Source organism: Sphingopyxis sp. Geo48 (assembly GCF_949769155.1).
In the GTDB taxonomy this organism is placed as follows: domain Bacteria; phylum Pseudomonadota; class Alphaproteobacteria; order Sphingomonadales; family Sphingomonadaceae; genus Sphingopyxis.
In genome coordinates, this window is the sequence record NZ_CATKPA010000001.1 from 109,829 (window position 1) to 220,564 (window position 110,736).

The following is a 110,736-nucleotide window of genomic DNA, read 5'->3' on the forward strand; positions in this document are numbered from 1 at the left end:
CTTCGAACCCGGTTTTATTGGCAGGGGAGTATTGGGCTATGACGGTCAGGACTGGTGCGGTGTTCGGCCTCGCGATGCTCGCGACGCTGGCGGGGTGCGGCGAGGCGGCGTCGAGTTTCGACGAGAGCTACAAGAAGCAGTTCCTCGACAACTTCAATGCGTCCTGCCAGTCGAGCGCCGCGGGCAGCGGAGCGCCGGCCGCCACGATTGCCGAAGTCTGCAAATGCACGGGCGAGGCGATCCTCGCCAAGCACAGCCCGGCCGAAGTGCTGACGATGAAGCCCGAAGACGGCCTGCCGCTGATGAAGGAATGCGCCGCGAAGTCGGGGCTGACCATGTAGGCATCCGGCGACGCCCGCGATGCAGTTTGTTGAGGTAAGACAAAATGGCTGATTACGACTACGACGTCCTTGTCATCGGTGCCGGTCCCGGCGGTTATGTCGCGGCGATCCGCGCGGCGCAGCTGGGGCTGAAGACCGCTTGCGCCGAAGGGCGCGAGACGCTGGGCGGCACGTGCCTCAACGTCGGCTGCATCCCGTCGAAGGCGATGCTCCACGCGTCGGAATATTTCGACGCCGCCGCCAATGGCGCGATGGCGAAGATGGGCATCAAGGTGAAGCCCGAGCTCGACCTGCCGACGATGCACGGCCAGCGTATCGATGCGGTGAAGGGCCTGACCGGCGGCATCGAGTTCCTGTTCAAGAAGAACAAGGTCGACTGGCTGAAGGGCTATGCGCAGTTCACGTCGGCCGACACCGTCGAGGTGGCAGGCAAGAGCGTCCGCGCGAAGAATATCATCGTCGCCACCGGCTCGTCGGTGACCCCGCTTCCGGGCGTTGCGGTCGATAACGACAAGCAGATCATCGTCGATTCGACGGGCGCGCTCGAACTCGCCAAGGTGCCGGGCCACATGGTCGTGATCGGCGGCGGCGTGATCGGGCTCGAACTCGGCAGCGTCTGGCGCCGCCTCGGCGCCAAGGTCACCGTCGTCGAATATCTCGACCAGATCCTGCCCGGCATGGACGGCGACGTTCGCAAGGAAGCGAACAAGATCTTCAAGAAGCAGGGCATCGAATTCAAGCTCAAGACCAAAGTCACCAAGGCCGAGGTCGCCGATGTAAAGGGGGGGGCGAAGAAGGCGGTGCTGACGCTCGAGCCCGCGGCGGGCGGCGACGCCGAAACGCTCGAGGCCGATGTCGTGCTCGTCTCGATTGGCCGCCGTCCGAACACCGAGGGTCTCGGCCTCGACAAGGCGGGACTGGCGCTCAACCAGCGCGGCCAGATCGAAACCGACCATGATTTCCGTACCTCGGTCCCCGGCATCTGGGCGATCGGCGACGTGATCCCCGGCCCGATGCTCGCGCACAAGGCCGAGGACGAAGGCATCGCCTGCGCCGAGAATATCGCGGGGCTGACCGGCATCGTGAACCACGATGTCATCCCGTCGGTCGTCTATACCTGGCCCGAAATCGCCGGTGTCGGCCTGACCGAAGAGGCGGCGAAGGAGCGCGGCGAAGTGAAGGTCGGCAAATTCCCGATGCTCGCGAACAGCCGCGCCAAGACGAACCACGAGCCCGACGGCTTCGTGAAGGTGATCGCCGATGCCAAGAGCGACCGCGTTCTCGGCGTCTGGTGTATCGCCAGCGTCGCGGGCACGATGATCGCGCAGGCGGCGCAGGCGATGGAATTCGGCGCGACGAGCGAGGACATCGCCTACACCTGTCACGCCCACCCGACCCACAGCGAGGCGATCAAGGAAGCCGCGATGGCGGTGACGGGCAAGCCGATCCACATTTGACCTCTGAATCCTCCCTGTGGCGAAGCCATGGGGAGGTGGCAGCCCGCAGGGCTGACGGAGGGGCTGAGACGTAGCAGCCCCTCCACCATCCTTCGGATGGTCCCCCTCCCCATCGCTACGCGACGGGGAGGATCGTGTAACGTCGGCGAGAATGATATGCCGCTGCTCGTGGAGCCCCAAACCCTCATCCGCCTGCTCGATCTTGCAGGGATCGGCGTCTTCGCGCTGTCGGGCGCGCTGATGGCGGTGCGCCTGCGGCAGACGCTTGTCACGGCCTGCTTCTTTGCGCTCGTCACCGGGGTCGGCGGCGGCAGCGTGCGCGACCTGCTGATCGGCGCACCGGTCTTCTGGGTGCAGGACGGGGCGATCGCCGCGGTGTGCATCGCGATCGCGCTGATCGTCTGGCTGACCCCCGAGCGCTGGTGGCAGGGGCAACTCCTCGAATGGGCCGATGCGGTCGGGCTGGCCGCCTATGCCGTGTTCGGTACCGCGAAGGCGCTTGCCTGGGGCGTGCCGCCGGTGCCGGCGCTGATGATGGGCGTGATCACCGGCTGCGTCGGAGGAACGATCCGCGACATCCTGGCAGGGGTGCCGTCGATCATCATGCGGCCCGAAATCTATGTCACTGCGGCGGCGCTCGCAGCCGGACTGTTCCTCACCCTGCTGTGGCTCGGCGCGGGCACTCCAGTCGCCGCCGTCGCCGGTGCGGTCGCCGGATTTATTCTGCGCGGGCTCGCAATTCGCTGGTCATTGGCGCTTCCGGCCTATAGGGGCCCCCGCGAATCGCGGTAAACAGCGGCCTAATCGAGCCGCAACGCTCCGTTTAACTTTGATCCGATAGGATCGCGGCTGGCGCGCAGGGGAGCGCGCCGTGGGGACTGGCCGAATTTTGTCGACATTGCTGATCCTTTTCGGCGCCGGGGTCGAGGCGCCCGCCTGCGCGAGCGCGTGCAGCGATCCGGTGTCGACCGGCCGCTGGATCGTCGGGCTGTCGCTGATCATCTTCATTCTGCCATTCGCCGCCGCGTCCCCGGCGCGCCACCTTCTGCGCCGGCTCGTGACACCGGTAACCCGCCGTAAACCACGGTCGGGGCCGCGCCGGTCGATCCGGTCGCGATTGATGGGCTGACAACAGGGTAAATAATGTGGCACTGTTTGTGCCATGACCGCTGCGCTCGACACCATCGCCCGCCAGGTCCGCGACCAGGCCACCGCCTTGCCCGACCTGTTCGGGCGTTTCGATTTCGACCGTCCCCCCGAACGATGGGCGGCCGAGGCAGAGGCCGTGAGCGAGCTTGGCGGCGTGAAGGGGATCGATCGCGCCGCCTATCTGGGCGATGCCGACCTCGTCGCGCGCATCCGCGAATATACGATGCTCGGCGACCGCACCGGCGATGCCTATGCCGCACTGATGCCGAAGCTGGGGTTTCAGCGCAGCGTCGCGATGCTGGTCGAGGCATGCGACAAGGGGGTCGAGGCGGTCGAGGATGCGCCGCCCGAACTCGTCGCGCTGATCCGCGAAATGGAGGCGAAGCCTGACTGGGTCGATATGGAACTGGTCGAGGAGGGCGCGGCCTATGAGCGCAACGCGACCGCAAACCTCGCGCCCTTCCTGATCCGCGGCGCCTTCATCGCGACCTTTCTCAACAAATATTCGGCGCTGCCGATGGCGCTCACCGGCACGCTCGGCCATGCGACCGCCGCGAGGCGGGTGAAGGAGACCGCAACCTTTTTCGCCACCACCGCGCTGCCGGGTGCGCTGCGCCGCTTCGGGCCGGGGTTCAAGGCGGCGGCGATGGTGCGGCTGATGCATTCGATGGTGCGCGTCAACGTGCTGTCGCGGCCGGGGATGTGGGACGCCGACACCTATGGCGTGCCGATCCCGCAGCTCGACCAGATGCCCGCGGGGCTGATCCCGATCTATTTCCTGTCGCAGGATGTGCTGAAGAGCGGGCGCACGTCGTTCAACCGGCTCGAGCGCGGGCGCGTCGAACTGGCGCGTTATCGCTGCTTCCTGCTCGGCCTGCCCGAGGATCTGCTCGCCGACACTCCGCAACAGATCGTCCGCATCTGGCGCACGCGCAGCGCGACCTTGCGCTATGAATATGACGACCCGATCTGTGGCGGGCTGCTTCGTGCGACGATGGAGGCCGAACTATCGACCGATCCGTCGCCCGCGGGCCGCGTCAAGCGCCGCCTCGAGCGCTCGGTGAGCCGCGTCTTCTTCGTGAAGGCGTTCCTGAACGGCGACACCGAGCGCGCCGACGGCGTCGGGGTGCCCGTCGGCCGCCGCGACCATCTGATCTATGGCGCGACGATGCTCGCGCTCGCGGGACGGATGACGGCATATCGCGTCGCCTCGCGCATTCCGGTGCTGCGTCACCTTGCCGACCGCCGCCTCGTCCGGCGCATCAACCGCCAGCTCGCCGGCTATGGCCGCGCCGAGTTCCGGTCCGACGCCGCGCATTATCGTCCGGCGACGGCTTGACCGCGCCGCGCTTCGCGGCATGTTGGTCGGCTAACGGCAGAGGATCAGAGTGGAATGACGACCGAGCAGGCGACGGCGAACGGGATCAGCATCACCTATGAGGACAAGGGGCCGAAGGACGCGCCCGCGATCCTGCTGGTGATGGGGTTGGGCGGACAGCTGACTTTATGGCCCGACGAGTTCGTCGACGCGCTCGTCGCGCGCGGCTTTCGCGTCATCCGCTACGACAATCGCGACGTCGGCCTGTCGACGCGTTTCGATGCAGCGGGCGTGCCCAACCTCAAATGGATGTTCGTCAAGGCGGCGCTCAAGCTGCCGGTGCGCAGCGCCTATACGCTTGCCGACATGGCGGCCGACGGTGTCGCGCTGCTCGACCATCTCGGCATCGAGCGGGCGCATGTCGTCGGGGCATCGATGGGGGGGATGATCGCGCAGCATATCGCGGCGCGCTATCCGGGGCGCGTGCTGTCGCTGACGTCGATCATGTCGACCACCGGCAATCCGCGGCTGCCGCGCGCGCAGAAGGAGGCGATGCGCGTGCTCGCCAACCGCCCGATGAGCGGCGATCCCGAGGCGATGATCGCCTACTCGGTCAACGCTGCGCGCGTAATCGGCAGCCCCGATTATCCCGCCGAGGAGGAACGGCTGCAACGCCGCGTCCGGGGCGATTACGAGCGCGGCTGGTATCCGCAGGGCGTCGCGCGGCAGATGGCGGCGATCGTCGCCGACGGCGACCGGCGGCCGATGCTGAAGTCGATCACGGCGCCGACCCTGGTGATCCATGGCGAGGCCGACCCGCTCGTCCCGCTCGCGGGCGGGCGCGACACGGCGGAGCATATTCCCGGCGCGCGGCTGATGACGATCCCCGGCATGGGGCACGACCTGCCGCTCGCGCTCGTCGACACGCTGTCCGGGGCGATCGCCGACCACGCGCGGGGCGTCGCGCTGGCGGCGTAGCGGGCGGGCGCATCGAAAACGCTGTGCGTCCCCGCGAAGGCGGGGACCCATCTTCCGACGGCTAGAAATGGCACCGATGGGTGATGGACCCCCGCCTTCGCGGGGGAACATGCGATTCCCGCTTCGGTCTATTTCAGCAACGACGCCAGCGTCGCGAGGAACCCCTGCGCTTCGCGCCCACTCGCGCGCGGCACGGCGGGCAGGAACGCACGGCAGTCGAGGCACGCGGCCTGCACCGACCCGGTTTTCGCGAGCAGCGACAAATCCTGCACCAGCCGGCGCTGGACGAGATCGCGGTTCATCGCCGCGATGCCGAACCAGCCGCGGGGTGCGGCCGCTTCCTGCTCCTGCTCGCCGCCGGTCAGGCTTGCGATCATCTTCGAAAATTCGCTCTGCTCTTCCTCATAATATTTGGCGTGGAAGGCGCCGTCGATCTTCGCCAGCTTCGCTGCGGCCGCCAGCGCGTCGGGTAGCCCGCCGAACTGGTCGACTAGGCCGATCTGGCGCGCGGTGCCGCCCGCCCAGACGCGGCCCTCGGCGATCGTGCGGATCTTTTCGATCGGCTGCTTGCGGCTCTTCGCGACCAGGCCGGTGAAGCGCGCGTAGATATCCTCGACGCTTGCCTGCGCGAGCGCGTTGAACTCGTCGTTCACGCCGCCGAACACGTCGGGCTGGCCCGACAGCGGCGTCGTCGCGATGCCGTCGGCGTTGACGCCGATCTTCGCGAGCGTCTGGTCGAAGCTCGGGATGATGCCGAAGACCCCGATCGATCCGGTGATCGTCTCGGGCTCGGCGAAGATGCGGTCGGCGGGGGTCGAGACCCAATAGCCGCCCGACGCGGCGACATTCGCCATCGAAACGACGACAGGCAGTTTCTTCGCCTTCGCCTGCAAAAGCGCCTGGCGAATCTGCTCGGACGCAAGCACCGACCCGCCGGGGGAATCGACGCGGAGCACGATGGCTTTCGTGCCGCTGTCGGCCACCGCGTCGAGGATATGCTGCGCGACGGTGTCGCCGCCGGCGCTGCCGTTCGGTGCCTCGCCATCGACGATTTCACCGACCACGGGTACGACCGCGATCGCCGCGCCCGCCTCGCTCACCGGATTGGCGGCGACCCAGTTTTCGAGCGGGATCGCGGCGAACTCCCATGGCCGGTTGTCGTCGCTGGTGCCGCTGATTTCGGCGACGCGCGCGCTGAACGCCATGCGGCTGCCGACCTTGTCGATCAGGCCGGCATCGACGCCCGCCTTCGACAAGTCGTTGCCCGCGGCCTTCACGGCGCCCGCCGTGTCGGCGATAAACGCATCGATCTTGGCCTTCGGTCGGGCCTTCTTGACGTCGGTCAGCCAGTTTTCCCAGAGCGCCCCGGCATAGGCGAGGTCGGCTTCCTTCGCCTCGGGCGACTGGTCGCTGCGCAGATAGGGTTCGACCGCGCTCTTGAAGGTGCCGACGCGATAGATGTGCGCGGTGACGCCGAGCTTGTCCATCAGCCCCTTGTAATAAAGGCGCGATCCGCCCGGGCCGGCGATCGCGACGCCACCGATGGTGTCGGCCCAGATTTCGCTCGCATGGGCGGCGATCTGGTAGCTGTCGGTGGTGTAGGCGGTCGCAAAGGCGAGCACGGGCTTGTTCTTCGCGCGCACCTTGTCGACTGCGGCGCCGATCTCGGCGAGCGAGACCTGCCCGCCGCCGAGGAAGCGGTCGAGGTCTAGCACGACCGAGGTGACGCGTTTGTCGGTCGCCGCGGTTTCGAGCGCGTGGACGACATCGCGGGTGCGAAGTTCCTTGAGCTGGTTGCCCCCCGACAGCGCCGCGAGCGGATCGACGTCGGACGGCTGTTCGGACACGACACCGTTGAAATCGATCAGCAGCGCGCCCTCGCTGACCGGCAAGGCGGCGTTCGGCCGCCCGGCGAGCAGCCCGAAGAGGAGCGCAAAGAACATCAGGAGGAAGATCAGCGCCAGCGCGTCCTTGATCCCGACGAGCAGGTTCCAGACCTTGCGCGGGAAGCTGGTGCCGCTCTTGCGCTTGTCCTCGCCCGGCAGCGGGCGGCGGACGGGGGTGGCCCAGGGGCTGGCGGGGTCGGTCGGAGGCGTCGCGCTACTGTCTGTCATGCGCCGGAACCTAGGGCTGCGCCCCGTCCTTGGCAATGCACGCTTCGACCGGTGTGCCGCCGTGGGCCACGAGCGCCGTCAGAGCCAGCCTTCGGCGCGATACCAGCGCACCGTTTCGGCGAGCGCGTCGGCGGTCGGGAGCGATGGTTGCCACAGGTCGGCGGGCGGGCGCGCGCCCTCGCTCGCCGCCCAGTCGGGATGCGAAATATAGCGCGCGCGGTCGGGGGTCAGCTTGGCGCGATCGCCGCGAACGAACCGGTCGAGTCGCCCGCCCGCCCTGACCAGGGTCGCCGGGATCGCGAGCGTCGCAACGCGATCGCGTCCGACCGCGCCACTGATCGCCTGCGCGAAGTCCTTGTGCGACCAGCCGCCGGCGGTGCCGTCGTCGGGCTCGTAAGTCTGGCCGATGCTCGTCGCGTCGTCGCTCGCCAGCGCGACGAGCAGGCGCGCGAGTTCCTCGACATAGATCGCCGACATCCGACCGCGCGGGGGCAGCATCATCACCCCGCGCTGCGCCATGCGGAACAGGTCGAGCATCTCGGTATCGCCGGGGCCGAACACCGCGGGCGGGCGCACGACCGTCCAGTCGAGCCCGCTCGCCAGCACGACGCGTTCGGCGCGCTCCTTCGACCAGCCATAGTTCGACAGCTCGGGTTCGCGCGCCGCGAGCGACGAGACGTGGATGAAGCGCCGCACCCCGGCGCCGCGCGCCGCGTCGACGACATTGGCGGTCGCGACGGCGTTGCCCGCTTCGAACGCGGCGCGCGTCGGCACGTTCACGACGCCCGCGATATGCATCGCGACCTCGGCGCCCGATACCATCGCGGCAAGGCTTTCGGGGTCATCGAGCGCGCCGGCGATCCAGGTGACGCCCTCGCGCGGCTCCTGCGGACGGCGGGTCAGGGCGCGGACGTGCCAGCCCGCTTCGACCGCCTGCCGCACGGTTGCACCGCCCACGAAGCCGGTCGCGCCGGTCATCGCGAGCACGCGGTTCGTCACAGCAGCACCATATGATCGCGGTGGACGATCGCCGTGCGGGGAGCATAGCCGAGCGCCGCCTCCTGCGCGTCGCGGCCGAGGCCGAGGATCGCCCTGGCGTCGGCCACCGGATATTCCGAAAGTCCGCGCGCGATCACGCGGCCGTCGGCTCCCGCGATGTCGAGAATGTCGCCGCGTGCGAAGTTGCCGCTCGCGTCGGTCACCCCGGCGGCGAGCAGACTTGCACCGCCGCGCAGCGCCTTCGCCGCGCCCGCGTCGATGGTCAGGCGGCCCTTCGCGGTCAGCCCGCCCGCGAGCCATGCCTTGCGCGCGCTCGCGCCTTTTTCAGCGACGAACAAGCTGTGCCGGGCCTCGGTCGACAGCGGCCGATCGATGTGACCCGATGCAATCGCCAGATGCGCCCCCGCGGCGTTGGCGATGCGCGCCGCCGCAATCTTCGATACCATCCCGCCCGACCCCATGCCCGACGCCGATCCGGCGTCGGCCATCGCCTCGATCGCGCCATCGATGCGTTCGATGCGCGCAATATGGGTGGCGCCGGGGAGGGCGGGGTTTCTGTCGTAGAGCCCGTCGATGTCCGAAAGCAGGATCACCCCGCCCGCCGCCGCCGCCTGCGCGACGCGCGCGGCGAGCCGGTCGTTGTCGCCGAAGCGGATTTCCTCGGTCGCGACGCTGTCATTCTCGTTGATCACCGGCACGACGCCGAGGTTCAAAAGCCGGTCGAGCGTCGCCGAGGCGTTGAGATAGCGGCGGCGATCCTCGAGGTCGTCGAGCGTCACGAGCATCTGCGCCGCGGTCAGCCCTTCGGCGCCCAGCACTTCGGCCCAGACATGGCTGAGCGCGATCTGCCCGGTCGCCGCCGCGGCCTGTGCATCCTCGAGGCTGGCACGGCCGCCCTTGGCCAGCCCCAGCCGCCGCGCGCCGAGCGCGATCGCTCCTGAAGAGACGACCGCGACCTGCTGGCCGGCGCGGATGCGCCCGGCGATGTCGGCGGCGATCCCCTTGAGCCATTCGCGCCGCACCGCGCCGCCCTCATCGACGAGCAGCGCCGATCCGATCTTGACGATCAGCCTGGGGCAGGAGGCGGGCGCGAACAACATGCGCCGCCGATAGCGTGCGCGGGCAGGGGTGCCAATGCGAATATCGCAGGCTTCGCGCGGCTATGCTATGCAGCGCGGGCCTCATCGAGCCCTTCTGGAGAGTCGCAAGCCAATCGGGTGAGGAGCGATGCGATGGCGACCGTTTTGGACGAAGAGAGACTGCACGCGTTCGTCGGCAAGATGCTCGGCGATCTTGGCGGCGGAATGAGTGTGCCGACGGTGCGGCTGGGGTTTAATCTCGGGCTGTTCGACGCGCTAGCGGAGGGGCCCGCGACCGCGGCCGATCTCGCCGCGCGCGCGGGCAATCTCCACGAACGCTATGTCCGCGAATGGGCGTTGGCGCAGGCAGCGAGCGGCTATGTCGACTATGATCCGGCGAGCGAGCGGTTCAGCCTCTCGCCCGAACAGGCGATGGTGTTCGTCCATCGCGACAGCCCGGTCTTTCTTGCCGGTGCCTTCGACCTGATCGCCGCGATGATCGAAGCGCAGCCGAAGGTCGAGGATTGTTTCCGCCGCGGCACGGGGGTGCGCTGGGGCGATCATGCCGGTTGCCTCTTTTGCGCGACGGGCGCTTTCTTCCGCCCCGGCTATGTCAACAATATCGTCCAGAACTGGATTCCCGCATTGGATGGCGTCGAGGCGAAACTGCGGCGCGGTGCCGCGGTCGCCGACGTCGGCTGCGGGGTCGGCTTCTCGACCCTGCTGATGGCCGACGCATACCCCGAAAGCCGGTTCGTCGGCTTCGATTTCCACGCGCCGTCGATTGAGGAGGCGCGGCGCCACGCCGCTGGTCATGGCTATGGCGATCGCGTGCGTTTCGAGGTCGCGGCGGCAAAGGAGATCGCCGAGGAGGGGTTCGACCTGATCACCATGTATGATTGCCTGCACGACATGGGCGACCCGCGCGGCTGCGCCGCGCAAATGCGCCGCATAATGGCGCCGGACGGGACGTGGATGATCGTCGAGCCGGTCGCGGGCAATACGCCCGCCGACAATATGAACCCGGTCGGGCGCCTCTATTACAACGCGTCGACGATGATCTGCGTCCCGACCTCGCTCGATCAGGAGGTCGGCGAGGGGCTGGGCGCACAGGCGGGCGAGGCGCGGCTGTCCGATGTCGTGCGCGCGGGCGGCTTTGCGAGCGTCCGCCGCGCGACCGAAGGGCCCTTCAACATGGTGCTGGAGGCGCGGTGATCAGATCGGCGACCAGTCGCCCGATGCTTCATCCTCGTCGGGATCGGCGCCCGGTTCGGGTTGGCCGACGGCTTCGAGCAGCTTGTCGAGCACCGCCTCGATGCCCGCGCCGCTGGCGCCCGAAAGCGCCATGACCGGATAGCCGCTTTCGGCTTCGAGCTCGGCCGAGAGCGCCGCGATCAGTTCCTCGTCGAGCGTGTCGACCTTGTTGAGCGCAACGACCACCGGCTTGTCGGTCAGGCCTTCGCCATAGGCTTCGAGTTCGTCGCGCACGATGCGATAGCTGGTCGCGACATCCTCGTCATTCGCATCGACGAGGTGGAGGAGGACGCGGCAGCGTTCGATATGGCCGAGGAAGCGATCGCCGATCCCCGCGCCGTCGGCGGCGCCCTCGATCAGCCCCGGAATGTCGGCGACGACGAATTCATGCCCCTTGTGGCTGACCACGCCGAGCTGCGGGCGCGTCGTCGTGAAGGCATAGGCGCCGACCTTCGCCTGTGCGTTGGAGACGGCGTTGATGAAGGTCGACTTGCCCGCGTTGGGCAGCCCGACGAGCCCCGCATCGGCGAGCAGCTTCAAACGCAGCCACACCCATGCCTCTTCGCCCGGCCAGCCCGGCCCGTGCTGGCGCGGCGCGCGGTTGGTCGAGGTCTTGTAGCTGGCGTTGCCGCGGCCGCCGTCGCCGCCGCGTAGGAAGCGGACGCGCTCGCCCTCCTTGGTGAGGTCGAGCAGCAGGGTGCGCTCGTCATCGTCGGCCAGGATCTGCGTGCCGATCGGGACCTGGATCACCAGATCGTCGCCGCCCGCGCCGGTGCGGTCGCGGCCCGCGCCGGGGGTGCCGCGGCGCGCCTTGAAATGCTGGGTATACCGAAAGTCGATCAGCGTGTTGAGGCCGGCGACGGCTTCGAACACAATGTCGCCGCCCTTGCCGCCGTTGCCGCCGTCGGGGCCGCCATATTCGATATATTTCTCGCGCCGGAACGACACGGCGCCGGGGCCGCCGTCGCCGGACTTCACGAAAATCTTTGCTTGGTCGAGGAAATGCATCGGGCGCCTTTAGTAGGAAAGGCCCATTTTGGCTAGCGTCGCTTGCCGACTCCACTGGCGATCAGCGATTCATAGGCGATGTCGCGCGCGCGGTGGCGCGGCAGGCCGAGCGCGCGGGCGAGCGGCGCGCCGAAAAGCGCATCGCCGAGCGCGAGCAGCACGAGTTGCATCGTCTCGTCCTCGAGCGGCTGCTCCTCGGCGCTATGATCCTGCCGCAATTCCTCGACGAGGTCATGGATTGCCTTTAGGATCGGATCGAGCGCGTTTTCGTTGCCCGACAGGATCATCCAGCTTGCCAGCGCCCCGCCGCCGCCCGTGTCGAAGGCGTCGAAGGCGAGGTCAACGACTTCGCGCGGATTCTGGTCGCTGGCGCGCTGACGGAGCACCGTCTCGCGGATCGTGGTGCTCACGAATTCGGCCATATTGTCGATCAGCGCCTGTTGCAGCCCCGCCGCGCTGCCGAAATGATGAAGCAGGTTCGCGTGCGTGCGGTCGACGCGCGCCGCGACCGCTTTCAGCGTCACCGCCTGCGGTCCGTTCTCGATCAGTATCTGGCGCGCCGCGTCGATCGCGGCGGCGCGGCTTTCCTCGGGACTCAGCCGCTTCTTGACTGCAATTGACACCACTGTAAGTAACCTTTAATATCTACCCCACCGGACGTCCCCACGTCCTGAAACCCCTTTCCGACGGTGAGGATCATATGTCCAGCCTTTCGCACTCCCCGACCCCGAATGACCTTACGATAACGCCGCGCGACGTCCGCTTCGGGCGCGAGGACAGGCAGGGCCGCTGGTGGTTGAACGGCGACCCGATCGCCTCGGCGTTCCACACCGCGCTGTCGGTGACCTTCCCGAAGGGCGAGGCGATGTTCATCGAGGCGGTGAAGGCGCACCGCGAGGGCGTGCCCGACAAGCTGGCGCGCGAGATCCGCGCCTTCACGCAGCAGGAGGTGATCCACAGCCGCGAGCATGTCGTCTTCAACCGGAAGGCGGCCGAGGCAGGATATGATCTCTCCGAACTCGAGGGCGACGTCGACGAGGTGATGGCGCTGATCAAGGCGCGTCCGCCGATCGTCAACCTGATGGCGACGATCGCGCTCGAACATTACACCGCGATGATGGCGGCGGTGATGCTGAAGGATCCCAAGATGTACGAGGGCGCCGAAGCGGAATGGGCGGCCTTGTGGAAATGGCATGCGATCGAGGAGATCGAGCATAAGGGCGTCGCCTACGACACCTGGCTCCACGCGACGAAAGACTGGAGCCGCTTTCGCCGCTGGCGCGCCAAGTCGCTGATGATGCTGCTCGTCACGACCCGCTTCTGGCCGCGCCGCGTCAAGGGGATGAAGGCGCTGCTCAGGCAGGACGGCCTCACCGGCTGGCGCGTCAGCGCGCGGATCTGGTGGTATCTGCTCGGCAGCCCCGGCATCCTGCGCCGCAGCTTCCTCCCCTGGCTCGCCTATTTCATGCCGGGCTTCCATCCGTGGAACCATGACGACCGCGCGCTGATCGGCAAATATGAAAGCGACTATGCCGATGCCGTGATGACGGCGCAGTCGTCGGCGCCCGAACTGGCCGCGGCCGCCGCTTAAGCGGACGGCGGGATTCGACCGGAAGCTGACCTATCTTTCATCGTCACCCTGAACTTGTTTCAGGGTCCATGGTCTGCCGTTTCCTTGGACGCGGCGCCGGATGCAAGGCCCGGTCATGGATGCTGAAATAAGTTCAGCATGACGAGGTTTAAGGACAGCTCCCCACCCCAAAGCCGCCATCGCCTTCAAATAAGCCTTTCCTACATTATCCCGCTGTGTCAGCCTTCATCCTACGCTCTTACGTGGGGAATCAACGCGGCGAGGCGGGCGAGGGGCGTTCGGCACCCCCCGGTCCCAAACCGGCGACGCAATGGGCTGAACTTTCCTGAACTTTGAAAAATCCATGCCGCGATGACCAGGCAAGGCATGGCGGCTTCCCGCCCCGGGCCGCCGCTTGCCTCTGGACGTCCCTGCCTCTGTCCCATATCCCCGCTTGGGGTCAGGGGAGGCGTCATGCAGCCACGGATGTCGGCGGCGGAAATCACGCAGCTTGAGCTGCAACTCGCGGGGCGGGATTCGTTGCTCCAGTTCGGCTGCGGCAACGCGACGCTCGTCGCGGCGCGGCAGGTGCGCAAGATCGTCGCGGTCGACGGCGACGCGGCCTGGCTCGACGAAGTGGGGCAGAATCTGGCCCGCGCCGCGATCGATTTCACCCCCCTCCATGCCGATATCGGCCCGACGCGCGAGGGCGGCTATCCCGTCGACGCGGGCCGGGCGCGCGACTGGCCGCGCTATCATGTCGATGTCTGGCGAAAGCTTGCGGGCAGCCCCGATGCCGTGCTGCTCGACGGGCGCTTTCGCGTCGCCTGCCTGTTACAGTCGATCATTCACTGCAAGTCCGACTGCATCTTCCTATTCCACGATTTTGTCGATCGCCCGCCCTATCAGGTGGTGACGCGGCACGTCGACGTGCTGGCGCGCGTCGATACGCTGGCGGTCATGCGGACCAAGCCGCAGGTCGACGGCAAGGCGGTGCTCCACGACCTTTTCGACCATTTCTTCATCGCGGATTGATCGGGCGGATTGACCGGCGCCCCGGCGCTGCGGCATGTCGGGTCGATGTTCACCGCCCCGAAATTCGCCGCGCCCCCGACGATCGAGACCGATCGCCTCCGCCTTCGCCCGACGCGCTTTTCGGACAAGGACGTCCATATCGCGATGTGGGCCGACGCGCGCGTCACGCGCTTCATCGGCGGCGAACCGCGCACACCCGACGTCAGCTGGGGCAAGTTCCTGAGCTCGGCGGGGCTCTGGCCGGTGATGGGGTTCGGCTATTGGGTCTTCGCCGACCGCGCGAGCGACGCGCTCGTCGGCATGGGGGGGCTGAGCTATTTCTGCCGCGGCATCCCCGAGCTCGAGGGCGTACCCGAAGCGGGCTGGGCGTTCGACGCCGATCATTGGGGCGCCGGCTATGCGACCGAGGCGATGACCGCTGCGCTCGGCTGGGCTGACGAGAATCTCGACGCGCCCGAAGTCCGCTGCATCATCGACCCCGGCAACGGCGCGTCCGAACGCGTGGCCGCGAAGCTCGGGTTCCAGCGCATTGGAGAGAGCGACGCTCTTGGCGATGTCGTCGCTATCTATGCGCGGCCGCGCGGGGGCTAGAGCGCCTCGACGACCAGCACGCCGCCCTCGGCGCTGACGACGCGAACCTTGGACCCCTCGGCGATATCGGGCCCGCGTACCGGCCATTCGCCGTCGCCGACCTTGGCGCGGCCGCGGCCGTCCTCGATCGCCTTGGTCACCGTCAGCACCTCGCCGACGAGGCGGCCGCCGCGCTGGTTGAGGTGCGGGTCGGTGGTGGTGATCGGGTTCGCCTTCAGCCAACGGCGCCCGCCATAGAGGGCGACGAACGACAGGATCGCGAATATACCGAGCTGGAGCGGGATGCTCAGCGGCACGACCCATGCGATCACGCCGGTGACGACCGCCGCAGTGCCGACCCAGATCAGGAAAAAGCCCGGCGCGACGATCTCGGCGGCGGCGAGCAGCACGCCGAGCGAGAGCCATGCCCAATGGGGTTCCATATTGGCGATGAAGTCGGGCATGTCAGGCTCCCGTCTTGCGTTCGAGCGCGTCCCTGGCGAGTTCGCCGATGCCGCCGAGCGTGCCGATCAGCTGCGTCGCCTCGACCGGGAAGAGGATCGTCTTGCTGTTCGGGCTGGTCGCGAACTGGCTCACCGCTTCGACATATTTCTGCGCGATGAAGTAATTGATCGCCTGCGCGTTGCCGCTGGCGATCGCCTCGCTCACCATCTGCGTCGCTTTCGCTTCGGCCTCGGCCTCGCGTTCGCGCGCCTCGGCGTCGCGGAAGGCGGCTTCGCGGCGGCCCTCGGCTTCGAGGATCTGGCTCTGCTTCTGTCCCTCGGCGCGCAGGATTTCGGACGCGCGGCTGCCCTCGGCCTCGAGGATGTTGGCGCGCTTCTCGCGCTCGGCCTTCATCTGCCGCGCCATCGCGTTCGAAATGTCGGCCGGCGGTCGGATGTCCTTGATCTCGACGCGGGTGATCTTGACACCCCAAGGCGTCGTCGCATCGTCGACGACGTGCAGCAGCCGGGTGTTGATCTCGTCGCGCTTCGACAGCGTTTCGTCGAGGTCCATCGAACCCATCACGGTGCGCAGGTTCGTCGTCGTCAGGTTCATGATCGAGAGATAGAGGTCGCTGACCTCATAGGCCGCCTTCGCGGCGTCGAGCACCTGGAAGAAGACGACGCCGTCGACCGCGACCATCGCATTGTCCTTGGTAATGATCTCCTGCCCCGGAATGTCGAGCACCTGTTCCATCATGTTCACCTTGCGCCCGACGCGGTCGAAGATCGGCATGATGAAGTTGAGGCCGGGCTGCGCGGTGTGGGTGAAGCGGCCGAAGCGTTCGATGGTGTAGGCATAGCCCTGCCGCACGGGCGTCAGCGCCCAGATCAGGAACACCAGGGCCAGAACCACCAGCGCGAGCGCGAATTCCATCGATCATCCCCTCTTGCAAGATTGCGTCGTTGCAAACCCGCTTCCTTATTGCGGCAATGCTGCGGGTGCGCCACAGAAAAGAGCATGACGACCGACGCCGCACCGCCCCGCTCGCTGCTCTATGTCCCCGGATCGAACGCGCGCGCGCTCGAAAAGGCCCAGGGGCTCGCCGCCGACCTGCTGATCATCGACCTTGAGGATGCGGTACCCGCGGACCGCAAGATCGAGGCGCGCGAGGCGATGCGCCGCGCGGTCGAGGCGGGCTATCCCGGCAAGCGTATCGCGGTGCGCGTCAACGCGACCGGAAGCTGGGAACAGGAGGCCGACATCACGGCGCTCTACGGCCTTGCGCTCGACGCGGTGGTGCTGCCGAAGGTCGATGCGGTCGCCGATCTGGATCCGGTGCGCGCGCTGGGCGTGCCGATCCTGGCGATGATCGAGACGCCGGTCGCCATCTATGCCGCGCGCAACATTGCAGCGGACCCGGCCGTTGTGGGCCTGATCGCCGGTCTTAACGATCTGGCGCATGAATTGAAGCTGCCGGACGGCATGGATCGCAGCGCGATGAGCGTCGCGATCCAGACCATCGTGCTTGCGGCACGCGCGGCCGGCGTCTGGGCTTTCGACGGCGTATATAACGCGCTCGACGATGCGGCGGGCTTCGCCGCGGAAGCGGCCGAGGCTCGACGGCTCGGTTTCGACGGCAAGACGCTGATACACCCGTCGCAGGTCGACCCGTGCAACGCTGCCTTCGCGCCGTCGGCGCGCGAGATTGCCGAGGCCGAGGCGCTGATCGCTGCTGCGACCGGCGGCGCGCAGCGGCACGAAGGGCGGATGATCGAGGATATTCACGTCGCGGCGGCGCGCGCGCTGCTGGAGCGAGCGGGGCGGTAGCGGCTGCCGTTCGTCGTTCGACGAACGCGACTTGTCTGTCGGTGGCGGAAATGCCATGCGGCAGCCCCATGAAAATCACGAAATTCCATGCCGCTATCGCGGCCGTCGCTCTTGTCGCCGTCGCTCCTGCCGTTTCCGCCGCTCCCGCCAAGCGCGACGCGCCGGTGACCGAGGCCGAGCTTGCCGATCATATAAAAATCCTGTCGAGCGATGCCTTCGAAGGCCGCGCCCCCGGCACCGAGGGCGAGGATCGCACGATCGCCTATGTCGTCGGCGAGTGGGCGAAGCTCGGGCTCGAACCCGTTTCCGGCAGCGCAACCCCCTGGCTGCAGGGCGTGCCGCTGGTCGAGACGCAGGCGACGGGTGGGACAGCGACGTTCAGGCTGAAAGGCAGCGATCTCGGCGTTGGTGCAGACGGCGTACTGCTGACCGGGCGCGATGCCAAAGTCTCGCTGGCAAACCTGCCGGTCGTGTTCGTCGGCTATGGCCTTGATGGCGCGGGCAAGGTCAATGCCGACGTCAGCGGCAAGGTCGCCGTGATGCTCTATGACAATGCGCCTTTCGGCGAGAATCTTCCGCGCTATCGCGAACGGCGGCAGAAGCTGGCCGATGCGGGTGCGAGCGCGGTGCTGGTCGTTGCCACCGATGATGCGTTGTGGAGCCAGCTCCAGAGTTCAGTCGGCGGCAAAGCAACTCGCCTTGCTTCGGCCGCGCCGGGCGCACCCGTAACCGGCTTCCTGTCGCCCACGGCCGCCGATACGCTGTTCCAGAAGGCGGGACAGGATGGAGCCGCGCTTCGCGCCGCAGCAAAGGCGGCCGATTACAAGGGCGCGGCGCTCCCCGCGACCGCGGACTTCGCGACGACCTCGGTTGTGCGCGCCTACGAGAGCAACAATATCATCGCAAAGCTGCCGGGCGCGAAGCCCGACGGCAAGGCGGTGCTGTTCCTCGGCCATTGGGATCATCTCGGCATCTGCGCGCCCGACGATCCCAAGGACCGAATCTGCAACGGTGCGGTCGACAACGCGAGCGGGATTGCGGTGCTGACCGCGGTCGCAAAGCGCCTCGCGAGCGGGAAGCGCCCCGACCGCGACATCTATTTCATGGCGACGACCGCCGAGGAAAAAGGCCTGCTCGGCGCGCACTGGTTCGCCGACCATCCGGTGGTGCCGCTCGCCGACATCACCGTCGCGCTCAACATCGACACGATTGCCATCTCGCCGCGCGGTACCCCCGTCGCGACGATCGGGCGCGGCAAGCCCGCCTATGACGCGGTGGTGCGCGCCGCCGCGACGAAGCTCGGCCGCAAACTCGACGAGGATGGCGAGGCCGACGCCTTCGTCCAGCGGCAAGACGGCTGGGCGCTGGGTGCGAAGGGTGTCACTTCGCTGATGGTCGGTGGCAGCTTCTCGGACATGCCGCTGCTCGAGAAATTCCTCGAAAGCGACTATCACGGTACCAGCGACGAATTTTCGGACAAGGTGCCGCTCGGCGGCGCGGCGGAGGATGCGGACCTGCACGTCGCGCTCGGGCGCGTGTTCGCCGATACGAAGCTGTGGCCGGGAAAGTAATTTCTTCGTCATTGCGAGCGACGCGAAGCAATCCAGGGTGGGTACGCTACCCTGGATTGCTTCGCGTCGCTCGCAATGACGGGCCTTGTCAGGCCGCCTGCTTGGCGCGCTCCGACATCTCCTGATTCAGCATCTCTGCCAGTAGGAAAGCAAGCTCGAGGCTCTGCCCCGCGTTGAGACGCGGGTCGCAATGCGTGTGATAACGGTCGGCCAGATCCATCTGGGTCACATCCATCGCGCCGCCGGTGCATTCGGTGACATTCTGGCCGGTCATCTCGATATGGATGCCGCCGCCATGCGTGCCCTCGGCGCGGTGGACGGCGAAGAAGCCGCGCACTTCGGCGAGGATGCGTTCGAACGGGCGCGTCTTGTAGCCGTTGTTCGTCTTGATGACATTGCCGTGCATCGGGTCGCACGACCAGACGACGGGATGCCCCGCCTCCTTCACCGCACGGACGAGCTTGGGCAGATGCGCCTCGATCTTGTCATGGCCATAGCGGGTGATCAACGTCATCCGGCCGGGGATGCGGTTCGGGTTCAGCGTGTCGAGCAGGCGCAGCAGCACGTCGGGCTCGAGGCTCGGGCCGCACTTCATGCCGATCGGATTGCCGACGCCGCGCAGATACTCGACATGCGCCGACCCCTCGAAGCGGGTGCGGTCGCCGATCCACAGGAAATGGCCGGACAGGCCGTACCAGCCGCCGGTCAGGCTGTCCTGCCGCGTCAGCGCCTGCTCATAGGGGAGCAGCAGCGCCTCATGGCTGGTGTAGAAGCTGGTGCCCTTGATCTGCGGCACCGTCTCGGGCGTCACGCCGCACGCTTCCATGAAAGCGAGCGCCTCGGAAATCCGCGCGGCGGTTTCCTGATATTTCTTCGCCCACGGGCTGCGGTCCATGAAGTCGTGCGTCCAGGCGTTGACCTGATGCAGGTTGGCATAGCCGCCGCCGGCGAAGGCGCGCAGCAGGTTCAGCGTCGCCGCCGACTGGTTGTACGCCTTGACCATCCGCTGCGGATCGGGCGCGCGGCCCGCAGCCTCGAACGCGATGTCGTTGATGATGTCGCCGCGATAGCTCGGCAGTTCGACGCCGTTCACCTCTTCCATGTCGGCCGAGCGCGGCTTCGCGAACTGGCCCGCCATGCGGCCGAGCTTCACCACCGGCATTTTCGACGCGAAGGTCAGCACGACCGCCATCTGGAGCAGCACGCGGAAGGTGTCGCGGATGTTGTTCGGGTGGAATTCGGCGAAGCTCTCGGCACAGTCGCCGCCCTGGAGCAGGAAAGCCTTGCCCTCTGCCACGCGGCCTAGGTCGGCGGTCAGGTCGCGCGCTTCGCCCGCAAAGACGAGCGGCGGATAGCCCGCGAGTTCCTTTTCGGCCGCCGCGAGGGCCGCTTCGTCGTTGTAGATCGGGAGCTGTCGGGCCTCGTGCGAGCGCCAGCTGTGCGGTTGCCATTGTTTCGTCATATCGACCGTCTTCTACGCCAATTTCGATCCAAACGCGAATCGCCCGCCGCCATGAAGCCTATGCCCATGGGAAGCAAGCAAGAGTGATTAAATTAGCGGAGAGGAGTATTTTGCGCAGCGAAGCTTTTCTCTTCTGCCAGGAAATGATAGTTTATTTCAGATTTTTGGAGATCCATGCCGATTTTTCATCAAGGCGTTGGGCAATCGGTAACGTTATCGGCCTAGTGGTCCGCTTGGGGACCGTACCGTAAAAGTCGTTGGATATGGCCAATTTCGATCCGGCCTGGTTCGGTTATGGGGCTCTCGTCGCGTTGCTGGCGGCCAGTTTCGTCGCGCGCGTCAATCACGTCCGTTTCGGCCTTGCCATCGCCGCGCTGCTCGCGCTGCCCGTCGCGCTCTATGGCTGGCGCGGAACGCTCTTCACGCTGCTGATCCTCGCGATCCTCCTCGTGAACCTGGGCTTGATCGCACGCCTGTGGCTGCAGGGATCGCAAGTCCGCTTCTCGCCCGAGGAACAGGAATTGCGCGACCTTCATTTCAAGGGCCTGCCGCCTGCGACCGCGCGGGCGCTGATCGACGAAGGCTTCTGGATTTCGGCCAAGCGCGGCGAAGTGCTGATCCGCGAAAATGAAGCCGCTCCCTGCCTTTTCTATCTTGCCGAGGGGCGGGCGGCGATCCGCCGCGACGGCGCCGACGTCGGCGCGCTTGCCGACGGTGCACTGATCGGCGAGGCGACGGTGCTCGACGGCGCCCACGCGACGGGAACCGTCGTGCTGACCAGCAACGCGCGGCTGTGGTTCATCCCCGCTGCCGGGCTACGCGCCTATCTGGGTACGCACCCCGATGTCGCGGGGGCGCTCCACGAGGGCTTCGCACGGGCGCTCCGCGGAAAGCTGGCGAGCGCGAATGGCCGCATTGCAGGCGCCGCGTCGCTGTCCTAGGGTCGCTGCCTTCGATCTGTAATCGGCAGGCTCTACGCGGCATTTATGACACTGACACTCTATGGCATTCCGAACTGTGACACGGTCAAAAAGGCGCGCCGCTGGCTCGACGATCACGGTGTCGCTTATGACTTTCACGATTATCGCAAGGACGGGCTCGACGCGGCGCGGCTGCAGGGCTGGATCGACACGCTTGGCTGGGAGAAACTGCTCAACCGGAGTGGTACGACCTTTCGCAAGCTGCCCGAAGCCGCGAAGGAAGGGCTGGGCGCCACATCGGCGAAGGCGCTGATGCTCGACCAGCCCGCGATGATCCGCCGCCCGGTCGTCGATGCCGACGGCGATCTCAGCGTCGGATTTTCGGCCGACGACTGGCAGCGGCGTTTTGCATGATCCGCTGGCTCGCTGCGCTGCTCGCGCTTTCGCTTGCCGGATGCGGGGCTGATCCCGTGGCGGCCGAACCGACGCTCGATGGCCAGCCGCCGATCGTCATCGCGCATCGCGGCGCGTCGGGCGAACGGCCCGAACATACGCTGGCGAGCTACCGCCTCGCGATCGAGTTTGGCGCCGACTTTATCGAGCCTGACCTTGTGCTGACCAAGGACGGCGTTCTCGTCGCGCGCCACGAGAACGAGATTTCGGAGACGACCGACGTCGCCGATCATCCTGAATTCGCGGGTCGAAAGGCGACGAAAACGATCGACGGCAAGCCGGTGACGGGCTGGTTCACCGAGGATTTCACGCTCGCCGAACTCAAAACGCTGCGCGCGAAGGAGCGATTGCCGCAGCTTCGCGGCACCGCGCACGACGGCGAATATGAAATCCCGACCTTCGCCGAAATCCTCGACCTTCTGGCCGAGACCAACAAGAGCCGGGCGAAGCCGGTGGGCGTCTATCCCGAAACCAAGCATCCGACCTATTTCGCGTCGATCGGCCTGCCGCACGAGGCGCCCTTGCTCGCGATCCTAGACCGATATGGCTATCGCGGCCGCAAGGCGCCGGTGTTCATCCAGAGCTTCGAAGTCGCCAACCTGAAGGCGATCCGCGCGAAGAGCGATCTGCCGCTGATCCAGCTGATGGACGGCGAGGGCGGTCCCGCCGACGATCCGAAGCTCAGTTATGCCGCGATGGCGACGCCGGCGGGGCTCAAGGCAGTCGCCGCCTATGCCGACGGGATCGGGCCATACAAGGAAATGATCATTCCGCGGAGCGCGCTCGGCACGCTCGGCGATCCGACCAGCCTCGTCCGCGACGCCCATGCTGTGCGGCTCAAGGTCCATCCCTGGACGTTCCGCCGCGAGAATTATTTCCTGCCGCTCGCCGACAAGGGCGGGGTCGATCCCGCCGGGCACGGCGATCTGGCGGCCGAGATTCGCACCTATGTGGCGACCGGTATCGACGGGCTGTTCAGCGACAATCCGCGCGAGGCGGTCCCCACGGTGAAGGAACGAGTCACGAAATGACCGAGAAGACCCTTGGCCAAAGCGGGCTTTGGATCGAGCCTTTCGTGCTTGGCGGCAATGTCTTCGGGATGACCGCGGGCCGCGACGCGAGCTTCGCGATCCTTGACCGCTTCGCTGAACGGGGCGGCGGGATGATCGACACCGCCGACGTCTATTCGGCATGGGTTCCCGGCCATAGGGGCGGCGAGTCCGAAAGCATGATCGGCGCCTGGCTGAAGGCGCGCGGCGCGCGCGACAAGATACTGATCGCGACCAAGGTCGGGATGATGCCCGGCGGCCTGAAGCCCGATCGCATCCGCGACGCGGCGCAAGGCTCGCTCGACCGGCTCGCTACCGACACGATCGACCTCTATTTCGCACACAAGGACGATCCCGACGTACCGCTGGACGAGGTGCTCGGCGCGTTCGCCGAGCTTGTCGATGCCGGTATGGTTCGCGCGATCGGCGCGTCCAACTATTCGGCGGACCGGCTGGCCGAGGCGCTGCGCGTTTCGGACGCAAATGGCCTGCCGCGCTACACGGTGGTGCAGCCCGAACTCAACCTGCTCGACCGCGGACAATATGAGGGCGCGCTGCAAGAGCTCTGCATCGCCGAGGGGCTGGGGGTGGTCACCTATTTCAGCCTGGCCTCGGGCTATCTGTCGGGCAAGTACCGCACCAGCGACGACCTTGGCAAAAGCCCGCGCGGCGCGCGCGTCGGACGCTATCTCGAGGGCAAGGGGCCGATGGTGCTGACGGCGATGGAAGCCATCGCGGCCGAAACCGGCGCGACGCTGTCGCAGATCGCGCTCGCCTGGGTTGCCGCGCAGCCCGGCGTTACGGCGCCGATCGCCAGCGCGACGACGGTCGAGCAGCTCGACGACATCATGGGAAGTCTGGACCTCGCGCTCACCGCTACGCAGCGCGCGGCGTTGGCCGCCGCCGGGGCCTGACCGGACGGGCGGATAAGGTTGGCAAACCGCGGTCGCATCGGCTAGACCCCCGCGCCATGTCCACGACCCCCAAAACACTCACGCTCGACACGTCGACGAGCCGCGCCAACCCGACCCCGCAGCCGATGAAGCGCCTTACGGTGCCGCGCATCCGCCAGCGCAAGGGGGGCGAGCCGATCGTCATGCTTACCGCCTACACCGTCCGCATGGCGCAGCTGCTCGACCCGCATTGCGACATGCTGCTGGTCGGCGATTCGCTCGCGCAGGTGATCTATGGCCTGCCGCATACGGTCGGCGTGACGATGGACATGATGGCGCTGCACGGCGCGGCGGTCGTGCGCGGCAGCTATCACGCCGCGGTGATCGTCGACATGCCCTTTGGCAGTTACGAGGGCAGCCCGCAGCAGGCGTTCGACAATGCCGCGCGTCTGCTCAAGGAAACCGGCGCGGCGGCGGTGAAGGTCGAGGGCGGCAAGGTGCTCGCTCCGACGATCGAATTCCTGACCCAGCGCGGCATCCCGGTGATGGGGCATGTCGGGTTGACCCCGCAGGCGGTCAACATCCTCGGCGGCTATGGCGTGCGCGGCAAGAGTAAGGAGGAGGCGCGGTCGATCGTCGAGGACGCGGTCGCGGTGGCGCAGGCGGGCGCCTTTTCGATCGTCATCGAGGGCGTGCTCGAATCGATCGCGATCGAGATCACGAACAAGGTTGCCTGCCCGACGATCGGCATCGGCGCCTCGGCGCAATGCGATGGGCAGGTGCTGGTCACCGACGACATGCTCGGCATGTTCGAACGCGTCCCCAAGTTCGTGAAACGCTACGGGACTTTGTCGGGCGCCGTTACCGAAGCGGTGAAGGATTATGCGGACGAAGTCAGGTCCCGTTCATTCCCGACGGGGGATCAGATTTACGAAGGATGAGGCGCCGAGTGAAACGCTTGGCCTTTGCCAGCGCCGCCGCTAAGGAAGCGGCCGGCGGGCGCTGCTCATGCGGTGCCGGCGCTGGTTTATGGAGGTTTGATTGGCCCTGAGCCCGACGAACAATAATGCGGCGCTGCTGCAGGAAGTCGATGAGGCGGTTCGCAAGGATCGGCTCGACACGATCATGCAGCGCTTCGGCCGCTGGATCGTCGCGGGCGTGATCGCGGCGCTGCTCGCTTTCGGCGGTTACCTCTACTGGGGCCACCGGCAGGAAGTCGCGCGCGGCGAAAAGGCCGAAGAACTGCTCGCGGCGTTCGACAAGGTGGCGAGCGGCCAGCCGTCGGCGGCGGCTGCGGCGCTGAAGACGCTGGAGGGCGAGGGCGATCCCGCGTACCGTGCCGCCGCGCTCCTCGAACAGTCGAACCTGAAGGCGCAGTCGGGCGACATCAAGGGCGCCGCCGCGCTCGTCGCGAAGGTAGCTGCGGACACGAAGCTCGACCAGTCGCTGCGCGACATGGCGCTGATCCGCCAGACCGCGCTCGAATTCGACACGTTGAAGCCCGAAGCGGTCATTGCGCGGCTGAAGCCGATCGTCGATGCGAAGGATCCGGCGTCGAGCTGGTTCCCGAGCGCCGCCGAACTCAGCGCCGCGGCCTATTACCAGCAGGGCAAGTTCGACGAGGCCGGCAAGCTGTACGGCCGGATCGCCAAGACGCCGCAAATTTCGAAATCGCTGCAGTCGCGCGCCGTCCAGATGGCGGGAATGCTCGGCGTCGATGCGGTCGCCGACCGCGCGGCAGCGAGCATCGCGGCCGATGCGAAGCGGGTGGCCGAACGCGTCGCCGCGAACCAGAAAGGCACGCCGGAGGCAGCGGCGGCCGCAACGAGCGAGGAAGCCAAGTAAATGCGGAAACTTCACTATGTGGCGGGCGCGATGCTGATTGCGCTGCCACTGGCGGGCTGCGGCGCGTTCAAGGGCAATGGCGGTCCCAAGACCCCGACGGTCGGCCAGCGCGTGTCGATCCTGTCGAACGACAACAGCATCAAGGTCGATCCCGCCACCGAATCGGTCGCGGTCGTACTGCCCGAGCCTGTCGTGAATCCGAACTGGGCGCAATCGGGCGGCAACGCTTCCAAATCAATGGGCCATCCGGCGCTCGGCGCGGCGCGCACCAAGATCTGGGAAGCCAGCATCGCGGGCAGCAACAACAAGCAGCGCCTCGCCGCTTCGCCGGTGATCGCCGACAACCGTCTGTTCGTCGTCGATACCGATGCGGTCGTTTCGGCCTTTGCCGCCGATACCGGCACGAAGCTGTGGAGCGTGTCGATCGGCAGCACGGGCAAGGATTTCAAGAATTCGCTGTTCGGCGGCGGCGCGGCCGTGGACGGCACCACCGTCTATGCCACCAGCGGTTCGGGCGATGTGGCCGCGCTGAATGCCACCGACGGCTCGGTGCTGTGGAAGGCAAAGCCGGCGGGGCCGCTGCGCGGCGCGCCGACGGTCGCTTTCGGCGGCGTCTATGTGATCAGCCAGGACAACCAGATTTTCGCGCTCAGCGCTGCGAACGGCGCGGTGCAGTGGCAGGCGACGGCCTCGCTCGAGGCAGGCAGCATCTTCGGCGCGGGGTCGCCGGCGGCGGCGCAAGGCACAATCGTTGCCGGCTATTCGTCGGGCGAGGTGCAGGCCTATCGCTACGAGAACGGTCGCGACCTCTGGGAAGACGCTCTTGCGCGCACCTCGATGGCGCTGTCGGTGTCGACGCTGTCGGACGTCGACGCCGATCCGGTCATCGACCGCGGCCGCGTCTTCGCGCTCGGTCAAGGCGGCCGCATGGCGAGCTACGAGCTCGTGACCGGCCAGCGGAGCTGGGAAATTTCGATCGCAGGCATCTCGACACCCTATGTGGTCGGCGAGTGGGTTTATGCGATGACCGACGACGGCAAGCTGCTCTGCGTTGCGCGCGGCAGCGGCAAGGTCCGCTGGCTCCAGCAGCTCGCGCGCTTCCGCGTCGAAACCGAGAAGAAGAAGAAGGACCCGATCCGCTGGACTGGCCCGATACTGGCGGGCGGCCGCCTGATCGCGGTGAACAGCGAGGGGCAGCTCGTCGAATTCTCGCCGACCGACGGATCGACGATCGCGACGACCGAATTCAAGGCGCCGCTGTCGCAGTCGCCGGTGGTCGCGAACAATATCTTGTATATTTTGGCAGACGACGGGCGCATCACGGCCTGGCGCTGATCGCGTCCGGGCCCGGGGCGGCCCGGATTAGATAGGAACCAAGCCATGTCGCGACTTGCGACGATCGCCATTGTCGGCCGGCCCAATGTCGGCAAATCGACGCTGTTCAACCGGCTTGTCGGCAAGCGCCTCGCGCTCGTCGACGACCAGCCGGGCGTGACGCGCGACCGGCGCGAGGGCGACGGCAAGCTGCTCGGCCTCGAATTCCTGATCGTCGACACCGCGGGGTTCGAGGATCAGGACGCGGCGACGCTGCCGGGGCGGATGCGCGTCCAGACCGAAAAGGCGGTACGCGAGGCCGACGCCGCGCTGTTTCTGATCGACGCGCGCGCCGGCGTGATGCCGCTCGACGAAGAAATCGCGCGCTGGCTGCGCAGCGAGGACACCCCGATCATCCTCTGCGCGAACAAGGCCGAGGGCAAGCAGGGCGAGACGGGGCTGATGGAGGCTTACAGCCTCGGCTTCGACAATGTTCTCGCGCTCAGTGCCGAACATGGCGAGGGGCTGGTCGACCTGTTCGACGCGCTGCGCCCGATCGTCGAACCCTTTATGGATGCCGATGAGGGACAGGCGGTCGATGGCGATGACGAGGACGCGCCGCTCGGCCCGCTCAAGCTCGCGATCGTCGGGCGCCCGAACGCGGGCAAGTCGACCTTGATCAACCGCATGATCGGTGAGGACCGCCTGATCACCGGGCCCGAAGCCGGGATCACGCGCGATTCGATCCGGGTCGACTGGCAGTGGGAAAAGGACGGCGAGGTCCATCCGATCCAGCTGTTCGACACCGCCGGGATGCGCAAGCGCGCGAAGGTGCAGGACAAGCTCGAGAAACTGTCGGTCGCCGACGCGCTCCACGCGGTCGACTTCGCCGAGGTCGTCGTGCTGCTTCTTGACGCCACAAAGGGGCTGGAGGCGCAGGATCTGCGCATCGCCGACCGGGTGATCGAGGAGGGGCGCGGACTGATCGTGGCGCTCAACAAATGGGACGTCGCCGAAGACCCCTCGTCGCTGTTCAACGGCGTGCGCGCGGCGCTCGACGACGGGCTGTCGCAGATCAAGGGTGTGCCGCTGCTCAGCATCTCGGGCGCGACGGGGAAGGGGATCGACACGCTGGTGCGCGTGGCCTTCGAACAGCGCGCGATCTGGACCAGCCGCGTCTCCACCGCAAAGCTCAACCGCTGGTTCGAACGCGCGATCGAGGCGAACCCGCCGCCCGCGCCCGGCGGCAAGCGGATCAAGCTGCGCTATATGACGCAGGCGCGCACGCGTCCGCCGACGTTCGTCGTCTTCGGCAGCCGCACCGACGCGCTTCCCGCAAGCTACCAGCGTTACCTGACCAACGGGATGCGTAAGGAACTGGGCTTCCAAGGGGTGCCGATCCGCCTCAATTTCCGCAACACGCGCAACCCCTATGACGATTGAGATGGCCGCGGACGCGGCGAGCGTCGTCGTCGATGCGCGCGGCATGCGCTGCCCGTGGCCCGCGCTGCGGCTCGCACGGGCGATGCGCGATGCGCGCGACGTGCTGTTGCTCGCCGACGACCCGCAGGCAGGACGCGAGGCCGCGGCGCTGGCCGCCCAACATGGCTGGACTCTCGAACCCGCAGGGGAAGCGGGCTGGCGCGCGCGCCGCGACTGACCCAAAACGGGGCGGCTTTCGTGCGCCGTCCGGAACAGCGTAACCTCTTTTTTACCGACTTTGGTGCATGGTGCGGCCGGGACCAAGACCGAGCTGAATACCGAGGGACGCAACGTTGGACGAGATGCTGGTCGATTGGAACGAATTCCGCGCGACGCGCACCCAGTTGGGGGCGGCGTTCGTGCGCATTCTCGGCTATTTCCGCGAGGATGGCATCAAGTCGGTCGCCGCGATCGAAGAGGCGATGCGCGCCCGCGACGCGCGCGGACTCGTGATGCCCGCGCACACGCTGAAGAGCGAGGCGCGCCAGTTCGGCGCCGAACGCCTTGGTGCGCTGTCCGAAGATATCGAGATGTTCGGTCGCCATTGTGTCGAGGCGCAGGTCAGCCCCGAGGAATATCTGCCGCGGGTCGTCACGCTACGCCCGCTGTTCGAGGAAACGCTGGAAGCGCTGGAACGCGAAGCGAACCCACTCGTCCAGCGTCGCCCGTCGACCTTCGGCCGCGCCGCCAGCGCTTAAGCCCGCGCGGCTTTCCGCATCGGTTGCAACTGTCGCCGCGACAGGCTGCGCCAGATCCATTCGAGCGGGCCATAGTTGAACCGGTCGAGCCAAGGCTTCGACCACAGCAGCATCGCCGCCCACATGCCGAAGCAGAAGAGGTAAAGCGCGGCGCGCCCGACGCCCCCGTACAGGCCGAAACCATAGCCGTAGAAGATCGTCGTCATCACGATCGAGGTGGTCAGGTAGTTGGTGAAGGCCATCCGCCCCGTCGCTGCCAGGCGCGCGCGCACCGCGTCGCTCGCGGCGGTCTTGATCAGCAGCATGATCAGCGCTGCCCAGCCGATCGTCATCGCGACGTCGAAGGGCACCGATAACGACAGCGAGGCGCCGAAGGTCGAGACCGCGCTGAATCCGCTGGCGACCTGATAGCAAGCGAGGGCGATCAGTGGGGGGATGCCGATCAGGAACCCGCGGATCGCCCATTTACGGTAGCGCGCCGGCTCCCATTCGCCAGTCAGCATCTGCGATTTGAACAGCGCCATGCCGACCAGCATCAGCCCCATCGTCTCCCACAGGAACATGAGTGCCTGGACGAACGGCTCGGCTGCGTGCTCGCCGAGCTTGGCCGCGACGATGCCGCCATAGCCGCCGAGATGGACGGAAACATCCTTTGCATAGCTCGCCGCGCCGGGGCCCATGTCGGCGTTCATCTTGGCAAGATCATCGGCCAGCCCGGAGGCGACGTCGGGCGGCAGATTGCCCGTTTCGGCGAGCAGGAACATCAGCCAGCCGGAGGCGAGCAGACCGATCCCGACGAGAAAGAAGGCGGCTGCCCAGCGTAGCAGCGCGTTCACCGACAAGTCGCGGAAGGCAAAGAGCAGCAGGCCGCACACCGCGTAGAGGAACAAGATATCGCCGAACCAGATGAAATAATAATGGATGAGTCCGAAGATCGCCAGCCAGGTCATCCGCGCATAATGGGCCTCGGCCGCGCTGCGGCCGCTCGCTGCGGCGCTCTGGATCACCAGCAGCGTGCTCGCGCCGAACAACATCGAGAACAGCCCGCGCATCTTCGAATCGATGAAAACGAAGTTGAAGAACCAGGTCGCGAGATCGAGATTTCCGACCGGGCCACCGGCGACGGGGTTGACGTAAGCCGCAAAGGGAGCGGCGAAGGCGACGATATTCATCGCCAAGATCCCCATCACCGCGACGCCGCGAATGGCATCGAGGCTTTCGTAGCGTGTCGGCGTCGCCTGCGTTTCCATGCCGTTTTCCCCTTCGCCCATGATGAGGGGTATCGCGCGGCCGGGGAGGCGTCGAGGGAATTTTCGATCGCGTTGAACGGTTATTGACATCTATGTCAGTAATGCTATTCGGACAGCATCAGATGATTCGCACGAGTTCGCAAAAGAGAGCCGCCATGATCCCGACCATCTTCTCCCATCCTGATCGTCAGCCTGCGAAGTTCCGGCCGGTCAAGGCGTTCGGTCACTTCCGCAAGCTGATCAAGGACAAGGAAGACACCGAACAGGTCTTTCACATCTTCGAGAATCTGCCCCGCAAGGGCTTCGTCGACGATGCGCGCGCGTTCGTGGAGAGCGAGAAGGGGCAGCGGCTGATGGCGAGCGAGCCCTATCTGCCCGATCTGCTCGACGATCACAGCTGGATCGACGCGCTACCCGAGGGCACGGTGGGTCACGCCTATGTCACCTTCATGCGCCGCGAAGGCCTGTCGGCTGCAGGCCTTGTTGCCGAGGCCGAGAAGATGGGCCGCCCGAAGTTCGACGACCAGCTCCAGTGGTATGCCAATCGCCTGCGCGACACGCACGACCTGTTTCATATCCTGACCGGCTACGGCCGCGACGCGCTCGGCGAGCAATGCGTGCTCGGCTTCACCTATGGCCAGACCGGCAACTACGGCAATTTCTTCATCGCCTATGCCGGCGGTTACGAGCTGAAGCGCAGCGTCAAGGGCGACGCGCCGGTGATGGGCGCGATCCGCCAGGGCCAGCGCCACGGCAAAGCGTCGAAGCCGATTATCGAGCAGGACATTCGCGCCCTGCTCGCCGAACCGCTCGACGCCGCGCGCGCGCGCCTCGGCATCGGCGAGCCGACGCTCTACAAGGAAGCGCACCGGGCGTACCGCAGCCGCGGCATCGACCCATACAACTTCCTCGCGGCGAAGGCTGCGATGACCTGACGCTATATCCTCCCTGTCGCGTCGCGATGGGGAGGGGGACCGCTCGCGAAGCGAGTGGTGGAGGGGCCGCGTAATAGCCCCTCCGTCAGCGCTTCGCGCTGCCACCTCCCCATCGCTGCGCGACAGGGAGGATTTTTAGCGGAACTCTTTGCGGATCATGAGTTTCAGGCCCGACCAGGTCGCGTTGACCGCGCAGACCTTCACATCGACCCAACCCATGGGCAGGCAGATGGTGCGGATGACATCCTCGGTGATGTCGGTCGGGACTTTCGAGGCCTTCTTGGGCCAGCTGATCCAGACAAATCCTGCGGGATCGATCAGCCTGCGAAGGTCGGTCAGCAGCCTTTCGAGTTCGGCGCGTTCGGCCGTGAAGATATGCGCGGCCTGCAATCCCGCTTCGGGTGCGGCGCGTTCGTCGAGCGCGATGGCGCCGATGTCATCGCGCACGCTGCCCGGCATCGCGTGAAACCAGACTGAGATGCCGTCCTTCAGCGACAGCTTCTTCGCCAGCGGCGTGCCCGAATAGCCTGCGGTCATAGCCGCGCGATCAGCGCCTGCGCAGCCGCCGGGTTGCGGACCTTTGCGCCCGCGATGAAGAAGAGGAAGACGTCGCGGTCGCCCTTCGCCCAATCCTTTGCCTGCTTCGCCCAACCATCCAGCGCTGCCTCGGTGTAGCCGGTCTCGACATCCTCTTGGCTGCGCTGGAGGCGGGCGTAGGTGAAGTCGGCGGTCTGCTCGTCGATGCAGGGGAATTCGTCGCTGTCGGCATAGACCACCGCCATGTTGCGCTCGCGCAGCATGTCGATAAAGGCTTGGTCGCGAAAGCTCTCGTGGCGCACCTCGATCGCATGGCGCAGCGGCAGGCCGTCCTGACTGTCGGGAAGCAAGTCGAGGAATCCCGCGAAATCGTCGCGGTCGAACTTCTTGGTTGCCATGAACTGCCAATGGATCGGGCCGAGCCGGTCGCCGAGGCGGATCAGTCCTTGCGTCAGGAATTTCTCGATCGAGGCGGCGCCTTCCTTCAGCACCTTGCGGTTGGTGGTGAAGCGTGACGCCTTGACGCTGAATTTGAAGCCGTCGGGGACCGATGCGGCCCAGTTGGCGAAACTCTCTGGCTTCTGGCTGCCATAATAGGTGCCGTTGATCTCGATGCCGGTCAGATGCTGCCCGGCATATTCGAGCTCGCGCTTCTGCGCGAGGCCGGCGGGATAGAAGGGGCCGCGCCACGGCTCGAAGGTCCAGCCGCCGACGCCTACATGGATGCTCATGAGTCCGTCACCTCCGTGCAAAATGGAGCGTCGTCATTGCGAGGAGCGAAGCGACGCGGCAATCCAGCGTAGCGTAAACCGCTCTGGATTGCTTCGCTTCGCTCGCAATGACGACTTCTGTCACGCAAGCGCCGCGTCGGCCCCCATCAAATTCGGGAAGAAGCCCTCATGCGCTTCGCGCAGCTCGGCGAGCGTCACCTGATGGTCGCTGCCCTCGAGTTCGAAGACGATGCGGTCCTTGATCGTGCGGCCGACCGGATCGACCGGCACGTCAGCGCGGCCCGCGGCGTCGAGGAAGTCGGCGAGGCAGGTGTCGCAGACGGTGACCAGATACAGCCCCTGATCCTCGCCGAAGAAGCTTTCGGCGATGCCGAACGGCTGTTCTTCACTGATCAGCACGCCGATGTTCGATTTCAATGCCATTTCGGCAAGCGTCACCGCGAGACCGCCGTCGGAGACATCGTGGCATGCGGTGATCCAGCCGGCGTTGATCGCGCCGCGGATGAAGTCGCCGGTGCGCTTTTCGCAGCGGAGGTTCACCTCGGGCGGCGGGCCGTCTTCGCGGCCGTGGATTTCGCGCAGCCACACCGACTGGCCAAGATGGCCGGCGCGTTCGCCGACTGCGAGCACGATATCGCCGGTGCGCTTGAAGCCGATGCCAACCGCCTTGTTCAGATCCTCGATCACGCCGACGCCGCCGATCGCGGGAGTCGGCAGGATCGCGCTGCCGCCGCCGGTCGCCTTGCTCTCGTTATAAAGGCTGACGTTGCCCGAAACGATCGGATAGTCGAGCGCGATGCAGGCCTGCGCCATGCCGTCGAGACAGCCGACGATCTGCCCCATGATTTCGGGGCGCTGCGGGTTGGCGAAGTTCAGGCAGTTGGTGATCGCGAGCGGGGTCGCGCCGACGGCGCTGATGTTGCGCCAGGTTTCGGCGACCGCCTGCTTGCCGCCTTCGACGGGGTCGGCGTAGCAATAGCGCGGGGTGCAATCCGTCGACATCGCGAGCGCGCGGTTGGTGCCGTGGATGCGGACGAGCGCGGCGTCGCCGCCGGTCTGCACCGTATCGGCGCCGACCTGGCTGTCATATTGTTCCCAGATCCAACGGCGGCTGGCGATGTCGGGGGTGCCCATCAGCGTCTTGAGATCGGCCGCGACGTCCTTCGTCTCGGGGACGTTGGTGAGTTCGGCCTGCTTCGGTGTCGGAACATGCGGGCGGTCATAGAGCGGCGCGTCGTCGGCGAGTGGCGCGAGCGGGATGTCGCAGACGATCTCGCCATGATGTTCGAGCACCATGCGGCCGGTGTCGGTAACGGTACCGATGACCGCGAAGTCGAGTTCCCATTTGTGGAAGATCGCAGCGGCGAAATCCTCGCGGCCGGGTTTCAGCACCATGAGCATGCGTTCCTGCGATTCGGACAGCATCATCTCGTAGGCGGTCATGCCGGTTTCGCGCTGCGGCACATCGTCCATCTTGAGGTGGAGGCCAACGCCGCCCTTCGATGCCATTTCGACCGACGAGCTGGTGAGGCCCGCGGCACCCATGTCCTGGATCGCGACGATCGCGTCCGACGCCATCAGCTCAAGGCACGCCTCGATCAGCAGCTTTTCGGTGAAGGGATCGCCGACCTGCACGGTCGGGCGCTTTTCCTCGGCATCCTCGCCGAAGTCCGCGCTCGCCATGGTGGCGCCGTGGATGCCGTCGCGGCCGGTTTTCGAGCCGACATAGACGATCGGATTGCCGACGCCCGATGCGGCCGAATAGAAGATCTTGTCCTGCTCGGCGACGCCGACGGTCATCGCGTTGACGAGGATATTGCCGTCATAGGCCTTGTGAAAATTGACCTCGCCGCCAACCGTGGGAACGCCGACGCAGTTGCCGTAACCGCCGATGCCGTGGACGACGCCCGAGATGAGATGCTTCATCTTCGGATGGTCGGGACGGCCGAAGCGCAGCGCGTTGAGGTTGGCCACGGGGCGCGCGCCCATCGTGAAGACATCGCGCAAGATGCCGCCGACGCCGGTCGCCGCGCCCTGATAGGGCTCGATGTACGACGGGTGGTTGTGGCTCTCCATCTTGAAGATCGCGGCGAGCTTCTTGCCGTCGGGCCCTTCGCCGATGTCGATGACGCCGGCATTTTCGCCGGGGCCGCAGATCACCCAAGGCGCCTCGGTCGGGAGTTTCTTCAAATGGATGCGCGAGCTTTTGTAGCTGCAATGTTCGGACCACATGACCGAGAAAATGCCGAGCTCGACGAGGTTCGGTTCGCGCCCGAGCGCGGCGAGGACCCGATCATATTCTTCCGGCGAGAGGCCGTGTTCGGCGACGATCTCGGGGGTGATGACGGAGGCGGGCGCGGCTGCTGTCTGAGTCATGGCGCGCCTTTAGCGCCGCGCACCTCAAACGAACAGACCCCATGATGCGAAAACATCATGGGGTCTGCGGTCGGAGGGAGGGTTCAGCGCGACGCGAGCGTGCTAGCTTTTCCCAGCGGCGCAACGTCGCGCAGCGGGAAGCTGACCTGCTGCGTGCCGACGGTGCCGCGGACGCGATGTTCGCCGACGCGCAGCTTGAACCGCTTGCCGGTCTTTTCCTCGACGCCGCTGATCACGCGGTAGCCGTCGACCTCGGTCACCGTGTAGGCATAGATGCGCCCCTGATGCTCGAAGCGCTGCTCTTGGGCATGCGCGGCGGCGGGTGTCAGGGCGAACAGGGCCAGGGCCGGAACGAGAATCTTTTTCATGGTGCAAGTCCTTGTTGATGAAACAAAACTTGCCTTCGAGCCCCTCTCTTCTTGTGCAATGCAACATGACTTGCCGGATGCGACCCAGCAATTGCAAAAAGCGGAATCGTGATTGCGGAAAGGCGAAAGGGTCAGGCGCCGCGCGGCAGCAGGGCGAGTACCAGCCAGGCCGCCGCGCCCGCCGCGATGCCGGTGGCGACGGTCCCCCACGCAATGTCCATCAGCGTGACTTTGGTCGACCAGACCCGCATCGTCGCCTGATTGGTGAGGTCATAGGTCATATAGCAGAAGAAGCCGAACAACGCGCCATATTGGGCCGCGACCTGCCACCGCCCGGCGGCGAGCGCGGGTTGCACCGCAAAAATCTGGATGCCCAGAATGTAGAGCACGTAGAAGATGAGCGCCGGGGCAGGGCGCCATCCGTCCATTAGCAACTCGCCGATCTCGGGCCGGTAGAGCTTCGGCCCGACCTTTGTGAGCCAGATCGCATCGAGGGCGCCGAAGATCAGTGCAGTCGCGATATAGGCGGCGAGCGGTTGCATGCTTAATCGCGCGCCAATGCAGGGGTTCGATTGGCGCCAGCCCATGCAGCAGTCGCCGCAAGCAGGGCATAGGCAGCGAGCATCGTTGCGGGAATCGCGAGCGAATAGACGGGCTCCTTCGGCCCGAACCAGTCGATCGCCTGGCAGATCAGCAGCAGGGCGGCGAGAATTCCCAACCGGAAATTGCCCGACGGGGCACCAGTGCGGCGGACATAATAGACGAATGCAACGCCGATCAGCAGAAGCTCGAGCGGCATCGCGATGAGCGGGTGGTTCCAGAGCCCGAGCCCCAGCTTCGGCCGCGCCCCATAGAGCGTCAGGTCGGGAATATGGACGACGAGATCGATGAACCAGTGCGAGAGCACGACCAGCGCGGCGCCGATTGCGGCCGCCTTGCGCCGCGTGACGGCCCACACCAGCAGCCCGAACAGCTTGGCCCAGATGATCGCGCCGAGCAGGCTGTGCGTATAGGGCATGTGGTGAAGGTCCATCGGGTTCATGGCGGTGATCCCCGGAACGATCCGCATCGCCTCGATCCCGGGTATCAGCAACACCGCGAAGCCGATGTCGACAAGCTGCGCGGCGACGAACAGGGTGCCGAGCCCCACGGCGCTCGGCCGGGCGGCGGCGACGAGCGCCGGTGCATAGTGCCCGATGAACATGAACGCGATGCTATCGCGGCGCGGGGCGACGTCAAGCTCGACCGCACTTGACCATGGGGGGGCGAAAGGGCCAAAGCAGGGTGCATGACGGACACCCCCCATACCGATATCGCGTCGCTGTCGTTCGAGGCCGCGATGGGCGAGCTTGAAACCATCGTCCGGCGGCTCGAGGGCGGCGATGTCAGCCTCGAGGAATCGGTGACGCTCTATGAACGCGGACATGCCCTCCGCGCGCATTGCGAAGCGCGCCTCGCTGCCGCGCAGGCGCGTATCGAGCAGGTCAGCCTCGTCGACGGCCAGCCGGCGGGAACCGCACCTTTCGGGCAGGGCTGATCGCGGTGGCGCTTGTCGGTGGCGATACGGGTCAGGTGGCGGATCTGCTGCGCGTCGCGCAGGATGACGTCGCCGAGGGCATCGACCAGCTGTTCGACCGGCTGCTGGCGGTTCCAGCCGATCCGCGCGAGCGGCTGTACGAGGCGATGCGCCACGCCGCGATTGCTGGCGGCAAGCGGCTGCGTCCGCTGCTGGTGCGCGCGGCCGCCGATCTTTTTCATGTCGATCGCTCGATCAGCCTGCGTGTGGGCGCAGCGGTCGAGGCGATGCACGTCTATTCGCTGATCCACGACGATCTGCCCTGCATGGACGACGATGATCTGCGTCGCGGCAAGCCGACGGTTCACAAGGCGTTCGACGAGGCGACCGCCGTGCTCGCCGGCGATTCGCTACATGCACTCGCCTTTGAATGGCTCTGCGATCCGGCGACGCACGCGGATCCCTTCGTCCGCGCCGAACTCTGCTCCGAACTTGCGCGCGCGGCCGGCCCTGCAGGTATGGCAGGCGGACAGATGATGGACCTGATGGCAGAGACGTCGGACTTCGACCTCTCGACCGTGACGCGGCTCCAGCAACTCAAGACCGGCGCGCTGATCGCCTTCTCGGTCGAGGCGGGGGCAATCCTCGCGCGCATCCCGATCGAGGGACGCCGTCCGTTGCGCGGCTACGCGCGCGATATCGGCCTCGCGTTCCAGATCGCCGATGACATCATGGACGTCGAGGGTGACGAGGAACTTGCGGGCAAGGCGCTGCACAAGGATGCCGACGCCGGCAAGGCAACCTTCGTCACGCTGATGGGACTCGAACGTGCGCGGGCGCAGGCGCGCCTGCTGGTCGACCAGGCGATTGCGCATCTCGCCGGTTTCGGCGAAGAGGCAGCGCTGCTGCGCGCGATCGCACGCTATGTCGTGGAAAGGGACCATTGATGCGCATTGGGGTTTATCCCGGAACCTTCGACCCGATCACGCTTGGCCACATGGATATCATCCGCCGCGGCGCGAAGCTGGTCGACCGGCTGGTCATCGGGGTGACGACCAATATCACCAAGTCGCCGCTGTTCGACGACGACGAGCGGATCGAGATGGTGCGCCGCGAGGTCGCGAGCATCGGCGGCGACATCCGCGTTGTCGGCTTCAATTCGCTGCTGATGGACTTCGCCGAGCGCGAGGGCGCGGGGGTGATCGTCCGCGGGCTACGCGCGGTCGCCGACTTCGAATATGAATATCAGATGGCGGGCATGAACCAGCAATTGAACGACCGGATCGAGACCATCTTCCTGATGGCCGACGTCGGGTTGCAGCCTATCGCTTCGCGTCTCGTCAAGGAAATCGCCATCTTCGGGGGCGATATCCACAAATTCGTTACGCCGTCGGTGCGCGACGCCGTGGTCGCGCGCATCGCCGATCGCGGCCTTCGCCAGGGCGACGGCTGACTCCAATCATTGAGCGTTCAGCTTTTTGCCGCTAGGCCGCCTCGCGGGGCGTAGAGCAGTTTTTCGAATAAAGGCCGATACAGAATGAAATCCATCTTCCGCCCTCTGGTCCTGACGGCAATGGCGTTCGCGCTCGCAGCCCCGCTCGCGGCGCAGGAAGAACCGGCGTCGTCTCCCGCGCCTGCGGCGACCGAAACCCCGGCGCCGCCTGCGGCCGACGCTCCGGCGGCCCAAGCGCCCGCCGCCGCGCCCGCGATGACCCCCGAGCAATATATGGGCAACCCCGAATATATGCTCGACATCGACCTTTCGACGGGCGGCCGGGTGGTGATCCAGCTCTATCCGAACGCAGCGCCGAACCACGTCGAGCGCGTCAAACAGCTCGCGCGTCAGGGCTTTTATGACGGGGTCAAGTTCCACCGCGTGATCGACGGCTTTATGGCGCAGACGGGCGACCCGACCGCCACCGGGCAGGGCGGATCGTCGCTTCCCGATCTCAAGGCCGAGTTCAACGACGTCCCGCACATGCGCGGCACGGTGTCGATGGCGCGCGCCGAAAGTCCCGACAGCGCGAACAGCCAGTTCTTCATCATGCTGCAGCCGCGCTTCAGCCTTGATCACCGTTACACCGCCTTCGGGCGCGTCGTGTCGGGGATGCAATATGTCGACGCGATCCAGAAGGGCGAGCCGCCCGCGGTGATGTCGCGCATGGTGCAGGTGTCGGTGGCCGCCGACAACAAGCCGATGCCGCCGGCGTCGGCGCTGGTCGAGGCGCAGCCTGCGCCCGCCGAAGTCACCGTCGACCAGCTCAACGCCCCGCTGCGACAGTAAGCGCGGGACCGCGCGCCAAAAGCCATGCGCGTCGACGCCTTCGATTTCGACCTTCCGCCCGAACGCATCGCGCTCCGGCCCGCGCGCCCGCGCGATGCCGCGCGGATGCTCCTCGTGCAGGGCGATGCGATGTCCGATGCGGGCGTCCGCGACCTGCCGTTGCTGCTGCGCGCGGGCGACTGCCTGGTGTTCAACGACACGCGCGTGATCCCCGCGCAGCTCGAGGGACGACGGGGCGCTCGTGGGGAGGAGGGCGCGCCGGGGGCGAAAATCGGCGCGACGCTGCACAAGCGGATCGACCTTCGTCGCTGGCAGGCATTCGTGCGCAACGCGAAGCGGCTCCGCGTCGGTGACACCGTCGATTTTGGTGCGGGCGTCGCGGCGCTGGCCGAGGACCGGCTCGCCGACGGCAGCTTCATCCTCGCTTTCGGCGGCGACGAGCCCGTCGAGCTATTGCTCGAACGCGCGGGCACGATGCCGCTGCCGCCCTATATCGCGGGCAAGCGCCCGACCGACGCCGACGACCGCAGCGATTACCAGACGATATTCGCACGCGAGGACGGCGCAGTCGCCGCTCCGACTGCGGCGCTCCACTTCACCCCCGAGCTGCTCGCGGCGCTGGAGGCAGCGGGAATCTTGACGGAGACGCTGACGCTTCACGTCGGCGCGGGGACATTCCTGCCGGTCAAGGCCGACGACACCGACGACCATGTGATGCACGCCGAATGGGGGCGGATCGACGCCGCGACCGCCGAGCGGCTGAATGCCGTGCGTGCGCGCGGCGGGCGGGTGATCGCGGTTGGCACGACCAGCCTCCGCCTCCTTGAAAGCGCGGCGCACGATACCGGCGAAATCGCGCCGTTCGAGGGCGATACCGCGATCTTCATCACCCCCGGCTATCGATTCAAGGCGATCGACGGGTTGATGACCAATTTCCACCTGCCGAAATCGACCTTGTTCATGCTGGTCAGCGCGCTGATGGGGCTGGATGTGATGCAGGCCGCCTATGCGCACGCGATCGATAGCGGCTATCGCTTCTACAGCTATGGCGATGCGAGTTTGCTACTACCGCAGCGATAATATGGATCGCCCGCCTCTGGTGCAGGGCTGTGCGGTATCGATGCGGTCGTCCTTGCCCTCCGGTCCTGTCTCGATATGGGACAATAAAAGACTAACGCGATCTCAACGATTTGCTAAGGATGGCAAATTGTTCCTGCAAGGGAATCGCTTAGGGGGTATTTCGATGAAGTTCGCATCGACCGCACTGTCGTCAGCAGCGCTCGCGATTGCGGCCTTGGCCGCTTCGCCGGTTCAGGCCGCGACGATCGTCAACCTGAACGGCGTGACCAACGCCTCGCTCAACGGATCGAACGGCGTTACGCTCAATCTTGCCGCCGGTACCTACAGCCTGTCCTTCGTCAAGGATGCGTACACAGCGTTTACCCGCTTCAGCGCGCCGACCGGATGCGATGGCGCCGGTATGAACTGCAGTCAGGGCTGGGAAAACAGCGCGCGCTACATCATCGGTGGCACCACCTATCTCTTCGGTGACGGCGCCGCATCCGGCGGGATTGGTCCGCTCGGCGTTGGCGACGGCTATTACAGCAGCGAAGCGCTGTCGTTCGCCAACTCGGGTGGCTATCTCGACAGCTTCACGCTGAACAGCGCGGGCGCGGTGACCTTCTACCTCTACGACGATTTCCTCGGCGACAATTCGGGCGGCGTATCGCTGTCGGTCGCCGCCGTGCCCGAGCCGGCAACCTGGCTGATGATGTTCGTCGGCATCGGGGCGATCGGCGGCTTCATGCGCCGGAAGCGCGTTACGGCAACCGTTCGTTACGCCTGATGCGATCGATGCACCGTACGGCCGACCGGCCGTTGCATGCTTCGGGCGAGTTGGAACGATAGCCCGGTTGGCCCAAGCCGGAACGACGCGTCGTTTGTTGGCGAAGCGTATTTCACCGCGGGAAGGATTTGGCCAATTCTTCGTCAATTTGGCGGACTTTTTCGAGAAACCGGGCATCTCGGATCGTGCCATATTTCTGCACGAAAACGCTTTCGGGTAGGCCCTCTTCCAGTGTCATCAGCGTTGGCGGCAGGATTGCGTCCTGATCGATCCGCGACATCCTGATAGCCATCGATGGCGCGCGCTCCGTATCGGTCGCGGTTTGTGCCATCAAAAAGCCCGATCGATCCGCCGCGATGTCGATGAAGGAAAATCCGCTCGGATCGCCCTCGGCAAATTCCGACTGTTTCGAGACGCTGTCGGCGAGTTCTTTCCATTCGCCCATTGCCTGGCTGAATTGGGCTCCACTTGTGGCCGCGAGCGCTGCCGACAACGTCCAATGTTTCGCTAGATCGAAGCGGTCATGGAGCTTGAGGGCGACAGGCTCGCTCCGGCAGTCCTTGATATCCTCGTCCGACAAGCCGATGAGGTCGCCCACCCGTGGGGACACAGCGAACATCGCAAGCGCGACAAAACCGGCCCGATTGGAGGAGGCGGTTGCCGCGCCGGCTGTCTGCGCGGGATAGGTTCTGCGTACCGCTTCAGCCAGCTCGTCGGTCGGTTTCAACGATTGCAACACGGTCAGCCGGCAATAGGTGGCGAGCACGGCCTTTGCGTCGATACGGCCCCGACCATCCCCGAACTGATCGACGATACCCGTCTTGGGCGGCACCTGCACCAGCGCTACCGCATCTGAGCCCTCGATCACGAAACGCCGGACCAATCTGTCGAGAGGAGGAATGTCCGCGCCGCGCAGATTGACCACGCTGCGAATGCCCTCGAGAATTAGGCGGCTGATCCTCGCGGGGAACGAAACCGATCCGACGGTAAGATAGACTTTGGGGAAGCCATTTTTGCTTCCGTGACCGACGATTCCGACGTTAAGCCACCGGCCAAAGGGGAGCTTATGGCTGCCCGTGACGTTGATCCGGTCGCCGTCGATTTCGATCAGCAGGCGGTCTGGCTTAAACGCATCGCTTGCCAAAGCCCCCGCGGCCGCCAGCTGCCGGGAGGTCAAGCGTACTATTTGGGGTTCATCGGCGTCCGGGATGGCATTGTTGCGCAGCTGGTTCACGGCAATCTTGACAGCACTCGCCTGCTCGGCATCCGGCGGGGCGGGCTGCTCAACCAGCGGAGCGGGATCGGTAAGCAGGAAAGCGGCGCCCGCTAAGGTCAGCGGGATTACCGATGACCATATCCAAATCCAGCGCTTCCGGCGCGGCTTGTCCGGTCTTGCTGATGCTTGGCGCTTGGAAATCTCGGGTGCTTTCTCTTGCCTGGCCCTAAGTCATGGATCAAAGAATTGCAACGGCGGCGAAGGATGTGGCGCTCGGCGGTGCGCCAGGCGATCACGTCGGCGGGCGACGACAGGCCGGTTGCCGTTTCCCCGAATGGTACAGTTTTGAACCGCGTCGGCCGAACACTTAACATTATCGCAAGGCATTGCGGGCATTGCGAACCGCTGACTTATGGGAACGTCAAGGTTTCATTGATGGACAATCCATCGCGGATCAGTTCGGACGGCCAGGACCAGGACTCGACCGAAGAAAGCGGACGCGGCTTTTTCGGCAAGCTTGGCTCGCGCATGGCGCGTCCGCGCGGCGAGGCGCCGGCTGTCCCGTCGGGTCTGGACACGCGCGAAGCCCGTCTGCTGCTCCAGAATTATGAGGAAAGCGGCCGCGGCTGGTTCTGGTCGACCGACGCGAAGGGCCGCATCACCTATATCACCGATGCCGTCGCGCGGCTGATGGGACGCACCGGGACCGGCCTGCTCGGGACGCCTTTCACCGACCTGTTCCTTCCCGTCGACAGCCATGGCGAACGCCAGCGCACCCTGCCGTTTCTGATGACCAAACAGTCGAAGTTCGACGAGCTGCCGCTACGCAGCGCGTTCGAGGGCGACGATCGCTGGTGGGCGATCTCGGGTCGGCCCTATTTCGACCAAGGCGGCGACATGGCCGGCTATCGCGGCAGCGGCACCGATATCACCGCGCAGCGCCGTTCGGCCGAGGATGCCTCGCGCCTCGCCCTTTACGACTCGCTGACCGGGCTTGCGAACCGGTTCAATATCTCGAAAAAGCTCGACACGACGCTTGCCGCCTTTTCGCAGCAGCAGCGCAGCTGCGCGATCATGCTGCTCGATCTCGACCGCTTCAAGCAGGTCAACGACACGCTGGGGCATCCCGCCGGCGATGCGCTGCTCAAGCAGGTCGCCGAACGGCTGCTGAAGATCGTCGGCGACAAGGAAATGGTCAGCCGGCTTGGCGGCGACGAGTTCCAGATCATCCTCCCCGACGTCGAGGATCGCGGCAAGCTCGGAGACATGGCTGCCGACATCATCGGCAGCCTGTCGCAGCCCTATTCGGTCGAGGGCAGCCGCTGCATCATCGGGGCGTCGGTGGGCGTCGCGATCGCGCCCTTCGACGGACAGACCAGTGACGATCTCGTCCGTAACGCCGACCTCGCGCTCTATGCCGCGAAGGGCAATGGCCGTGGACGCTTCCGCTTCTATTCGAGCGACCTGCATCAGGCCGCCGAGGATCGCCGCGCGCTCGAGGAGGATCTGCGCGATGCGCTTGCGCGCGGCGAGATGGAGCTGACATACCAGCCTGTCGTCCAGGCGAAAACGAACCTGGTCACCGGCGTCGAGGCGCTGATTCGCTGGACGCACCCGGAGCGTGGCCTCATTTCACCCTCGGTGTTCGTGCCGATCGCCGAGGAAACCAATCTGATCTGGCCACTCGGCGAATGGGTGCTGCGCAAGGCGTGCGAGGATGCCGCCCGCTGGCCCGGCGACCTTCGCGTCGCGGTCAACGTATCGCCGATTCAGTTCGCCAACGAGGATCTGCCGAAGGTCGTCGCGAGCGCGCTTGGCGCGGCGGGGCTGTCGCCCGACCGGCTTGAACTCGAGATTACCGAGAATGTGTTCCTGAGCGACTCGGCTGAGACCGCGCGGATGTTCAAGGCGCTGAAGGACCTTGGCGTTCGTCTCGCCCTCGACGATTTCGGGACCGGCTATTCGTCGCTCGGCTATCTCCAGTCGGCGCCGTTCGACAAGATCAAGATCGACCAGAGCTTCGTGCGTGGGGCCACCGTGCCGGGGTCGCGCAACGGCGCGATCATCGCGGCGATCGTCGCGCTCGCCGAAGCGCTCGACATGGAAACGACCGCCGAGGGCATCGAATCGCATGACCAGCTCGACCTGATTCGCAATCTCCATGTCAGCCATGTGCAGGGCTATATCTACAGCAAGCCCGTAGGCAACGACGAGCTCGTCGACCATGCCGAGGCAGGATCGTGGATGATCAAGCCATCGGGACCGGCAAAGCAGCGCAACGACCGCTTCCAGATGTTCCGCAAGGTCGGCGCTATCCACGGCAATCACCGTTACAATGTCGTGATCCGAAACCTGTCGGCGACTGGGGCCTTCATCGAGGGGATATTGGACGTGCCCACGGGCACGCGCTTCGTCATCGATTTCGGCGAAGGCCAGCTCGTCACCGCGACGGTGCGCCGGTCGATGAAGCACCAGCAGGGCATCGAGTTCGAACAGACGATGGTGAGCGACGGCAACGGGGGACTGTGCACGCGCCATCGCGTGTCGCCCTATCTGATCGCTGCGGCGACGCAGCAGACGCCGGGCCAACTCGCCCTGCCGACCTTTACGACGACCAGCGACTGGAAGGCCGCCTGATGCGGGAACCAGAGGCGGCGCGATCCGTTTCCTGTCCGATCCAAGCAAAGGAGACGACATGGCAGAGACCCAGATCTTCGCGCGGCTGAAAGCCGATCACGACCGGCACCGCGACCTTCTCGACCGCATCGACCAGACGCACGGCGACAGCGACGACCGCCGCACCTTGTTCGAGAGCTTCCGCGTCGAGGTGACCGCGCACGCGGCATCGGAGGAGATGTCGCTCTACGCGACGATGCTCGCCAGACCCGACCTTCGCGACGAAGCGCAGCACAGCGTTGCCGAGCATAAGGAGATCGAGGATTTCCTGACCGAGCTCTATGAAATGGATTTCGCCTCGACCGGCTGGCTCACGCGCTTCCGGACGATGAAGGAGCGCTACCTCCACCACATCGACGAGGAGGAGGAAGAGATGTTCCCCGAGGCCGAGAAGGGCCTTTCGCAAACCAAGAAGAAGGAACTCGCCGCGATCTTCGAAAAGGAGAAGCCGAAAGAAAAGGCGAAAGCCGCCGAGGAAAAGCCGTCGAGCGAGGAAGAACGCGCTTAAGCGCGTCCCTCGACTTTTGGCGCGCGCCGTCATAGGCGCGCGCCATGACCGACAGATTCGCTTTTCAGGTCGCCGCGACCGACGGCGCCGCGCGCACGGGTGTCATCCGGATGCAGCGCGGCGAAATCCGTACCCCCGTCTTCATGCCCGTCGGGACCGCGGCGACGGTTAAGGCGATGCGCCCCGTCGAGGTTCGGGCAACCGGCGCCGACATCATCCTCGGTAACACCTATCATCTCATGCTGCGTCCGGGTGCAGAACGCATGGCGCGGCTCGGCGGCTTGCATGACTTCATGGGCTGGGACCGCCCGATTCTGACCGACAGCGGCGGCTATCAGGTGATGAGCCTGTCGGCGCTGACCAGGCAGAGTGAGGAAGGCGTGTCGTTCAAGAGCCACCTCGACGGCTCGCGGCACATGCTGACCCCCGAACGCTCGATGGAAATCCAGCGACTGCTTGGAAGCGACATCGTGATGGCGTTCGACGAATGCCCCCCGAACGGTGTCGATGCGAAGCGCGCCGCCGCGAGCATGGAGCGCTCGATGCGCTGGGCGGCGCGTAGCCGTGCGGGGTTCGACGCCGGCGAGGAACATGCGTCGCGCTCGGCGCTCTTCGGCATCCAGCAAGGGTCGCTCGACGAGACATTGCGCGCGCGCTCCGCCGAGGCGCTGATCGACATCGGCTTCGACGGCTATGCGATCGGCGGACTTGCTGTGGGCGAGGGGCAGGAGGCGATGTTCGGCGTGCTCGACTATGCGCCGGGCCAGCTTCCCGCCGACAAACCGCGCTATCTGATGGGCGTGGGCAAGCCCGACGACCTGGTCGGCGCCGTCGCGCGCGGGGTCGACATGTTCGATTGCGTGCTGCCGACGCGCTCGGGTCGCAACGGGCAGGCCTTCACCTGGGACGGCCCGGTCAACATCCGCAACGCGAAACATGCCGAGGATATGGGGCCGCTCGACGGGTCGTGCGATTGCCCTGTCTGCACAACCTGGTCGCGCGCCTATCTCCACCATCTCGTGCGCGCGGGCGAGATGCTCGGCGCGATGCTGATGACGCAGCACAATCTTCACTTCTATCAGGCGTTGATGCAGCGGATGCGCGATGCGATCGCGGCGGGCAGTTTCGCTGCCTTCCAGTCGGACTTCGCCGGCCGCTACCGGAAATGATCAGTCGAGCTTGTTGAGCAAGTCGAGCAAAGATTGTGGAATCGTCTCGTCGACCGCCGACTCATAGGCCCTGCGCAGGGCGATATTGACGTCCTGCACCTTTCCGGGGAGTTTCTTCTCGGCGTCCTTTCCGGCCGGCTTTTCGGGCGGCGATCCGGTTTTAGACGTCATCTTGTTGCCATCCGCTCGACATGGGTGCCTGTGCTAACCGCGCATAAACCAAAGCGCAATGTGCCTTTGTTGCTTTGCTGGGAAACTAATTTACGGCTAAATCGTTCCCATACGGTGAAAACATGCCGGCCGACGGCAGGATTCTCGGCGCCCATGCAGGGAATCTGCGGTTTTCGGCTGGAGCAGGAGGCTATAAATGTCATTGGGTCAAGCGATCGCGCCCTATCTTCCCTATCTGCGGCGCTATGGCCGGGCGATTTCGGGAAGCCAGCAGAGCGGCGATGCCTTGGTCGCCGGACTGCTCGAAACGCTGGTGGCAAACCCCGGCGCGGTCGACCCTTCCGGCGATCTCCGAATCCAGCTGTACCGGATGGTGCATGATAATTTCGGATTGATGGCCGGACAGTCGGCCGCGGATGAAAATGCCCCCGCCGAAGTGGCGATTGCCGACGCGCGGCTCCGCCGCATCCCGTCGCTGGCACGGCAGGCGCTGCTGCTCACTGCGGTCGAGGGCTTCAACTCGGAAGAAACCGGCCGCATCATCGGCCGCGATACCGCCTCGGTCGACGAGCTGATCGCGCAAGCGACCGACGAGATCGACCGCCAGACACGCGCGCGTATCCTTATCATCGAGGACGAGCCGATCATCGCAATGGACATCGAAATGATCGTCCGTGATCTCGGCCACGACGTTGTCGCGGTCGCGACCACCCATGCCGAGGCGGTCGCCGAGGCGCAGAAGCACCAGCCGGGCCTCGTCCTCGCCGACATCCAGCTCGCCGACAACAGCTCGGGGATCGAGGCGGTGCAGGAGATCCTGCAGGACGTGAAGCTGCCGGTCATTTTCATCACCGCATTCCCCGAGCGGTTGCTGACCGGCGACCGCCCCGAACCGGCCTTCCTGCTCACCAAGCCGTACCAGCCCGCGACCTTGCGCGCCGCGATCTCGCAGGTGCTGTTTTTCGACGAGAGTACCGTTCCGGCCTGAATTCTTCGCCCTTGTGAACGGCGAAGTCGCGTACCAACGAGGTTGGGGTTGATACGTCGCCGGGCGCAGGCAATACCCTCGCTTGATGATTGCTTCGGATGCTTCCGCGCGCCGGTCGGCGCTCGATCGACTGACGGCGAATGCGCCGTTCCTCGCCCGGCTTGCGGAGCTCAATCCCGACGATGTGACGCGCTTCCTTGGCGAGGGAGCCGACGCGGCGCTCGCGGAGGTCGCACCGCCGCCCGTCGACGACGACATCATGCGCACGCTTCGCCAGTGGCGTGGGCGGATGGCGTTGCTGCTCGCGCTCGGCGACCTGTCGGGCGAGCATGATGTCGGGCTCACGACGCGGCTCCTGTCGGACTTCGCCGACACCGCGTGCGACATCGCGCTCGCCGCCGCTTTCGCCGAGCGCGTGCCTGACGAGGAGCCGCGCGGGATCGCGGTGATCGCGCTCGGCAAGCTCGGCAGCCACGAGCTCAACTATTCGTCGGACATCGACCCGATCCTGATCTTCGACCCCGAGACCATGCCGCGCCGCGCGCGCGACGATCCGGGCGAAGCGGCGGTGCGGATCGCGCGGCGGATGGTCGAAATATTGTCGGCGCGCACCGCCGACGGCCACGTGCTGCGTGTCGACCTGCGGCTCCGCCCGCATCCCGAAGTGACGCCGATCGTGCTTCCCGAGAGCGCTGCGATCTCCTATTATGAGTCACAGGCGCTGGCGTGGGAGCAGGCGGCGTTCATCCGCTCGCGCGCCTCGGCGGGCGACCGGGCGCTCGGCAACCGCTTCCTCGCCGCGATCCAACCCTTCATCTGGCGCCGCAGCCTCGATTTCCGGCAACTCAAGGAAATCGGCGCGATGAGCGATCGCATCCGCGACCATTTCTCGCAAGGCCAGGCCTTCGGCCCCGGCTATGATCTGAAGCGTGGGCGCGGCGGTATTCGCGAGATCGAGTTTTTCGCGCAGGTCCACCAGCTCATCTACGGCGGCCGCGATCCGTCGCTGCGCTTGCCCGCGACGGTCGATGCGCTCGCCGCACTCGCCAAGGCGGGGCGTGTCGACGCCGACGTCGCCGAACGGCTGACCGGTCATTATGCGCTGCTCCGCCGGATCGAGCATCGGTTGCAGATGATCGAGGACCAGCAGACGCAGTGCCTGCCGGTACAGCCCGCCGCGCTCGACGGGGTCGCGCGGCTCGACGGCGAGGCCGACGGCGCGGCGCTGCTCGCCACCCTCCAGCCCGTCGTGACCGACGTGGGCGCCTGTTACGACCGGCTCGTCGCCGAACGTGCGGCGACGAGCGGCCTGCCGCGCGATGAGGGCGAACTGGCGGGCGCGCTGATGGCGGCAGGCTTCGACCCGCCCGACGCTGCGCTCCGCACGATTTCCGAATGGCGCGGAGGCAAGCTGCGCGCGCTGCGCAGCGCGGCGGCGCTCGAGGCGCTCGAGACCGCGCTTCCCGAACTGGTGAAGACGCTCGGCGCCGCTCCCGATCCCGACGCCGCGCTGCTCCGCTTCGACAAGCTCGTCGGCGGCCTGCCGAGTGCGATCGGCTTTTTCCACCTGCTCGCCGCGCAGCCCGCGCTGGCGAAGATTGCGACGCGCATCCTGTGGCTCGCTCCGGCGCTCGCGGACGCGCTAGGCGCGCGGGTCGAACTGATCGAAGGTCTGATCGACAAACGTGCGTTCGAGGCGCCCGCGACCAAGGCCGAACTGCTCGCCGAATGGGCGCCCGGGCTCGCGGGGCTCGATTACGAACGCCTGCTCGACCGCGTCCGCGACCGGGTCGGTGAGCGGCGCTTCGCCTACGGTGTGCAGATCATTGCGGGCTCGACCGATCCGCTTGCCATTGCGTGCGGCTATTCCGAACTCGCCGAGGCGGCTCTACAGGTGCTTGCCGATGCCACGGTCACCGAATTCGTCGCCGCGCACGGCCGCGTCCCCGACAGCGAGCTCGTCGTGCTTGCGCTCGGACGGCTCGGGGGCAGGGCGCTGACGCACGCATCGGACCTCGACCTCATCTATCTCTTTACGGGCGATCATCTCGCCGAATCCGACGGGCCGCGCCCGCTCGGCGCGACGACCTATTACAACCGGCTTGCGCAGCGCGTGACCGGCGCAATGTCGGTGCCGACCGCTGCAGGCAAGCTCTACGATGTCGACACGCGGCTCAGGCCGCAGGGCGCGCAGGGGCCGCTCGTCGTCACGCTCGACAGCTTCGAACGCTATCAGCGCGAGGAAGCGTGGACGTGGGAGCATATGGCGCTGCTTCGCGCGCGGCCGGTCTATGGCTCGGACCGCGCAAAGGCGGCGGTACAGCTCACCATCGACGAACTGCTTGCCGCGCCGCGCGACCGCGCGACGGTCGCGCAGGACGCCGCCGAGATGCGCGACAAGATTGCCGCACACAAACCGCCGAAAGGCCCGCTCGATATCAAGGGCGGGCCCGGCGGGCTTGTCGACCTAGAATTCGCGATGCAGGTGACGCAACTGGCTACGGGGCGGTGTCACGATCCCAACATCGGATCCGCGCTCGCCTGTCTGAGGGGCGACGGTCTCGCCCCGCCTGGGATCTGCGATGCGCACGGCCTGCTCGCGCGGATGCTCGTGATGCTGCGGCTGACCGCACCTGAGGGGGAACCCGCGACCGCCGCCGCGCGTCAACTCGTCGCAAGCGCATGCGGCGAGCCCGGCTGGCCGCAACTGCTTGCCGCGCACGATGCGGCGCGGCAGGAGATCGCGGACTGGTGGGCCTCGATTCGTCCGCCGCAGCAGGAGACGAAGCCATGACACTCGCCATCGGAGACGCCATTCCCTCGGTCACGCTGCTCGACGCCGACGGCGCGAGGATCGATCTTTCGAGACTGAAGGGCGCGCCGCTTGTCGTCTATTTCTATCCGAAGGCCGATACGCCGGGCTGCACGGTCGAGGCGCAGGACTTCACTCGCCTTGCGCCGGAATTCGCGCATCTGAACGCACAGGTGCTCGCGGTGTCGCGCGATGCGCCGGCAAAGCTCTGCAAGTTTCGCGACAAATATGGCCTGACGGTGCGCCTCGCGTCGGACGAGGATGGCGCGGTATGCGAGGCGTTCGGCACCTGGGTCGAGAAGCAGAATTACGGGCGCACCTATATGGGGATCGAACGGTCGACCTTCCTGTTCGGCGCCGACGGCAAGCTCGCGAAGGAATGGCGCAAGGTCCGCGTAAAGGGCCACGCCGAGGCCGTGCTGGAGGCCGCGAAGGCCCTTTGATGCAAACCCTCGGCAAAGCTGCGCGCGTGGTTCTGCTGACGCCGGACCCGCACAACAAGCGCCGCGCGGCGCGGGCGCTGGCACGGGCATGGCGGCGCGGCGAGCTTGCGCATCGTTGCGACGTTGCGATGCCCGACCGGCCCGCTTGGCCCGCTAGGCCCGAATTGCTCGCGCCCGGCCAGATGCCGCGCCGCCGCAAGGGCGGGTCGATACGCGGGCGGATCGCGATGCTCCACGCGCTCGCGCATATCGAATTCGTCGCGATCGATTTGGCGGTCGATCTCGTCGGACGGTTCGGCGGTGCGTTCCCGCGCGGCTTCGTCGACGACTGGATCGGGGTCGCCGCCGATGAGGCGATGCACTTTGCGTTGCTCGACCGGAGATTGCGCCAGCTCGGCAGCTTCTACGGCGAACTGTCCGCGCACGCCGGGCTTTGGGAGGCTGCGCAGGCGACGAACGACGACGTGCTGGCGCGTCTCGCGATCGTTCCGATGGTCCTCGAAGCGCGCGGGCTCGACGTCACCCCGGCGACCGTCGATCGCTTCCGAAATGCCGGCGATGCGGTCTCGGCAAAGATTTTATCGCGTATTTACAAGGATGAAATCCGCCATGTGACCGCCGGCACAGTCTGGTTTAACCAAAAGTGCGACGAAATGGGATTCAACGCCGTCGAAACGTGGCAAAGCCTCGTAAAATCGCGATTTCGTGGAATCTTGAAGCCTCCATTCAACGACTCGGCGCGCCGTGAAGCCGGTTTAACGCAAGACTACTACGCAGTTATTGCTTGGTAAGGTTTGGGCCGTCATCAACACTCGCGGGCAGGGAATTATCCCAATCCGAAGCAAAAATCCGGCACCGGCGATCCCGAAACGGGACACTGGCGACAAGGACTGCGGGGTCGATACGTGCAATACGCTCTACTGGCGCAAAAGTTTCATTCTGGCCTGATTCTCGCTGCCGCGGCAGTGACGGGGCTCACAGCTCCGGCCGCCCATGCGGCGAATGCGGGCAACGACGCGAGCATCACGGTTCCCGACGAGCCCGATGACGACGGCTTCACCGCCGGCGTTCCGACGGTCGGTGAAAACACCGAAGCGCGCGCGATATTCCAGGCGTGGAAGCGCCTCGACACCGGCCTGACCGCGAACATCGGCATTGCAGTGCCCTCGCGTCGTCCGATCGAGAAAATGTCGCTGTCGTCATCCTACGGGATGCGCGTCCACCCGGTCACCGGCAAGCTCGCGCGCCACAATGGCATCGACATCCCCGCGCCCTATGGCACCCCCATTTATGCGACCGCCGACGGCATCGTCGGTCGCGCCCAACGCCTTGGCGGCTATGGCAATTATGTCGAGGTCGAGCACGGCAACGCGATCCAGACGCGCTACGGCCATATGTCATCCTACATCGTCGCTCCCGGCCAGCAGGTGAAGAAGGGCGACATCCTCGGTTACGTCGGCTCGACCGGCCGTTCGACCGGCAACCATCTTCACTATGAAGTCCGCATCGAGGGCGAACCGGTTAATCCGATGCCCTTCTGCCAGTCGGAAACCATGGCGATCGCCGCCATCACGGGGAACAAGAAGCTCGCAATGGGCGGTCCCGAATAACTAGCTTTCCTGGGTCGGAGAGGAGGGGCGCTCTACGGCTATAGCCGGGGCGCCCTTTTCATTTGGGGTTGCGGCCCCTATCTTGCCCAAATGGACACGCAGGTTTCCGACATCGCCCTCTCGCCCGCCGCTGCGGCGCGCGTACGCTGGATCGCCGACCGCAAGGGCGAGGGCGAGGCGGCGCTCCGACTTGCGGTCGACGGCGGGGGCTGTTCGGGCTTCACCTATCGCTTCGGTCTCGCCGAAAGCATCGACGCCGACGATATCGTGACCGAGACCGACGGCGTGAAGCTGGTCGTCGATCCGGTGAGCATCGACCTGGTGCGCGGCTGTGTCGTCGACTTCGTCGACTCGCTCGGCGGATCCTCGTTCAAGGTCGAAAATCCCAACGCCGCCTCGGGTTGCGGCTGCGGGTCCAGCTTCTCGATCTAGGCACTTGCCATTTTATCGTCATGCTGAACTCGTTTCAGCATCCATGGCCAATTCTCTCGTTGAGCGCTCCGCCAAAGGAAGCGGCGGACCATGGACCCTGAAACAAGTTCAGGGTGACGAAGGGACTGTGATCGGCGCCCTCTTCCTGCCATAGCGGGGGCATGAAAGTCGCGACCTTCAACATCAATGGAATCAAGGCGCGCCTGCCGCGCCTCGTCGAATGGCTCAAGGAAACGCAGCCCGACGTCGCCTGCCTGCAGGAACTGAAGTCGAGCGACGAGACGATGCCGACCAAGGAGATCGAGGCGGCGGGCTATGGCTTCCTCTATCATGGGCAAAAGGGCTTCAACGGGGTCGCGATCCTCGCCAAGGACGAACAGCCGGTCGAAATCCAGCGCGGACTCCAAGGCGAAGCCGAGGACGAGCAGTCGCGCTACCTCGAGGCCGATGTCCGGGGCGTCCGCGTCGGCTGCATCTATCTGCCCAACGGCAATCCGCAGCCGGGGCCGAAATTCGATTACAAGCTGCGCTGGATGGCGCGGCTGCGCGAGCGGGCGAAGGCGTTGCTTGCCGCGGAAATTCCGACGATCCTGACCGGCGACTATAATGTCATCCCGCACGACGACGACGTCTGGGATCCGCACGGGCCGATGGCCGACGATGCGCTGATGCAGCCCGAATCGCGCGACGCTTTCTTCCGCATTCTGGGCGACGGCTGGACCGACGCGGTGCGCAGCCGGCATCCGGCGGGCGGGGTCTGGACCTTCTGGGATTATCAGGCCGGGGCGTGGCAGCGCGACCATGGTTTTCGCATCGACCATCTGCTGCTCAGCCCCGCGATGGCCGACCGGCTCGTCGATGCCGGGGTCGACAAGGACCATCGCGGCCGCGAAAAGGCGAGCGACCACGCGCCGACCTGGGCGGTCTTTGCATGAGCCTGCTGTCCGCCGCGAAGCTGGCGGACGCGCCGCTCTTCGCGGGACTGGCCGAGGCTGAGCGCATCGAACTCGCGGACGCCTTTGTTCCGCGCCATTTCGCCGATGGCGAGGCGATCCTGATCCAAAACGAACGCGCCGAAGGGCTGTTCCTGGTCGACGCGGGGCAGGTCGATATCGGCAAGCGGCTGCCCGGCGGCGGCCTTGCCCTGCTCGCCAAGGTGGGGCCGGGCGAGGTGATAGGGGACATGGCGCTGATCGGGCGCGACCTCAAACGCTCGGCAATGGGGATTGCGCGCGGGCCGGTCGCGACCTGGTATCTGCCCGCCGACCAGTTTCGCGCCGCGCTGTCGCAGCTTCGCGCTGCCTCGCTGCAATTGCAGGCGGAACTCGGGCGGCTCGTCGCCAGCCGCGTCGTTGCCAAGGCGGCGGATATCGCGGGCCTGCTTGCCGACGGCCCCGAGGCCTTCACCCCGCGCCCGCAACGTGTGCTCGCGCCGGTTGTCGAGGAGGCCTTCACCCCCGAGCCTTTCCTTGCGAAGTTGCCCTGCTGCGCGGCGATGACCCACGCGCAGCGGCTCGCCTTCTGGGGCGCGGGCGAGCGGATCGACGTTGCCGCCGACACCGACCTCGCGCTCGTTGGCGGCGCTTCGGATCGGATCTGGCTCGTTGTTCGCGGTGCGGTGCGCAGTGCGCTGCCGCACGGGACGGGTATCTATCAACTCACCGTCACCGGCCCCGGCCAGCTCGTCGGCATCGCCGCGCTGCTGGTCGATGGCGCGCACGACCGGCTGCTGCGCACCAGCGAACAGGCGACCCTGCTCGCCTTCGACCGCGCGACCTTCACCGAGATGCTGGACACGGGCGATGCGCTCAGCCGGGAGCTCGGCGCGTCGGTCAACGCCGATCTCGTCACTGCGCTCGATGCGCTCGATCAGGTCGAGGCGCGCATTCTCGCAATGCGTCGCGGCCACGCCGTCGCGGCCTAACGCGCGAGTGGTATCACCCTGAATTTCGGAAGATTCCCGTCCATCTCTGCATGAACCATCGCATATTCGGGAACCGGCATCCATGTCGCGCTGTTCGACGACAGCGGCTCCGACGCGACGATTATCGCGCGCGGTTCCTCCTCGCCGCCGACCATCTGCCACTCGCCGTCGTGGAGGCCATAGTCGCGTCCGGTCGTGAACCACATCGACAGGAAATTCATGTTCGCCTCGTGCAGCTGGTCGGGCGATCCGGTGCGATAATGGCCGAAGTCGAAACAATGGCGGAGGCCCAGTATCTGCCGCCCCGTCGTGATGAACAGGTTGCAGCTCGACGAGATCGCGATGCCATGGCGCCGCCGCGCCGCCTCGATCAGGTCGACCGTCTTCTGCACGGCGGCGACCAGTTCGTCGCGGCTCGGCTCGACGCGCCAGTCCGGGAGCTGCGACAGCAGCAGCGCATAGATCCATTCGCTGTCGGTCGATCCCGAAATCTGCGCGAGCAGTTCGGGGTCGATATCGGCCATCAGCGTCCCTTTCATCTCGCCGATGCGGTATATGTCGCCGTTGTGCGCCATCGCGACGGCCGCGCCCGGGAAATGAAAGGGATGGGTGTTCTGTTCGCTGACCTTGACCGTCGTCGAATAGGCAACGCCGCGAACATGCGCGATCACGCATTCGGCGCGCGTCTTGACCGCCAACGACTTGAGGTTGCCGTCGAACACCGGCAGCGACGGTGATCGATAGCGGTGCGGCTGGTCGGGCAGGAAGCTGCCGCTGTCCCACGCCATCATCCCGAACCCCGCGAGATTCAGCATGTGCAGCATTTTGGGCATATAGGCCTGGTTGACGAGGCTGCTGTCGGGCTTGAAGAGCAGGTCGTCGAGCTGCACCGGCTCGCCAAGATACATCATCGCGCGGCACATGACCCGTCCCCACCTACTGGTTCGGGGCCAGCCTAGACACGACGCAGAGCGCGTCAAGCGTCCGGGTAGAGCGTTTTTCCGACCCGCGCCGGATCCAGATCATAATGATGCGCGATCGCGCCCGCGACGACGCGTTCGAGGCTGCGTGTCGGCTTGAGGTCGCGGCCTTCGTAGCGGGCCGGTATGGCCAGCCCCGGCCAGTCCGCGGATACCCTGCCGCCCTCAGCCAGTCCGCCGCCGAAGAACATCGCGGTCGACGCGGTGCCGTGATCGGTGCCGCCGGTGCCGTTGACCTCGACCGTGCGGCCGAATTCGGTCGCGACGATGACCAGCGTGTCGGCCCATGCCGGGCCGAGTCCGGTCTGAAGCGCACCAACGAGCTGATCGAGCCCGCGAAGCTGTGCGGCGAGGCGCCCGCGCTGCGCGCTGTGCGTGTCCCAGCCGCCGGTCTCGACCATCATCACCCGCGCGCCGTCGGCGGGAAGCATCAGCGAGGCGGCGAGTTTGCCGAGTTCGGCGCCGTTGCGGCCGTTGTTGCCGCCGATGTCGCTCGCCAGTTCCTGCGTCTTGACCGCGCTGTCCCACAACGGGCGTAGTAGCGCGTCGCCCTCATACATTGCGGTCAGCCGCGCGATCAGGTCGGCGTCGGCCTGCGGCAGGCGGCTCGGCGCATAGGTGCCGACCGGCACCGTGCCGCGCAGCGCGAGCGGCACGGCAGGCGCGATTGCGATCGCATCGCGCTCGGCGGCGGGGAGCAGGGTGAGCAGGCGCCCGACCCAGCCGTCGTCGCGCTCATATGGGCGCGACCCGCCTCCTTCTAGAACATTCTGCCCGTCGAAATGCGAGCGGTCGCGATAGGCGGTGGCGACGGCGTGCGCGAAATGCGCCTGCTTCGCGGCGAAGAGCGAAGCGCCGGTCACGAGCGCAGGGTGCAGCGTGAACAGACCGTCGAGCTTCGCGCCGCCGCCAGTTTCATCGGCGAGCGCGCGCCGCGCGGCGGCGAAGGCGGGGTCGCCCGTTGGCGCGACGACCGCCAGTCCGTCGGCCGCGCCGCGCTGGATCACAAAGACAAGACGTCGGGGCGTGCCTGCGGCGGCATAGGCGAAGCGCGGCATCGCGCCCGCAGCGGCGACGGTGATGCCCGACAGGATGATGGAACGACGCGAGAGGATCATCGTCTATCTCCGTAGGAAGACGGGGCTGGCGAACAGCATCGCGAGCGCCTGTCCGGGGCTGTCGGCGCGCGCGATCGCCTGTTCGATATCGGCGGTCATCGCGTCCGCGAGGATCAGGCGCGCGAGCTTGCGCGCATCGACGCGGTCGCCGATACGCCCGGCGATCCGGCTGGCGATTTCGACGCGCTGCATCAGCGCTGCCGACCCCGCCCAGGTCGCGACGAGGTCGTCATAGCCCGCGGGCGATCCCGGGCGCCACAGCGGCTGGCCGAGCTGGGTGAAGATCGCGGGCACATTCTGTTTCTCGCCGATCGCGGGCAGTTTCAGCGCGCGCATCGTCGACACCGCCCAGTCCCAAGGCGACTTGAACATCGTCGGCGCGCCTGCCCATGGCTCGGGCGAAGCGATCAGCGCGCGGTAAAGCGAGGGCAGGTCGCCGCCGGTCTGGCGGAAATCGGCCGTCAGTCGCTCGACGAGCGCGGGGGGTGGGGTGTCGTCGGTGAAGTGGCGCGCGAGCTTGGTCGCGATATGCGCTGCGGTCGCCGGGTGGACCGCAAGGTCGCGGAGCACCGCCTCGCCTTGCCGTGCACCGGGCTGATCGTACCGCTTGCCGAGGATCGTCTGTGCGCCGGGTTCGTGGAGTTGTGCGATGAACACCGTGTCACCGGGCCGCGCGTCGGCGGGCATCAGGCGTTGCCCGGCGCCCTTGCCGAGGCCCGCGACAGTCAGCCCGGTCAGCGCCTTGGCAAAGGCCGTGACGTCGGCCTGCGTATAGCCGGTGCGGACACCCAGCGTGTGCAACTCCAGTATTTCGCGCGCCAGATTCTCGTTGAGGCCGAGTTTCGCCTGCTTCTGGCGGCGCCGGACACGTTGCGCGACGGGGCTGTCGGGGCCGAAGCTCTGCGCCTGATCGAGATAGAGCAGCATGGCGGGGTGGCGCACCGCCGCGATCAGCAGGTCGGCGAATTTGCCCATGATGTTCGGGCGGATCGCCTCGAACTCATGATTGCCCGCAAAGCCGATCATCGTGATCTTGTCGGCCGACACCGCGAAATGATTGGCCCAGAAATGTGTCAGCCGTTCGGGGAAAGGGGTCGGCGTCGCGACGGCATTCGCCAGCCGCGCGCCCGCCGCATCGACATAGTGCCGGCGGATTTCGGACCGCGACAGGCGACGGAGTTCAGGGTCCATGCCCTTTTCCTCCTCGCTCATCGGCATATCGGCGGCCTCCCGCCGCATTGCCTGCCGATCCTCCCGATAGCCCAAATAGGCGGCGGCAATCGCCGCGCGGCCGGGGAGCGCCGCGATCGCGGCGGGGGCAGGATCGAAAGCGCCGAGCTGGCGCGTCAGCCACTGCTGCGGATCGCCGATCGCGGGATCATCCCAGCGGCGTCCGAGGCCGAAACGATTGGCGGCAAGATACTGCGTCGACATGACATGCCTCTTCCGAACCGGAAACGCACAATGCCGGCTATTTGTCGCAAAGCTGTGCCAGCGTCAGAGCATCTTGTCGTAAAGCTGGTACACGCGGTTGCGCCGCGCGTTGATCGCGTCGGCCACCGCGACCATCCCCTGATTGTCGTCGAGGACCCAGCCGATATCTCCCTGGGTCGCGCCATAGTTGGCGACGCCGTCGCGGCGGATATATTCGATCATCATGAAGGCGAGGGTGCTCGCCATGCGACTGTTCTGCAATTTCTTTACCACGCCCATCAGCGGTACGCGGAGCCGCTTGCTCCTGGGCTTCCGCAGCCACCAGAGCAGCCTGGCCCAGTTGAAGGGCAGCAGCGATCCGTCCATCTCGATCAGCAATTCGTTGATGTTCGGCAGCACGATCATGAAGGCGACCGGCTCGCCGTCGACTTCGGCGACGCGGATCAGATCCTCGAAGACGATGTCCTTCAACTTCTTGCCGACATAGGCGATCTCGCTGTCGGTCAGCGGCACGAAACCCCAATTGTCCGACCATGCGTCGTTGAGGATGCCCATGATCAGCTTCGCCTCGGCGTCGAATTTCTTCTTGTCGACGCGGCGGAGGCGGATGCGCTCGTTCTTTTCGCCGGCGGCGACGATGCGGTTCACCAGCGGCGGGAAGCCGTCGACGATCTCGACGCCATAGTTGAAGAGCTGCTTGACCGGCCGGTACCCTTCGCCTTCGATCCAGCCCTGGTAGAGCGCGCTGTTGTGGCCGAGCATGATCGCCGGCGGCGTGTCGAACCCCTCGATCAGCAGGCCGGGTTCGTCCCAGACCGAAATCGACAACGGCCCCAGAGCGCGCGTCATGCCCTGACCGCGCAGCCAGTCCTCGGCCTTGGCGATCAGCGCATGCGCCACCTCGGCGTCCTCGGCCTCGAGCAGGCCCCAGTTGCCTGTGCCGGGCCCCATGCCCTGTTCGGCGGGCTGCGCGAGCGCGAGTTCGTCGATATGGGCCGAGATGCGCCCGACAGTGCGCTCGCCGCGCCGCGCGACGAAGAGCTGCGCCTTGCCGTGCTCGAACCACGGATTCTTGCCCGGCGTCAGCAGGCCGTAAACCTCGCCCTTCAGCGGCGGTACCCACGCCGGGTCGCCGCGATTGAGGCGATAGGCAAGCTCGACGAACTCGCGCCGGTCGGCTTTGGTCTTGACGGGGTGGAGGGTGATGGGGCCTTCGTTGTGGGCGCTCATACTGGTTTCCTGGGGATGCGATCCTATATGCGTGGCGACGCATTAGGGCATTGCGGTGGCGCTGGCGACCCGCATTCGGCCATTTTGCTGCCACGAAATCATGATGAAGACGCGGACATGTTAGCAATGAACACCCTTGTCGACCGCCTGTCGAGCGAACCGGCGGTCAAGGCCCCCAAGTCGGCAATCCCCGACGACATGGCGATGATCCGCGCGGCGTCGGAGTTGACGCGCGACCTCGTGACGCCCAGCGCGCGCGTCTATTGGACCGATTTCCTCACCTCGGCCGTCGTCGGCTATGCCGGCGTCGCGGTGGCGATCCTCGCGCCCTCGACGGGCTGGATGCTGGTCGCGAGCCTCGTCGCGGTGCTCGCCCTCTACCGCGCGGGCAGCTTCATCCATGAGCTGACGCATATCCGGAAGAATGCGCTGCCCGGCTTTCGCTTCGTCTGGAACCTGCTCGTCGGGGTGCCGCTGCTGATCCCGTCCTTCATGTACGAGGGCATCCATAGCCTGCACCACAACCGCACCAAATATGGCACGGTCGAGGATCCCGAATATCTGCCGCTCGCCCTGATGAAGCCGTGGACGGTGCCGCTGTTCGTCGTCGCGGCAGCCTTTGCGCCTCTGGCGCTGCTGTTCCGTTACGCGGTACTGACCCCGCTATCCTTCCTGATCCCGCCGCTGCGCAAGCTGGTGCGCGAGCGCTATTCGGGGATGATCATCAACCCGATGTTCCGCCGCAAGGCGCCCGAGGGCGAATTCCGCCGCCAATGGGCGTGGCAGGAGGGCGGCGCCTGGGCGTGGTCGACCCTGCTCGTCGCGGCGGGCGTGTTCGGCTGGGTTCCGCTGCGCGCGCTCGTCATTTTCGGCGCGATCGCGGCCGCGACGCTGGTGCTCAACCAGATCCGCACGCTGGTTGCGCATCTCTGGGAAAATGACGGCGAGGAACTGACCGTGACCGCGCAGTTCCTCGACAGCGTCAACGTCCCGCCGCCGGGGCTGCTGCCCGAGCTTTGGGCGCCGGTGGGCCTGCGCTATCACGCGCTGCACCACCTGCTGCCGGGCGTGCCCTATCACGCGCTGCCCGAGGCGCACCGCCGCCTGAAGGAGGCGCTCCCGGCGGATTCGCAATATCATGGCGCGAATTACTGCAGCCTGCCGAAGCTGGTGATCAATCTGGTTGCCGGGTCGGCGAAGGGTGCTGCGGCCTGATCTTTCGGCGGGCATTGGCTTCGGCGTGGAAAGCCGTCCTGCCGCTCTGGTCATCGCGCCCTGGATTTTCAAAGTTCAGGAAAGTTCAGCCTATTGCGTCCCTCGTTCTGGAGATGGAGGGTTGCCGGACGCATCGCGCCCGCCGCGCCCGCAAGCCGAACCGGGACCGCTCTTATCCGTCAGATGGAACAGCCGGGTGAAGGCTGACACAGCGGGATAATGTAGGAAAGGCCTATTTGAGGGCGGTGTCTGCTTTGGGGTGGGGAGCGGACGTATCAACAGCGTCGCCCCCGCGCAGGCGGGGGCCGCTAGCCGTCTATTCCTGCGCGGCCGCGTAAACCGACAGCGGCCCCCGCCTGCGCGGGGGCGACGGCTCATTTCGGTCGTTTGCTGTCATTCGTCATCCCGGACTTGATCCGGGATCCACCGCAGCGCTGAAGTCATGGACCCCGGATCAAGTCCGGGGTGACGATGAAGGGTAGGTCCGCAACCGGTCGAAACCGGTCATCGCTCCCGATCGGACGCGAATGCGAGCTCTCGCCCGTCCCAAGTCATTCCCCCCGGGCGGCGTCAGCGCGGCCGGTGCATGATCCAGCTGAATGCCATCGCGTTGAAGATGGTGTAGAGGCCATAGAGCAAGAGCCCGGTGAACCAGTTGCGCGAAGCGATCGCCATCGCGCCGACGAGCACCAGGAATTCGAAGACATAAGTGATGTTCGGCCCGACCTTGTCGGCGAGCGGGCGGACCATCTGCTGGATCAGCGGGTCGTCGCTTTCCATGAAGGCGCGGTGCATCGCGAAATTGCCGATGCCGGCCCCGAAAATGGCAATGATCGCGATCCACATGAAAGGGAGATGGGGCAGGCGGGGTGGAATTGCCAGCCTCTTTCAGCGTATAGATGGGCCGGATGCCGCTCCACGAGGCCGCTCCGCGATCGAACGAACCCCAACCCCGAAGAAGGACGATTCGATGACCGCTCTCCCCCGCTTCGCGGCTCTCGGCCTGCTCGCGATCGCCGTCCCGTCGGCGCACGCATCTTCCGATCCGGCGCAGCCCAACCCGGCGCTGGTCGATCCGGTGCTGGCGAATCCGGTTCCCGAGTCCATCGTCGTGCTGCCGCCCCCGCCGTTATCGGAAGCGGTCCGCGCGATGATCAACGCCGCGATCGCGAGCGGCGAGGACGCCGATGTCGAAACGGTGGTCAAGGTCGCGAAACTCGCCAATCCCGACCATGTCGCGGAGATCGACGCGCTGCTCGTGCGCTATCGGAGCCAGTATCCGCCGGTCGCGCCGGCCGATCCGGTCGGCGATCTGCTCGCCGCCGCGATCGCGAGCGGCAAGGATGCCGATGTCGAGGCGGTCGGCGCGCTGGCAAAGGCGACCAATCCCGATCTGGCGACAGAGATCGAGGCGCGGCTCGTCGCCTACCGCGCCGAACGGCAGCGACTGAAGGACGAGGCGGCCGCGGCGGCGCGCGAGAAGCTGGCGAGGGCCAAATTCTATGAGAATTGGAAGGGCGAGGGGCAGATCGGCGCGACGCTGAGCAGCGGCAACACCGATTCGACCGGGCTCAGCGCCGGGGTCGCGCTGACGCGGCAGGGGATCGACTGGAATCACAAGTTCCGCGCGCAGGCCGATTATCAGCGCACCAACGGCCAGACCTCGGTCGAGCGTTTCGTCGTCGAGGTCGAACCGCAGTACAAGGTGAGCGAGCGCGCCTTTGCCTATAGCCTCGGCCGCTGGGAGCAGGACCGTATCCTCGGCTATGACACGCGCTGGAACCTGTCGGGCGGCGTCGGTTACAAGGTCGTCGATCGCGAGGGGCTGTCCCTGAGCGTGAAGGGCGGGCCCGCATGGCGGCAGACCGATTTCACCGGCGGCCGCCACGACAGCGAAATCACCGGGCTCGCCGGGGTCGATTTCGGATGGCAATTGTCGCCCGCGCTGCGGCTGACGCAGGTCGCCTCGACGATCGTCGGCGAAAGCAAGACCGCGACCAGCTCGCTGACCGCGCTCAACGCCAAGCTCACCGGCGCCTTGTCGGCGCGCATCGCCTATTCAGCGGAGATCGATTCGAACCCGCCGCCCGGCGTCGAGAATGTCGACACGCTGACGCGGCTGACGCTGGTGTACGGATTCTAGCTGCCGTCGAACGCGTCGGCGCCGCCGATTTCCTCGCCATCGATAAGCAGGCCCGCGCCGGGAACATGGTTGAATTCGATGCGGATGCCGTCGGGATCCTCGATCAGGACCGAATAATAGCCCGGCGCCCACGGCTCCTCCTGCGGCGCATGGACGATATGCACGTCGCCGCGGCTTGCCAGAACGGCGTGGACCGCATCGACCGCCGCGCGGTCGCGCATCCGGAAGCAGGCGTGGTGCAGCCCCGGCGCGCCCTGATCGAAGCGTTTGCCCGCATTTTCGGGGCTGGGGGTGCGGATCCCGATCGCGGTGCGGCCGCCGACGCCATAGAGCATATAGTCGCTGTCGAGCACGAGCTTCAGGCCCAGATAGCCGATCATGTCGCGCCAGAAGGCGGTCGAGCGCGCGAAGTCGCCCGCAGTCAGGATGACATGCGCGACGCCGTTCAGCCCGCTCATTTTATAGCTGCCAGCGTGTAGAGGAATTCGACGAAGCCCATCGTCGCGTCGACCATTCCCGCGACCTTCGGGTTGGTCGAATCGATCAGATAATATTCGTTCGGCGCGTGCGCGCCCGAGCCATGGCCGATGCCAAAGTGCGCAGCGGGGATCGACACCGGCGGGGCGGTGAAGGTCGCGCCGGGCCAGCTGCCCGCGAGCCGCGCGTTGATATTCGCCTTGACGCCGAGCGCCTTGTAGGTCGCAAGCTCGGTGCGGACGAGGCGGCTGTCCTCGGCGACCTCGGTCGGGTCGTAGCCGCCCGAGACGTTCATTTCGACATCGGCGAAGCCATGTTTGTCGAGATGCGCGCGGAGCTTCTTCTCGGCCTCGGCGCGCGTCTGGTTCGGGACGAGGCGGAGGTCGAGCTTGGCGACCGCCTTGCCGGGCAGGATCGTCTTGCCGCCGGGGCCGGTATAGCCCGCGACGAGCCCCTCGATATTGACCGTCGGTTCCTGCGCGAGGCGGATCAGCGCGTCGTCATATTTGAGGTTGTCGATCCAGACGTTGACGCCGAGCGCGGCCTTGTCGGCGGCCTCGTCGGCGCCCTTCGCGGCTTCGCGGATCAGCGTCTTTTCGCGGTCGGTCAGCGGACGGACATTCTCGAACCAGCCCTCGATCGCCGGGGTGTTGCCGTCGGGGGTCACGAGCGTCTGGAGCGCCTGCACCAGCCGCCAGGCGGGCGAGTCGATCATCGCCTTCAGGCTGGAGTGGACATCGCCCTTCGGCCCGCGACCCCATTTCGCGCCGCTTGCGATCAGTTCGAGTTCGATGATCCCCTTCGACCCCAGATTGACGTCGACCGCGCCGGTCTTGTCCTGCGAGGCGAAGGGGATGAAAATGCCGTCGCATTTCTTGAGCGCGGCGAGGACGTTGGGCTTCGTCGCGACCTGGCGGAAGTGCGGCGAACCGATCTCCTCCTCGCCCTCGCAGACGAGGACGATATTGACCGGCAGTTTCGCCTTGGCGGCGCGGATCGCGTGGAGCGCGGCGAGGAAGGTCGCCTCGGGACCCTTCTGGTTCACCGCGCCGCGGCCGACGATCGACAGGCCGAATCCGGGCTTGTCGATCATCCTGCCTTCGAGCGGCGGCGACGACCATTCGGCGGGATCGAACTGCTTGACGTCGTACATGAAATAGATGCCGAGCGTGCGTTTCGCGCCGGCGTCGATCGTCCCGAAGACGCCGGGATGGCCGTCGGTCGGGATGATCTCGACATTGGTGAAGCCCGCATCCTTCGCGAGTTCGGCCATATAGGCCGCGCCCTCGGGCATATTGCGGTTCTCGGCAGCGATCGAGGGGAGGGCGATCCAGTCGCGCAGCCGCTTGAGCGAGGCCTCCTTGCCCGCCTCGGCGGCCTTGCGGATCGCGGCGCTCTGGCTGCTCGCGGCGAGGGCGGGAAGTGGACTCATCGCCATCGCACCGGCGCCGAGCATGGCCGCGCCGCGCAGCAGGCCGCGGCGTTCGAGCAACATCCGGATCGCCTGATCGTCATCGTGCATCGTCAGTCCCTTTCCCCGTCGTCATGATTTTTCCCAATATCCCTGCATCAATTCGTGCGACCAGTCCGGCTGTCGCACATCCCCGCGCGGGAGAAACTCCACCATCACCGGTTTGATGTCGAGTACGGGCGTGCCGTCGATCGCGTCGAGCCCCTCGACTTCGACAGTCAGGCCGTCGACCGCGACGATGCGGCAGGTGGTGAGGCCGAGGCGGTTGGGGCGGTTCTTGCCGCGCTGCGCGAAGATGCCGACGAGCGGCCAGTCGGCGCGGTTGCGCGGATGGCGTGCACCGGTCTCGATCTTGTTGTCGGGCACCTTGTCGAAGAGGAAAATCACCTCGGCGTGGCTGAAGTCGGCAAGGCCGGCGAACGCGTCGGGGGTGAATTTATCGGGGTCGAGAGCGATCGTCGCGCGGCTGGCGCCCCAGTCGTCGTCGATCGCGTCGGCGCGGCCGCCGCGGACATGGCCGATGGGTGTGAGGGTGAAGCTCATCGTTGATCCCCTGCTGCGTTGACGCTGATGGCGCAGCGCGCCTAGCCTTGCAAGGAAGGAGAGGCGCGATGGACTTTCAGGGCAAGAGCGTCGTCATCACCGGCGGCGCGACGGGGATCGGCTTTGCGCTGGCGAAGCGGATCGGCGCGGCGGGCGCGCGGATCATCCTGTTCGAGCCGCGCGCCGACAAGCTGGCCGAGGCGGTCGCGGCGCTGGGCGACTTCGGGATCGAGGCGCTGTCCGTCGCGGGCGATGTCACGGATGCGGCGGCGGTCGAAGCGCTCGCCGATTTCGCCTGGGCTGAACATGGCCGCGCCGATGCGATCATCGCCAACGCCGGCGTGGGTGGGGTCCGGACGGAAATCCTCGACACCGACGATGCTGCGGCGCGCGCGCTGATCGAGGTCAATTTCTGGGGCGTATGGAATTGCATCCGCACCTTCGGGCGGCGCTTCCGCGAGGATGGGCTGCCAGCGGCGATCTATGCGACGGCGTCGGAGAACGGCCTGTTCAACGCGGTGCGCACGAACGGCGGCATCTATGTTTCGAGCAAGCACGCCGTCGTCGGGCTGATGGACACGCTGCGCAACGAGGCGCCGGGCAATATCGAGGTGGGCGTCATCATCCCCGGCTGGGTCAAATCCGACATGACGCGCCACGCCGCCCCCGCGATGGACGCCGATGCCTTTGCGGACCGCATCGTCCCGCAGATGGAGGCGGGGCAATTTTACCTTGTCAGCCACCCTTACAATGTCGTGCGGATGGAGGAGCGCTGGGCCGAGGCCTATGCCGCCTTTGCGAGATACGCGCCGCGCGAGCCGGGCGACGAGGCGATGGACGTCGCGCTGTTCGTCGAACGGATGCGCAGCCAGCGTTAGGCGGCGGGCCGCGCGTCGAGCTCACGGGTCAGAAAGCGCAGGATTTCACGCCGGTCCTCGTCATCCTTTGATCCGCCGGCACGGAAGGCGAGGGAGCCGACGACCATCATGAACAGCGGGATGCCTGCGAAGATCACGCCGAACAGCAGCGCTTCGGGCACGAACCAGGCGACGGTGACCCCGACAATGACGAACAGCGACAGGAAACCGTGCCATATGAATGGGAAGAGGCGTCCCGATCGCGTCAGGCCGAGCGTGCCGGTGATCCGCGTGCCCTCGCCCTCGGGCTCCATCGCCGATTCGAGCGTCGGGGCCATCGGATTCTGGACGTTGCGACGCGCATAGCGCAGCGTCATGTCATACTGGCTGCCGCTGCCATAGACGCGCGCCGTTGCGGTCGTCATCGGATCGTCCATGACCGCCTTGAGCTTGCGCGCGATCTCGTCGGGCGGGAGAGGCGAGTAGAGATCGATGTCTTCGCTCTTCGCCATCGCCGCGCTCCCTCACGCCTTCTCGAGCAGCCCCTCGTCGGCGATGCGCTTCTGCCAGAGCTTCGGCGCGTTGACGTGGACGTTCTGGCCTTCGCTATCGACCGCGACGGTGACCGGGAAGTCTTTCACCTCGAACTCGTAGATCGCCTCCATGCCGAGATCGGCGAAGCCGACGACCTTGCTGCCTTTAATGGCGCGCGCGACGAGATAGGCCGCGCCGCCGACCGCCATCAGATAGGCGCTCTTGTGCTTGGCGATCGCCTGCGTCGCGGCGGGGCCGCGTTCGGCCTTGCCGACGCAGGCGAGCAGGCCCTGCTCCAGCATCATGTCCATGAACTTGTCCATGCGCGTCGCGGTCGTCGGGCCGGCGGGGCCGACGATTTCCTCGCCGACGGGGTCGACCGGGCCGACATAATAGATGACGCGGCCCTTGAACTCGACGGGGAGCTGTTCGCCCTTGGCGAGCATGTCGGCGATGCGCTTGTGCGCGGCGTCGCGGCCCGTGAGCATCTTGCCGTTGAGCAGCAAGCGGTCGCCCTGTTTCCAGCTCGCGACGACGTCGGGGGTCAGGGTGTCGAGATCGACGCTGATCGCCGCCTTGTCGGGCTTCCAGTCGATCTGCGGATAATCGGCGAGCACCGGCTTTTCGAGATAGGCGGGGCCGCTGCCGTCGAGCGTCACATGCGCGTGGCGCGTCGCGGCGCAGTTCGGGATCATCGCGACCGGTTTCGACGCCGCGTGGGTCGGCCAGTCGGCGATCTTGACGTCGAGCACGGTGGCGAGCCCGCCGAGGCCCTGCGCGCCGATGCCGAGCGCATTGACCTTTTCATAAAGCTCGATGCGCAGTTCCTCGGTCGGATTGCTCGGACCGCGCGCGAGCAGCTCCGTCATGTCGATCGGGTCCATCAGCGACTGCTTCGCGAGCAGCATCGCCTTCTCCGCAGTGCCGCCGATGCCGATGCCGAGCATGCCCGGCGGGCACCAGCCCGCTCCCATCTGCGGGACCATTTCGAGCACCCAGTCGACGATCGAGTCCGACGGGTTCATCATCTTGAACTTCGACTTGTTCTCGCTGCCGCCGCCCTTCGCGGCGACATCGATCACGACCTTGGCGCCTGGGACCATCTCGACATTGAGCACCGACGGTGTGTTGTCCTTGGTGTTGACGCGGCTGAACGCCGGGTCGGCGAGGATCGAGGCGCGCAGCTTGTTTTCGGGATGGAGGTATGCCTTGCGGACGCCCTCGTCGACGACCTGCTGCAGGCTGCGGGGGCTGTCGAGGCGGCAGTCCATGCCCCATTTGATGAAGACGGTGACGATGCCTGTGTCCTGGCAGATCGGGCGATGCCCCTCGGCGCACATCCGGCTGTTCGACAATATCTGCGCCATCGCGTCCTTGGCGGCGGGCGACACCTCACGCTCATAGGCCGCGGCGAGCGCGCGGATATAGTCCATCGGATGGAAATAGCTGATGTACTGGAGCGCGTCGGCGATCGTCTCGATCAGATCGTCCTCGCGGATGACGACGGTGTTCATGGGTGCAGCCCCTTTCCTGTTTCAGGATTCGCCGTCTCCCTAGACCCGCGCACGCGGGGTGGGAAGGGGCTTAGGCGCCGCGGCGGCCGAAGAGCTTGCGTGCTGCCGGTGCCGCGTCGGGTTCGGCGCGGCGCGTGGCGGGTGCCGGCATTTCGGATTCCACAAGCGGGCGCTTGCGCACCGCCGCGCGCCAGCTTGCCATCATCGCAAGGCCGAGAAGCACGATCCAGCCGCCGCCGGTCGATGCGAGCAGGGTCCAGCCGTAGCGCGCGGGCACGGCGATCGCCATCAGCACGGGCACGCAGGCGACGATGACGAGGGTCCCGGCCAGCTCGTGCCAGCGGCCGATCCGCACGATGCCGAGGCCAATCGCGATATTGGTGAGCGCCAGCAAGGCGAATTTCGCCGCTACCGGATAGGGCAGGCTCGCCATCGCAGGCGAATAGTCACCGACGGTGAAGGCGGCCTGGATATCGAAGAGCAGCCAATTCTCCCATGCGTCGCAGAGCCCCGCGAGGATCGGCAGCGTTGCTGCGGCCTTCAACGCGCGCAGTCCCAATTCGTGCGAGAGCGCGATGAGCCCCGATGCGAGGAAACCCGTGTAGAGCAGCATGTAGAGATAATCCTGCTCGTTCTCCGTCCGCATCGCGGCGAGGCGGCCGACCTGCCGCGGATCGCTGTCGGGACCGAAGATCGCGATCAGGTCGGGCTGGCCGCCCGCGAATTCGAACGCGAGGACCGGCGCGCCATAGCCGGGATCGACCGCATGGCCGTCTGGCGGAAAAACCTGCCCCAGGTGCAGGCCGAAGAGCAGGACAGCGATGCCAAGCAGCAGCGCCCCGTACCACCAGCGCGCCGCCGGCAGGTCGTCAATCAACCTATTGGCACTCGGCGCATTTGCCGCGCACTTCGATCACCGGGCGTTCGGCGGCGAAGCCCGTTGCCTCGGCGGCGGCGCGGACGCCGTCCGAGAGCTTGTCGTTGTCGACATGGACCGCGGTGCCGCAGCTGTCGCAGATCAGAAAAATGCAGTCGTGCAGGCAGCCCGGATGGCTGTTCGCGACGAAGGCGTTGGCGCTTTCGACCCGGCGGACGAGGTTGTTCGCAACGAACAGGTCGAGAATGCGATAGACGCTGTTCGGCGCGACGCGCTTGCCGCGCTTTTGCGAGACGATGTCGGCGATTTCATAGGCGCTCGCGGGTTTGCCGATTTCGGCGACCGCATCGAAAATCTGCGCGCGCATGTCGGTCCAGGCCTCGCCGCCCTTTTCGAGCGCATCCTGCGCCGCTCTCGCGAGCGAGGCGCCGGTCGCCTCGACGTGCGGATGTTCATGCTTGCCCATTGGCTCTTCCTTGCGCGGCCATCGTGCCGCTCTGCCCCCGTCCGAAGGCAATGTATGTCGTTTGGAGGTTCCCCGCAAGCTGCGGGGACTGCGTATCAGCGCGTTGCGCGCCTGTTAAGGTCGTGGCCGAGCGCAACGACCGCGACGCCGATCATCGTCGCCAGCACCTCGCTGCCGTCGTGAGGCTGCGACAGCGCGCCCGCCATCATGCCGAGCCCGAAGCAGCCGACCGCGAACGGCATCATATAGCCGTGGCTGAGCACCCCCGAGACGAGCGTGATCAGCGCGAAGCCGATTGCGATGGCCAGGCCGATTTCATGGAACAGATGGCTTTCGAGGAACACACCGCCGACCGACGCGATCGAGGCGAAAAAGATCGTCGTTGCAAGGCAGTGGACGAGGCAGAGCCCCGACAGCCCCATGGCGAGCTGGTCGCCGGTCAGCGAGGTCAGCGGCCGCGAATCGCGCGCAGCCCGCACCAGCGCGCCGAAGCGCGGCCATGCATGGCTGTGATTGGCGACTTGGGTCACCCGATTCTCCGTTGGACCAACTGCGAGGCGGGATATGGCATAACATGACAAAGGTTACAATGTCTCATTGTAACAAAATATCGTCGCGAGCGTTCAGGCGCCGGCCTCCGCCCGCAGTGCCTTCCGATCCAGCTTGCCGATCATCGTCTTGGGCAGGCTGTCGCGCACCTCGACCGCCGTTACCCGTTCATGCTTGCCGAGTTGGGGATTGAGCCAGGCGGCAAGCGCTTGGCCCGAAACCTCGAAACCTTCCTCCAGCGTCACGAACGCCTTGGGCGCTTCGCCGCGATAGGCGTCGGGGACGCCGAGGACGATGGCTTCCTTGACCGCAGGATGCTCGTAGAGATGCGCCTCGATCACGCTCGGATAGACCTTGAACCCGCCGACCGCGATCATGTCCTTCAGCCGGTCGACGATGCGAATATAGCCGTCGGCATCGACCGTCGCGACGTCGCCGGTGCGCAGCCAGCCATCGGGGGTAAAGCTGTCCATGTCGGCGTCGGGCCGGTTCCAGTAACCCTGCATGATCTGCGGGCCCTTCACCGCGAGTTCGCCGGGCTCGCCCGCAGGTGCGTCCTTTGACGGGTCTTCCTTGTCGAGCAGGCGGATGTGCGTCGCGGGGATCGGCTGCCCGATCGTACCGGGCTTGACCGGGCCGTCATAGGGGTTGGTCGCGACGACGCCCGAGCTTTCGGTGAGGCCATAGCCCTCGACGAGCGAGGCGCCGGTCGCGGCGATGAATTTCTCGCGCAGCTCGGCGGGCATCGGCGCGCCGCCCGAGATGCAGACACGCAGCGAGGAAAAGTCGGTTTTGGCGAGACCGGGATGGTCGAGCAGCGCCTGGTACATCGTCGGCACGCCCGGCAGCGCGGTCGCCTTGGTCCGGGTGATCGCCTCGAGCGCGCCCTTGGCGTCGAAACGCGGCAGCATCGTGATCATTCCCCCGTTGAGGACGGTGCGGTTGAGCACGCAGGTGTTGGCGAAGACGTGGAAGAAGGGAAGGACGCCGAGAATGCGGTCGCCGGCGTCATGGTCGGGGTCGATGCCGTTCACCTGCCGCGCGTTGGCGGTCAGGTTCTGGTGGGTGAGTTTCGCGCCTTTCGGCGTGCCGGTGGTGCCGCCGGTATATTGGATCAGCGCGACGTCGCGTTCGGGGTCGATCGCGACCGGGTCGGACTTGCCGTCATTGTCGGTGAGCGCCGAGAAGCGGATGACGCGCGGGTCGGTGGGCAGCGGCGCGACCTCCCTGCGCTTGAAAAGGCGATAGAGAACCGATTTTGCGTGCGGGAGCCCGCCGGCGATCGAGCCGACGACGAGCCGCTTGAGGCTCGATCCGTCGAGCACTTCGAGCGCGGTCGGCAGCAGCGCCGCGGCGCTGATCGTGAACAAGGTGTCGGTGCCCGAATCCTCGACCTGCGCTTCGAGTTCGTGCGCGGTGTAGAGCGGCGAGAAATTGACCACCGTCGCGCCCGCGACAAGCGCGCCATAATAGGCGGCGACGTAATGCGGCACGTTGGGCAGGAACAGGCCGACGCGGCTGCCCTTGCCGATTCCGAGCTGTTGCAACCCGCGCGCGACCCGCGCGACGCCGTTCGCGACTTCCGCGTACGAAAAATGCCGGCCCATGAAGTCGAGCATCGGCGCATCGCGCTTCGCCGCGACGCTCGCCGCGAGCATCGCGGGCAGCGAGAGCGGCTCGAACAACTGGTCCCACTTCGTCGGGTGGCGGTAATCGGTCGACCAGTCGTAGGGGGGCGTCATCGCGGAGGGAGACCCTTTCATCTGTGCTATTTACATCACTCTAGGCAGGCTTCGCTGCGTCCGCAATCTTGCGGCGCAGGGCGGCGGCGGCTAGTCAGGGGACCGTCCGGTCTGACAGGGGTTCGTCCATGGTGTTGCAGCATATCGTGCGTCTCGGCGCGCCCATCGTCCTTATCGCCTGCATGGGTGCGCCGGCGGTCGCCAAGGACAAGGAAGCGCCGCCGCGCCCCGCGCAGATCAACGAACTTTATGCGTGCCGCGATATCGCCGACCCCACCGCGCGCCTCGCCTGCTTCGACCGCGAGGTCGGCGAGCTGTCGGCGGCCGACCAGGCGCGCGAAATCACCTTTGCCGACAAGGAAACGGTCAAGAAGACGCGGCGCGGCCTGTTCGGCTTTACCTTGCCGAGCCTCGGTCTGTTCGGCGGCGACGACGACGCGGACAAAATCGAGCGGGTCGAAACCACCATTGCGTCGGTTGCCGATGGCGCCGACGGCTATCGCATGGAAATGGCGGATGGATCGCTGTGGGTCCAGACCGACGGCAAGCGAATGCCGCTGCGCCCGCGCATCGGGCAGAAGGTCGAGATCAAGTCGGGCACGCTCGGCACCTTTTTCCTCAGCCTCGAGGGGCGGCCGTCGGTCAAGGTGCGCCGCGAGCGATAAGCGCATCGTGGAGGTTTGCCGACGACGGCGATGATGCGACTGGCAACAGGTCCGGACGAGCAGGCCTTCGTCCTTCTCGACGATGCACGCGTGCATGGCGCCGTGCCGGCACGCCTATTCCGCGACCCGGCCCAGGTGCTGACAGCGGCGTCGGCAGACCAGATTCCCGCGCTGCTCGATCAGCTCGAAGCCGCGCCGCGCCGCGGGCTCCACGCCGCGGGCTACCTGGCCTATGAAGCCGGGAAGGGACTGGCGCCCGCGTGGCGCGGCGCGGCGGGCGATCCCGGCGACAATGCGCCGCTGGCATGGTTCGGACTGTTCCGGAGCGTCGAGCGGATCGCAGCCGATGCCGTGCCAGCTCTCTTTCCCGATCCCGACGCCGCGTGGGTCGGCAGTCCTGCGCCGCGTATCACGCGCACCGCCTACGAGGCGGCGGTAGCGCGGGTGCTCGATTATATCCGCGCGGGCGACATCTATCAGGCCAATCTCACCTTTCGCGCCGACGTGCCCGTGGTCGGCGATCCGCTCGCGGTCTATGCGCGGCTGCGCCGGACCGCGCGCGCCGGCTACGGTGGTTTCATCTGGACCGGCACGCAGGCGATCGCGTCGCACTCGCCCGAGCTTTTCTTCGCGCTGCGCGGGCGCGAGGTGATGGCGCGGCCGATGAAGGGCACCGCGGCGCGGCTGGCCGATGGGGCGGCCGACGCGGCCGCAGCGCGCGAGCTGGCGGCCGATCCGAAGCAGCGCGCCGAAAATCTGATGATCGTCGACCTCATCCGCAACGACCTGTCGCGCGTCGCGGTGCCGGGGACGGTCGCGGTGCCCGACCTGTTCCGGGTGGAGAGTTTTCCGACGATCCACCAGCTCGTGTCGGACGTCACCGCCACGCTGCCCGAATGGGCGGGGGCGGTCGACGTCCTGCGCGCCGCCTTCCCCTGCGGATCGATCACCGGCGCGCCGAAGGTGCGCGCGATGGAAATCATCGACGAGTTGGAGAGCGATGCGCGCGGCCTCTACACGGGGTCGATCGGCTTCATCGAGGCAGGGGGTGACGCGGCGTTCAACGTTGCGATCCGCACGCTGATCTTTCCGTCGCAGAGCGGCTTGCGCGACGGCGCGGCTTGCGCCACGCTGGGGCTCGGTTCCGGGATCGTCGCCGATAGCCAGCCGGCGGAGGAATGGCGCGAATGTCTGGCCAAGGGGGAATTTGTGGGCGCAGCGGGGGAAAGCTTCGACCTTCTCGAGACGATGTTTTTCGACCCTGTCGAGGGCGTTCAGCGCCTTGAAGGGCATCTGGCCCGGATGAAGGCGAGCGCTGCGGCATTCGGTTTCGCGTTCGACCGCCATGGCGCGCGCAACGGCCTGCAATCGGCGACCTTCCGCCTTCGTACCGCGGCGCGAGTGCGGATGCGGCTTTCGTCGTCGGGCGCACTGGCGATCGAGGTGTCGCCGTTGCCACGCCTTGCCGAACTGCCCGTGCCCGTCGTCGCGCGGCCCGCGCCGATGGCGGCGGACGATTTCCGCCTGGCGCACAAGACCAGCCTGCGCGCGGCCTATGACGCGGCGCGGATCGAGAGCGGCGCGGCCGAAGTCGTGTTCGTCGACGAACCGGGCTTCGTCACCGAGGGGAGCTGGAGCAATATCTTCGTCGAGCGCGACGGCGTGCTGCTGACCCCGCCGCTGTCGCTCGGGCTGCTGCCGGGGGTTCTGCGCGCCGAACTGATCGAAAAGGGCCGCGCCGCCGAATCGCACCTGCGGGTCGCCGACCTTGCCGAGGGCTTCTACATCGGCAATTCGCTTCGCGGGCTGGTTCCGGCGCGGCTGGCCGAGCCTTCGTCCGCGTGACGCGCAGTGCATAGGTAAATTATACCGCTGCGCGCTTGCGAATATGAGCCGGAGGCTTTAGGCGCGGCCGCGCGCAATTTCCTGTCAATTCGCAATCGATCCGCGCAAGCCACGGAAAGCCTGACCCATGTCGCTGAAGCCGCATACGTCCGCCGCCCTGAACCGCATCCAGCCGTCGGCTACGCTCGCGATGACCGCGCGTGTCGCCAAGCTGAAAGCCGAAGGCATCGACGTGATCGGCCTGTCGGCGGGCGAGCCCGATTTCGACACGCCGGACTTCGTCAAGGAAGCCGCGATCGAGGCCATTCGCAATGGCCAGACCAAATATACGCTCGTCGACGGCACGGTGGCGCTCAAGGAAGCGATCCGCGGCAAGTTTCGCCGCGACAACGGCCTCGAATACGGCCTCGACCAGATCACGGTGAACGTCGGCGGCAAGCACACGCTGTTCAACGCACTCGTCGCGACCGTCGACAAGGGCGACGAGGTGATCATCCCTGCGCCTTATTGGGTGAGCTACCCCGACATCGTCGCTTTTTGCGGCGGCAAGCCCGTCGTGATCGAGGCGTCGGCGGCGCAGAACTACAAGATCACGCCCGCGCAGCTCGACGCGGCGATCACCGAAAAGACGCGCTGGATCATCTTCAACTCGCCCTCGAACCCGTCGGGCGCGGCCTATTCGCCGCAAGAGCTCGACGCGATCGGCGAGGTCGTGCGCCGTCATCCGCATGTGATGGTGATGACCGACGATATGTACGAGCATGTCTGGTACGCCGATTTCGAATTCTCGACGATCGCGCAGCGCTGCCCCGACCTCATCGACCGCATCCTGACCGTGAACGGCTGTTCGAAGGCCTATGCGATGACCGGCTGGCGCATCGGCTATGCCGGCGGTCCCGCCTGGCTGATCAAGGCGATGGGCAAGCTCCAGTCGCAGTCGACCTCGAACCCCTGTTCGATCGCGCAGGCCGCTGCCGCGGCCGCGCTCGGCGGGCCGCAGCAGTTTCTCGATGACCGCAACGCCGCGTTCCGGAAGCGCCGCGACATGGTCGTCGCGATGCTCAACGACGCGCCCGGCCTGTCGTGTCCGGTTCCCGATGGTGCCTTCTATGTCTATCCAGACGCGAGCGGCTGCATGGGCAAGAAGACGCCCGACGGAAAGCTGATCGATACCGACGAAGCGCTGATCGACTATTTCCTCGACAGCGCACGCGTTGCGGCCGTCCACGGCGGTGCCTTCGGCCTGTCGCCGGCGTTCCGCGTTTCCTATGCGACGTCGGAAGCGGTGCTCAAGGAAGCCTGCGTGCGCATCCAGCAGGCGTGCGCGGCGCTAAGCTGAACCGCGGACAACAGGTCGGTTCACCCGATAGTAAGCCGTCTCCCTTAAGGGTGACGGCGATCACTGACGGATGGCAAGGGGCGCGCCATATCGTTCGGTGTAACCGGAGCTCCGGCTCCACCGTATAAGATGACATGCAAAAAAGAGGCTCCCATGGTTTCCCTTCTCCGCTCCGACTGGTTTCCGACCATGCTCGCCGGCTTCGCGATCGGCGGGCTGATCGTGATGATCCAGCATCCGGCGTTCGCGATGGCGCTGTGACGCCGCGGGTCCGCCCGCTCGTCGCCCTGCTCGCCGCGGCCGTCCTTTCGCAATGCGCCCCGGCGCAGGCCGAAAGCGTCGTCAAGCTCCCCGCTGCTGCTGTCGACCCGGTCGTCAAGGCCAAGCGCGCGACTGCCGTGCTCGCCGGCGGCTGTTTCTGGGGCGTCGAGGGCGTCTTTTCGAATGTGAAGGGCGTGATCTCGGTCGAGTCGGGCTATCATGGCGGCAGCAGGGCGACCGCGAAATACGAGCTGACGCACGACGGCACCTCGGGCCATGCCGAGGCGGTGCGCATCGTCTATGACCCGACGCAGGTCAGCTATGGCACGCTGCTGCGCGTGCTGTTTTCGGTCGTTGCCGACCCGACGCTCAAGAACCGTCAGGGTCCCGACTCGGGCACCCAATATCGCGCCGCGATCGTTCCGATGGATGCGACGCAGCGACAGGTGGCAACCGCCTATCTGGCGCAGATCGGCAAGGGGAAATATTTCGCGAAGCCGGTGATCGTGCCGATCGAAAGCTACAAGACCTTCTATCCGGCCGAAGCGAGTCACCAGAATTTCATGCGGCTGAACCCATCGAATCCCTACATCGTGCGATGGGATGCGCCGAAGCTCGCAGCCTTGAAGCGCCTCTATCCCGACCTTGTACGCAAGGTTCCGGCGCCCTGACCGGCAGAGGTTCCGCCGCTCACCGTGCGTCGGGAATCATTCGTCGCAAATCGCTGGCCCCTGCCGCCCGCCTGCGGGACCAATAGGCCGACCAAAGGGGTCGGGACGATGATGACGGCTGTAGCCGCGGGGTTTGAATGACGTTTCACTTTTCGGGCAGGCCGCTGCTCGGTTTGACGATTGGTGCCGCCTTGCTCGCGGGGTGCGTGAGCAGCGCGGCGATTGTGCCGCCGCCGCGTCAGGCGCAAGCGCCGCAAGGTTCGGGCGCCGTGACGGTGCCGATCGGGCAGCCGGTGCGCAACGCGGCCCCGCCGCGCGGGACGCTGGATCCCGGCTTCCGCCGCCCTGCACCCGGCCTCAGCGATCGGATCTATGCGCTGTGGCGCGCCTATCCGGGCAGGGTCGGCATCGCGGTCCAGCGCATCGACGGCGAATGGGCGATCGCGCAGCGTGGCCCCGACCTGTTCCCTCAGCAGAGCGTTTCGAAGCTGTGGGTGGCGATGACGGTGCTCGATGCGGTGGATAACGGCCGGTTGAGCCTCGACCAGCGCGTACGGATCGGTCCAGAGGATCTGGTCGTCTTCCACCAGCCGCTCGCCGCTCGCGTCCGCGCCGAGGGGAGCGTGACGATGAGCGTTCGCGACCTTATCGAGACCGCGATCACCCACAGCGACAATCTTGCGAACGACAGCCTGTTGCGCACCGTCGGCGGTCCCGAGGCGGTGCGCGCCTTTCTTCGCAAAAAGGATCTGGGCTCGATCCGCTTCGGCCCCGGCGAACGGCTGCTGCAGGCCGGCACCGCCGGGCTGACGTGGCAGCAGAGCTATTCGATCGGCCGCAACTTCCAGACGGCTCGCGCCGCGCTGCCGCCCGCGACGCGCCGCGCGGCGATGGACAGTTATCTGGCAAACCCGGTCGATGGCGCGAGCCCCTCGGCGATCGCGAGCGGCCTCACTCGGCTTGCGCGCGGGACATTGTTGTCGCCCGAATCGACCGACTATCTGCTTGGCGTGATGAGCCGGACGAAGAGCGGGCCGAAGCGCCTCAAGGCCGGGCTCCCGGCCGGCTGGCAGTTTGTGCACAAGACCGGGACCGGGCAGGATCTGAACGGCATGACCGCGGGCTATAACGACATCGGCATTGCCACCGCGCCCGACGGCACGCGCTATGCGATCGTCGTGATGATGGGTAGTACGGCGTCGCCGATTCCCGCTCGTATGCAGCTCATGCAGGCGGTATCGGGCGCCGTTGCCGAATTTCATGGAAGATAGACGATGCGTTTTGCCATTCTGCCTCTGGTCGCCGCCACGCTGATGCTCGCGGGCTGCGCCACCCCCGAGGCGCGATTGCGCACCGGGCTCAATAATGCCGGGCTTTCCAAGGCGATGTCGGCGTGCATGGCCGAACGGATGGTCGACCGGCTGTCGCTCGTACAGCTTCGTCGCCTGTCGGCGCTGGGCAGCCTGAAGGAGAAGCGGCTCGGCGACCTGTCGTTCGACCAGTTCCTGCACAAGGTCCGCGCGCTCAAGGATCCCGAGATATTGACCGTGACGACCAGTTCGGCGGCGCTTTGCGCGCTGCGTTAACGACTTAGCCCGCGCTTTCGGCAGTCCAAGTTTTTCTGGACGCGGCAGGGGTAGCCTTGCCGCGCAACTTGTGCTTATGCGGCGCCATTCTTCTCCCCTTCCAGAGTCGAAAGGCCCGGCAGACCTCATGAACATCCACGAATATCAGGCGAAAGAACTGCTCGCGAAATTTGGCGTTGCCATCCCCAAGGGCATCGCCGCGATGAGCGTCGAGGAAGCTGTCGCTGCGGCGAAGCAGCTGCCCGGGCCGCTTTATGTCGTGAAGTCGCAGATCCATGCGGGTGGCCGCGGCAAGGGCAAGTTCAAGGAACTCGGCCCCGATGCGAAGGGCGGCGTCCGCCTGGCCAAGACGCTGGAGGAAGTCGAAAGCCACGCGCGCGAAATGCTCGGCAACACGCTGGTGACGATCCAGACCGGCGAGCATGGCAAGCAGGTCAACCGCCTCTACATCACCGACGGCGCCGACATTAAGAAAGAATATTATCTCGCGCTGCTCGTCGACCGCGCATCGAGCCGCATCGCGGTCGTCGCCTCGACCGAAGGCGGGATGGACATCGAAACCGTTGCGCACAACACGCCCGAAAAGATCCACACGATCACGATCGACCCCGCGACCGGCCTGATGCCGCACCACGGCCGCAGCGTCGCCGCCGCGCTCGAACTCGACGGCGATCTCGCGAAGCAGGCTGCGAAGGTTCTTGCCGGCCTCTATGATGCGTTCCTCGCGACCGATGCCGAGCAGATCGAGATCAACCCGCTCGCCGTCTGCGAAGGCGCGAACGGCGACGAACTGCTCGTCCTCGACGCCAAATTGGGCTTCGACGGCAATGCCATGTTCCGCCACAAGGATATCGCCGAACTGCGCGACCTGACCGAGGAAGACCCGGCCGAAGTCGAGGCGTCCGAATATGACCTCGCCTACATCAAGCTCGACGGCAACATCGGCTGCATGGTCAACGGCGCCGGCCTCGCGATGGCGACGATGGACATCATCAAGCTGAACGGCGCCTTCCCGGCGAACTTCCTCGACGTCGGCGGCGGCGCCAGCAAGGAAAAGGTCACGGCGGCGTTCAAGATCATCCTGAAGGACCCGGCGGTCGAGGGCATCCTCGTCAACATCTTCGGCGGCATCATGAAGTGCGACATCATCGCCGAGGGTATCGTCGCCGCGGCGAAAGAAGTGAACCTGTCGGTCCCGCTCGTCGTCCGCCTCGAAGGCACGAACGTCCAGCAGGGCAAGGACATCCTCGCCAATTCGGGGCTGCCGATCGTCGCGGCCAACGATCTGGGCGACGCGGCAAAGAAAATCGTCGCCGAGGTTGCCAAGGCTGCGTGATAAGAGACTAGACCCTCTCCCCTTGTGGGAGAGGGATGCGGAGAGTTGCGAGCTTGCTCGCTAGTCGAAGCCGGGTGAGGGGTATGCGAGCCAAAGGCTCGCGCGGAGCTTTGCTCCGCTCACCCTCATCCAAGTCCGCCTAATCGCCTGCGGCGATAAGGCTCCCTATCCTTCTCCCCTCAAGGGAGAAGGGGTTTGGGGACTGCTAGGTTGACGTTTACGTAAAGCGCAACTATGGCGCAGTGCACAATTTGCTGAGAGGAGCTTTTAAAGCCATGAAAATCCTCGTCCCCGTGAAGCGGGTGCTCGATTACAACGTGAAGCCGCGGGTCAAGGCCGACGGCACCGGCGTTGACCTCGCCAATGTGAAGATGTCGATGAACCCGTTCGACGAGATCGGTGTCGAAGAAGCGATCCGCCTCAAGGAAAAGGGCGTCGCGACCGAGATCGTCGCCGTGTCCGTCGGTCCGGCGAAGGCGCAGGAAACGCTGCGCACCGCGCTCGCGATGGGCGCCGACCGCGCGATCCTGGTGCAGACCGACGATGAGGTCGAGCCGCTCGCACTTGCCAAGATCTTCAAGGCGATTGCTGACGCGGAGCAGCCGGGTCTCGTGATCCTTGGCAAGCAGGCGATCGACGGCGACAACAACCAGACCGGCCAGATGCTCGCCGCGCTCACGGGCTGGGCGCAGGGCACCTTCGCCAGCGCGGTCAATGTCGAGGGCGATCATGTCAGCGTGACGCGCGAAGTCGACGGCGGTCTCGAAACGGTGAAGCTGAAGCTTCCCGCGATCGTCACAACCGACCTGCGCCTGAACGAGCCGCGCTATGCGTCGCTGCCGAACATCATGAAGGCGAAGTCGAAGCCGCTCGATACCAAGACCCCCGCCGACTACGGCGTCGACACGACGCCGCGGGTCAAGACGGTCAAGGTGTCCGAACCGCCCGTCCGCTCGGCGGGCGTCAAGGTCGCCGATGTCGATGAACTGGTTGCCAAGCTCAAGGCGATGGGAGTGCACTCATGAAAACGCTCGTTTGGGTCGAACATGACGGCAGCGCCGTCAAGGATGCCACGCTCGCCGCGGTGACCGCTGCGTCGAAGCTTGGCGAAGTCCACCTGCTCGTCGCGGGCGAGGGCGTCGGCGGTGTCGCCAGTGCCGCCGCGCAGATCGCGGGCGTCCAGAAGGTGCATGTCGCCGACAACGCCGCTTTCGGTCACAACCTGCCCGAAAATATCGCGCCGCTCGTCGCCGAGTTGATGGCGTCGCACGACGCCTTCGTCGCGCCCGCCACGACCACCGGCAAGAATATCGCGCCGCGCGTCGCAGCGCTGCTCGACGTGATGCAGATTTCGGAAATCCTGTCGGTCGAAGGTCCCAAGACCTTCACCCGCCCGATCTACGCCGGCAACGCGATCGCGACCGTCGAATCGTCGGATGCCAAGCTGGTCCTGACCGTTCGCGGCACCGCCTTCGAAAAGGCTGCCACCTCGGGCGGCTCGGGCGCGGTCGAAGCCGTTTCGGCTGGCGGCGACGCGGGTATCTCGAGCTTCGTCGGCGCCGAGATCGCCAAGCAGGATCGCCCAGAGCTCACCTCGGCCAAGATCATCGTGTCGGGCGGCCGCGCGCTGGGTTCGAGCGAGAAATATCAGGAAGTAATCGTCCCGCTCGCCGACAAGCTCGGCGCCGCGCTCGGCGCTTCGCGCGCTGCCGTCGACGCGGGTTATGTCCCCAACGACTATCAGGTCGGCCAGACCGGCAAGATCGTCGCCCCCGAAGTCTATTTCGCGATCGGCATCTCGGGTGCGATCCAGCACCTCGCCGGCATGAAGGATTCGAAGACGATCGTCGCGATCAACAAGGACGAGGACGCGCCGATTTTCCAGGTCGCCGACTTTGGCCTCGTCGCCGATCTGTTCAATGCCGTTCCCGAACTGACCGGCAAGATCTAACCGTCCGCCCATATGGCCGGCAACCATCCCGGGGTGCCCGGACTGGGCGATGCACCGTTCAACGCGGGTGGTCGCCGGTCCGCGCGCCCCGGAGCCGGCCGCGAGGTCGATGATGACGACAATGGCCTCGGCGACGACGAGGTCCACGGGCGCGCTCTCGTCCTCGCGAGCGTCGCGCGCGACGCGCGGCTCAACAAGAAATTCCTGCTGCTAATCACGCTGTCGGCCGCGATCGCAACGCTCGGCCTTTTGCAGAGCTCGACGGCGGTAGTCATCGGCGCGATGCTCGTATCGCCGCTGCTTGGTCCGATCATGGGTATCGGGTTTGGCCTTGCGACGCTCGAAAGCAACCTGATCAAGCGTTCCCTGGTGACGATGGCGGCGGGCATGGCGGTCGCCATCCTCGTCGCGATGTTCCTCATCTGGCTGTCGCCGATCCGCGACGTCACCCTCGAACTGCGCGCTCGGACACAGCCCACGCTGCTCGACCTCGGTGTCGCGGTCGTCGGCGGCATTGCTGGCGTCTATGCGATCATGCGCAAGCTGTCGGGGGTGATGGTCGGTGTGGCCATCGCGACCGCACTGGTTCCGCCGCTGTCGACCGTCGGTTTCGGGCTGGCGACCGGCCGCTTCGACTTTGCGCTGGGTGCGGCGTTGCTGTTCCTCACCAACACGCTTGCGATCGCCTTTGCCGCGACGATCGTGGCGCGAATCAACAAATTCGGACCATCGTTGACGCCGCAGCATACGGCGATGCAGGTCGCCGGCATCCTCACGACGCTGGGCATATTGTCGATCCCGCTCGCGCTGACGCTCAACAGCCTTGCGGGCGAGGTGCGCGCCCGATCGATCGTGCAAACCGAACTCAGGTCGCTGCTCGACGAAAACGATCGCGTCGACAGCCTCAACGTCCGGATGGAGCGTGACGCGATTGCTATCGACGGCGTCGTGCTTGTCGATCGTTATGCCGCCAAGCTCGACATGCAACTCGCGGCGAAAGTTCACGGCGAACTCGATCGCAATGTGCGCGTCAGCATCGTCCAGCTGAGGCAGCAGACGAATGCCGCAGTGCAGGTCGAAGAGCAGCTCAATCGCCGCCTTGCGACGCTCGAACGGCGCGAGGAGGACAGCCGCGCGATCCTCGCGGGACTGACGGTCGGTGAATTGCTGCCGCGCGAGCGGGTGCTGATCGACGCGCAGGCGCGCCGCGTGATCGTCCAGCGCGACCGCGAGGCCGAAGGCGAACAGGTTGCCGCGGCGATTGACCGGATCATGGCGTCGGTGCAGGCGGGTTATCCGCAATGGCTGATCCAGAACGGCGATCTGACCGCCGCGAAAACGCCCGCTGCGGAACCAGCGACGACCGAATAGCCTTTCCCGCAAACCTATTCGGGTTGACCCATCCTGTCCGATGCCATGTGGTGCGCGCCGATCCGCGACGAACCGCGGCGACGGCGGAGAGACGATATGCGCGGCAAGCGACTGGCAATGGCGCTGGCGATGACGATGGCGTGGACGGCGTCGGCGGCGGTCGCGCCGCCGCTGCAAGCGCGGCCGGCAGAGGCCGAGGCGCTGACGATCGACGAGACGCGGATAGACACCGCCCTGAGACATATGGTCGACAGCGGCCGCGCCGCGGGGGCTTCGGCGCTGATCTGGCAGAGTGGCAAGGAGGTTTATTTCGGCAGTGCCGGTATGGCCGACCGCAAGGCCGGGCGGCCGATGCGCCGCGATACGATCGCGCAAATCTTCTCGATGACCAAGCCGGTGACCGGGGTTGCCCTGATGCAGCTCTGGGAACGGGGCAGGTTCCACCTTGACGACCCGCTGGCGAAATATTTCCCCGAATATGCGGTCATGCGCGTCTATGCGGGCCGCGATGCGGCGGGCCAGCCGATCTATGTTCCGGCCGAGCGTCCGATCACGATCCGCGACGTCATGCGCCACACGGCGGGTTTCGCCTATGGTCCGGGGCCGACTCCGGCGCACAACGCCTATGTCGCCGCCGACCCGCTCGCCCTGACGATCGGGCTTCCCGAGATGAACCGCCGCCTCGCCGGGGTCCCGTTGCTCTTCCAGCCGGGAAGCCAGTGGAGCTACAGCATCGGCGTCGATGTGCAGGCGGCGCTGGTCGAGAAACTGTCGGGCCAGCCGTTCGCCGACTATGTCCGCGAGCATATCTTCGAGCCGCTGAAGATGACCGACACTGCGTGGCGCCAGCCCGACGCACGCCTGCCGCGCTTCGCGGCGATGAACGTCAAGCAGGACGGCAAGCTCGGACAGATGCCCGATGCGGAGGCGCGGACGCTCAATTTTCAGGACCACGCGCTGACGCCCGGCGGTTTCGGGCTCGCCTCGACGCTCGACGATTATCAGCGGTTCGCGCGGATGCTGCTGAACGAAGGCGAACTCGACGGTGCGCGCATCCTCCAGCCTTCGACGGTGAAGCTGATGGCGACCGACCAGCTCGACCCCGCGATCGCCGAGCGGCTGTGGCTTCCCGAAAAGGGCGCGGTCGGCTTCGGCCTGGATTTCGCGGTGCGCAAGCGGCCGCCGCAGACATCTGGGGAAAATCGCGGCGCTGTCGGGGAATTTTTCTGGGACGGCGCGGCCTCGACCTTGTTCTGGGTCGATCCGGTGAACAAGCTGACCGCGGTCTTTTTCGTCCAGACGATGCCCTATGACGGCACGCTCCACCGCGATTTCCGCGCCGCGGTCTATGGCGCGGATTACAAGGGGGCACCAGGCGACTGACGCTGTCATGCTTTTGTCATGTCGCTGGCCTTGAGCGGGCCGAGGAGATTGTGACGATGGCCCAGCCCGACAAACGCATGCTGCTTGCCGAAGGCCTGGCGGCGGGCGACGACGATGCGCTGCTCCACGCGCGGCTGGTCGAAGCGGGCGTGTCGGCGGCGGCGGCGAAGTACGAGGTCGACCGGCTGGTGAAGGATCCGATGGCGGCGATGCTGCGGCAGCAGGCGACGCGGATGGCGAAGCAGGACTGGCTGTTTGCGAACCAGCAGCGCCTCGCGTTCGAGGCGGAGGGCGGCTTCGCGCTCGATATGCTCGACAAGCCCGACGCCGAATTATTTTACCGGCATTATTACGAGGCGAACCGGCCCGCGAAGCTGATCGGTATCATCGACCATTGGCCCGCGCTGACGCGCTGGTCGCTCGATCATTTCGACGCGGTCGCGGGCAACAACGTGGTCGAGGCGCAGGTCGAACGCGAGCGCGATCCGGATTACGAACTCGACAAGGACGGCCACCGCCGCCTCGTCCGCTTCGGCGAACTGATCGACTGGCTGCGCAAGGACGAGGCGAGCAACGACATCTATTTGACCGCCTACAACAGCGGCAACAATGCCGCGGCGCTCGCGCCCTTGTGGGACGATATGGCGCCGATTGGGCTGCTGGACGACAGGCGTGCGCGCGACGGCTTCTTCTGGCTCGGGCCGCGCGGCACGCTCACGCCGTGGCACCATGATCTCACGAACAATCTGCTCGTGCAGGTGATCGGCCGCAAGCGCGTTCGCATGGCGCCGCCCTGGGCCTTTGCGCGGATGCGCAACAGCCGCCACTGCTTCTCCGACTGGGGCAACGAGGCCCTGCCGGCCGGCGAAGGCGACGGCAGCGCTCCGCCGGTGCTGGAAACGATTATCGGCCCTGGCGAGGCGATCTTCCTGCCGGTCGGCTGGTGGCACCAGGTCGAAGCGCTCGACCTATCGGCGAGCATGAGCTTCACCAGCTTTCGCCGACCCAATGCGCATGTCGAGGACTATCGGTCGTGGGGGGCGATCTAGCGCCTTCTTGCGCTTTGCCGCAGGCAAGCTCCGTTCTGTCGCCGCGGTCAGGCGGCGTAGGACGTGCGTTCGATCGGGTGGTCGCGTGCCGTCAACGCGGCAATCATTGCATCGCTGTCGAAGCCGTCGGAGAATTTTCCGATCACCGAACGCTTCAGAAAGGGATAGCCGGCGGCCAACAACCCCAGCGGATCGCTCATCGTCAGATCGTAAATCGGGTCTGATGGCGTCCAGACCGACCCCACCGACCCCATCCGCGCCGCAATCCGGCCCAGCCGGGTCTCCTGCAGGAAGGCCACGCCGCCATGGTGGCTGCAGGCGAACCGGCGCCACATGACCGGCCGCAATCCTTCCATATAGGCGCGATCGAAATCGCGGATCAGAAAGGCGTAGCTTTGCAGATGCGGTTCGACCGCGTAGCTTGCCGTGAAGCCTGTCATGCGAAACGGCGTGCGCGCGAAAAATGTGCGCATGTCGGCAAAGGGACCGAAGACGCTGTCGTTCAGGACCAGCACGTCGGTGCGGCCGACCGTGTCGGCAAGATGGTCGAGTCCGATCGCATAGCCCGAGAAGTCGAAGCCGTTCAGCTCCTTTCTGATCACGGCATCGGCGGACATGAAATTGGCATCGGGAAGGCCGTTACACGCCACGACGAGCAAGATGCGAAACCCCTGTTCGCGCAGCCGCGTCATCGTGAATCGGTGCTGGCCCAGCGCCCGGCCATCGGGCGCAAACGCGAAATAGAGCGCCCAGGGCCCGGCGCCGTTTGCCGGCGCCAGTACCTCGGCGCGGGGAGCAAGCCGGACGCGGCGCGCCGCAACATGGGCCCGCGTCGCGCTGAGCTTCGTGCCGGGCGGCACGGCGGGCAACGCCATCCATGGGATCGCGTGCAACCCGGCCGCCATATCCCGTTCGAGAGAATTCGCCACGGACGTCTGCATAGCCCTTTGGACTTCGGAAAGACGGCTGAATCTAGATCATTATTCCCGCCGATGTAAGGGCGGCCCTTATCGTCGCCTTAAGGTCCATCCGCTATGCGACGCGGGGAAGGGGCAACCGATGCCATTCGTCAGCGACTATCAGAAGCGGCAGATCCGCGACACCGAGCTTCGGCGTTTCGAGCGCTGGTTCGTTGACACGTCGATGGGCCCTGCCTATCGCGGCCGCGACGGCCGCGGGCGCAGCGTCCGGCCGGACGAAATCGCACGCTGGCGCGCCGGCCTTGAGACGCATGTCGATGCGATGATCGCCTCGATCCCCGTCCAGGCGGCATGGGCGATCGGCGCGTTGCTGGCGATCGTCTTCGGCGGGGGCTGGCTGCTCGACCTCATGGATATCCCGCAGCGTTTCCATGCGGCGGCGATCGGGCTCGGCGTCTTCGTGGTCGAGGTCGGCCTCGTCGGCCTCGAAATCTGGGACTATGTCGGGGGGTGGCGAAGCCGGCGCGACACGATCGAGGCGGCGGTCGCGGCGCGCGCGCCGCTGCCGATCGACGCCGGGCGCCTCGGGAGCGGCACGAACTGGTTCCAGATCGCGTCGCTCGCCGTCGTCGTTCCGATCATCCTGCTTGGCTATTTTTCGCACCTCGACGACGGTTTGATCGACCGCTTCGACTGGCGTTGGGCGTTCGTGGCGATCCCGCTCGCCTGGGCGCTGCATTTCGCCGGCAGATGGTATGACCGGCATATGAAGAAGCTCCGCCGCTGACTCTAACGCTTTTTCACGAATTCGGTGCGCAGGACGAGACCCTTGATGCCTTCGTAGCGGCAGTCGATTTCCTCGGGATCGGAGGTCAGCCGGATCGACTTGATCACCGTCCCGACCTTGAGCGTCTGCCCCGCGCCCTTCACCGGCAGATCCTTGATGAGGACGACCGAGTCGCCATCGTTCAACATATTGCCGACCGCATCCTTCGCTTGCGGAAGCGCATTCGCGGCTTCGGCGCGGGCGCGGGCTTCGCCGACGGGCAACCATTCGCCGCTCGCTTCGTCATAGACATAATCATCGTCGTCGCTGGTCATGATCTCGCTCTGCTATCTTATTCGGGTTTGCGGAAACGCAGCGTGAACTGGTCGGTCTTGCCGCGAATGGCCGGGTCGAACACGTTGGCGGTAAGCGGATCGGCCGTCTGTTTGTAAAGATCGCTGGATGCCTCCAGCTTGAATCCCGCGTCGGTCAGCGCCGCGATCACCGCCGCTTTGTCGATGCGGTGGAGGCTGTCGGACAGCGTCGTGCCGCTGCCCGCGGCAGCACTATGGTCGACGACGATCAGCGTCCCGCCAGGCTTCAGCCCCGCGAACAGCGCGGCGCTTGCCTTGGCGCCCGTGCCTGCGGGGAAGGGCTTGAGGTAAAGGTCGTGGAAATTCTGGACGGTGATGATCGCGTCGAGGGGTTCGGGGAACGCCGGCGCCGCGAACGGCCCCGCGACCGCGTCGACATTGGCATAGGCGGCATCGATCGCAGCCTGATCGTCGCCATATTGCTTCTTGAACGCGATGAACTCGGCGGGCTGGAAGGCATAGACTTTTCCCGCGGGACCGACTGCGCCCGCGAGGATGCGGGTCAAATAACCGCCGCCCATCACGAAGTCGCCGACCTTTTGCCCCGGCTTGATCCCGGCAAAGGCGAGCAGCTCCGCCGGTTTGCGCGCCGCGTCGCGCTCGCGGTCGGCGGCCGGGCGCGCCGGGTCGGCGAGCGCGGCCTTGGTGTCTGGGGCAGAGGCCTGTTTCGCAGCGACCGGCGGAGCGGCGAGGGCAAGCAGGATGGCAAGGGTCAGCGGGCGGATCATGGCATCGACTCCTTATGGTTTGTTGCGACATCATAGCGCCTTGGAACGCGTCCGGCGCCATAATTTGCACATCCTGATTTTGGTGATAGGTTTCACCTAGAAACCAAATAGACGGGAGAGTCGGGATGCATGATCTGGTGATACGCGGCGGCACCGTCGTCGACGGAACGGGCGGCGCGCCTTTCGTTGCGGATGTCGCGGTGGCGGGCGATCGCATCGTCGCGATCGGCCGGAACCTCGGCCCCGCACGCGAGGAAATCGACGCGACCGGCAAGATCGTTACCCCCGGCTTCGTCGACGTCCACACCCATTATGACGGGCAGGCGACCTGGGACGCCGAAATGGCGCCGTCGAGCTGGCACGGCGTCACCACCGTCGTCATGGGCAATTGCGGCGTCGGCTTTGCGCCCGCGCGGCCCGACCGCCACGACTGGCTGATCAGCCTGATGGAGGGCGTCGAGGACATCCCCGGCACCGCGCTCGCCGAGGGCATGTCGTGGGATTGGGAGACCTTCCCCGAATATATGGACGCGCTCGAAAAGCTGCCGCGCACCGTCGACGTCGCGTGCCACGTCCCGCACGGCGCGGTGCGCGCCTATGTGCTCGGCGATCGCGAGAAACCCGGCGCGGTCCCGACCGACGAAGACATCGCGGAGATGTCGCGCATCGTCGAAGAAGGCGTGCGCGCCGGCGCGCTCGGTTTCTCGACCAGCCGCACCGTTCTTCACAAGTCGATCGACGGCGAACTCGTCCCCGGCACCACTGCGACCGCCGAAGAGCTGATCGCGATCGGCCGCGCAATGGGCCGTGTCGGCTATGGCGTGTTCGAAATGGCGAGCGATCTGAAACGCGAGTGGAACGAGTTTCAGTGGATGGGCGATCTCAGCCGCGAGACCGGCCTCCCGGTCACCTTTGCCGCGCTTCAGTCGATTGCGAAGGAGCTGCCGCTCGAGGAGCAGATCGAGGAAATGCGGCGCCAGAATGCGACCGGCGCGAACATCGTCGCGCAGATCGCGCTGCGCGGCAATGGCATCATCATGGCGTGGCAGGGAACGGTGCATCCTTTCCGCTTCAAGCCGGCATGGAACGAGATCATCGACCTGCCGTGGGCCGAGCAGCTTTCCAAGCTGAAAGACCCGGCGTTCAAGAAGCGCATGATCGAAGAGGAGAATGTCTGGCCTGAAAGCGACATCCTCGATTTCCTGAAAATCGTCGCGCTCGGCTGGCCGGTGCAGTTCGAAATGGACCCCGACTTCAACTATGAGCCCAAGATGGACGAAAGCATTGCCGCGCGTGCCGCGGCGGCGGGGGTCTCGCCTGACGAATATGCCTATGATCTGCTGATGAAGGACGACGGCAAGGGTTTCATCTACTTCCCAATCCTCAACTACCGCGACGGCAACCTCAATTTCCTCGAGGATTTGCAGGCGGCGGACGACACCGTGAACAGTCTTTCGGACGGCGGCGCGCATTGCGGCACGATCTGCGATGCGGCCTCGCCGACCTTCATGCTCCAGCACTGGGTCCGCGACCGCAAGGGGAACCGCATCGCCCTTGAACACGCGATCAAGCGCCAGTGCCGCGATACCGCGATGCTCTACGGCCTCGAGGATCGCGGGGTGCTGGCGCCGGGCTATCTCGCCGATTTGAACGTCATCGACATGGAAGCGCTGAAGCTTGGCAAGCCGTGGCTCGCTTTCGACCTGCCGGCGGGCGGCAAGCGCCTGCTGCAAAAGGCCGACGGCTATGTCGCGACGATCAAGTCGGGGGTCGTCACCTTCAAGGACGGCAAAATGCAGGGCCCGACCCCGGGCGGCGTCATCCGCGGTCCGCAGCAAGTCGAGCTGGCGATGGCGGCGGAGTGATGCGGGCGGTCCGGCTTCGCGCGCCCGCCTCGCTCGACAATCTGACGCTCGCCGACCTTGCCGACCCCGGCGATCCGGGGCCGGGCGAGATTCGCGTGCGGCTCGCGGCCTCGTCGCTCAACTTCCATGACTTCGCGGTCGTCGCCGGGATGATTCCGACGGTCGATGGCCGCATCCCGATGTCCGACGGCGCGGGGACCGTCGAGGCGGTTGGTGAGGGCGTGACCGATTACAAGGTCGGCGACGGTGTCGTTTCGCTCTTCTTTCCCGGCTGGGGCGACGGCCCCTCGCCGTCGATGAGCGCGCTGACCAATGTGCCCGGTGACAGCACCGACGGCTATGCGCGCGACGTGGTGGTGGCGCCGCAGCATTGGTTTACCCGCACACCGACAGGCTGGTCGGCCGCCGAGGCCGCGACGCTGACCTGTGCGGGGCTGACCGCGTGGCGCGCGCTGTTCGTCGACGGCGTTACCTTGCCGGGCTCGACCGTTCTGGTGCAGGGCAGCGGCGGGGTGTCCGTGTTCGCGCTGCAATTCGCCAAGGCGGCAGGTGCGCGGGTGATCGCGACAAGCTCGTCCGACGCGAAGCTCGATCGGCTGAAGGCGCTCGGCGCCGACGCGTTGATCAATTACAAGGACGTCCCGGAGTGGGGCGCCAGGGCGCTCGAACTCACCGGCGGGCGCGGTGTCGATACGGTGGTCGAGATCGGCGGTGCCGGTACGCTCGACCAATCGATGGTCGCGACGCGCGTCGGCGGCCATGTCGCCTTGATCGGCGTGCTTACGGGGATTGTCGGGCCGGTGAAGACGGCGCTGCTGATGAGCAAGAATCTGCGCGTGCAAGGGCTGACGGTCGGCAGCCGCGCGCAGCAACTCGCGATGATCGCGGGCGTCGAGGCGAACGGCATCCGTCCGATCCTCGACCAGCATTTCCCGCTCGAAAATCTCGCCGATGCGTTCCGGCATCAGGCGGCGAACGCGCATTTCGGCAAGATCATCGTCGATATCTAGGGTCCTGACCCTAGCGGCTCAACGCCCGAGCAAATCCGAAGGCAGGGTCGGTTCGCTGACGATCTTCGCCATCCGCCGCCACATCTCGTCGCGGCTCGGCCTGCCGCGCTCGACATAGGCGCGGACCATCGTCTCGCCGAGGCCGTAATTGATCACATAGCTGCGATATTGTTCGGTGAAGCGAACCGACTGGTCGGCGCGTTCGGGCGAGACGAGCATATATTTCCGGGTAAGCGCAACCGCCGTCGCGCGGTCGATCTCTCCATCGAGATATTGCTGCGCGATCGTCAGCCGCGCCCCCGAAGCGCGTTTGATCGCCGACAGCAATTGCCAGTAGCGGTCGTCGGATGGTACGGGAATCTCGGCGATCGGCATCAGCACGTCGCGCTCGGTGTCGGCCTTGCTGGTCCCTGGAAAGGCAAGGTCGATGCCGTAGTTGGCGCTGCCCTCGGCGATCAGGCTTTGCGGGCTGTAGAGCGGATAGACGCTGAACTCGGTCCAGCCGCGCCCCTTCGCCAGCCCTTCCTCGAGCTTCATGTTGAGCAGATGATGGCCGGGATAACCCTCGTGGCAACCGAGATCGAGCGCGCGCGACAGGCGGATCGGCAGGTCGGTGTTGACCTGGATCAGGCTGTGATAGCCGCCCTGGTAATAATTATAGCCGCTCCAGCTCTTGCCGGTGACGAATTCGAGGCGGAAGCTCTCGCCCGCGGGCATCGGGATATGCGCGGCGCTGCGGCCGCGACAGCGTGCGATTGCGGCGTCGAAGACCTTCTGCAGCCGCTGCTTCGGTATGGTGAAGCGGTCGAGATAGGCCTCGACCCGCGTCGCGAGCGGTCCCTCGCCGGGAACCAGCGCCTCGATCCTGGCAAGTTCAGCGTCATAGGTTTCGAGCGGTTTCAGCTTCGGGCGGACGCCGAACAGCCGCTCCGCCTCGTCGGCGAAGGCGAAGCGCGTGCCTTGCATCATCATCAGCCGCGCTTCGGCGGCGCGAAGCTGCGCGCGCAGGAAGGCGGCGCGGCGGCGGTCGAGCGGATCGGAGAGCCGCCGCGCTGCGGCATCGGTCCGCGCCATCAGGTCGCGCGTCGCGGCGAGCAGCGCATCCTTGTCGCGCGGCGCCGCCTCGGCCGCCTTTTGAAGTTCGGGCGGGCCGTAATAGGCGTCGATATATCCGTCCTCGTGCGTCCCGATCTCAAGCGTCAGGCGCAGATAGTCGGCTGCGATGGCATCGAGGGCTTGCGACGCGGCGGGGCCGCGCCGGACATCGAGCGACGCGATCCCCGCTTCATTCGCGGCACGCGGCGGCGCATCGACCGCGCACGATCCCAAGGGGGCGGCGAGGAGGAGAAGGAGGAGCCTGCGCATCAGGTCGCGGCCGGTTCCTTCCTGTCCGACGTATCGCGCACATCGCCATCGGCGGCAATTTCCGCGTTCGTCTCGCTTTCGATCGCGTCATGGTCGGGATGCGGCGGTGCAAGGCGCAGCAGGGCGAAGCCCGAGAGCGCGGCGACCAGCGACCCCATCAGGATGCCGATCTTCGCTTCCTCGACCAGCGCCGCATCGCCGGGGAAGGCGAGCCCGCCGATGAACAGGCTCATCGTGAAGCCGATGCCGCACAGAATCGCGACCGCATAGACCTGCAGCCAGGTCGCGCCGCGCAGACGCCCGGCGATGCCGAGCTTCACGGCGAGCCAGACGCTGCCGAAGATGCCGAGCTGCTTGCCGAGGAACAGCCCTGCCGCGATGCCCAGCGGCAGCGGCGCGAACATCTGCTCGGGACCAAGGCCGCGGACATCGACCCCGGCGTTGGCGAAGCCGAAAAGCGGGACGATCGCGAAGGCAACCCAGGGATGCAATCCGTGCTCCAGCCGGTGCAGCGGCGACGCTTCGCTGTCGGGCGCGCCCGGCGTCCGCTCGAAGGGAATCGCCATAGCGGCGAGCACGCCCGCGATGGTCGCGTGGACGCCCGACAGCAGCATCGCGTACCAGAGGATCAGGAAGGCGACGAGGTAGAGCGCGAGGCTCTTCACTCCCAGGCGGTTCATCGCGAACATCACGCCGAGAATCGCCGCCGCCGCGCCGAGCGCGACGAGGTGGATGTTGGCGGTATAGAAGAGCGCGATGATCGCCACCGCGCCCATATCGTCGACGATCGCCACGGTGATGAGGAACAGCTTGAGCGAGGTCGGTGCGCGTTTGCCGAGCAGGGCGAGCACGCCCATCGCGAAGGCGATGTCGGTCGCGGCGGGAATCGCCCAGCCCTGCGCGAGGCCGGGCGTCGCGCCGGCAAAGGCCAAATAGATCGCGGCCGGGGCTGCCATGCCGGCAGCCGCGGCAACCATCGGCAGGATCCGCCGGCCCCATGTCGCGAGCCGTCCGTCGACGAACTCGCGCTTGATCTCCAGCCCGACGAGCAGGAAGAAAATCGCCATCAGCCCGTCGTTGATCCACAGATGCACCGTCATCGGACCGAGCTTGTCGGTCAGGACCGGCCCCGTCACGGCGTGGATGAGATGATTATAGGTCTCTGCGAATGTCGAATTTGCAACAATCATCGCCATTATGGCGGCGAAAATCAGCAGCATTCCTCCCGCGCTTTCACTCTCCAGAAAGTCGCGAAGGGCGGATCGAGGGGCGGATTTACTGGACATTCGGGAAAATACCGGATCGCTTTCAAGGGGTTTGACCCCGCTTTCCTAGCGACCGTGGGGGCGTCCGTCACCCTTTACAAAAATTGTGTCGATATTACCGAATGACGCCGGCCGATGGCGGGGCGCCATCGAGAAGGGGCGACGCGCGGGGTGGAGCTGTCGATCGCATCGCTGGAGTGGCTGGTGCTGGGCGCCGGTCGCGAACTGATGCTGTTTGCATCGGTCGGCATCCTGCTGTTCGGGATTGACGACCTGCTCTTCGACGGTCTGTGGATCGCGACGAACGGCCGCGACCGACTAGTCGATCTCGGTGTGGACAAGGAGCAGCCGCTCGCCGGAAAGTTGGCGATCTTCATTCCGGCCTGGAAGGAGGCGGCGGTTCTGCCGACGACGCTGTTGCGCTCGCTGGCGGCCTGGGGTGACGATGATTTTCGCATCTATGTCGGATGTTATCCCAACGACGCGGCGACGTTGCTCGCGGTGTCGCCGCTGGCGGCATCCGACCCGCGGCTCCGCCTGGTGATCGGCGCCGCTGACGGCCCCACGACGAAGGGCGACAATCTCAACCAGATGTGGGCCGCACTGTGCGCCGACGAGCGTGCCGAGGGGTTTCGCGCCCTGGGCGTCATTCTGCACGATGCCGAAGACCATGTGCATCCTCACGAACTCGCTCTCTATCGCCGCACCCTCGACGGCAATGCGATGGTCCAGATCCCGGTCGTGCCCTTTGTCGATCAGGGGGCAACCTGGATCGGGGGTCATTATTGCGACGAGTTTGCGGAAGCGCATGGCAAGGAGGTCGTGCTTCGTTCGCGGCTGGGCCTCCCGATCCCATCGGCAGGCGTCGGCTGCGCGTTGGCCCGCAGCACCGTTGCCCTGCTGGCGATCGAGCGCGGCGGTGATCCCTTTCGGCCGGACAGCCTGACCGAGGATTATGAGCTGGGCATGCTGATCGGCGCCTATGGCCTGTCGGCCCGCTTCGTCGATGCGATCGGACCGGACGGGGATCGAATAGCGTCGCGCGGGGCGTTCCCGATCACGGTAGAAACCGCAGTACGGCAGAAGTCTCGGTGGATTGCAGGTATCGCGCTTGCGGCCTGGGATTCGCTCGGTTGGATCGGCCAGATACGCAGCATACAGGATGGCGGACGTCCCAATATCTGGCTGACGCGCTGGATGCTGTGGCGCGACCGGCGCGCGCCCTTGGCCGCGATCGTGCTGCTGACGGCCTATGTCGCGTTGGTTCTGACGACGCTGGGCGTTGCGGGGACGCAGTGGCTGGGATGGGCCATGCCGACGCCGGGACAGGCGATCCGTACGCTGTTCCTGGTCAACGCGGTGGTTCTGCTCTGGCGGCTTGGCATGCGCGGATATTTCACTGCCCGCTGGTACGGGCCTCGGCAGGCGCTGCAGGCGCTGCCGCGCGCCTTTCTCGGCAATGTCATCGCGATACTCGCCGCGCGCCGGGCGGCTTCGCTCTATTGGACCATGCTCCGATCGGGCAAGGTCGTGTGGGACAAGACCGAACATTTCCATCGCGCGCCGCTGACCGAGCCGCTGCCATCGCGAGCGACCGAGTGATCGTCGGCGCCAACGTCTTGCTGCCGGCCGGAACCGAAGCGCGAGCGTTTCGATTTTTGGCGCTGTGTCTGGTTGGGTGGATCGGCGTTCGAGCTTTGGCGCTGTGGGGTGCCGCTGTCCCGATGGCCGCGCCCGCGGGCGTAGGGTCCGCGTGGGTGCCTCCACCGCCCGCCTTGGCTGCGCCGCTCCCTCCGTTCGTCACGTCCGCCCGCGCCGGAGACCGACCGCTGGCGCGCCAGGCCCTTGGCATGTCGGTGCCGCCCTCGATGCTGGCAAGCCGTCAAGGCGCCCGGCGCGCCTTCGCGGTCGGCGACGATGACCGGCGTGGAGAGGATCCCTCGCTGGTCGGCGGCGGCAATCGTCACAGCTTACGCTTGGCTTTGATGGCACGCTTGTTCCCGTCGGCCAGTCAGTCGAGCGCGGCCTTTCCCGGCCGTGAAAGCCTGTGGGCGGCCGCGGCGCCCGCCGCGGCCGCAACGCCAGGCTATGCGGAGCCCTTCTGGATGAACCGGCGGCTCGGTGGCTGGTCGCTGGGAAGCTGGATCTATCTGCGCGAAGGATCCGATCGGACGCCGGGCAATATCGTGGCGGGCGGTCAACTGGGGGGCTCGCAGGCCGGGATGCGGCTGGCCTACGGCTTTGGAGATGCCGGGCGCGTGCGCGCCTATGGCCGGGCGACGGTGGCGATTGAACAGCCGCGCCAGCGCGAGGCCGCGTTCGGCGTGGCTTTCGCGCCGGTCCGGCGCTGGCCGGTCGATATCGCGGTGGAGCAACGCGTTGCGCTTGGCGACCAAGGGCGGACGGCGCTCGCCGCGCTGGCGAGCGGTGGCGTGGGCGATGTTCCGGTAGCAGGCGCGTTCCGGCTCGAGGCCTATGCCCAAATGGGCGTGGTCGGCCTCAACCGCCGTGACGGCTTTGCCGACGGGGCCGTCGTGATCGATCGCCGGTTGGGCAAGGACGAGCGGTCTCCGCTGCGCCTCGGCGCGCTGGCGGCTGGAGCGATCCAGCCCGGCGCGTCGCGCGTCGATGTAGGGCCGCGATTGACCGTAAAGCTTCCAGACGTCGGGCAGGGCGCTCGGATCGCTCTCGACTGGCGGCAGCGGGTGGCCGGCAATGCTCGCCCCGAAAGCGGCGTTGCGCTGACGCTGGCGGCCGATTTCTGACGTCGGGAAATTTAGCTGGTTCATCCGATTCCCCGGCGATGAAAAATGCTCTAGGGTTTCGGGACTCGGCGCAGTTTTACGCCGCAGACGCATGTTTCGGGGCCCATGGATCTCTACCTCCCAGTCGCCAATCTGTCGGTCAACGCGCTGGTCATCATCCTGCTCGGCGGCGGGGTCGGCTTTCTGTCGGGGATGTTCGGGGTCGGCGGCGGTTTCCTGACGACGCCGCTGCTGATCTTCTATGGCATCCCGCCGACGGTCGCTGCGGCATCAGCGGCGACGCAAGTGACCGGCGCCAGCGTGTCGGGCGCGCTCGCACATTTCGAGCGCGACGGGGTCGATGTGCGGATGGGCGCGGTGCTGATTGCCGGGGGCCTGCTCGGCTCGCTGATCGGCGCGGGGCTGTTCGAACTCCTCACCGCCTGGGGCCAGATCGATACCGCGATCAATATCCTCTATGTCGTGCTCCTCGGCTCGGTCGGCGGGCTGATGGCGCGCGAGGCCTGGGGCGCTCTCCGCGCCGCGCGGGCCGGATTGCCTGCTCCCGCCAGAAAGCGGCGTCACCATCCGATGGTCGCCAACCTGCCGCTGCGCTGGCGTTTCTATCGCTCGGGCCTTTATATCTCGCCGCTCGCGCCGCTGATCCTCGGGATGCTGGTCGGCATATTGACGATGCTGCTTGGCGTCGGCGGCGGTTTCATCATGGTCCCGGCGATGCTCTATCTGCTCGGCATGGGGACGCAGGTCGTGGTCGGCACCTCGCTGTTCCAGATCCTGTTCGTGACGATCGCGACGACGATGGTCCACGCGATGACGACGGGCGCGGTCGATATCGTCCTCGCCGGTTTGCTGCTGCTCGGCAGCGTCACCGGGGCGCAGTTCGGCGCGCGCTTCGCGCAGAAGGTGAAGCCCGAATATCTGCGCATGGCGCTCGCGGCGATCGTGTTGCTTGTGGCGGCGCGGATGGCCGTGGGGCTCTTCATCCGCCCCGACGAAATCTATACGGTGCAATGAGGCTCGCACTCGCCTCGATCCTTGGTTTCGCGCTGTTCGCGGCGGTTCCGGCGCAGGCCGCCGATCCGCGGCTCGTCCCCGACGTGTCGAGCCGCGCGATCGACATCCAGTACAGCTTTACCGGCGAGGAATTGCTGCTGTTCGGCGCGATCCTCTATCCCGGCCAGCGCCTTCCCGACGACCGCGCCGATATCGTCGTCGTGCTGAAAGGACCGGTGCGTCCGATCGTGCTTCGCGAAAAGCGCCGCGTCGCGGGCATCTGGGTTAACGCGAACAGCATCCGCCTTCGCACGTCGCCGGGCTTCTATGCAATCGGTTCGTCGCGGCCGATCGACAAGCTGGTCGACGAACGCACCGCCGCCATCTTCGAGCTCGGCCTCGACAATCTGTCGATGTCGCCGGCCGGCTTTTCGGAGGCGCGCAAGCTCGCGCGCTTCGAGAGCGGGCTGATCGACCTCTATCGGCGGAGCGGACTCTTCTATGAGAATCCCGGCGCGGTCGAGATTACGGAAGGCGTGCTCTATCGCGCGCGCATCCCGGTTCCGGCGCGGGTGCCGGTGGGCACCTATCGCGCCGAAACCTATCTGATCAGCCGCGGCCGCGTGCTGGCGGTCGCCTCGCGCGACGTCCAGATCCGCAAGGCGGGTTTCGAGCGTTTCGTCGCGCTCGCGGCGCAGCGCCACGGCTTCCTCTACGGCCTGACCGCGGTCGCGCTGTCGCTGCTGCTCGGCTATGGCGCATCGGCCATTTTCCGGCGCCGCTGAGATATATTGCCATTTAGTATAAGCGCTTTGTTTACTCTCGCCTGCGATAACGATCCCGGGACAACAAGTGGCGGGGCAAAATATGGATATGCATGGCGGCGGTTTCAGCGCCGGTGACACGACGGCGGCGCAGCATGTGCGCCTCGCAGGCGGCGGCACGGCAGCGGCGGTCGCGCCGGTCACGCTCCATCACCGCGATGACCTGCTGATCGGCGAAGTCATCGATATTTCGGGTTCGGCATCGCGCATGCTGCTCGATGCTGCGACGCTGGGCGAATTGTCGACTTCCGCCGACGCTGCCGTCGCGATGGCCGGACAGGTCGGCGCGCAGGTAAAGATCCGCGTCGGCAGCACCTGGCTCGTCGCCAGCATCCGCGACCAGCAGCTTCACGAGCGCGGCGAGGGGCTGATCGTTGCGACGATCGACTTCCTCGGCGAGGGCGAAGAGGAAAAGATCACCGGTCGTATTCACAATTTCCGCCGCGGCGTGACGCGTTATCCGATCCCGGGCAGCCAGGTTTATGCGGCGACCAGCCACGATCTGAAGCAGATATACGCCGCCGACGAACGCGCGCATGTCGAGATCGGCAACGTATATCCGACCAAGGATATTCGCGGTTCGCTCTATGTCGACGCGATGCTCGGCAAGCATTTCGCGCTTTTGGGCTCGACCGGTACGGGTAAGTCGACCAGCGCCGCGCTGATCCTGCACAAGATCTGCGAACTCGCGCCGCAGGGTCACATCGTGATGATCGACCCGCACGGCGAATATTCGGCCGCGTTCAAGAGCACCGGCGCCTTGTTCGACGTCGATAACCTCGCGCTTCCCTATTGGCTGATGAACTTCGAGGAACATTGCGAGGTGTTTGTCACCGCGCAGGGCCGCGAACGCCAGGCCGACTGCGACATTCTGGCGCGCTGCCTGCTGCAGGCGCGCACCAAGAACCGGCTCGCCGAGGGGATGACCAAGATCACCGTCGACTCGCCGATCCCCTATCTGCTCTCCGACCTTCTCAACATCCTGCAGAACGAGATGGGCAAGCTCGACAAGGCGACGTCGTCGGCGCCCTTCATGCGCATCAAGGGCAAGATCGAGGAAATGCGCGCCGACCCGCGCTATAATTTCATGTTCTCGGGGATGCTCGTCGCTGACACGATGGCGAATTTCATCGGCAAGATCTTCCGCCTGCCGTCGGATGGCCGTCCGATCTCGATTATCGACGTCTCGGGCGTTCCGTCGGACATCACGTCCGTGGTCGTGGCCGTGCTATCTCGGCTGACCTTCGACTATGCGATCTGGTCGCGCGGCGAGCCGCAGCGCCCGATCCTGCTCGTCTGCGAGGAGGCGCACCGTTACATCCCGGCGAAGGATGTCGGCGAGGGTCAGGCGGTCCGCAAGATCCTCGAACGGATCGCCAAGGAAGGGCGCAAGTACGGCGTGTCGCTGGGCCTGATCACACAGCGCCCGTCCGACCTGGCCGAAGGCGTGCTGTCGCAGTGCGGCACGATCATCTCGATGCGCCTCAACAACGAACGCGACCAGCATTTCGTGAAGGCGGCGATGCCCGAAGGCGCGCGCGGCTTCATCGACTCGATCCCGGCACTGCGCAACCGCGAATGCATCGTCTGCGGCGAGGGCGTGTCGATCCCGATCCGCGTCTATCTCGACACGCTCGAAGAGGACAAGCGCCCGGCGTCGAGCGATCCGCTCTTCTCGAAACTGTGGCGCGAAACCGGCGGCGAGGCCGAAATCCTCGAACGCGTCGTCAAGCGCTGGCGTAGCCAGGGGCGTTGATGTTCTTCGCCTGACGGCGAAGGCGGCACCGGCCCGCTCCCCCGCCCGGCCTCCCATAGAATACTATGTCGGGAGGCCGGGGGGGGGAGCGGGCCGGTGCCGCGTCTGGCGTCAGCCAGACAACAAGATTACCCTTGCGGCGGCTCCCAGAGTTCGATCGGATTGCCTTCGGGGTCGTGGACCCGCGCAAAGCGCCCGACCGATGGATCGTCCCATTCGGGCTTGGTGATGATCGCCTCGCCCGCTTGCCTGAAGGGCGCCAGCACGGCGTCGAGATCGTCGACGCGCAGGTTGATCATGAACTGGCGGTCGGCGGCGAAATAGTCGGTGTCGGCCTTGAACGGCGAAAAGACGAGCGGCCCCGCGGTGACATTCCACACCCACTGGTTCGGCGGCACGCTGTCGTCGGCGCTGCACCCGCCGCCGACGCCGAGGCGTTCGCGATACCATGCGCTCAGTTTCTCCGGATCCTTCGCGCGAAAGAAGAGTCCGCCGATGCCTTTCACATGTCCCATGTCAGCCTCCCCTGGAATCACGCGGCGAGACTAGGCAGCTTCGGTCAGCGAATCCACTCCCCGCTTTTCCGGAATTCCTCGCGGACCTGGCCCGACTGGTTGAGCCGCGGGTCCGAGTAGGTCGGCGCCGGCGCCGCGGCCGGTGCCGCGGGTGCGGGCGGCGGGGCGGTCATCGCACCGGGCATCGGTGCGGGCGCAACGTCGGGGAGGGGAGCGGGCGCGCCGGCGAGCGTGGGCACGGGTCCGGCGCCCGGCGCGATCCCCTTGCCTCTCAGGATCGCAAGCTGCTGCGCGACCGGCAGATAGGGGCCCGGTACGGGCTCGCGGCCGAGATAGGGCGCGCGGAAAGCGTCGGGCATTCCCCAGCGGCCGCGCCAACGATGGAAAATATGCGCGCCGACGATGTTCGTCATGACGAGGCTCTTGCCCCAGCGCGGCCAGATCGCGGTGGTGTGATAATGGGTCGCGAGCCCGACGCCGGTAAAGACATCGCCATTGAGGGCGGCCGCCGCGATGCGGCTCGCGCGGAGCCAGTTGGTCTTGCTCGGCGCGCGGGCCATCGCGCCATCGCAGGAGAAGGTGAACTGGCACACGCCCGCGCGCTCCGACCCCTGGAACACGACACCGCACACGGAGTTCGGAAAGCTGGGGTGACGGACGCGGTTGAGCACCGTCTGCGCGACACCGCGCATCCCATCGTCGCTTTCCGACGCCGCTTCGTAATAGATGGCGGCGGTCAGGCAATAATGTGCACGCTCGCGGTCGAGCGCAGTGAGGCCGCGAAACATATAGGGCCTCGCGGCAGGGCCGGTGAGCGCCTCCTGCTGAAGCTGCGCGGGGGGTGCCGGCGGTAGCGCGGTCGCATCGGCATAGCCGACGCTTGCGGGATCGGGCAGCGTCGGATCGATCTTCAGCGCGTCCTCATAGCTGTCGGAATTCATGATTGCCCAGCGCGCGGGATCATAGGGTTTGAAACTGAGCGGCACCGTGACGCTGTACGGCCCGAAACCGCGCGGGCGATATTGGCCGGTTGAGAGCATCAGCGCGAGGCACGCGACCACGACCACCGCGACCAGCACCGCCCAATAGTCGCGGCCCGGTCCCGCCGTTTTTGCCGGCGCCGGGTCGCGCCACGTCGGGCCGGCGGCAAGGTTGAGTTCGGGTTTCATGCGTTCCGTCAAACCATCTCGGGCGATTCGCGCCCTATTTCCGGCCTTATGCCCCGAAACGCCAATAAACGGTTTCGCCGCGCTGCGCATGTCCCACGCGGGGACATGACCGGCGGCGGATGTTAGCGAGCTGTTGAGGCTCGCGTCCTATGCTCGGCGCATGACGGATGGGGGTATTCCAAGCTATCGCCGCAGCGCGCGGACCGACGTCCGCCTGTGGTTGCTCTTCGCCTTCGGCCTGATCTTCTTCTGGGCGGGCTCGATGCTTCGCCCCGAGGAAAATTGCAGCGAGGACGGGCGCGAATGCGCGCCGTGGCTGGTGCCGATGGCGCAGGGGTTCGGGGCTCTCGTCGCGCTGGGCGCGGGCCTCACCATCCTCGCCAATCCGCGGCGCGGCAGTTGCATTGATGTCCGGACCGGCGAGCTCTTGTGGTGGCAGGGCCGGATCGGCGCGGCGGGCGGGGATGAGGGGCGTATCCACCCTTCGCGAATCGGCAAGCTGCGCATCGTCCGCCGTGACGAGCAGGAGGATGAGGTCCATCTCTATGATCTCGCCGGCAACCGCCTCTTCTGGTTCGATCAGGAGGTGATTCCCTGGCCCTATGACCGCTGGGCGGAGAAATTGCGCGGCGCGTGGCCGCATATCGAAATCGAGATTGCCGACTAGCGAATCTCGACCGTCAGATGTTCGATCTCGTGGACCGGGCGCAGGCGTTCGCAAATGATCGCGCGCCCTTGTCCCGTCACACTGACGATTGCGGCGTGTGCGCCCGGCCCGACGCGCCAGACATGGAGATCGGTGATCGTCGCATCGCCCGGCCCCTCGACGAGGGTGCGGATTTCGTTCGCGAGCTTGTCATCGGTGGCATCGAGCAGCACCGCGCCGGTGTCGCGCATCAACGACCAGGACCAGACCGCGATGACGATCGCACCGACGACGCCCATCGCGGGGTCGAGCCACACCCAGCCAAGATGGCGTCCGCCGAGCAGCGCGGCGATCGCCAGCACCGAGGTCAGCGCGTCGGCGACGACGTGAAGATAGGCCGAGCGGAGGTTGTTGTCCTTTTCGTGCCTGTGTCCGTGCCTGTGTCCGTGCCTGTGATCGTGCGCGTGACCGTGATGATCCTCATGATCGTGCCCGTGGCCGAGGAGCAGCGCGCTGGCAATGTTCACGCCGAGCCCGAGCACCGCGATGACCGTCGCCTCGCCGAACTCGACCGGGCTTGGATCGACGAGGCGGATCGCCGATTCCCAGGCGATGCCGATCGCGACGATGCCGAGGACAAGTGCCGAGGCGAAGCCCGCGAGGTCGCCGACCTTGCCGGTGCCGAAGCTGTAACGCCCGCTTGTCGCGTGGCGTTTTGCATAGCGATAGGCGAGCGCCGCGATGCCGAGCGCACCGGCGTGCGTCGCCATGTGAAAGCCGTCGGCGAGCAGCGCCATCGAATTGAAGGCGATCCCGGCGACGATCTCGCCGACCATCATCGCCGCGGTGAGTGCGACGACCCACAGCGTGCGGCGCGCATTCTCGTCGTGCCGCTTGCCCAGATAGACATGGCTGTGCGTCAGGGCGTCGATTTCACTGTCCAGCGACATCGTTGCTGCCTATCGGATAAGGGTGGAATGACAAGAGGGTGCGTGGGGCCGGTGTCGGATGCCTTTGAGTGCCCCAGTCACGGCCGGGACCCATGACGGCGGACGCCGAAACCTGCCACCCCAATCTCCCCTTGCCGACTCTCGCGGCAAAGCCTATATGCGCCCTACTTCTTGACATGGTTAGCCAGTTGGGACGTCGGGGCCGCGGGCCGCGGCGGCTTTTCCTGCATGGTTTTCCGGTCAGCCGATTTGGGAAACAGACTTGGTCGACTTCGACGTCCTCAACGCGATCATCGCGCCCGAAGCCGAGGCGATGGGCCTTGCGCTCGTGCGCGTCGCCTTCTTCGGCGGGACAAGCGATCCGACGCTTCAGGTGATGGCCGAGCGGCCCGACACGCGTCAGCTGACGATCGACGATTGCGCCGATTTGTCGCGCCGCATCTCCGACCGGCTCGACGCGCTCGAAGAGGCAGGGAAAGACCCGATCGAGGTCGCCTATCGTCTCGAAGTGTCGTCGCCGGGCATCGACCGGCCGCTGACGCGCCGCGCCGACTTCGCCGACTGGGCGGGGCATGAGGCGAAGGTCGCGCTCAAGGAAAAGCTGAACGGCCGCCAGCGCTTCAACGGCGAGCTGGTCGGCATCGACGGTGATACCGTCACGATTTCGGATAAGGAAGGGGTGGAGCACAAGCTGCCGTTCGATGCGATCGACACGGCGAAGCTGGTCCTCACCGACAAATTGATTGCCGCAACCGTCCCGCTCTCGATCGAGGGCGCGGATGAAATGGAAGAAGAAGGACAGGACTGATGGCCACTGCCATTTCCGCCAACAAGGCCGAGCTGCTCGCGATTGCCAACAGCGTCGCCAGCGAGAAGATGATCGACAAGGGCATCGTCATCGAGGCCATCGAGGAAGCGATCCAGCGCGCCGCGCGCGCCCGCTACGGCGCCGAGAACGATATCCGTGCCAAGCTCGACCCGCAGACCGGCGACCTTCGCCTGTGGCGCGTCGTCGAGGTCGTCGAGACCGTCGAGGATTATTTCAAGCAGGTCGATCTTGCTGCCGCGCAGAAGCTGCAGAAGGACGCGAAGATCGGCGACTTCATCGTCGACCCGCTGCCCGCGGTCGACCTTGGCCGCATCGACGCGCAGTCGGCGAAGCAGGTGATCTTCCAGAAGGTCCGCGAAGCCGATCGCGAGCGCCAGTATGAAGAATTCAAGGACCGCGCCAACGAGATCATCACAGGCGTCGTCAAGTCGGTCGAGTTCGGCCACATCGTCGTCAATCTCGGCCGCGCCGAGGGCGTGATCCGCCGCGACCAGCAGATCCCCCGCGAACTGATGCGCGTCGGCGACCGCGTCCGCGCGATCATCCTGTCGGTGCGCCGCGAGAACCGCGGCCCGCAGATTTTCCTCAGCCGCGCGCATCCCGAGTTCATGAAGAAGCTGTTCGCGCAGGAAGTGCCCGAAATCTATGACGGCATCATCGAGATCAAGGCCGCGGCCCGCGACCCCGGTTCGCGCGCGAAGATCGGCGTGATCAGCTATGACGGCTCGATCGATCCGGTCGGCGCGTGCGTCGGCATGAAGGGCAGCCGCGTGCAGGCGGTCGTGCAGGAAATGCAGGGCGAAAAGATCGACATCATCCCCTGGTCGGAAGACACGGCGACCTTCGTCGTCAACGCGCTTCAGCCCGCGACGGTGCAGCGCGTCGTCATCGACGAAGATGACGGCCGCATCGAAGTCGTCGTTCCCGACGACCAGCTGAGCCTCGCCATCGGCCGCCGCGGCCAGAATGTCCGTCTCGCCAGCCAGCTGACCGGCAGCCAGATCGACATCATGACCGAGGCCGACGCGAGCGAGAAGCGCCAGCGCGAATTCGTCGAACGCTCGACGATGTTCCAGGAAGAACTCGACGTCGACGAGACGCTCGCGCAGCTTCTCGTCGCCGAGGGTTTCGGCGAACTCGAAGAAGTCGCTTATGTCCCGCTCGACGAACTGGCGGGCATCGAAGGCTTCGACGAGGAACTGGCGCAGGAACTGCAGAGCCGCGCGACCGAAGCGCTCGAACGCCGCGAAGAGGCCGCCCGTCAGGAACGCCGCGGCATGGGCGTCGAGGACGAACTTGCCGAACTGCCGCACCTGACCGAAGCGATGCTGGTCACGCTCGGCAAGGCAGGAATCAAGACGCTCGACGACCTCGCGGACCTCGCGACCGACGAGCTGATCGCCAAGAAGCGGCAGGACAACCGCCGCGGCCCGGCGCGCGAACGCCCCGAGGACAAGGGCGGCGTGCTCGGCGAATATGGCCTCAGCGAAGAGCAGGGCAACGAGATCATCATGGCGGCACGTGCGCACTGGTTCGAAGACGAACCGGCAACCGGGGAGGCCGCCGATGCGGACCCCGCGCAATGATCAGCTGAGCGAAACCGGCCGCGCGGGCAAGCGCGGGAAGCATGTGCCCGAGCGGCGCTGCGTGGTGACCGGCGAAGTGGCGTCGGCCGAACGGCTCGTGCGCCTTGCGCTCGGGCCCGACGGCACGATTGCGCCCGATGTTCTCGGCAAGGCGCCGGGGCGCGGGGGGTGGATCGGCGTGACGCGCTCCGAACTCGAAGCCGCGCAGGCGAAGGGCAAGCTCAAGGGCGGGCTCGCGCGGGCGCTGCACGAGGGGGCTATCACGATCCCCGACGATCTCGGTGCGCGCATCGAGGCGCAGCTCCAGCGCGCGACGCTTGACCGGCTCGGGCTCGAATCGCGCTCCGGAACCCTAATTTCGGGCAATGAAAAGATCGAGCAGGCGGCGCGGCGCGGGCAGGTTCGCCTGCTGCTTCATGCCAGTGATGCAGGCGAGGACGGTCGCAAGAAACTCGCCCAGGCATGGCGTGTCGGCGAGGACGACGAGGGTTCCGGCCGCGAAGGGATGATCTTGCCAGTGGACCGGGCCACCCTATCTATGGCATTGGGGCGAGAAAATGCGGTCCATCTGGCTGTCATCGACGCCCGTGCCGCTGACCGGTTGCTGGCGCATTTGAGCCGCTGGCAGTTTTTCACCGGATGGAGTAGGGACGCGGCCGACCGCGTTTCGAGCACGAATCCCCGCACGGCGGGTAATGGGACGGCGTCCACGGATTCCGATAAGGATTCCGATGCTTCGGACGCGTATTGAAGGAATAAGAAGTTTAGATGAGCGACGAACAGGACAAGCCGACCCTTACCCGCAAGCCGCTGGGGCTGAAGCGGACGGTCGAGGCCGGCCAGGTGCAGCAGCAATTCAGCCACGGTCGCCGCAACACGGTGGTGGTCGAGGTGAAGCGCCGCCGCGTGCTCGGTCGCCCCGGCGAGGCCGCCCCCGTGCCCGAGGTTGAAGAGGTCAAGGCCGCACCCGCGCCCGCTCCGGCCCCCGCGACCGCCCCGGTCGCCGCGAAGCCTGCCGCGCCCAAGCCCGCCGCGGACAGCCTGATGTCGCGCCAGGAACGCCAGGCGCAGCTGCTCCGCGAGGCCGAGGAAGCGCGGATGCAGGCGCTCGAGGAAAACCGCCGCCGCGAAGAGGCCGAGCGCGCGCGTGCCGCCGAAGAGGAAAGGGCGCGTGCCGAGGCGCGCGAAGAGAAGGCGAAGACCGTCGAAGCCGCGCCGGCTCCGGGGCCGACCGCTGCGCCCGAAGCGCCGGCTGCTGCCGAAGCTCCCGCTGCCAAGGAAGCGGGCGAGGACGCGCCGCGCACGACGCCTGCCGCGACCGCCACACCGGCACCGCGCCGCTTCACGCCGGTCGAGGCGCCGAAGCGCCCCGAACCCAAGCGTCCCGAGCCCAAGTCGGGCCGCGCGACCGACAACCGTCGCCAGTCGGGCAAGCTCACCGTCTCGCGCGCGCTCAACGACGATGAAGGCGCGCGCGCGCGCAGCCTCGCGGCGCTGAAGCGCGCCCGCGAGAAGGAAAAGCGTTCGCACATGATTTCGTCGGGCCCGCGGGAGAAGCAGGTCCGCGAAGTCGTCGTGCCCGACAGCATCACGGTGCAGGAGCTCGCCAACCGCATGGCCGAAAAGGGCGCGGATCTGGTGAAGGCGCTGTTCAAGATGGGCATGCCGGTAACGGTCAACCAGTCGATCGACCAAGACACCGCCGAGCTGCTCGTCACCGAATTCGGGCATGAGATCAAGCGTGTGAGCGAAGCCGACGTCGACATCCGTCATGACGAGGACGTCGACGACGCCGCGCAGCTGAAGCCGCGCCCCCCGGTCGTGACGATCATGGGTCACGTCGACCACGGCAAGACGTCGCTGCTCGACGCGCTGCGCGGTGCGAATGTGCAGGCGGGCGAGGCCGGCGGCATCACCCAGCATATCGGCGCCTATCAGGTGAAGACCCCCGACGGATCGCTCGTCACCTTCCTCGATACGCCGGGCCACGAAGCCTTTACCGAGATGCGCCAGCGCGGCGCCAACGTCACCGACATCGTGATCCTGGTGGTCGCGGCCGATGACGGGCTGAAGCCGCAGTCGATCGAGGCGATCAACCATGCGAAGGCGGCCGGCGTGCCGATCATCGTCGCGATCAACAAGGTCGACAAGGAAGGCGCGAACCCGCAGCGCGTCCGCGAACGCCTGCTCGAACACGAGCTGGTGGTCGAGGAAATGGGCGGCGACGTGCAGAATGTCGAAGTATCGGCGCTGAAGAAGACCGGCCTCGACAAGCTGCTCGATGCGATCGCGCTGCAGGCCGAAATCATGGAACTGAAGGCGAACCCCGACCGCCCCGCCGAAGGCACGGTGGTCGAGGCGAAGCTCGACAAGGGCCGCGGCCCCGTCGCGACGATCCTGATCCGCCGCGGCACGCTGAAGGTCGGCGACATCTTCGTCTGCGGCGCCGAAAGCGGCCGCGTCCGTGCGCTCGTTAACGACAAGGGTCAGCAGATCAAGGAAGCCGGTCCGTCGATGCCGGTCGAGGTCCTCGGCCTCGGCGGCGTGCCGATGGCGGGCGATACGCTGACCGTCGTCGAGAATGAGGCGCGCGCGCGCGAAGTCGCAGCCTATCGTCAGAGCGAAGCGCTCAAGAAGCGTACCGCGCAGGCGCCGGTCAGCCTCGAGGGCATGTTCTCGGCGCTCGCCGACAAGGCGAAGGTCATCGAATATCCGGTGGTCATCAAGGGCGACGTGCAGGGCTCGGTCGAGGCCATCGTCAATGCGCTCAACCGCCTGTCGACCGACGAGATCCGCGTCCGCGTGCTCCAGTCGGGCGCCGGCGCGATTACCGAGAGCGATGTGACGCTGGCGGCGGCCACCGGCGCGCCGATCATCGGCTTCAACGTCCGTCCGAATGCCAAGGCGCGCGAGATCGCGAACCGCGAAAAAGTGCGCTTCATGTATTATGACGTCATCTATCACCTGACCGCCGAAGTGGCGAAGGAGATGGCCGGCGAGCTGGGTCCGGAACGGATCGAGAATGTCGTCGGCCGCGCCGAGGTCAAGGACGTCTTCCCGGCCGGCAAGCGCGACAAGGCCGCGGGCCTGCTGGTGCTCGAAGGCGTCATCCGCAAGGGGCTGCACGCACGCCTTACGCGCGACGACGTCATCGTCTCGGCAACGACGATCGCCTCGCTGCGCCGCTTCAAGGACGACGTCGCCGAAGTGCGCGCGGGCCTCGAATGCGGTGTCGTGCTGGCCGATACCAACGACATCAAGCCGGGCGACAATCTCGAGGTCTTCGAGGTCGAGCTGCGCGAACGTACGCTGTAATTATCCCGTTGCTGCACTCACGCCGGCGGCGGGGGTGCAGCAGGAATTGATCGATGCGTCACAACGAAACCCCGTCCGGTCCCTCGGTCCGCGTCCTGCGCGTGGGCGAACAGGTGCGCCATGTGCTGAGCGAAATCCTCGCGCGCGGCGACGTGCACGACGATGTGCTCGCGAAGCATCCGGTGAGCATCACCGAAGTGCGCATGTCGCCCGACCTGCGCCACGCGACGGTCTTTGTGAAACCGTTGCTCGGCAAAGGCGAGGAAGCGGTGATCAAGGCGCTGCGCACCAATACGGCCTATCTCCAGAAGACCGTCGCTTCGAAGGTGCGGATGAAATATGCGGCGAAGCTGAAATTCCTGCCCGACGAGAGTTTCGACGAGGCGAGCCATATCGACAAATTGCTGCGCGACCCGAAGGTGGCGCGCGATCTGGCGAGCGGCGAGGGTGACGAGGCCTAACCTCTATTGCCCGTTCGTGTCGAGCGAAGTCGAGACACCCAGCAGGACAGCGCGAGGCTGAGGGGCATCTCGACTTCGCTCGATGCGAACGGGTTTGGATTTAGGCTATGCCTTCCCCTTGATCCCCGCCGCTTCCTCGAGCTCGACCAGCGCATCCTCCAGATAGTCGATCAGCCGCTGGACATGCGGCACGCTGCGGCGGCAGGCGGTGATGCCGAAGTCGATATTCTTGTTGTTGCTGACCTGCGTGATGTTCATCGCCATGCCGTCGACGGGGATGCTCGCGGGATACATGCCGTCGAGCCGCGCGCCGTTCCAGTAAAGTTGCTCGCGCGGGCCGGGGACGTTCGAGATCGTCACCGAATAGGCCGGAAATTTGTCCGCGGTGCGCGTCAGCGCGGTCAGCATCTGCGGCATCTGGGTGATCGCGGTATAGATCTGGATCTGCTGCGCGGTCATCTCGCGCAGCTGCGCCTTGGCGGCGTTCATCGACGCCTGGATCGTCCGCATCCGCTCGGCCGGATCGTCGATATGGGTCGCGAGATTGGCGGTCACCGCCGCGACCGAATTGCCCGAATCGATATCGTCCTTGGCGCGGATCGACACCGGCGCCATGGCTTTCAATGGCTTGTCGGGCAGCTCGTTCAGCGATTGCAGATATTTGCGCATCGCGCCCGAACACATCGCGAGCACCGCGTCGTTGATCGTGCCGTCATACGCCTTGCCCATCGCGCGCACGCGCTCGAGCGACCAGCTTTGCGCCACGAAGCGCCGCGCGCCGGTGATGTTGCGGTTGAAGCTGGTGCGCGGCAACCCGGCCCATGGCGTTGTGAGGTCGCCGCCGCCCATACCAAACATTGCTGCGGCATATTGGTTGAGGGCCTTGCTTACCCCGACGCTATTGCCCCATTGTTCCTTCAGAAAGGCGCCGATCGCTTTCAGGTCGGTGATGCTGGGGGTCGGCGCCTTTTTCGCGGTCGGGAATTTGCGCTTATACGCCTCATAGACCTCGACCGACATCGGCGACGCGGTGGGCTTGTAAGTCTTGTCGTTGCTCAGCATAGCATTGGTGAAATGCATCGAGCTGGCGCCGTCCATGAAGGCGTGGTGGATCTTGAAATAGGTCGCGATCTGGCGATTGGGGAGCCCCGAGATCAGGGTGATTTCCCACAAGGGCCGAGTGCGGTCGAGCAAGGTGCCGTGGAGGCGCGAGGCGAGTTCGAACATCTCGCGGTAGCGCCCCGGTTTGGGGAGCGCCGCCGCACGGACATGGTAATGCATGTCGATGTCCCTGTCGGGGACCAGCCGGATCGGACCGTACTGGCCGAGCGGGGTGAGCTTCAGCACCTCGCTGAACGGCCGCCGCAGCCCTTCGGACTGGCGCAGCAGCGCGAGCATTTCG

At 66.1% G+C, this 110,736-nt stretch carries 109 protein-coding genes (1 of these 109 running past the window's edge); 69 read left to right on the forward strand and 40 right to left on the reverse strand.

The window, feature by feature from the left end; translation table 11 throughout:
• The first annotated feature begins 38 nt into the window (after positions 1-38).
• From QOL79_RS00575 to QOL79_RS00600, 6 genes are all read left to right on the forward strand, one after another.
• Positions 39-341: a hypothetical protein gene (locus QOL79_RS00575; RefSeq protein ID WP_282946076.1), complete on the forward strand. Its 303-nt coding sequence runs from the start codon at positions 39-41 to the stop codon at positions 339-341.
• A gap of 44 nt (positions 342-385) precedes the next feature.
• On the forward strand, positions 386-1,798 hold the full coding sequence (lpdA, locus tag QOL79_RS00580) for a dihydrolipoyl dehydrogenase (protein WP_283418278.1): 1,413 nt from the start codon (positions 386-388) through the stop codon (positions 1,796-1,798).
• Positions 1,799-1,966: 168 nt separating this feature from the next.
• Entirely contained in the window at positions 1,967-2,590 is a 624-nt protein-coding gene (locus tag QOL79_RS00585; RefSeq protein WP_231729339.1) for a trimeric intracellular cation channel family protein, read from the forward strand.
• A 79-nt stretch (positions 2,591-2,669) separates the two neighbouring features.
• Complete coding sequence (locus tag QOL79_RS00590; RefSeq protein WP_283418279.1) at positions 2,670-2,927, forward strand: hypothetical protein; 258 nt, start codon at positions 2,670-2,672, stop codon at positions 2,925-2,927.
• Between the two features lie 33 nt (positions 2,928-2,960).
• A complete protein-coding gene (locus QOL79_RS00595; RefSeq protein WP_283418280.1) occupies positions 2,961-4,286 on the forward strand; it encodes an oxygenase MpaB family protein in 1,326 nt (441 codons plus the stop codon).
• A 54-nt stretch (positions 4,287-4,340) separates the two neighbouring features.
• Positions 4,341-5,243 carry an alpha/beta fold hydrolase gene (locus QOL79_RS00600; RefSeq protein ID WP_058455597.1) on the forward strand — a complete coding sequence of 301 codons (903 nt, stop codon included), beginning with the start codon at positions 4,341-4,343 and terminating at the stop codon, positions 5,241-5,243.
• Between the two features lie 128 nt (positions 5,244-5,371).
• Here QOL79_RS00600 and sppA read toward each other — a convergent pair whose 3' ends face one another.
• The 3 genes from sppA to proB form a co-directional block, all read right to left on the reverse strand.
• Entirely contained in the window at positions 5,372-7,357 is a 1,986-nt protein-coding gene (sppA, locus tag QOL79_RS00605) for a signal peptide peptidase SppA (protein ID WP_283418281.1), read from the reverse strand.
• Positions 7,358-7,435: 78 nt separating this feature from the next.
• Positions 7,436-8,335 (reverse strand): SDR family oxidoreductase, encoded by a 900-nt coding sequence (locus tag QOL79_RS00610; RefSeq protein WP_283419021.1) that lies wholly within the window; start codon positions 8,333-8,335, stop codon positions 7,436-7,438.
• 17 nt (positions 8,336-8,352) lie between these two features.
• Positions 8,353-9,456: a glutamate 5-kinase gene (gene proB / locus QOL79_RS00615; protein ID WP_283418282.1), complete on the reverse strand. Its 1,104-nt coding sequence runs from the start codon at positions 9,454-9,456 to the stop codon at positions 8,353-8,355.
• Positions 9,457-9,588: 132 nt separating this feature from the next.
• Between proB and QOL79_RS00620 the strand changes: the two genes are divergently transcribed.
• Complete coding sequence (locus tag QOL79_RS00620; RefSeq protein ID WP_283418283.1) at positions 9,589-10,650, forward strand: class I SAM-dependent methyltransferase; 1,062 nt, start codon at positions 9,589-9,591, stop codon at positions 10,648-10,650.
• Here QOL79_RS00620 and obgE read toward each other — a convergent pair whose 3' ends face one another.
• Entirely contained in the window at positions 10,651-11,697 is a 1,047-nt protein-coding gene (gene obgE / locus QOL79_RS00625; protein ID WP_058455600.1) for a GTPase ObgE, read from the reverse strand.
• Positions 11,698-11,729: 32 nt separating this feature from the next.
• Positions 11,730-12,314 carry a TetR/AcrR family transcriptional regulator gene (locus QOL79_RS00630; RefSeq protein ID WP_374397522.1) on the reverse strand — a complete coding sequence of 195 codons (585 nt, stop codon included), beginning with the start codon at positions 12,312-12,314 and terminating at the stop codon, positions 11,730-11,732.
• 83 nt (positions 12,315-12,397) lie between these two features.
• Between QOL79_RS00630 and QOL79_RS00635 the strand changes: the two genes are divergently transcribed.
• The 3 genes from QOL79_RS00635 (at position 12,398) to QOL79_RS00645 (ending at position 14,893) form a co-directional block, all read left to right on the forward strand.
• Entirely contained in the window at positions 12,398-13,288 is an 891-nt protein-coding gene (locus QOL79_RS00635) for a metal-dependent hydrolase (protein ID WP_283418284.1), read from the forward strand.
• Positions 13,289-13,741: 453 nt separating this feature from the next.
• Positions 13,742-14,302 carry a hypothetical protein gene (locus tag QOL79_RS00640; protein WP_283418285.1) on the forward strand — a complete coding sequence of 187 codons (561 nt, stop codon included), beginning with the start codon at positions 13,742-13,744 and terminating at the stop codon, positions 14,300-14,302.
• A 9-nt stretch (positions 14,303-14,311) separates the two neighbouring features.
• Positions 14,312-14,893, forward strand: coding sequence for a GNAT family N-acetyltransferase (locus QOL79_RS00645; RefSeq protein ID WP_283418286.1), 582 nt, complete (start codon positions 14,312-14,314; stop codon positions 14,891-14,893).
• Here QOL79_RS00645 and QOL79_RS00650 read toward each other — a convergent pair.
• On the reverse strand, positions 14,890-15,336 hold the full coding sequence (locus QOL79_RS00650; protein WP_283418287.1) for an NfeD family protein: 447 nt from the start codon (positions 15,334-15,336) through the stop codon (positions 14,890-14,892). The genes QOL79_RS00645 and QOL79_RS00650 overlap by 4 nt on opposite strands.
• 1 nt (position 15,337) lies before the next feature.
• Complete coding sequence (locus QOL79_RS00655; RefSeq protein WP_058455604.1) at positions 15,338-16,252, reverse strand: SPFH domain-containing protein; 915 nt, start codon at positions 16,250-16,252, stop codon at positions 15,338-15,340.
• Positions 16,253-16,336: 84 nt separating this feature from the next.
• Here QOL79_RS00655 and QOL79_RS00660 point away from each other — a divergent pair, with 84 nt between their 5' ends.
• Positions 16,337-17,146, forward strand: coding sequence for an HpcH/HpaI aldolase/citrate lyase family protein (locus QOL79_RS00660; protein ID WP_283418288.1), 810 nt, complete (start codon positions 16,337-16,339; stop codon positions 17,144-17,146).
• Between the two features lie 68 nt (positions 17,147-17,214).
• The gene (locus tag QOL79_RS00665) at positions 17,215-18,717 is read left to right on the forward strand and encodes a M28 family peptidase (protein ID WP_283418289.1); all 1,503 of its coding nucleotides are present in this window, start codon (positions 17,215-17,217) and stop codon (positions 18,715-18,717) included.
• Between the two features lie 88 nt (positions 18,718-18,805).
• On the opposite strand, the gene QOL79_RS00670 is transcribed toward QOL79_RS00665, so the two are convergent.
• Positions 18,806-20,179: a class II 3-deoxy-7-phosphoheptulonate synthase gene (locus QOL79_RS00670; RefSeq protein ID WP_283418290.1), complete on the reverse strand. Its 1,374-nt coding sequence runs from the start codon at positions 20,177-20,179 to the stop codon at positions 18,806-18,808.
• Positions 20,180-20,442: 263 nt separating this feature from the next.
• On the opposite strand from QOL79_RS00670, the gene QOL79_RS00675 reads away from it, so the two are divergent.
• The 10 genes from QOL79_RS00675 (at position 20,443) to QOL79_RS00720 (ending at position 28,833) form a co-directional block, all read left to right on the forward strand.
• Complete coding sequence (locus QOL79_RS00675) at positions 20,443-21,120, forward strand: cyclic nucleotide-binding domain-containing protein (RefSeq protein ID WP_058455608.1); 678 nt, start codon at positions 20,443-20,445, stop codon at positions 21,118-21,120.
• 45 nt (positions 21,121-21,165) lie between these two features.
• Positions 21,166-21,513, forward strand: coding sequence for an ArsC family reductase (locus QOL79_RS00680; protein WP_283418291.1), 348 nt, complete (start codon positions 21,166-21,168; stop codon positions 21,511-21,513).
• On the forward strand, positions 21,510-22,583 hold the full coding sequence (locus QOL79_RS00685; RefSeq protein WP_283418292.1) for a glycerophosphodiester phosphodiesterase: 1,074 nt from the start codon (positions 21,510-21,512) through the stop codon (positions 22,581-22,583). The genes QOL79_RS00680 and QOL79_RS00685 overlap by 4 nt, the downstream gene beginning before the upstream one ends.
• On the forward strand, positions 22,580-23,515 hold the full coding sequence (locus QOL79_RS00690) for an aldo/keto reductase (protein WP_283418293.1): 936 nt from the start codon (positions 22,580-22,582) through the stop codon (positions 23,513-23,515). Before QOL79_RS00685 ends, QOL79_RS00690 begins: the two co-directional genes overlap by 4 nt.
• 56 nt (positions 23,516-23,571) lie before the next feature.
• On the forward strand, positions 23,572-24,435 hold the full coding sequence (gene panB / locus QOL79_RS00695) for a 3-methyl-2-oxobutanoate hydroxymethyltransferase (RefSeq protein WP_058455612.1): 864 nt from the start codon (positions 23,572-23,574) through the stop codon (positions 24,433-24,435).
• Positions 24,436-24,535: 100 nt separating this feature from the next.
• Positions 24,536-25,339 (forward strand): tetratricopeptide repeat protein, encoded by an 804-nt coding sequence (locus tag QOL79_RS00700; protein ID WP_204992450.1) that lies wholly within the window; start codon positions 24,536-24,538, stop codon positions 25,337-25,339.
• On the forward strand, positions 25,340-26,674 hold the full coding sequence (locus tag QOL79_RS00705) for an outer membrane protein assembly factor BamB family protein (protein ID WP_283418294.1): 1,335 nt from the start codon (positions 25,340-25,342) through the stop codon (positions 26,672-26,674). It abuts the gene before it with no gap.
• 45 nt (positions 26,675-26,719) lie between these two features.
• Positions 26,720-28,096 (forward strand): ribosome biogenesis GTPase Der, encoded by a 1,377-nt coding sequence (der, locus tag QOL79_RS00710; RefSeq protein ID WP_058455615.1) that lies wholly within the window; start codon positions 26,720-26,722, stop codon positions 28,094-28,096.
• Entirely contained in the window at positions 28,086-28,313 is a 228-nt protein-coding gene (locus tag QOL79_RS00715) for a sulfurtransferase TusA family protein (RefSeq protein WP_283418295.1), read from the forward strand. Before der ends, QOL79_RS00715 begins: the two co-directional genes overlap by 11 nt.
• Before the next feature lie 124 nt (positions 28,314-28,437).
• Positions 28,438-28,833 carry an Hpt domain-containing protein gene (locus tag QOL79_RS00720; RefSeq protein ID WP_058455617.1) on the forward strand — a complete coding sequence of 132 codons (396 nt, stop codon included), beginning with the start codon at positions 28,438-28,440 and terminating at the stop codon, positions 28,831-28,833.
• Here the strand turns inward: QOL79_RS00720 and QOL79_RS00725 are convergent.
• The gene (locus QOL79_RS00725) at positions 28,830-30,104 is read right to left on the reverse strand and encodes a DUF418 domain-containing protein (RefSeq protein WP_283418296.1); all 1,275 of its coding nucleotides are present in this window, start codon (positions 30,102-30,104) and stop codon (positions 28,830-28,832) included. The genes QOL79_RS00720 and QOL79_RS00725 overlap by 4 nt on opposite strands.
• A 134-nt stretch (positions 30,105-30,238) precedes the next feature.
• Here QOL79_RS00725 and QOL79_RS00730 point away from each other — a divergent pair, with 134 nt between their 5' ends.
• Complete coding sequence (locus QOL79_RS00730) at positions 30,239-31,018, forward strand: Coq4 family protein (RefSeq protein WP_283418297.1); 780 nt, start codon at positions 30,239-30,241, stop codon at positions 31,016-31,018.
• A gap of 135 nt (positions 31,019-31,153) precedes the next feature.
• Here the strand turns inward: QOL79_RS00730 and QOL79_RS00735 are convergent, their stop codons facing one another.
• From QOL79_RS00735 to QOL79_RS00760, 6 genes are all read right to left on the reverse strand, one after another.
• Positions 31,154-31,555 (reverse strand): hypothetical protein, encoded by a 402-nt coding sequence (locus QOL79_RS00735; RefSeq protein ID WP_283418298.1) that lies wholly within the window; start codon positions 31,553-31,555, stop codon positions 31,154-31,156.
• Entirely contained in the window at positions 31,552-32,286 is a 735-nt protein-coding gene (locus QOL79_RS00740; protein WP_283418299.1) for a DUF72 domain-containing protein, read from the reverse strand. Before QOL79_RS00740 ends, QOL79_RS00735 begins: the two co-directional genes overlap by 4 nt.
• Before the next feature lie 120 nt (positions 32,287-32,406).
• On the reverse strand, positions 32,407-34,662 hold the full coding sequence (gene purL / locus QOL79_RS00745; RefSeq protein WP_283418300.1) for a phosphoribosylformylglycinamidine synthase subunit PurL: 2,256 nt from the start codon (positions 34,660-34,662) through the stop codon (positions 32,407-32,409).
• Between the two features lie 83 nt (positions 34,663-34,745).
• Positions 34,746-35,030 (reverse strand): hypothetical protein, encoded by a 285-nt coding sequence (locus QOL79_RS00750; RefSeq protein WP_058455623.1) that lies wholly within the window; start codon positions 35,028-35,030, stop codon positions 34,746-34,748.
• 131 nt (positions 35,031-35,161) lie between these two features.
• On the reverse strand, positions 35,162-35,572 hold the full coding sequence (locus QOL79_RS00755; RefSeq protein WP_283418301.1) for a DUF2177 family protein: 411 nt from the start codon (positions 35,570-35,572) through the stop codon (positions 35,162-35,164).
• A 2-nt stretch (positions 35,573-35,574) separates the two neighbouring features.
• Positions 35,575-36,234 carry a metal-dependent hydrolase gene (locus QOL79_RS00760; RefSeq protein WP_282946136.1) on the reverse strand — a complete coding sequence of 220 codons (660 nt, stop codon included), beginning with the start codon at positions 36,232-36,234 and terminating at the stop codon, positions 35,575-35,577.
• 84 nt (positions 36,235-36,318) lie between these two features.
• On the opposite strand from QOL79_RS00760, the gene QOL79_RS00765 reads away from it, so the two are divergent.
• The 6 genes from QOL79_RS00765 to QOL79_RS00790 all read left to right on the forward strand — a co-directional run bounded on the left by QOL79_RS00765 (position 36,319) and on the right by QOL79_RS00790 (position 40,676).
• Positions 36,319-36,567, forward strand: coding sequence for an exodeoxyribonuclease VII small subunit (locus QOL79_RS00765; RefSeq protein WP_058455626.1), 249 nt, complete (start codon positions 36,319-36,321; stop codon positions 36,565-36,567).
• 35 nt (positions 36,568-36,602) lie between these two features.
• Positions 36,603-37,493 (forward strand): polyprenyl synthetase family protein, encoded by an 891-nt coding sequence (locus tag QOL79_RS00770; RefSeq protein ID WP_282948241.1) that lies wholly within the window; start codon positions 36,603-36,605, stop codon positions 37,491-37,493.
• Positions 37,493-37,999 carry a pantetheine-phosphate adenylyltransferase gene (gene coaD, locus QOL79_RS00775; RefSeq protein WP_058455628.1) on the forward strand — a complete coding sequence of 169 codons (507 nt, stop codon included), beginning with the start codon at positions 37,493-37,495 and terminating at the stop codon, positions 37,997-37,999. The genes QOL79_RS00770 and coaD overlap by 1 nt, the downstream gene beginning before the upstream one ends.
• Before the next feature lie 84 nt (positions 38,000-38,083).
• Complete coding sequence (locus tag QOL79_RS00780) at positions 38,084-38,830, forward strand: peptidylprolyl isomerase (protein WP_058455629.1); 747 nt, start codon at positions 38,084-38,086, stop codon at positions 38,828-38,830.
• A gap of 24 nt (positions 38,831-38,854) precedes the next feature.
• Positions 38,855-39,910: a tRNA preQ1(34) S-adenosylmethionine ribosyltransferase-isomerase QueA gene (queA, locus tag QOL79_RS00785; RefSeq protein WP_058455630.1), complete on the forward strand. Its 1,056-nt coding sequence runs from the start codon at positions 38,855-38,857 to the stop codon at positions 39,908-39,910.
• Positions 39,911-40,073: 163 nt separating this feature from the next.
• Positions 40,074-40,676, forward strand: coding sequence for a PEPxxWA-CTERM sorting domain-containing protein (locus QOL79_RS00790; RefSeq protein ID WP_283418302.1), 603 nt, complete (start codon positions 40,074-40,076; stop codon positions 40,674-40,676).
• Positions 40,677-40,788: 112 nt separating this feature from the next.
• On the opposite strand, the gene QOL79_RS00795 is transcribed toward QOL79_RS00790, so the two are convergent.
• A complete protein-coding gene (locus QOL79_RS00795) occupies positions 40,789-41,910 on the reverse strand; it encodes a YfiM family lipoprotein (RefSeq protein ID WP_283418303.1) in 1,122 nt (373 codons plus the stop codon).
• Between the two features lie 417 nt (positions 41,911-42,327).
• On the opposite strand from QOL79_RS00795, the gene QOL79_RS00800 reads away from it, so the two are divergent.
• Genes QOL79_RS00800 through tgt form a run of 3 tightly spaced genes read left to right on the forward strand, consistent with a single transcriptional unit; the run spans position 42,328 to position 46,245 of the window.
• Complete coding sequence (locus tag QOL79_RS00800) at positions 42,328-44,529, forward strand: EAL domain-containing protein (protein WP_282946147.1); 2,202 nt, start codon at positions 42,328-42,330, stop codon at positions 44,527-44,529.
• 58 nt (positions 44,530-44,587) lie between these two features.
• The gene (locus tag QOL79_RS00805) at positions 44,588-45,076 is read left to right on the forward strand and encodes a hemerythrin domain-containing protein (protein WP_283418304.1); all 489 of its coding nucleotides are present in this window, start codon (positions 44,588-44,590) and stop codon (positions 45,074-45,076) included.
• Positions 45,077-45,120: 44 nt separating this feature from the next.
• A complete protein-coding gene (gene tgt / locus QOL79_RS00810; RefSeq protein WP_283418305.1) occupies positions 45,121-46,245 on the forward strand; it encodes a tRNA guanosine(34) transglycosylase Tgt in 1,125 nt (374 codons plus the stop codon).
• On the opposite strand, the gene QOL79_RS00815 is transcribed toward tgt, so the two are convergent.
• Complete coding sequence (locus QOL79_RS00815) at positions 46,246-46,416, reverse strand: NepR family anti-sigma factor (protein WP_156416445.1); 171 nt, start codon at positions 46,414-46,416, stop codon at positions 46,246-46,248.
• Between the two features lie 196 nt (positions 46,417-46,612).
• On the opposite strand from QOL79_RS00815, the gene QOL79_RS00820 reads away from it, so the two are divergent.
• From QOL79_RS00820 to QOL79_RS00855, 8 genes are all read left to right on the forward strand, one after another.
• Positions 46,613-47,404 carry a response regulator gene (locus tag QOL79_RS00820; protein ID WP_204992467.1) on the forward strand — a complete coding sequence of 264 codons (792 nt, stop codon included), beginning with the start codon at positions 46,613-46,615 and terminating at the stop codon, positions 47,402-47,404.
• Between the two features lie 85 nt (positions 47,405-47,489).
• Entirely contained in the window at positions 47,490-50,198 is a 2,709-nt protein-coding gene (locus QOL79_RS00825; RefSeq protein ID WP_283418306.1) for a bifunctional [glutamine synthetase] adenylyltransferase/[glutamine synthetase]-adenylyl-L-tyrosine phosphorylase, read from the forward strand.
• On the forward strand, positions 50,195-50,659 hold the full coding sequence (gene bcp, locus QOL79_RS00830) for a thioredoxin-dependent thiol peroxidase (protein ID WP_283418307.1): 465 nt from the start codon (positions 50,195-50,197) through the stop codon (positions 50,657-50,659). The genes QOL79_RS00825 and bcp overlap by 4 nt, the downstream gene beginning before the upstream one ends.
• On the forward strand, positions 50,659-51,450 hold the full coding sequence (locus QOL79_RS00835) for a ferritin-like domain-containing protein (RefSeq protein WP_283418308.1): 792 nt from the start codon (positions 50,659-50,661) through the stop codon (positions 51,448-51,450). The genes bcp and QOL79_RS00835 overlap by 1 nt, the downstream gene beginning before the upstream one ends.
• 174 nt (positions 51,451-51,624) lie before the next feature.
• Entirely contained in the window at positions 51,625-52,269 is a 645-nt protein-coding gene (locus QOL79_RS00840; RefSeq protein ID WP_283418309.1) for a M23 family metallopeptidase, read from the forward strand.
• A 90-nt stretch (positions 52,270-52,359) separates the two neighbouring features.
• Positions 52,360-52,701, forward strand: coding sequence for an iron-sulfur cluster insertion protein ErpA (gene erpA / locus QOL79_RS00845; protein WP_058455641.1), 342 nt, complete (start codon positions 52,360-52,362; stop codon positions 52,699-52,701).
• Between the two features lie 161 nt (positions 52,702-52,862).
• Entirely contained in the window at positions 52,863-53,636 is a 774-nt protein-coding gene (xth, locus tag QOL79_RS00850) for an exodeoxyribonuclease III (RefSeq protein ID WP_283418310.1), read from the forward strand.
• Positions 53,633-54,625, forward strand: a complete 993-nt coding sequence (locus tag QOL79_RS00855) for a cyclic nucleotide-binding domain-containing protein (RefSeq protein WP_283418311.1) — start codon at positions 53,633-53,635, stop codon at positions 54,623-54,625. The genes xth and QOL79_RS00855 overlap by 4 nt, the downstream gene beginning before the upstream one ends.
• Here QOL79_RS00855 and QOL79_RS00860 read toward each other — a convergent pair.
• The 4 genes from QOL79_RS00860 to QOL79_RS00875 all read right to left on the reverse strand — a co-directional run bounded on the left by QOL79_RS00860 (position 54,622) and on the right by QOL79_RS00875 (position 59,387).
• Positions 54,622-55,548: a class II glutamine amidotransferase gene (locus QOL79_RS00860; protein ID WP_283418312.1), complete on the reverse strand. Its 927-nt coding sequence runs from the start codon at positions 55,546-55,548 to the stop codon at positions 54,622-54,624. The genes QOL79_RS00855 and QOL79_RS00860 overlap by 4 nt on opposite strands.
• A 53-nt stretch (positions 55,549-55,601) precedes the next feature.
• Positions 55,602-56,723 carry a DUF1501 domain-containing protein gene (locus QOL79_RS00865; protein WP_283418313.1) on the reverse strand — a complete coding sequence of 374 codons (1,122 nt, stop codon included), beginning with the start codon at positions 56,721-56,723 and terminating at the stop codon, positions 55,602-55,604.
• Between the two features lie 3 nt (positions 56,724-56,726).
• The gene (locus QOL79_RS00870; RefSeq protein ID WP_283418314.1) at positions 56,727-58,157 is read right to left on the reverse strand and encodes a DUF1800 domain-containing protein; all 1,431 of its coding nucleotides are present in this window, start codon (positions 58,155-58,157) and stop codon (positions 56,727-56,729) included.
• Between the two features lie 63 nt (positions 58,158-58,220).
• On the reverse strand, positions 58,221-59,387 hold the full coding sequence (locus QOL79_RS00875) for an N-acetyltransferase (protein ID WP_283418315.1): 1,167 nt from the start codon (positions 59,385-59,387) through the stop codon (positions 58,221-58,223).
• A gap of 126 nt (positions 59,388-59,513) precedes the next feature.
• On the opposite strand from QOL79_RS00875, the gene QOL79_RS00880 reads away from it, so the two are divergent.
• Positions 59,514-60,602, forward strand: coding sequence for a fatty acid desaturase family protein (locus QOL79_RS00880; protein ID WP_231729015.1), 1,089 nt, complete (start codon positions 59,514-59,516; stop codon positions 60,600-60,602).
• A 570-nt stretch (positions 60,603-61,172) separates the two neighbouring features.
• On the opposite strand, the gene QOL79_RS00885 is transcribed toward QOL79_RS00880, so the two are convergent.
• Positions 61,173-61,448 (reverse strand): hypothetical protein, encoded by a 276-nt coding sequence (locus QOL79_RS00885; protein WP_058455649.1) that lies wholly within the window; start codon positions 61,446-61,448, stop codon positions 61,173-61,175.
• Between the two features lie 124 nt (positions 61,449-61,572).
• Here QOL79_RS00885 and QOL79_RS00890 point away from each other — a divergent pair, with 124 nt between their 5' ends.
• Positions 61,573-62,745: a DUF481 domain-containing protein gene (locus tag QOL79_RS00890; protein WP_283418316.1), complete on the forward strand. Its 1,173-nt coding sequence runs from the start codon at positions 61,573-61,575 to the stop codon at positions 62,743-62,745.
• Here the strand turns inward: QOL79_RS00890 and QOL79_RS00895 are convergent.
• Genes QOL79_RS00895 through QOL79_RS00905 form a run of 3 tightly spaced genes read right to left on the reverse strand, consistent with a single transcriptional unit; the run spans position 62,742 to position 65,236 of the window.
• Positions 62,742-63,203 (reverse strand): VOC family protein, encoded by a 462-nt coding sequence (locus QOL79_RS00895; protein WP_283418317.1) that lies wholly within the window; start codon positions 63,201-63,203, stop codon positions 62,742-62,744. The two genes, QOL79_RS00890 and QOL79_RS00895, sit on opposite strands and share 4 nt — an antisense overlap.
• A complete protein-coding gene (locus QOL79_RS00900; protein ID WP_283418318.1) occupies positions 63,200-64,744 on the reverse strand; it encodes a M20/M25/M40 family metallo-hydrolase in 1,545 nt (514 codons plus the stop codon). The genes QOL79_RS00895 and QOL79_RS00900 overlap by 4 nt, the downstream gene beginning before the upstream one ends.
• 21 nt (positions 64,745-64,765) lie before the next feature.
• Positions 64,766-65,236, reverse strand: coding sequence for an SAM-dependent methyltransferase (locus QOL79_RS00905; protein ID WP_283418319.1), 471 nt, complete (start codon positions 65,234-65,236; stop codon positions 64,766-64,768).
• Positions 65,237-65,304: 68 nt separating this feature from the next.
• Between QOL79_RS00905 and QOL79_RS00910 the strand changes: the two genes are divergently transcribed.
• Positions 65,305-66,114: an SDR family NAD(P)-dependent oxidoreductase gene (locus QOL79_RS00910; protein WP_283418320.1), complete on the forward strand. Its 810-nt coding sequence runs from the start codon at positions 65,305-65,307 to the stop codon at positions 66,112-66,114.
• Here QOL79_RS00910 and QOL79_RS00915 read toward each other — a convergent pair.
• The 6 genes from QOL79_RS00915 to QOL79_RS00940 all read right to left on the reverse strand — a co-directional run bounded on the left by QOL79_RS00915 (position 66,111) and on the right by QOL79_RS00940 (position 71,775).
• The gene (locus QOL79_RS00915) at positions 66,111-66,605 is read right to left on the reverse strand and encodes a hypothetical protein (RefSeq protein WP_283418321.1); all 495 of its coding nucleotides are present in this window, start codon (positions 66,603-66,605) and stop codon (positions 66,111-66,113) included. The two genes, QOL79_RS00910 and QOL79_RS00915, sit on opposite strands and share 4 nt — an antisense overlap.
• A 12-nt stretch (positions 66,606-66,617) precedes the next feature.
• Positions 66,618-68,141, reverse strand: coding sequence for a fumarate hydratase (locus QOL79_RS00920; protein WP_283418322.1), 1,524 nt, complete (start codon positions 68,139-68,141; stop codon positions 66,618-66,620).
• Positions 68,142-68,211: 70 nt separating this feature from the next.
• Positions 68,212-69,018, reverse strand: coding sequence for a hypothetical protein (locus tag QOL79_RS00925; protein ID WP_283418323.1), 807 nt, complete (start codon positions 69,016-69,018; stop codon positions 68,212-68,214).
• 1 nt (position 69,019) lies between these two features.
• On the reverse strand, positions 69,020-69,484 hold the full coding sequence (locus QOL79_RS00930; RefSeq protein WP_282946203.1) for a Fur family transcriptional regulator: 465 nt from the start codon (positions 69,482-69,484) through the stop codon (positions 69,020-69,022).
• Between the two features lie 95 nt (positions 69,485-69,579).
• The gene (locus tag QOL79_RS00935; protein ID WP_349306405.1) at positions 69,580-70,014 is read right to left on the reverse strand and encodes a MerC domain-containing protein; all 435 of its coding nucleotides are present in this window, start codon (positions 70,012-70,014) and stop codon (positions 69,580-69,582) included.
• A 93-nt stretch (positions 70,015-70,107) separates the two neighbouring features.
• Positions 70,108-71,775 carry a long-chain-fatty-acid--CoA ligase gene (locus QOL79_RS00940; RefSeq protein ID WP_283418324.1) on the reverse strand — a complete coding sequence of 556 codons (1,668 nt, stop codon included), beginning with the start codon at positions 71,773-71,775 and terminating at the stop codon, positions 70,108-70,110.
• 128 nt (positions 71,776-71,903) lie between these two features.
• Between QOL79_RS00940 and QOL79_RS00945 the strand changes: the two genes are divergently transcribed.
• From QOL79_RS00945 to QOL79_RS01000, 12 genes are all read left to right on the forward strand, one after another.
• The gene (locus QOL79_RS00945; RefSeq protein WP_231729005.1) at positions 71,904-72,440 is read left to right on the forward strand and encodes a hypothetical protein; all 537 of its coding nucleotides are present in this window, start codon (positions 71,904-71,906) and stop codon (positions 72,438-72,440) included.
• 30 nt (positions 72,441-72,470) lie between these two features.
• On the forward strand, positions 72,471-74,285 hold the full coding sequence (gene pabB / locus QOL79_RS00950) for an aminodeoxychorismate synthase component I (protein WP_283418325.1): 1,815 nt from the start codon (positions 72,471-72,473) through the stop codon (positions 74,283-74,285).
• Between the two features lie 127 nt (positions 74,286-74,412).
• The gene (locus tag QOL79_RS00955; protein ID WP_204992487.1) at positions 74,413-75,624 is read left to right on the forward strand and encodes a pyridoxal phosphate-dependent aminotransferase; all 1,212 of its coding nucleotides are present in this window, start codon (positions 74,413-74,415) and stop codon (positions 75,622-75,624) included.
• A 257-nt stretch (positions 75,625-75,881) separates the two neighbouring features.
• Positions 75,882-76,556, forward strand: coding sequence for a peptide-methionine (S)-S-oxide reductase MsrA (msrA, locus tag QOL79_RS00960; protein WP_283418326.1), 675 nt, complete (start codon positions 75,882-75,884; stop codon positions 76,554-76,556).
• Between the two features lie 137 nt (positions 76,557-76,693).
• Positions 76,694-77,827, forward strand: coding sequence for a class A beta-lactamase (bla, locus tag QOL79_RS00965; protein ID WP_283418327.1), 1,134 nt, complete (start codon positions 76,694-76,696; stop codon positions 77,825-77,827).
• Positions 77,828-77,830: 3 nt separating this feature from the next.
• Positions 77,831-78,142 carry a hypothetical protein gene (locus QOL79_RS00970; RefSeq protein ID WP_058455663.1) on the forward strand — a complete coding sequence of 104 codons (312 nt, stop codon included), beginning with the start codon at positions 77,831-77,833 and terminating at the stop codon, positions 78,140-78,142.
• 127 nt (positions 78,143-78,269) lie between these two features.
• Entirely contained in the window at positions 78,270-79,478 is a 1,209-nt protein-coding gene (gene sucC / locus QOL79_RS00975) for an ADP-forming succinate--CoA ligase subunit beta (protein WP_058455664.1), read from the forward strand.
• A gap of 275 nt (positions 79,479-79,753) precedes the next feature.
• Positions 79,754-80,503, forward strand: coding sequence for an electron transfer flavoprotein subunit beta/FixA family protein (locus tag QOL79_RS00980; protein ID WP_058455665.1), 750 nt, complete (start codon positions 79,754-79,756; stop codon positions 80,501-80,503).
• On the forward strand, positions 80,500-81,429 hold the full coding sequence (locus QOL79_RS00985) for an electron transfer flavoprotein subunit alpha/FixB family protein (RefSeq protein WP_282946221.1): 930 nt from the start codon (positions 80,500-80,502) through the stop codon (positions 81,427-81,429). The genes QOL79_RS00980 and QOL79_RS00985 overlap by 4 nt, the downstream gene beginning before the upstream one ends.
• A gap of 12 nt (positions 81,430-81,441) precedes the next feature.
• The gene (locus QOL79_RS00990; RefSeq protein ID WP_283418328.1) at positions 81,442-82,800 is read left to right on the forward strand and encodes a DUF389 domain-containing protein; all 1,359 of its coding nucleotides are present in this window, start codon (positions 81,442-81,444) and stop codon (positions 82,798-82,800) included.
• Positions 82,801-82,896: 96 nt separating this feature from the next.
• The gene (locus QOL79_RS00995; protein WP_283418329.1) at positions 82,897-84,183 is read left to right on the forward strand and encodes a serine hydrolase domain-containing protein; all 1,287 of its coding nucleotides are present in this window, start codon (positions 82,897-82,899) and stop codon (positions 84,181-84,183) included.
• A 56-nt stretch (positions 84,184-84,239) separates the two neighbouring features.
• Positions 84,240-85,232 carry a cupin-like domain-containing protein gene (locus QOL79_RS01000; protein WP_283418330.1) on the forward strand — a complete coding sequence of 331 codons (993 nt, stop codon included), beginning with the start codon at positions 84,240-84,242 and terminating at the stop codon, positions 85,230-85,232.
• Between the two features lie 47 nt (positions 85,233-85,279).
• Here QOL79_RS01000 and QOL79_RS01005 read toward each other — a convergent pair whose 3' ends face one another.
• Positions 85,280-86,161, reverse strand: coding sequence for a hypothetical protein (locus tag QOL79_RS01005; RefSeq protein WP_283418331.1), 882 nt, complete (start codon positions 86,159-86,161; stop codon positions 85,280-85,282).
• Positions 86,162-86,291: 130 nt separating this feature from the next.
• Here QOL79_RS01005 and QOL79_RS01010 point away from each other — a divergent pair, with 130 nt between their 5' ends.
• The gene (locus QOL79_RS01010) at positions 86,292-86,939 is read left to right on the forward strand and encodes a hypothetical protein (RefSeq protein WP_283418332.1); all 648 of its coding nucleotides are present in this window, start codon (positions 86,292-86,294) and stop codon (positions 86,937-86,939) included.
• A gap of 2 nt (positions 86,940-86,941) precedes the next feature.
• On the opposite strand, the gene QOL79_RS01015 is transcribed toward QOL79_RS01010, so the two are convergent.
• Positions 86,942-87,253 (reverse strand): alkylphosphonate utilization protein, encoded by a 312-nt coding sequence (locus QOL79_RS01015; RefSeq protein ID WP_283418333.1) that lies wholly within the window; start codon positions 87,251-87,253, stop codon positions 86,942-86,944.
• Positions 87,254-87,270: 17 nt separating this feature from the next.
• The gene (locus tag QOL79_RS01020) at positions 87,271-88,020 is read right to left on the reverse strand and encodes a class I SAM-dependent methyltransferase (protein WP_283418334.1); all 750 of its coding nucleotides are present in this window, start codon (positions 88,018-88,020) and stop codon (positions 87,271-87,273) included.
• 125 nt (positions 88,021-88,145) lie between these two features.
• Between QOL79_RS01020 and QOL79_RS01025 the strand changes: the two genes are divergently transcribed.
• Together QOL79_RS01025 and QOL79_RS01030 are read left to right on the forward strand one after the other, a co-directional pair.
• On the forward strand, positions 88,146-89,885 hold the full coding sequence (locus QOL79_RS01025; protein ID WP_283418335.1) for an N-acyl-D-amino-acid deacylase family protein: 1,740 nt from the start codon (positions 88,146-88,148) through the stop codon (positions 89,883-89,885).
• A complete protein-coding gene (locus tag QOL79_RS01030) occupies positions 89,885-90,895 on the forward strand; it encodes a zinc-dependent alcohol dehydrogenase family protein (protein WP_283419023.1) in 1,011 nt (336 codons plus the stop codon). The genes QOL79_RS01025 and QOL79_RS01030 overlap by 1 nt, the downstream gene beginning before the upstream one ends.
• Positions 90,896-90,913: 18 nt before the next feature.
• On the opposite strand, the gene QOL79_RS01035 is transcribed toward QOL79_RS01030, so the two are convergent.
• Positions 90,914-92,260: a hypothetical protein gene (locus QOL79_RS01035; RefSeq protein WP_283418336.1), complete on the reverse strand. Its 1,347-nt coding sequence runs from the start codon at positions 92,258-92,260 to the stop codon at positions 90,914-90,916.
• Positions 92,260-93,546, reverse strand: coding sequence for a Na+/H+ antiporter NhaA (gene nhaA, locus QOL79_RS01040; protein WP_283418337.1), 1,287 nt, complete (start codon positions 93,544-93,546; stop codon positions 92,260-92,262). The genes QOL79_RS01035 and nhaA overlap by 1 nt, the downstream gene beginning before the upstream one ends.
• Positions 93,547-93,696: 150 nt before the next feature.
• Between nhaA and QOL79_RS01045 the strand changes: the two genes are divergently transcribed.
• The 5 genes from QOL79_RS01045 to QOL79_RS01065 all read left to right on the forward strand — a co-directional run bounded on the left by QOL79_RS01045 (position 93,697) and on the right by QOL79_RS01065 (position 99,863).
• A complete protein-coding gene (locus QOL79_RS01045) occupies positions 93,697-95,127 on the forward strand; it encodes a glycosyl transferase family protein (RefSeq protein WP_283418338.1) in 1,431 nt (476 codons plus the stop codon).
• A gap of 248 nt (positions 95,128-95,375) precedes the next feature.
• Positions 95,376-96,290 (forward strand): hypothetical protein, encoded by a 915-nt coding sequence (locus QOL79_RS01050; protein WP_282946245.1) that lies wholly within the window; start codon positions 95,376-95,378, stop codon positions 96,288-96,290.
• Positions 96,291-96,395: 105 nt separating this feature from the next.
• A complete protein-coding gene (locus QOL79_RS01055; RefSeq protein ID WP_058455679.1) occupies positions 96,396-97,304 on the forward strand; it encodes a sulfite exporter TauE/SafE family protein in 909 nt (302 codons plus the stop codon).
• Positions 97,301-98,068: a TIGR02186 family protein gene (locus QOL79_RS01060; protein WP_058455680.1), complete on the forward strand. Its 768-nt coding sequence runs from the start codon at positions 97,301-97,303 to the stop codon at positions 98,066-98,068. The genes QOL79_RS01055 and QOL79_RS01060 overlap by 4 nt, the downstream gene beginning before the upstream one ends.
• An 82-nt stretch (positions 98,069-98,150) precedes the next feature.
• Positions 98,151-99,863, forward strand: a complete 1,713-nt coding sequence (locus QOL79_RS01065) for an ATP-binding protein (RefSeq protein ID WP_197410092.1) — start codon at positions 98,151-98,153, stop codon at positions 99,861-99,863.
• Between the two features lie 128 nt (positions 99,864-99,991).
• Here QOL79_RS01065 and QOL79_RS01070 read toward each other — a convergent pair whose 3' ends face one another.
• Both QOL79_RS01070 and QOL79_RS01075 read right to left on the reverse strand, forming a co-directional pair.
• On the reverse strand, positions 99,992-100,378 hold the full coding sequence (locus tag QOL79_RS01070; protein ID WP_058455681.1) for a VOC family protein: 387 nt from the start codon (positions 100,376-100,378) through the stop codon (positions 99,992-99,994).
• A gap of 44 nt (positions 100,379-100,422) precedes the next feature.
• Positions 100,423-101,547 carry a cell wall hydrolase gene (locus QOL79_RS01075; RefSeq protein ID WP_283418339.1) on the reverse strand — a complete coding sequence of 375 codons (1,125 nt, stop codon included), beginning with the start codon at positions 101,545-101,547 and terminating at the stop codon, positions 100,423-100,425.
• Between the two features lie 160 nt (positions 101,548-101,707).
• Here QOL79_RS01075 and QOL79_RS01080 point away from each other — a divergent pair, with 160 nt between their 5' ends.
• Positions 101,708-102,214 carry a hypothetical protein gene (locus tag QOL79_RS01080; protein ID WP_283418340.1) on the forward strand — a complete coding sequence of 169 codons (507 nt, stop codon included), beginning with the start codon at positions 101,708-101,710 and terminating at the stop codon, positions 102,212-102,214.
• On the opposite strand, the gene dmeF is transcribed toward QOL79_RS01080, so the two are convergent.
• Positions 102,211-103,143, reverse strand: coding sequence for a CDF family Co(II)/Ni(II) efflux transporter DmeF (dmeF, locus tag QOL79_RS01085; protein WP_283418341.1), 933 nt, complete (start codon positions 103,141-103,143; stop codon positions 102,211-102,213). The two genes, QOL79_RS01080 and dmeF, sit on opposite strands and share 4 nt — an antisense overlap.
• 262 nt (positions 103,144-103,405) lie before the next feature.
• Here dmeF and rimP point away from each other — a divergent pair, with 262 nt between their 5' ends.
• Genes rimP through rbfA form a run of 5 tightly spaced genes read left to right on the forward strand, consistent with a single transcriptional unit; the run spans position 103,406 to position 109,334 of the window.
• Positions 103,406-103,951 carry a ribosome maturation protein RimP gene (gene rimP, locus QOL79_RS01090; protein ID WP_058455685.1) on the forward strand — a complete coding sequence of 182 codons (546 nt, stop codon included), beginning with the start codon at positions 103,406-103,408 and terminating at the stop codon, positions 103,949-103,951.
• Positions 103,951-105,558 carry a transcription termination factor NusA gene (nusA, locus tag QOL79_RS01095; RefSeq protein WP_282946256.1) on the forward strand — a complete coding sequence of 536 codons (1,608 nt, stop codon included), beginning with the start codon at positions 103,951-103,953 and terminating at the stop codon, positions 105,556-105,558. Before rimP ends, nusA begins: the two co-directional genes overlap by 1 nt.
• On the forward strand, positions 105,539-106,309 hold the full coding sequence (locus QOL79_RS01100; protein ID WP_502957439.1) for a DUF448 domain-containing protein: 771 nt from the start codon (positions 105,539-105,541) through the stop codon (positions 106,307-106,309). Before nusA ends, QOL79_RS01100 begins: the two co-directional genes overlap by 20 nt.
• Positions 106,310-106,326: 17 nt before the next feature.
• Entirely contained in the window at positions 106,327-108,873 is a 2,547-nt protein-coding gene (gene infB, locus QOL79_RS01105) for a translation initiation factor IF-2 (protein ID WP_058455688.1), read from the forward strand.
• Positions 108,874-108,926: 53 nt separating this feature from the next.
• Entirely contained in the window at positions 108,927-109,334 is a 408-nt protein-coding gene (rbfA, locus tag QOL79_RS01110) for a 30S ribosome-binding factor RbfA (protein ID WP_283418343.1), read from the forward strand.
• A 105-nt stretch (positions 109,335-109,439) separates the two neighbouring features.
• Here rbfA and QOL79_RS01115 read toward each other — a convergent pair whose 3' ends face one another.
• On the reverse strand, positions 109,440-110,736 hold the 3' portion of the coding sequence (locus tag QOL79_RS01115) for a WS/DGAT/MGAT family O-acyltransferase (protein ID WP_283418344.1). The gene runs 146 nt beyond the window's last position; only the last 1,297 of its 1,443 coding nucleotides appear in the window; the start codon falls outside the window, past its right edge; it ends in the stop codon at positions 109,440-109,442.

Excerpts from the sequence above, each read along its gene's own strand:
- QOL79_RS00730 (WP_283418297.1), top strand. The coding sequence starts at position 30,239 with ATGATCCCGACCATCTTCTCCCATCCTGATCGTCAGCCTGCGAAGTTC.
- xth (WP_283418310.1), top strand. The coding sequence starts at position 52,863 with ATGAAAGTCGCGACCTTCAACATCAATGGAATCAAGGCGCGCCTGCCG.
- QOL79_RS00875 (WP_283418315.1), bottom strand. The coding sequence starts at position 59,387 with ATGAGCGCCCACAACGAAGGCCCCATCACCCTCCACCCCGTCAAGACC.
- sppA (WP_283418281.1), bottom strand. The coding sequence starts at position 7,357 with ATGACAGACAGTAGCGCGACGCCTCCGACCGACCCCGCCAGCCCCTGG.
- QOL79_RS00765 (WP_058455626.1), top strand. The coding sequence starts at position 36,319 with ATGACGGACACCCCCCATACCGATATCGCGTCGCTGTCGTTCGAGGCC.
- QOL79_RS00575 (WP_282946076.1), top strand. The coding sequence starts at position 39 with ATGACGGTCAGGACTGGTGCGGTGTTCGGCCTCGCGATGCTCGCGACG.
- QOL79_RS00655 (WP_058455604.1), bottom strand. The coding sequence starts at position 16,252 with ATGGAATTCGCGCTCGCGCTGGTGGTTCTGGCCCTGGTGTTCCTGATC.
- QOL79_RS01060 (WP_058455680.1), top strand. The coding sequence starts at position 97,301 with ATGAGGCTCGCACTCGCCTCGATCCTTGGTTTCGCGCTGTTCGCGGCG.
- QOL79_RS00680 (WP_283418291.1), top strand. The coding sequence starts at position 21,166 with ATGACACTGACACTCTATGGCATTCCGAACTGTGACACGGTCAAAAAG.
- QOL79_RS00885 (WP_058455649.1), bottom strand. The coding sequence starts at position 61,448 with ATGTGGATCGCGATCATTGCCATTTTCGGGGCCGGCATCGGCAATTTC.
- QOL79_RS00825 (WP_283418306.1), top strand. The coding sequence starts at position 47,490 with ATGATTGCTTCGGATGCTTCCGCGCGCCGGTCGGCGCTCGATCGACTG.
- tgt (WP_283418305.1), top strand. The coding sequence starts at position 45,121 with ATGACCGACAGATTCGCTTTTCAGGTCGCCGCGACCGACGGCGCCGCG.
- QOL79_RS00750 (WP_058455623.1), bottom strand. The coding sequence starts at position 35,030 with ATGAAAAAGATTCTCGTTCCGGCCCTGGCCCTGTTCGCCCTGACACCC.
- QOL79_RS00640 (WP_283418285.1), top strand. The coding sequence starts at position 13,742 with ATGCAGCCACGGATGTCGGCGGCGGAAATCACGCAGCTTGAGCTGCAA.
- QOL79_RS00815 (WP_156416445.1), bottom strand. The coding sequence starts at position 46,416 with ATGACGTCTAAAACCGGATCGCCGCCCGAAAAGCCGGCCGGAAAGGAC.
- QOL79_RS01080 (WP_283418340.1), top strand. The coding sequence starts at position 101,708 with ATGACGGATGGGGGTATTCCAAGCTATCGCCGCAGCGCGCGGACCGAC.
- QOL79_RS01065 (WP_197410092.1), top strand. The coding sequence starts at position 98,151 with ATGGATATGCATGGCGGCGGTTTCAGCGCCGGTGACACGACGGCGGCG.
- QOL79_RS00930 (WP_282946203.1), bottom strand. The coding sequence starts at position 69,484 with ATGGGCAAGCATGAACATCCGCACGTCGAGGCGACCGGCGCCTCGCTC.
- bcp (WP_283418307.1), top strand. The coding sequence starts at position 50,195 with ATGACACTCGCCATCGGAGACGCCATTCCCTCGGTCACGCTGCTCGAC.
- QOL79_RS01025 (WP_283418335.1), top strand. The coding sequence starts at position 88,146 with ATGCATGATCTGGTGATACGCGGCGGCACCGTCGTCGACGGAACGGGC.
- QOL79_RS00955 (WP_204992487.1), top strand. The coding sequence starts at position 74,413 with ATGTCGCTGAAGCCGCATACGTCCGCCGCCCTGAACCGCATCCAGCCG.
- pabB (WP_283418325.1), top strand. The coding sequence starts at position 72,471 with ATGATGCGACTGGCAACAGGTCCGGACGAGCAGGCCTTCGTCCTTCTC.
- QOL79_RS00665 (WP_283418289.1), top strand. The coding sequence starts at position 17,215 with ATGAAAATCACGAAATTCCATGCCGCTATCGCGGCCGTCGCTCTTGTC.
- QOL79_RS00895 (WP_283418317.1), bottom strand. The coding sequence starts at position 63,203 with ATGAGCGGGCTGAACGGCGTCGCGCATGTCATCCTGACTGCGGGCGAC.
- infB (WP_058455688.1), top strand. The coding sequence starts at position 106,327 with ATGAGCGACGAACAGGACAAGCCGACCCTTACCCGCAAGCCGCTGGGG.
- QOL79_RS00880 (WP_231729015.1), top strand. The coding sequence starts at position 59,514 with ATGAACACCCTTGTCGACCGCCTGTCGAGCGAACCGGCGGTCAAGGCC.
- QOL79_RS00835 (WP_283418308.1), top strand. The coding sequence starts at position 50,659 with ATGCAAACCCTCGGCAAAGCTGCGCGCGTGGTTCTGCTGACGCCGGAC.
- QOL79_RS01010 (WP_283418332.1), top strand. The coding sequence starts at position 86,292 with ATGCCATTCGTCAGCGACTATCAGAAGCGGCAGATCCGCGACACCGAG.
- QOL79_RS00900 (WP_283418318.1), bottom strand. The coding sequence starts at position 64,744 with ATGCACGATGACGATCAGGCGATCCGGATGTTGCTCGAACGCCGCGGC.
- nhaA (WP_283418337.1), bottom strand. The coding sequence starts at position 93,546 with ATGTCCAGTAAATCCGCCCCTCGATCCGCCCTTCGCGACTTTCTGGAG.
- QOL79_RS00980 (WP_058455665.1), top strand. The coding sequence starts at position 79,754 with ATGAAAATCCTCGTCCCCGTGAAGCGGGTGCTCGATTACAACGTGAAG.
- QOL79_RS00705 (WP_283418294.1), top strand. The coding sequence starts at position 25,340 with ATGCGGAAACTTCACTATGTGGCGGGCGCGATGCTGATTGCGCTGCCA.
- QOL79_RS01020 (WP_283418334.1), bottom strand. The coding sequence starts at position 88,020 with ATGATCCGCCCGCTGACCCTTGCCATCCTGCTTGCCCTCGCCGCTCCG.
- QOL79_RS00865 (WP_283418313.1), bottom strand. The coding sequence starts at position 56,723 with ATGATCCTCTCGCGTCGTTCCATCATCCTGTCGGGCATCACCGTCGCC.
- QOL79_RS00760 (WP_282946136.1), bottom strand. The coding sequence starts at position 36,234 with ATGTTCATCGGGCACTATGCACCGGCGCTCGTCGCCGCCGCCCGGCCG.
- QOL79_RS01015 (WP_283418333.1), bottom strand. The coding sequence starts at position 87,253 with ATGACCAGCGACGACGATGATTATGTCTATGACGAAGCGAGCGGCGAA.
- QOL79_RS00970 (WP_058455663.1), top strand. The coding sequence starts at position 77,831 with ATGCGTTTTGCCATTCTGCCTCTGGTCGCCGCCACGCTGATGCTCGCG.
- QOL79_RS00635 (WP_283418284.1), top strand. The coding sequence starts at position 12,398 with ATGTCCAGCCTTTCGCACTCCCCGACCCCGAATGACCTTACGATAACG.
- QOL79_RS00620 (WP_283418283.1), top strand. The coding sequence starts at position 9,589 with ATGGCGACCGTTTTGGACGAAGAGAGACTGCACGCGTTCGTCGGCAAG.
- QOL79_RS00735 (WP_283418298.1), bottom strand. The coding sequence starts at position 31,555 with ATGACCGCAGGCTATTCGGGCACGCCGCTGGCGAAGAAGCTGTCGCTG.
- QOL79_RS00725 (WP_283418296.1), bottom strand. The coding sequence starts at position 30,104 with ATGGGCGAAGGGGAAAACGGCATGGAAACGCAGGCGACGCCGACACGC.
- rbfA (WP_283418343.1), top strand. The coding sequence starts at position 108,927 with ATGCGTCACAACGAAACCCCGTCCGGTCCCTCGGTCCGCGTCCTGCGC.
- QOL79_RS00805 (WP_283418304.1), top strand. The coding sequence starts at position 44,588 with ATGGCAGAGACCCAGATCTTCGCGCGGCTGAAAGCCGATCACGACCGG.
- QOL79_RS00740 (WP_283418299.1), bottom strand. The coding sequence starts at position 32,286 with ATGAGCATCCATGTAGGCGTCGGCGGCTGGACCTTCGAGCCGTGGCGC.
- QOL79_RS00675 (WP_058455608.1), top strand. The coding sequence starts at position 20,443 with ATGGCCAATTTCGATCCGGCCTGGTTCGGTTATGGGGCTCTCGTCGCG.
- QOL79_RS01075 (WP_283418339.1), bottom strand. The coding sequence starts at position 101,547 with ATGAAACCCGAACTCAACCTTGCCGCCGGCCCGACGTGGCGCGACCCG.
- panB (WP_058455612.1), top strand. The coding sequence starts at position 23,572 with ATGTCCACGACCCCCAAAACACTCACGCTCGACACGTCGACGAGCCGC.
- obgE (WP_058455600.1), bottom strand. The coding sequence starts at position 11,697 with ATGCATTTCCTCGACCAAGCAAAGATTTTCGTGAAGTCCGGCGACGGC.
- QOL79_RS00905 (WP_283418319.1), bottom strand. The coding sequence starts at position 65,236 with ATGAGCTTCACCCTCACACCCATCGGCCATGTCCGCGGCGGCCGCGCC.
- QOL79_RS00790 (WP_283418302.1), top strand. The coding sequence starts at position 40,074 with ATGAAGTTCGCATCGACCGCACTGTCGTCAGCAGCGCTCGCGATTGCG.
- QOL79_RS00890 (WP_283418316.1), top strand. The coding sequence starts at position 61,573 with ATGACCGCTCTCCCCCGCTTCGCGGCTCTCGGCCTGCTCGCGATCGCC.
- sucC (WP_058455664.1), top strand. The coding sequence starts at position 78,270 with ATGAACATCCACGAATATCAGGCGAAAGAACTGCTCGCGAAATTTGGC.
- QOL79_RS00990 (WP_283418328.1), top strand. The coding sequence starts at position 81,442 with ATGGCCGGCAACCATCCCGGGGTGCCCGGACTGGGCGATGCACCGTTC.
- QOL79_RS00855 (WP_283418311.1), top strand. The coding sequence starts at position 53,633 with ATGAGCCTGCTGTCCGCCGCGAAGCTGGCGGACGCGCCGCTCTTCGCG.
- lpdA (WP_283418278.1), top strand. The coding sequence starts at position 386 with ATGGCTGATTACGACTACGACGTCCTTGTCATCGGTGCCGGTCCCGGC.
- QOL79_RS00780 (WP_058455629.1), top strand. The coding sequence starts at position 38,084 with ATGAAATCCATCTTCCGCCCTCTGGTCCTGACGGCAATGGCGTTCGCG.
- QOL79_RS01035 (WP_283418336.1), bottom strand. The coding sequence starts at position 92,260 with ATGCGCAGGCTCCTCCTTCTCCTCCTCGCCGCCCCCTTGGGATCGTGC.
- QOL79_RS00995 (WP_283418329.1), top strand. The coding sequence starts at position 82,897 with ATGCGCGGCAAGCGACTGGCAATGGCGCTGGCGATGACGATGGCGTGG.
- QOL79_RS00660 (WP_283418288.1), top strand. The coding sequence starts at position 16,337 with ATGACGACCGACGCCGCACCGCCCCGCTCGCTGCTCTATGTCCCCGGA.
- der (WP_058455615.1), top strand. The coding sequence starts at position 26,720 with ATGTCGCGACTTGCGACGATCGCCATTGTCGGCCGGCCCAATGTCGGC.
- QOL79_RS00670 (WP_283418290.1), bottom strand. The coding sequence starts at position 20,179 with ATGACGAAACAATGGCAACCGCACAGCTGGCGCTCGCACGAGGCCCGA.
- QOL79_RS01030 (WP_283419023.1), top strand. The coding sequence starts at position 89,885 with ATGCGGGCGGTCCGGCTTCGCGCGCCCGCCTCGCTCGACAATCTGACG.
- bla (WP_283418327.1), top strand. The coding sequence starts at position 76,694 with ATGACGTTTCACTTTTCGGGCAGGCCGCTGCTCGGTTTGACGATTGGT.
- QOL79_RS00650 (WP_283418287.1), bottom strand. The coding sequence starts at position 15,336 with ATGCCCGACTTCATCGCCAATATGGAACCCCATTGGGCATGGCTCTCG.
- QOL79_RS00870 (WP_283418314.1), bottom strand. The coding sequence starts at position 58,157 with ATGTCGACGCAGTATCTTGCCGCCAATCGTTTCGGCCTCGGACGCCGC.
- QOL79_RS01070 (WP_058455681.1), bottom strand. The coding sequence starts at position 100,378 with ATGGGACATGTGAAAGGCATCGGCGGACTCTTCTTTCGCGCGAAGGAT.
- QOL79_RS00945 (WP_231729005.1), top strand. The coding sequence starts at position 71,904 with ATGGTGTTGCAGCATATCGTGCGTCTCGGCGCGCCCATCGTCCTTATC.
- QOL79_RS00915 (WP_283418321.1), bottom strand. The coding sequence starts at position 66,605 with ATGGCGAAGAGCGAAGACATCGATCTCTACTCGCCTCTCCCGCCCGAC.
- QOL79_RS00690 (WP_283418293.1), top strand. The coding sequence starts at position 22,580 with ATGACCGAGAAGACCCTTGGCCAAAGCGGGCTTTGGATCGAGCCTTTC.
- QOL79_RS01100 (WP_502957439.1), top strand. The coding sequence starts at position 105,539 with ATGCGGACCCCGCGCAATGATCAGCTGAGCGAAACCGGCCGCGCGGGC.
- purL (WP_283418300.1), bottom strand. The coding sequence starts at position 34,662 with ATGACTCAGACAGCAGCCGCGCCCGCCTCCGTCATCACCCCCGAGATC.
- QOL79_RS00910 (WP_283418320.1), top strand. The coding sequence starts at position 65,305 with ATGGACTTTCAGGGCAAGAGCGTCGTCATCACCGGCGGCGCGACGGGG.
- QOL79_RS01050 (WP_282946245.1), top strand. The coding sequence starts at position 95,376 with ATGTCGGTGCCGCCCTCGATGCTGGCAAGCCGTCAAGGCGCCCGGCGC.
- QOL79_RS00800 (WP_282946147.1), top strand. The coding sequence starts at position 42,328 with ATGGACAATCCATCGCGGATCAGTTCGGACGGCCAGGACCAGGACTCG.
- coaD (WP_058455628.1), top strand. The coding sequence starts at position 37,493 with ATGCGCATTGGGGTTTATCCCGGAACCTTCGACCCGATCACGCTTGGC.
- erpA (WP_058455641.1), top strand. The coding sequence starts at position 52,360 with ATGGACACGCAGGTTTCCGACATCGCCCTCTCGCCCGCCGCTGCGGCG.
- dmeF (WP_283418341.1), bottom strand. The coding sequence starts at position 103,143 with ATGTCGCTGGACAGTGAAATCGACGCCCTGACGCACAGCCATGTCTAT.
- QOL79_RS00720 (WP_058455617.1), top strand. The coding sequence starts at position 28,438 with ATGCTGGTCGATTGGAACGAATTCCGCGCGACGCGCACCCAGTTGGGG.
- QOL79_RS00755 (WP_283418301.1), bottom strand. The coding sequence starts at position 35,572 with ATGCAACCGCTCGCCGCCTATATCGCGACTGCACTGATCTTCGGCGCC.
- QOL79_RS00985 (WP_282946221.1), top strand. The coding sequence starts at position 80,500 with ATGAAAACGCTCGTTTGGGTCGAACATGACGGCAGCGCCGTCAAGGAT.
- QOL79_RS00920 (WP_283418322.1), bottom strand. The coding sequence starts at position 68,141 with ATGAACACCGTCGTCATCCGCGAGGACGATCTGATCGAGACGATCGCC.
- QOL79_RS00595 (WP_283418280.1), top strand. The coding sequence starts at position 2,961 with ATGACCGCTGCGCTCGACACCATCGCCCGCCAGGTCCGCGACCAGGCC.
- nusA (WP_282946256.1), top strand. The coding sequence starts at position 103,951 with ATGGCCACTGCCATTTCCGCCAACAAGGCCGAGCTGCTCGCGATTGCC.
- queA (WP_058455630.1), top strand. The coding sequence starts at position 38,855 with ATGCGCGTCGACGCCTTCGATTTCGACCTTCCGCCCGAACGCATCGCG.
- QOL79_RS00600 (WP_058455597.1), top strand. The coding sequence starts at position 4,341 with ATGACGACCGAGCAGGCGACGGCGAACGGGATCAGCATCACCTATGAG.
- QOL79_RS00860 (WP_283418312.1), bottom strand. The coding sequence starts at position 55,548 with ATGTGCCGCGCGATGATGTATCTTGGCGAGCCGGTGCAGCTCGACGAC.
- QOL79_RS01055 (WP_058455679.1), top strand. The coding sequence starts at position 96,396 with ATGGATCTCTACCTCCCAGTCGCCAATCTGTCGGTCAACGCGCTGGTC.
- QOL79_RS01000 (WP_283418330.1), top strand. The coding sequence starts at position 84,240 with ATGGCCCAGCCCGACAAACGCATGCTGCTTGCCGAAGGCCTGGCGGCG.
- QOL79_RS00940 (WP_283418324.1), bottom strand. The coding sequence starts at position 71,775 with ATGACGCCCCCCTACGACTGGTCGACCGATTACCGCCACCCGACGAAG.
- proB (WP_283418282.1), bottom strand. The coding sequence starts at position 9,456 with ATGTTGTTCGCGCCCGCCTCCTGCCCCAGGCTGATCGTCAAGATCGGA.
- QOL79_RS00820 (WP_204992467.1), top strand. The coding sequence starts at position 46,613 with ATGTCATTGGGTCAAGCGATCGCGCCCTATCTTCCCTATCTGCGGCGC.
- QOL79_RS00715 (WP_283418295.1), top strand. The coding sequence starts at position 28,086 with ATGACGATTGAGATGGCCGCGGACGCGGCGAGCGTCGTCGTCGATGCG.
- QOL79_RS00685 (WP_283418292.1), top strand. The coding sequence starts at position 21,510 with ATGATCCGCTGGCTCGCTGCGCTGCTCGCGCTTTCGCTTGCCGGATGC.
- QOL79_RS00610 (WP_283419021.1), bottom strand. The coding sequence starts at position 8,335 with ATGACCGGCGCGACCGGCTTCGTGGGCGGTGCAACCGTGCGGCAGGCG.